Source organism: Streptosporangium sp. NPDC051023 (assembly GCF_040689595.1).
GTDB lineage: Bacteria > Actinomycetota > Actinomycetes > Streptosporangiales > Streptosporangiaceae > Streptosporangium.
Genome location: NZ_JBFBCE010000002.1, coordinates 111,849 through 226,810, shown reverse-complemented (window position 1 = coordinate 226,810; position 114,962 = coordinate 111,849). Strand labels below are relative to the sequence as shown.

The window sequence follows — 114,962 nt, the reverse complement described above, 5'->3', positions numbered from 1 at the left end:
CCTGCGTTTCTGGACCGCGGGCGCAACACAACCGCAAATCACGGGCCCGGAATCGAATCACGATGCCGGGCCGTTTCTGCACGTGAGGGGACTCAGGCGACCCCCTGGTGTGCGTACTGGAGTCCCGGTAGCAATCGCGGAAAATCCAACAGATATGAGTCTGACCTGCATGGGTAGAGATTGACCCGCCATCCCGGGATCATGTTTCCCGAGGAGTCTCCGCAGGTCAGCGGTGGCATCGCTGGATTCGCGGCCAGCGCTACCGGGATCCCGGCCTGGTCGGGCCTGCGGCTACGGCCAGTGCGGCCGCCACGTCCCCTGCACCGGCTCCGGCCGTCCCCGCGAGTACTGCACTCTATGCATAGACCAGTGCGCTCATAGCCAATGACGCGTTACTGCAAAACGTGGATGAATTGCCCCAGACACTCGGCGCACCAGACGAGGAAAAGCGCGGGTTGCAGAATTTCCTCCTTGCAATTCTCCTCGCTGGCAAGAAAAGGGGATCTTCATGTTTCGGCTCACTCACAAGATCGGAATCGTCTTGTCCACAGCGGCGCTGGTGACCAGCATCACCGCCGTTCAGGCAAGCGCGGGCACCGCGGCAATTTACTCTTTGATTAACGTGCACAGCAACCTGTGCCTCGACGGCAGCATCTCCCAAGGGGTGCGCCTCAACACCTGCAACTACGACAGCACCTACCAGCAGTGGTCCTTCGACGCGTACGACGAGGGCTATCAAATCAAGAACGTGCACAGCAACCTGTGCCTCGACGGCAGCATCTCCCAGGGGGTGCGCCTCAACACCTGCAACAGCGGCAGCCCCTACCAGCAGTGGGGCGAGATTGAGGTGGGCAATCTCGGCCGATACACGTACACGAACGCGCACAGCCTGCGGTGCCTTGACGGCAGCATCTCCCAAGGGGTGCGCCTCAACACCTGCAACTACGGCACCTACCAGCAGTGGTACTAGGTTGACGGATCGTCGTCCACCCAGCTGAGATCCCTTACAGTCTTGATCTCAACTGGACCAGAGCGAAAAAGCCAAACAGGGACAGTCGTTCCCTAACTCTGCCGGGTGATCCGCCAGAGCACATACAGGGCACTCAGACATCCCGCGTGAGGCCGTCGGGTGATCGTCCGTTCAGGGCGCGCTCGACGGCCTTTCGCATGCGCTCCGCCTTGAGGATCTCGTTGGCGCGGCGCAGCTCGCGGACCTCACGCTCCAGTTCGGCGATCCGCGATGGCGGTGCATGCAGGCGTGCAGGCCCGTACGACCGAAAACCGCTTGCCTCGCGTGGTGGGCTCAGGGAACGTGGTGTCCATGACGCTCTGACGGACAGCCCCCCGCTACTCCGAGATGCCACGGCGCCGACGCGCCTCGCAATGCTGTCAACCCATAACCCCTTTGAGGGAAGAGAGCTTTTTGTCTCAGCAACACTCCCGGCAGGAGTCCCCGCTGCCGTCCACCCCGGCCATGGGGCCGGCCACCGTCACCGTGTTCGCCTCCCCCACAAGCTGGATCGAGTCCGATGCCCTCGCGCAGTGCCAGCAGGTGGCCGCCCTCGACGGCATGATGCACGTCGCCGCCATGCCGGACCTGCACCCTGGCAAGGGCGCCCCGATCGGCGCCGCCATGGCGTCGACCGTGCTGTACCCGTTCCTGGTGGGCTCCGACATCGGTTGCGGCATCGCCGTGTTCCCCATGAAGCTCAAGCGCGCCGTACCCGAGAAGCTCGCCGCCCGCTTCCCCGACCTCGATCGCGCGCTGGATCCCGAGCAAGATGCCGACGACCCGGCCTGGGCCGTTGTGAAGGGCGATATCCCCGCCGGTCATGTCGAGAGCCTCGGGACGGTCGGCCGGGGCAATCATTTCGTCGAGCTGGCGCGGATCGGGACCGTCTTCGAGCCGGGCCACGCGAGCCGTCTCGGACTCGCCGAGGGCGACCTGGTTCTCATCGTCCACAGCGGTTCCCGGGGGCTGGGCGAACGGATCCTGCGGGCGCATACCGCGGTCCACGGCGCGGGCCCCGCCCCTGATCCCGGCGCCTACCTGGCGATGCATGACGACGCCGTACGCTGGGGATCGCTCAACCGGCGGTTGATGGCCGCCCGGGTCGCCCATGCCCTGGGGGCCGAGCCCGCCGAGCCGCTCGTCGACCAGTGCCACAACCTGGTCGAGGTTCGCGACGGGGTCTACCTGCACCGCAAGGGGGCGGCGCCGGGGGACGGCCGCGATGTGCTCATTGCCGGTACGCGAGGCACCCCCTCCTACCTCGTGGCCGCCCACGCCGGGCCGGACGCCAACCATTCCGTCGCGCACGGCGCGGGCCGCAAGATGTCGCGTGCGGACGCCCTGCGCCGGGGCCGGGCCAAGCACACGGTCGAGGAGCTGCGCCGCACACCGGTGGGGTCGCTGGTGGTGTGCGGAGATCGCCAGCTGCTCTTCGAGGAGGTGCCGACGGCCTACAAGCGCATCGAGCAGGTGATCGCCGACCTCGTCGACCATGACCTGGCCACGCCCGTGGCCACCACGGTCCCTCTGGTCACCTACAAGACACCCGATCTCGGATCCGCATCCCAGCGGGACCAGCGCCGCAAGCGAGGCCGGCAGTGAGCGTTCACCTGCTCCTGTCGGCCGGGCGTGGCCCGCAGGAGTGCGCCTGGGCGCTGGCCCGGCTGCTGCGCCGCCTGGAAGCCGACGCCACCCGGCAGAACCTGGAAACCCATCGGGCCCAGACCATTCCCGGTGACCGGCCCGATACCTACCGATCGGTCCTGATCCAGATATCGGGAGCCGGTGCCGAGGCGTTCGCCGCCTCGTGGACTGGAACCCTGTGCTGGCAGGCCCCCAGCCCATACCGGGCCGGCACAGGCCGGAAGAACTGGTACGTCATCGCCCAACCGTGCCAGGTCGACACCCCGCGCACGACGTTCGAGGAAGCGGACGTCGACATCGTCGCCTGCCGCACCGGCGGCCCCGGCGGTCAACATCGAAACAAGGCCAGCACGGCGGTGCGGGCGACTCACCGGCCCTCGGGGATCGTTGTCGTGGTCGACACCGAGCGGCAGTTCAGCCTCAACCGCCGCATCGCCATGCGGCTGCTGCGACAGCGCATCGAGGACGGCGACGAGACGGCAGGACGCGCCGTCACCACCGCCCGCTGGCGTGTCCACGATGAGCTCGTGCGCGGCAACCCCACCCGCATCGAACGCCCGGAAACGCCGAAGCAGGACCTGGCTTCACAGGAGCAGGCGCGCCGACGACCATGACAGTCCACCCGACCATGCCCTACCGCGGAAGGAGAATCGCACCCGACAGCATGAGAATCGCCAGGGCAAAAGCATGCGCTCCTCCCCCGGCGATGTGAGGTGCGTGCGGGTCCACGGCGTGAGGCCGGGGCTCGGTCGTCGCCGACGTGCTCGGGCCGCCCCCGGACCGGCTCCGGCCGGGCTCCCGGGCCACGAGTCCGTGCAGGTGGGCCGGGTCGTGGCCGACGGCGAGGTCCTCTGCACGCTGACGCGTGATCCGCAATGCCACGAAAGGCGCGTTGTTCCGGCTTCGGGGTGATCACTAGCGTCTCAGGCGTGGTTACACGACGACGATTCCTCGGCACTGTCGGGGCGAGCGCCCTCATTGTCGGCTTCGACCCCACGGCCCGGGCCTGGGCGACCAGCGCCGGCTCCCGGAGCGTCCAGCGGATTCCTCACCTGGACGGCGTCCTGCTCACCGATCTTCCCACCCGCCAGGCCGACGGCCGCGACCTCGGCAGGATCGTGCAGCACCTGCCCCGCGCGGTACTGCGGCCCGGCTCCGTCCGCGACATCCAGAAGATGATCACCTTCTGTCGCGAGCACCGGATCCCGGTCGCCACCCGTGGACAGGGGCACTCGACCCACGGGCAGGGACTCACCGACGGCCTCATCATCGAGAACCGGTCGCTGTCCACCATCCACTCGATCGGCACCGACTCCATCACCGTCGGTTCCGGTGCGCTGTGGCGGGAGGCGGCCCACGCGGCCGCTCCCCGCGGGCTCACGCCCCCGCTGTTCACCACGTACGTCGGGCTGTCGGTCGGCGGCACGCTCTCGGTCGGCGGTGTTCCCGCCCAGAACGAGTTCGGCGTGCAGATCGACCACGTCCGCGAGCTGGAGGTCGTGACCGGCGACGGGCGTCTGCACCGGTGCTCGATGGACCGGGAGCGCGACCTGTTCGAGGTGATGCTCGGCGGTCTCGGCCAGTGCGGTGTGATCACTCGCGCCACGATCGACCTGTTGCCCGCCCGTGCGCTCGCCCGCAACTACATGATCCGGTACCCGATCACCGAAACCGCGAAGGTCTGGACCGACCTGCACATCCTGCTGGAGCGCAAGGAGTTCGACGGCGTCTACATCCTGATGTCCGTGCCGGACGGCAAGAACGTCACCTACCAGCTCAACGCCGTCGTCTTCCACAACGCCGACAGGACGCCCGACGACCAGCGCCTGCTGCGCGGGCTGAGCGCGCCCGTCTCCTCTGCGGAGATCGAGAACTCCACCTACCTGGAGTGGGTGAAGAGGTACGACCCGGTCATCGACGCCTGGCAGCGGCAGTGCGCCTGGGACGACCTGATCAAGCCCTGGTTCGACGTGATGCTCCCCGGTGAGTCGGCCCAGGAGTACGTCGCCGAGGTCATGCCGACGCTCACGGCCCGCGACTACGGACCGCCCACCGGCATCGGCTTCCTCTTCCCGCAGCGGCGCTCGAAGCTGACCCGGCCCTTCTTCCGTGTCCCGCCGGGGAACAGTGAGTGGGTCTATCTGTTCGACATCCTCACGTCCTCCCCTGCCCCCGGGCCCGACCCGGCCTTCGCCGCCGAAATGCTCGAGCGCAACCGCCGCCTGTACGACAAGGCCAAGGCGCTCGGCGGCACCCGCTACCCCATCGGCTCCCTGGACTTCACCAGGGCCGACTGGCGGGCGCAGTACGGCGAGCTGTGGCCGGACCTGCTGCGCCGCAAGGCGAAGTACGACCCCGACCGCATCCTGACCCCGGGGCCGGGGATCTTCGGCTGACCGCCACCCGGCCCGGCCGTGTCCCGATTCCCTGTGGCTTCAAAGACGTCTCCGGGCCGATCCGGGCCCGGAGACGCGACGGGGCGATCGGGGCTCCGTATGAGAGGCGGTGCTCAGGCTGTGCGGGTGGTTCTGCCGCCGGAGACGGCGGGGACCGGAGTCAGCGGGAACAGCCGCTGGTCCCGGCCGCCCGCCAGCAGCATCCAGAAGGCGTGCGCGGCGGACACCAGCGTGATGTGGTGGTGCCATCCGCGAAACGACCTTCCCTCGAAGTCGCGGAGCCCGAGACGGTGGGTCACCCTGGCGCGGTCCCAGGAAACCTGTTCGGCCGTGTGCGCGATGCGCAGCAGTGCCGGAGGTGGCAGCTTGGTGATGTTGGACAGCCACACCGCGACCGAACGCTGCTCCGGCCCCGTGCAGGCACCGAGCAAGGTGAGGTTGGGGAGATCGTCCTGGGCCGTCGCCGACCGGAACGGGGTGTGCACCCGGGCGGCCACCACCACACCGGAACGCGACGGCGTGGCGGTGCCGGCCAGGGGACCGCGGGACTCCACGATCCGGCTCACGTCGCGGAGCGCGTCGACCAGCTGGCCTGCTTCGATACGGCGGCCCATGCCCATCGGGATCCTCGGATCAGAAGGACTGACCGGGATCGAGTCATGGACCCGGAACACAAAAGGGATGCCCCTGCTGGACAACTCGAAGATCAGCCTGCCGACGTCCAGCTCCCTGGCGTCCATCACGACCGGCCGCGGTCTCATCTCCCACGCCTTGACGATGGTGCTCACCACCTCCGCGGCGCACTCCTCGACGGTGAGACTCACCTCGTCGTCCGGGATGCCGGCCCGCTGCCTGCGCCCCGGGTCGTCGGTCCAGCTCTCCGAGAGGATGAGCCGCCAGTCGATCGGGAAGGCTGCCTGCTCGGAGGCCAGCCACACACCGAGCACCTGCTGGCAGTTGGCCAGCCGGCCGAGCTTCTTGACGAATCGGCGCTCGACACCGACGGAGTGCTCCCCGGACTTGGGGATCACCAGCGGCTCGACGACGAACGCGATCGGATGGATGGCCTGCTCCAGATAGCCGGCCAGGGCACGCCGTACGGAGATCCAACCCCACGGCGACTGACTGATGAACTGCTGCAGGCTCTGCTCGACCGCTGACTCGCTCTCCAAGGACGCAATCCCCCGCATCGTCTTGCGTCCCTCGATCGAAAGCAGCCCCCGGATGTACAACCGTGCCCATCGGCGCTGGTCACGCCGCTTCATCGAAGAGAACACGATCCCACAGAACCGGGCGAAGAATTCCGACGCGCCGTTCTCCTGTTCGGAGGTTAACGAGCTGACACTCACGGGCGACCCCCTCAGCTTGCGCCCTGTGCCTAGAGAACTCATGGGAAGGCACCGTTAGGGGGTGCCAAGAAAAACCATACCGCCCATGCGGTTTTTTTGCCTTAGGGAGCGGCGACTTTGTCAGAAAGCCGGGGCTGGAGCCAGACGGTGGTCAGCGGCGGCAGGACGATGGACGTGCTCGCCGCGCAGTGCTGCCAGGGGGTGGCCGTCGCCTCGACCCCGCCGGGATTGCCCGCCCCACTCCCCCCGTACGGCGAGGCGTCCGTGTTGAGGACCTCGATCCACCTGCCGGGCAGGGGAAGGCCGATCCTGAAGTCCTCCCGGACCACGGGGGAGAAGCTGCACACGCACGCCATCGGCGTGCCCTCCGCGTCGTAGCGCACGAAGGCCAGGACGTTCTCGTCGGCCGCGTCCGAGACGATCCACCGGAACCCCTCGGGAGAGGAGTCCAGCCGCCACAGGGCGGGAGAACGCAGATAGGCCGCGTTGAGGTCGCGGACCAGGCTGCGGACCCCCTCGTCGACGGCGTCCCAGCGCAGCCCCCGGGCGCGGCACCACTCCTCCTCCTGCCCGAACTCCTGCCCCATGAACAGCAATTGCTTGCCCGGGTGGGCCCACATGAAGCCGAGGAATCCGCGGAGACCGGCCCGCTGCCGGCACCGGTCGCCCGGCAGCTTGGGGGCCAGGGGCCCGGTCTCATGGGAGATCGGCAGGATGTAGCGCTCCGAGTAGGCGTAGACCATGGAAAAGGTGATCTCCGCGTGGTGGTACCTCCGGTGGGCGAGGTCTCTCGACAGGTAGCTGAGGCAGTCCTCGGTCCAGCCGGTGTTCCACTGGAAGTCGAAGCCGGGCCCGCCCGAGTCCGTGGACGATGTCATCCCACCTCCCACGCTCCATCCCTCCGCGACCGTAACCACGCCGGGGCTCAGTTCGTGGAGGAGGGAGTTGACCTCGCGAAAGAAGGGCACGACGGCGTCGGTGTCGCGAAAGCGCGGGTCGCCGTCCGTCCGCAGGCCGTCCACGTGGAACTCCGAGCACCAGTAAAGGGCGTTGGCCAGCAGGAAGTTACGCACCCCCGGGCTGCGGTGGTCGAACGGAAGCGACTCCTTCGCCTCCCCGGAGCCGTCTGCGGGGGTGTCTGCGGGGGTGTCGCTCTCGCACAGGGAGATCTCGTCGGCCTCGTACAGGGGCGTCCCGTCGAAGTGGCCTAGCGCCCCGTCGTCCGCCGCGAAGCACAGCGGCGTCCAGTCGAGGATGACGCCAACCCCCGCCTGGTGCAGCCTGTCCACCAGGTACCGGAAGTCGTCGGGGTCACCGTACCTGGCGGTGGGCGCGTACAGGGCGGTGGAGAGGCGCTCGTTCGAGCTGTGCTCCGCGACGGGCATGAGTCCCACGTGGGTGAAGCCGAGGCCCGCGACGTAGCCGGGCAGCACCTCGGCGAGCTCGCGGTAGGTCAGCCCGGGACGCCAGGAGCCGAGGTGGACCTCGTAGACGCTCATCGGCTCCTCGTGGGCCACCGCCTTGGCCCGGCACGCCAGCCACCGGGCGTCGTGCCAGCGGTAGCCGGAGGTGAACACGACCGACGCGGCGTCCGGGACGAACTCCGACGCCGTGGCCAGCGGGTCGCCCTTGCGCCTCCAGCGGTCGTCGGCCCCGAGGATCTCGTACTTGTAGCGGCAGCCGTCGCCGACCCCGGGGACGAACAGCTCCCAGACCCCTGAGGAGCCCGCCGGGTTCATGTGGTGGGCCAGGCCGTGCCAGCCGTTGAAGTCGCCGACGACCCGGATGTCACGGGCACTCGGGGCCCACACCGCGAAGGTCGTTCCCGCGACCGTGGTGTGGGCCCCGAGCACCTGCCAGAGCCGCTCGTGCCGGCCTTCGCGGATGCGCCACAGATCGAACTCGCCCAGTGTCCAGGGAAGGACACACGGATTGCCGGAAAGTGAATCGTCGCACCTGAGAATGGAACTCACGGTCTCGTCTCTCCCGCGTGCAGGCCGTAGGAGTAGTTAAGCGTTCACCGTTCGCTACGGTACCCCCGAACGCGAGTTACCGACATTCATCCGTGACGACTCTGTCAAGTTGACTGTCATGTCACCTGGTACGAGCATCGGAGCACGTCATCAAGGGTGACAAGGCTCACTCCCCGGCGGATGCGCGCTTCGCTCCACACGTCGAGCCGTGGGAAGACGCTCACCCCGTGCAGTTGGACCCCCTCGTGCACCCTCACCTCGTCCCCCAGCGCGCAGAACCCCTCCAGGGTCACCGACGGCCTGAGCTCGACCGCCGTCCCCAGCACACTGTCGGAGAGGCGGGCGTGCGGGCCGATGATGCTGTGCTCGCCGCACGCCACCCCGTCGAGATGGCATCCACGCGCGATGTCCACCCCGTCGGCGATGTCCGAGTGGGCCAGCACCACCCCCGGCCCGATCTCCACGTCCCTTCCGATGCGGACGTCCGGGCCGATCCGCACCGTGCCGTCCCGGATCTTCTCGGCGAGCGAGCGGCCGGAGACCTCGTCCTTGAGACGCAGGCTGCTCTCGTGGATGCGCACACCGCGCCCGTGGGTCGTGGCGGGCCGTATCCACTCGCTGAGCAGCGGATAGCGGTCGTGGAGCACCTCCCGCATGGTGTGCAGGTAGTCCTCGGGGCTGCCGAGGTCGCCGAACCTGCCGATGGGGTGTGACGCGACACGCGCTCCGGTGGCGATCAGGTAGGGCAGGAGGTCCCCGCCCCAGTCGAGCCTGCGTCCCGGCGCCGTCAGCTCGGGGCGGCGGGTGGCTGCCCAGAGACGGTGACAGTCGATGAGATACATGCCGGCGTTGGTCTCCAGGGCGCCTCCGCCCGCCAGGAGCTCCGCCGTCTCCAGGCCCGGCTTCTCGACGAACCGGGTGACGACGCCCTCCTGCCCGCTGAGCAGCACGCCGTACTTGCCCGCGACCTCCGCCGGTGAGCGGAGCACGGTCGCGACGGTGACCGCGGCGTCGGAGGCCCGGTGCCGTTCGACCATCTCGGCGAGGTCGAAGTCGAAGACGGAGTCGGTGGGGAAGACGAGCGCGAGCCCGTCCAGTCCCCAGTAGTCCACACAGCGCAGCGTCGCCTCCCCCGAGCCCGCGTTGGTGGTGTCGAACCGGGTCCTCGAATAGGAGACCGAGACGCCGAGATGGTCGCCGTCGCCGAGGATGGCCTTGGTCTGGCAGCGGTTCTCGCTGCCGTTGGCGGCCACGTAGAACTTCGTGACGCCCTGGGCCCGCAGGAGTTCCACGCCCCACTCGACGAGACTGCGTCCCGCCAGCCGTATGGCGGCCTTGCTCCGCAGGTAGTCGGGGCTGGCGAGGGTCAGCGGGCGCGCCCGCATCCCCTTGCCGCCGACCAGCGCGATCCCCCGTACCTCGTCCTTGGCCGTTGTCATATCCCTTCCCCCAGCACAACAGAGTTGATCTCTTGGTAGCCGGCGAGCAGCGCCTGCCACGGGCGCCCCGTGACGAAGACGTGCCCGTCGGCGAGGTCGGCCATCTCCGGCACGTACGGCAGGACCGCGGTGACCGGTGACCCGTAGGCCTTCTCGACCTGCGACACGAGGTCGGCGGCCGCCGCCCCCTCCGGGACCATGTTCACCACCAGGGCCCGCTGCGCGCAGCCGAGCCGGTTGGCCAGCGCGACGCTCTCCGCCGCGCCCGCCAGGTCGAGCCGATGGGCCCTGGTGACGATGACCAGTGCGTCGGAGCCCGCGACCGCCATGACGGTCTCGGTGTTGACGCCGGTGTGCGTGTCCAGCAGCAGCACGTCCGGGGAGAACGAGCCGACGAGGCGGGTGACGCCCTCGTTCAGCAGCCCGACGTCGTAGCCGTTCGTCATGATCTCGTTTATCGCGGAGAAGCCCGTCCTGCTCGGGACGACGAACAGGTTCCTGTCCGGGACGAACCTGGCCGCCTCCTCGATCTCGCAGCGGCCCACCAGGTAGTCGGCGAACGTGCCCGTCCCGGGGCCGGCCGTCACCCCGAATATCGTGTCCACGGCCGGTGACTGGATGTCGGTGTCGAGGATGCCCACCCGCAGGCCCCGGGCGGCGAGCAGCAGCGCCATGTTCGCCGCCATGCTGGACTTGCCGGTGCCTCCCCGGTAGGAGTGCATGGTGACGACGCGGGCCATCAGGGACCGGTCCGGTGTACAGCCATCATCGTGATGTCGTCGGACTGCTCCGCCGACCCGACGAATCCCGTCAGCGCGCCGTCGATCCGCTGCAGCAGGTCCGCGCCCGAGCCTGCGCCCCCGCACAGCACGTCCAGCATTCTGTCCTCCCCGAAGAACTCCCGGTCGGGGGCACGGGCCTCCGTGACCCCGTCGGTGTAGATGAACAGCACGTCCCCCGGGTCCAGGTGGGCGTGGCCGAGGGTGAACGTCGAGTCCCGGATGACGCCGACCGCGGGCCCGGTCGGGTCGAGGACCAGCGGATCCCCGCCCTCCCGGCGGACCAGCACGGGCGGGTTGTGCCCTCCGTTGATGTACACGAGGCTGCCGGTGACCGGATCCAGCACCGCGAAGAACATCGTGGCGAAGTAGCCCTGATGGACGTGGTTTCGGGTGAGGTAGTCGTTGGTCGCCTCGACGGCGTTCAGCAGGGTGGCCGCGCCGACCATGGGCACCGCGCGCGAGTCGTGCGCGTCCGGCATGTCGACGATCTTCACGCTCTGGATGCCGCTGTGCTCGGCGGTGTGCCGCAGCAGGCTGCGGATGAGCGCCATGAACAGCGCGGCGCCCACCCCCTTGTCGCAGACGTCGGCCACGACGAGGCCGAGACGGCGGCGGTTGACCAGCTCGAACACGTCGTAGAAGTCACCTGCGACGGTCCTGGCCGGACGGTAGCGGACGTCTATCCCCCACCCTTCCGGCGTCGGCAGCGAGTCCGGCAGGAAGCCGAGTTGAATCTCCCTGCCGATCTCCAGCTCCCGCTCGTAGCGGTGCAGGTCGGCCAAGCTCCCGGCCTCGCGCAGCGCGCGGCTCAGCTCGGCCTGCTCGTGGCAGCTGCCCAGCCGCGTGCGGACGAGCGAGGACAGGAAGGGAGGGATCAGATAGTCCGACCCGTTGAGCACGTGACGTTCGAGGGCGCCGAAATCGTGCTCGGTGTAGGCGAGCACGGTCGGCTGCCGCCCCTCCTCCTCCATCAGCCGGACGACGCCCCTGACGATGTTCGGCGGGACCTCGGCGGAGACCAGCAGCACGTCCGCCGCCGGCGTCCGTCCGGCGCCGAGCACGTCGGCGGGCGTACGGACCCGTACCCGCGCCCCCGCCTCGTCGAGTGACTCCAGCAGCCGCAGCGGCGGCTCCCGGCTGTCATCCAGCATAAGTACGCTGGTCTTTTTCATGGGCTCCATCCCTGAGGATCCGCAGCGTGCTGATGTTGCGTCCCGCGACCCGCCGGTAGTCGAAACCGTCCAGCGCGGTCAGCGCCAGGTAGACCCCCAGACCGCCGATCCGGCGTTGCGCCAGGGGCGTCTCGTGCTCCGGGTACCGGAATCCGGCCCGGGGGTCGAATGGCCGCGCGTCGTCCTCGAACCTGATCCACACGCAGTCGTCGTCCACACCACCTTCGATCACGAACTCGCCCCCGGCCTCTCCATAGCCGTGGAGCACGATGTTGGTCGCCAGCTCGTCGGCCGCCAGCCGCAGCCGGTCCTTGAGCGTGGGGACGAGCCCCGCGCGCTCGGCGAGCGTCAGTACGTAACCCGCCACCTGGTCGAGCGATTCGAGGGACGCGGAGATGCGGGGCACGGCGAGCTCACGACGTGGTGATGTCGAAGCCGTGGTCGAGCCCGGCCATCCGGATGACCTTGAGGACGGGCTCGGTGACGCCGGTGATGGCGATCACGACGTCCTCGGTCACCTTCTGGCGGGCGAACACCAGGGCCCGCAGGCCCGCGCTGGCGATGTAGGTCAGCTTCGCCGCGTCGATCACCAGGCGGCTCGCGCCGGTCGCCACGGCGTCGTCGATGGCGTCGTGGAAGTCGGCCGCCGTCGAGGCGTCGAGCTCGCCCGCCAGGTGGATGGTCGCGGTACCGGAGCCGGTGCTGAGGGTTGCGATGAATGCCACTGTGTCCTCCTAGTCGTGGGAGCCGGTCAGGATCACGACCGAGCGCGGTGCGATGTGGTGGCGCCGGGGATGGGCGAGCACCGGCTCGGTGCCGGGCTCGTAGATGTCGGACGGCGTCGCGGCCCCGGTGTCGGCGAAGATCCGCCAGACACCGCCGGACAGTTCGGGCAGTTCCAGGTCGTGTCCCTCCCAGTGGGAGTTCATGGCCACGTAGACGTGGTCCTTCTCCCCCGCGGCGTTCCGTCCGCAGCGCATCACGGCCAGCAGCCTGCTGCCCGGCGACCAGTCGGGCTCCCAGGGCCGCACCCCGTGCCAGCTCACGTCCGGCAGGCCCACCTCGGAGAAGTCGACGCCGATCGGGTGCCTGGCCTCCCGCAGGATCGGATGGTCGCGCCGGAACCCGATCAGCCGCTGGGTGAACCGCAGCAGCTCGGCGTTGGACTCCACGAGCGTCCAGTCGAACCACGACAGCTCGTTGTCCTGGCAGTAGGTGTTGTTGTTGCCGAGCTGGGTGCGGCCGACCTCGTCGCCGGCGAGCAGCATGGGGACGCCCTGGCTGGTGAGCAGGATCGCCAGCGCGTTCTTCATCTGCCGCATGCGCAGCGCGCCGATCTCCGGGTCGGAGGTCAGCCCCTCGGCCCCGCAGTTCCAGCTGTTGTTGTCGTTGGCGCCGTCGCCGTTGCCCTCGCCGTTGGCCTCGTTGTGCTTGTCGTTGTAGGAGACCAGGTCGTTGAGGGTGAAGCCGTCGTGCGCCGTGACGAAGTTCACCGAGGCGGCGGGGCCGCGCCCGCCGTACAGGTCGGGTGAGCCCGCGATTCTGGCGGCCAGCTCCCCCACGGTTCCCTCGTCGCCCTTGATGAACCTGCGCAGGACGTCGCGGTACTTGCCGTTCCACTCCGACCAACGGCCGTAGTTCGGGAAGTGGCCGACCTGGTAGAGCCCTCCGGCGTCCCAGGCCTCGGCGATGAGCTTGCTGTGCCGCAGGATCGGGTCGTAGGCGAGCTGTTCCAGCAGCGGCGGGTTGGGCAGCGGGCTCCCGTCGGGGCCGCGGTCGAGGATCGCGGCCAGGTCGAAGCGGAACCCGTCGACGTGGTACTCCGCTACCCAGTGGCGCAGGCAGGTGAGCACGAAGTCGCGCACCACGGGGTGGTTGCAGTTGACGGTGTTGCCGGTGCCGCTGAAGTTGTAGTAGTACCCCTCAGGGGTGAGCATGTAGTAGGTGGCGTTGTCCAGGCCCTTGAACGAGATCGTCGGGCCGTACTCGTTGCCCTCCGCGGTGTGGTTGAACACCACGTCGAGCAGCACCTCGATCCCGGCCCGGTGCAGGTCCTTGACCAGCGCCTTGAACTCGTCGGCCTGCATGCCGTAGGGGCCGGTCGCGGCGTAGCCCGCCTTCGGGGCGAAGAAGCCGACGGTGTTGTAGCCCCAGTAGTTGTGCAGCCGCTCACCGGTGTCCGGATTGACCCGCGAGTTGTCGAACTCGTCGAACTCGAAGATCGGCATCAGCTCGACGCAGTTGACCCCCAACTCCCGCAGGTAGGGGATCTTCTCACGCAGCCCGGCGTAGGTCCCCGGGGCCGAGACCCCCGACGAGGGATGGCGGGTGAAGCCGCGCACGTGGGTCTCGTAGATGACGAGCCCCTCGGTGGGGGTGCGCAGCGGCGCGTCCTCCTCCCAGTCGAAGTCACCCGGGGCGATCATCGCCCGGTACTGGTAGGGCCTGGTCCAGTCCGGCATGACCCCCCATGTGTCACGCCCGGACAGCAGCAGCGCGTAGGGGTCGGCGAGGATCGCCCGCGCGTCGAACCGGTATCCCCTCGCCGGGTCGAACGGGCCGTCCGCGCGGAAGCCGTACTCCAGGTTCTCCAGGTCCAGCCCGAAGACGGTCATGGTGAAGACGCTGCCGATCCGGTACTCGGGCGGGAACGGCAGCTCCGTCGCCGGCTCGTCGGCGCCGCGGTCGAACAGCACCAGCGCCATGGAGGTGGCGCCGTCGGAGAAGACCGAGAAGTTGACCCCGCCGGGCACCAGGGTCGCCCCATGAGGGAAGGGGCGGCCCTGGCGGACGCGGTACCCGTCGATCTGCCGCGTCGGGAAGTCGTCGATACGCTCGGCGGTCACGGTCGCACGCGTCCCGTCTCGCTTTCGAGATCGTCGGTGATCTCGAAGAAACCAAGGAACCCGGTGGCCGACATCACGAACTGGACCTCGTTCGACAGGCCGCCGAGGGCGATGCCGGTCCCGGCCTGCTCGGCCCTGCGGTACAGGATCAGCAGCATCCTCAGGCCCGCGCTGGAAATGTACGAGACGCCGGAGAAGTCGATGAGCAGCCTTCCGGCGCCGCCCAGGAGCGACAGCAGCCGCTCCTGCACGCCGGAGGCGGTGGTGCTGGTGATCTCCCCTTCGATCCGCGCCGTGGTGACGCCGCCGGAGGTGTGCGCGGTGACGTTGACGGTCATCGGACGGCCTCCACTCTGACCTTGACCTTCACACGCCCCTGTGCCTCGGGCAGCCGGACGGTAAGCGCGTCGGCGTCGTAGTCGTCGTACGGCTCGCCGTCGATCTCGACCGCGCCGATCCTGACCGAGCCAGCGGGCAGCAGGTCCGGCGCGACGCGCAGGATGCGGTCCGCGAAGCCGTCGGGGTCGGGCTTGAAGTGCAGGTCCATGGCCTTGCCGTTGAGGAGCAGGTTGTTGTAGACCGCCGCGAGGAAGCACAGCTCGGAGGAGTGGTACATGCTCATCGAGTGGCTGCCCTTGAGCCGCTCGGTCCCCAGCAGGTACGGCAGGCCGCTGGCGAGCACGTTGAAGTAGACGGCGCCCTCGTCGTGGTCGAGGAAGAAGGCGTTGTAGAAGGACTCGGCCCCGCGCGCCTCCTGCCTGAAGCGGTCCTGCCCGGTGACGCCGGACAGGATGAGGTAGGCCAGGATCGCCTGCTCCTGCTGCCACCACGCCTTCCGGTCGTGCCAGACGAACCGGAAACGCTCCTCGCCGTCCCGGCGCAGCCGCTCGACCACGTCGTACCAGCCGCCGCGCTGCCGGTCCCCGCCGATCGGCGGCATGATGTCGCCGATGTGCGTGGCGAGCTCGGAGTACTCGGCCTTGGGCTTCAGGGAGTGCATCCGCATGAGGTTCCACGCGATCTTCAGATTGTGCCCGACCACGGCGCGGTTGCGCTGCCAGCCGTGGGTGGTGTCGTGCGACCAGTCCCGGTGGAACCGCTCCTGGACGAACGGGCTGTTCTTGTCGTCGGGGAAGTGCTTGACGATGGTGTCGAAGGTGTACTCGAGGAACGCCGCGTAGCGGGGGTCGCCGGTGGCGAGGTAGAGGTTGATGAGGTAGGCGGGGGCGTGGTCGCCGACCGAGTTCCAGTTCTTCCGCGCGCGGTTCTCGCCGAGCGACTCATGGTCGGGGCTCAGCAGGATCGGGTCGATGTGCGAGAAGTAGCCGCCCTGCTCCTGGTCCAGGAAGAACTTGTCGAACAGCCGCAGCGTCGCGTCCGCGTCGCTCTTGATCCGTGGGTCACCGGTGATCCGGTAGGTCTGCACGGGACCGGCCAGCGCGTAGATCTGCTCGTACATCGGGATGGCGTCGTAGTCGTCGGAGAACTCCGAGGTGAACAGCTTGCGCTGGGTGTCCCCCTCGACCCTCAGACCGTGGTACCAGTAGACGATGCCCTCGTCGGCGTCGACGAAGCGCAGGTTGGCCCGGAGATACTCGGTGCCCCGCTCGGCGACCTCCAGGTAGGAGTCGTCCCCGGTGAGCATGTACGCCGAGGCCATGCCGTACACCAGGCGTGAGATCGTGTCGGTCTCCTGCACGTGGCTGTCGGTCTTCTCGCCGCCCAGCCTGATCATCGTGCGGTACTCGGCGAAGTCGACCGGCCCGTCGCCGAACTGCGCCCTGCGGTAGAAGGTCGCGATCTCCTCCAGCTGGTCGGCCCACCAGCTCGACTCCTCGAAGCGGAAGTCCCCGGGGCGCCGGCCCAGGAAGACGATCCGCTTGGCGTCGAACAGCTGCCCGTCGCCGTGCGGGTAGAAGACCCCGTAGGCGAACAGGAAGCGGCCGGGCACCAGCATGGCGTCGAGCTGGCCTGAGGCGTCGGTGTACGGCTCGCCGAGGTTGCGCAGCAGCTCGGCGCTGGGGTCGCCGTCCACCGAGACGGGGAACTCGCGCCCGTCCGCGGTCACCACCGTGGCGACGGCCGTCTGCCGGTCATAGGCGGTTACCTGTCCGGCGATGGTGTCGGAGAAGGTGAAGTTCATAGGGTTTCGCCCTTCTGTACGAGCAGGTCGACAAGGGTTCTCGCGAACAGGTGACAGTGCTGGCCCGAACGGCCGGTGACGAGGTCGCCGTCGATCACCACGTCCTTGTCGACGTACTCCGCCCCCATGTTCCGCACGTCGCCGACCAGGTTGTTGTGGCAGACGACCTTGCGGCCGCGCACGACGTGCGGGATGGAGGAGGCCAGCCACATTCCGTGGCAGATGATCCCCTTGACGACGCCCGGGCTGTCGAAGGCCCGCAGCAGGAAGTCGGTGGCCGGCGCGAGCCGCTCCACGTCCTCGGTGTAGCGCAGCCGGTCGGAGACCATGCCGGAGGGCACGACGACCACCGAGTAGTCCGCCGGGTCGACGTCCTCCAGGCTGAGCGAGACCGTGAACGGGGCACGGTACTCGTGGCCGGTGAAGGTGATGGACGGCTGCCCCCACAGACGGGTGAGGAAGTCGACCGCGATGCCTTCTTCGGCGAACCTGCGCTGGTAGTAGAAGATCTCTGGTTCGTAGTAGTCGCTCTCCATCAGGATCGCGACGCGTGAGTCGGCCACGGTCACTCCGTCATGAGGTCTATGAGGAAGGGCCGGTCGTCGAGCAGGAGCCGCTCGACGGCCTCCTCGACCTGGCTGTGCTTCTCCACGCGCATCGCGTCGACACCCAGCCCGCGGGCGATGTCGACGAAGCCGAGGTCGAAGCGGGTCAGGTCGAAGGAGCGCGGGTAGGCGTGGTGGGAGATGTCCCGCTCACGCCAGTACTGCTCGATGTTGAGGTCGAGCAGCCGATAGCCGCGGTTGTCGCAGACGACGAACTTCGCGCCGACGCCCTCGCGGGCGGCGGTGGCCAGCGCCTGGATGGTGTACATGCTTCCGCCGTCACCGGTGAAGCCGACGACGGTCTTGCCGGGGTGGGCGAGTTTCATGCCGATCGCGCCGGGGATTCCCACCCCGAGCGACCCCCCGCGGGTCTGGAACCAGTGCCCGGGCAGCCTCGGCGGCAGGTACGCGCCCAGCACGCCCGCCGCGGTCAGGCTCTCGTCGAAGACCATCAGGTCCTCGGGGGCGCGCTCGGCCAGCTGCCTGGCGAAGGCGGCCAGCAGCGAGTCGTCGTCCGGGACGCCACGGGGCCGCTCACTGCTGCGCCGCAGCCGCAGGGCCGCCGCCTCGCGCTCGCTCCTGGTCATCGACGCCTCGAGCTCCGCGCCGAGCGCGGCCAGGGTGGTCTTCGGGTCGGCCACCAGGCCCAGCGTCACCGGATGGTTCTTGGCGATCTCGTAGGCGTTCAGGTCGACGTGGACGATCCGCGCGTCCGGCCCGAACGGGGAGACGAGGTCGGGGAAGACCTCGGGGAACAGGTAGGTCCCGACGACGAGTACGGCGTCCGCCTTCTCCACCACGGCCCGGCTGACCTCGCCGAACATGTGGCCGAGCTGCCCGCGGAACAGGTGGTGGCGCCCGTCGAAGGAGACCTCCGACATCTCCACGCCCCACACGTCCGCGCCGAGCAGTTCCGCGACCCGGGTCAGCTCGGCGTTGGCGCCGGAGGCGGCGACCCCGTCGCCGATCAGCAGCAGCGGCGCCGAGGCGCCCGCGAGCAACGCCGCCGCCGACCTCACCAGCTCGGCGGTCGGCGCCGTCGCGGTGTGCGGCGTCACCGACGGCAGGACCGGCTCGTCGTTGGGCCGGTCGAGCACGTCGAGGGGGAGCGCGACGAAGACCGGGCCGCGCGGTGGCGTCATCGCGATCTTGATGGCGCGCCGGAGCACGCGCAGCACGGAGGACGAGTCGGTCACCCGGGTGGCGTACTTGGTGACCGGGCGGGCCATGGCGACGAGGTCGGCCGCCATCTGGGCGTCCATCGCCTCGTAGCGGACGCCGGACTCGCCGGCGACCACGACCAGCGGCGTGTGACCGCGCATGGCCTGGTACAGCATGCCGATCCCGTTGCCGAGGCCGACTCCGCTGTGCAGCTGGACCAGGCCGGGGCCGCCGGTGGCGCGGGCGTAGCCGTCGGCGATGCCCACCGCCACCGTCTCCTGCAGCGTGAGGACGTAGCGGAAGTCCTCGTACTTCTCCAGTGCGTCGAGGAATCCCTGTTCGACCGTTCCCGGGTTGCCGAACATGTGCGTCATGCCGTCGGCGAGGAACTGCTCGATGATCGCCTCGTTGCCGCGTCTGGCCTCCATCATCGCCTCACCAGCCGAACCGGCGGAGACCGTTTTCGAGCGTCTCGACGATCTTCTGCCCGGTGAGGAAGGAGTCGGGCGTCGAACGGCCGGTGATGAACGGGTAGTCGACGATGACCGAGGTCTCCCTGCCGAAGTTGCCGTGGTAACGGCCCTCGGGTCCGGTGGCGTCACGCAGGATGTACTCCAGCGGGTACGGCGGCGGCCCCATCACGAAGTCCGTGCCGAGGAAACCGGTGCCGTCCTTGTAGTCGTACTCCTTGCAGTGGCCGGTGACGTGCTTGCCCCAGATGATGCTCCTGCGGTCCTCCCAGTCCCGCGCGAACGCCAGGCACGCGACGCCGTAGCACTCCGCGGCGACCGGCTTGCCCGCCTTGAAGAAGGCCAGGATCAGCGCGTGCACGCGCTCGTTGTTGGCCAGGTCGACGATCGGGCCGCTGCCTCCGACGATCAGGATCGTGTCGTAGACCGCGACTGCCTCCGAGAGCTCGTCGAGCTGCCTGTTGTAGGCCTCCAGGGCGCGCAGGTAGTCGTCGTCGCTGACGTACGGGCGCTCCGGTACCCAGGCGGAGATGTCGAGGGGTGCGTCCAGCCGGTCCGACTCGTCGAGCTCGCGGGTCAGCTTCGCCACCTCGGGCGTGGTGACCGAGCGGCCGAGCGGCGGGTCGACGTAGTCGGCGTCCATGCTGGGCGGCAGGGCGTGCGGCCGGCCGCCGGTCGGCGTGGCGAAGATGACCTCGTATCCCCGCTGGTCGAAGTGGGTGAGCGGGCCGAGCAGTTCCTCGCCCCAGTAGCCGTGCTCGGACAGGATCACCAGGATCTTCCTGCTCATCGCTCCTCCTGCGGGCCAATGATCCACTTCTCCCTGGCGGTCAGGGAGAACACGTACGCGGGGTCGGCGACCGCGTCGAGCGCCGGAGCGACCCTCTCGGCGAAGTACGGCGAGGCCAGCGCCTCGCCCGCGGCGGCGACGTCGTCGAACCAGATCTGCTCGACGCTGTCGAAGCTCGCCTCGCCAAAGGTGTAGTAGCCGTCCCTGGTGTGCGCGTGCAGGTGGCGGCGGAGACCGGGCAGCCCGCTGACCACGGGGGCGTACTCCTCCAGCGTCCGCCTGCGGTAGTCGGCGAGCGTGAGTCCCGGCCTGCGCTTGATCAGCGTCGTCACCTTGACCCAGGACGGTTCCGCGACAGCAGGCCGCGTGCCGGGGACGATCTCGTGCGCGTCGGTGTCGATCACGATGGTGGCCCAGAAGGCGGCCCAGTTGGGCTCGTCGAGCCTGGCTCCGTGGAGGAACTCCTCGGTCTGCAGCGAGGCGAGTTGCTCCTCGTCGTTGGCCAGCCAGATCTCCGCGATCCCCTGGTGGGGAAGCGAGGGCCGGCCGCGGTCGCCGGCGAACGGGATACGGGAGTCGATCAGGTAGCGCCTGATCTGCGGGATTTTGGCGGCGAACTTCACCGCGTGCACGTTGACCCAGTAGTCCTGGAACTCCTGGGTGGTCATGCCTGGCTTCGGGGCGGCCAGGATGAACTGGTGGATCACGCGATCTCCTTTTTCGCAGAGGATCTTGCAAAGGAGGATCGCAGCGGAATTCTCCGGCGGTCAACGAACAAGCATTTACTTCTCGACATAGCGCCTTGAATCCGGAATTTAAGTCAAGTCACGTGGAATTATCGAAATATCGGCTTATCCTCAGCTGTTCTCCCGCCTCGGAGCGCCAACTGACAAAGTGCCCGGGGAAAATCCGCCGCCTGTGGCCACGGGGGACGACCGGGCCTACTGTCCACCTCAACGAATGCCTTACCGAAAGGTGGCACATGAAAGGCGATCTGACCGCCGCGGTGCACCGTGGCGCCGTTGAAGAGATCCGCGAGCTGCTGCGAGCCGGCGCCGACCCGAACGAGCGCGACCCCGGGACCGGGCTCAACGTCCTCATGATCGCCGCAGGGCGGGCGGACGCCCCCGCCGTGCGCGCGCTGCTCGACGCGGGAGCCGACGTCTTCACCGCCGACGCCAGGGCCGGGGCGACCGCCCTGCACAAGGCCTGCCAGGGCGGCAGCGCGGAGGTGGTGCGCGACCTGCTCGACGCCGGCGCCTTCGTGGACTCGGTCGCGGCGACGACCGGTCACACCCCCCTCATGGACGCTCTGTGGTTCAAGTGGCCGGACATCGTCGCGGTGCTCCTCGACCGCGGCGCCGGGCTGAACCTGTCCACCCACTACGGCTTCTCGATGAAGGAGCACTTCCAGTACGAGCTCAACGTCAACACCTTCGGCAAGGAACGGCTCATCGAGTCGGACAAGCTCCTGCGGGCCCGGCAGGAGGCCGACGATTCGGCTGCCCGCGAGCACGCCCTCATGAACGCCGTGACCGCGGGCGATGTGGCCGCGGTGCGCGAACTGCTCGCCGCCGGGTTCCCCGTGGACACCCGCTGGCCGGTGGTCAACGGGTTCAACGACGCGCACACCGCCCTGCTCGTGGCTTCCCGGGACGGGCACACCGAGATCGTCCGCGAACTGCTCGCCGCGGGCGCCGACGTCAACGCCGTCGAACCGACGTTCGGCGCCGTCCCGTTGCACAAGGCGGTCTACAACGGGCACGCCGACATCACCCGTGAGCTCGTCGCCCGGCCGGGCATCAACCTCGGTTTCCAGGGCGGCACCAACGGCTACAGCCCGCTCCACGACGCCATCTGGCACGGCTACGCCGAGTGCGCCAGGATCCTGGTCGAGGCGGGGGCACCGCTCGACCTGACGGGCCACGACGGCAAGACCCCCCTCGACCTGGCACAAGAGGTCCTGGGAGCCGACCACGAGGTCACCCTGCTCATCGCGGGAGGCGGCAATGCGGGACACTGAGGCCTTGGTCATCGGCAGCGGATTCGGCGGCGCGATCGCCGCGCTGCGGCTCGGCGAGGCCGGCGTCCAGACGATCGTGCTGGAGCGCGGGCGCCGCTGGCCGGTCACCGAGACGCACGACACCTTCGCCACCTACGACGCCCCCGACGGGCGGGCCGCCTGGCTCAGCCCGGTCACCGTCGCCCCCGCCCAGGACGACGTGCCGATCGACGTGTACACCGGGGTGCTCGAACGTGTCAGGGGCGCCGGCATGGACGTGCTCGCCGGCGCCGGCGTCGGCGGCGGCTCCCTGGTCTACAACACCGTGCTGTACCAGCCGAGACGGGACTTGTTCGCCCGGGTCTTCCCCGCGTGGCTCGACTACGACGAGCTGGACGACCTGTGGTACCCGCAGGTCCGCCGGACCGTCGGGGTCTCCACCATGCCCGCGGACGTGCTCGCCCACGAGCGTTACCGGGGCCAGCGGGTGTTGCTCGAGGAGGCCGCCGCGGCCGGGATGCAGGCGCGTCTGTTCGAGCAGGGGCTCGACTGGGACGTCATCCGCGCCGAGCTCGCCGGGGACGTCCCCGCCTCGCTGATCGCGGGCCAGGTCTGGTACGGCTCCAACAGCGGCGCCAAGCGCAGCCTCGACCGCACCTACCTCCCGCTGGCCGAGGCCACCGGCAAGGTCGAGGTGCTGGCGCTGCACCTGGTCACCGGCGTGCGGGAGGACGGCGACGGCTACGTGGTCTCCGTCGACGAGCTCGACGACAACGGCCGCGTGCTCGCCCGCCAGGAGATCCGTACCCGGCACCTCTTCCTCGCCGCGGGCTCGGTCGCGACCACCCGGCTCCTCGTCCGGGCCAGGGAGACCGGCGCGCTGCCCAAGCTGGCCGACTCGGTGGGCACGCGCTGGGGCGCGAACGGCGACCTGGTGATCATCAGGAGCGGCCTGCCTCCGACGGGCCCGGGTGAGGGCGGCCCGGCGGGCGCCGTACTCGAGGACCTCGACAATCCGGTGGCGCCCGTCGCCCTGGCCTGCATGCCCATCCCCCAGGCGAAGATGCCTGAGGGGTTCATGGGCCTCATCGGCATGGGCCTGGGCCCGGCCAAGGGCTTCTTCACCTACGACGAGCGCACCGACTCGGTGAACCTGACCTGGCCCGCCGACGACCCCGACGTCACGGTCATCGCCGACGGTGCGCGAGCGGCGCTGCGGCGGCTCGGCACCGGGGCGATCGAGGCCGTCGACGCGAGCCTCACCGGCCACCCCTGCGGCGGCGTCCCCCTGGGCATCGCGACGGACAGGTACGGCCGGGTGAACGGCTGTCCGGGGCTCTACGTCGTCGACGGGGCCCTCATCCCGGGGGGCGGTGCCGCGTGTACCAACCCCGCGCTGACCATCGGCGCGCTCGCCGAGCGAGCGCTCGCCGCCATCGTCCCCGACATCGTGGAGGGATAGACACCGATGAGTTCCTCGAGGCACGCAGCACTCGTGACCGGCGGTTCGAGCGGAATAGGCCTGGCGTCCGCCGGTGCGCTGGTATCACGCGGGTTCGCGGTGACGATACTCGGCAGGAACGAGGCCAGGCTCCGTAACGCCGCCGACCGGCTCGGCGCGGAGGCCGCGCGCCACGGCACGCAGGCGGCGGTGCACGCCGTCGCGACCGACATCGCCGATCCGGCGGCCGCGCACGCCGCGGTCGCCGCGCACGCCGAGCGATGGGGACGGCTGGACGTGCTGGTCAACAGCGCGGGCGTGCTGGCGGCAGGCCCACTCGACTCCTACGACGCGGCCACCGTGGCCGGGGTGCTGGACGTCGACCTGCGCGCCACGATCCTGTTCTGCCAGGCCGCGCTGCCCTACCTGCGCAAGGCCGCGCGCGACGGGCGGCCCCTCATCGCCAACATCGCCTCGATCTCCGGCAAGCGCGCCGACGCCGGCTTCTCCCTGTACTGCGCGGCCAAGTTCGGCGTGGTCGGCTTCACCGCCGCCATCCAGCAGGAGCTTGCGGCCGACGGGGTGTCCGCCTGCGCGATCTGCCCGAAGCTGGTGGACACGCCGATGGCCGACTGGGCGCGCTCCTGGGCTCCCAGGTCGTCGATGCTCCGCCCGGAGGACGTCGCGGCGGCGGTGCTCCGGCTGGTCGACCTGCCCGCTGGACGGGTGCCCGCCGAACTCGTACTGTCCTGATCGCCACCGAATTCGTACCGTCCCGGCCCGTACTGCCCTGGGAGGCCCGTGAGCACCAGCCGCTCCCCCGCCCTGCGTCACCTGGCTGGCTCCACCGAGGCGACGCACCCCTCGTGGCTGGAGCTCTTCTTCGACCTGGTCTTCGTCGTCGCCGTCTCCGAGCTGGCGCGCCTGCTCCACGAGGACCTGACCCTCCACGGGCTCCTGGTGTTCTGCGCGCTGTTCGTCCCGGTGTGGTGGATGTGGATGAGCTTCGCCTACTACGCCGACCTGTTCGAGACCGACGCGACGCACTTCCGGATCGCCCTGCTGGCGGGCATGTTCGGGTCGCTGGTGCTCGCGGGCACGATCGGCGTCGCCATCGCCCCCGTCGAGGCCGGCCACGACGGGGCGCACGGCTTCGCGCTGGCCAACGCCGTGCTCCAGGCCATCCTGGCCGGGCTGTACGGCTACGCGCGCCGGGCCACGTCCGCGGGCCCGGCGCGGCCTCCCTCAGGGGACGCCCCGGCGAGCGCGGCGCAGAACACCGCGCTCCGCAGGTTGTGCGGGGTCTACGTGTCGGGGTTCGGCGGCGGCGGAGCCCTCTGGCTGGCCTCGACGGCCGTCCCCGCGCCCTGGCACCTGGCGCTGTGGGCGCTGGCGCTGCTGGTGGAGATCGCCACACCCTTCGTGGCCTACCTGTCGGTCGACTCCCCGCCCGCGCACGCCTCCCACCTGCCGGAACGGCTCGGCCTCTTCACCCTGATCGTGCTCGGCGAGACGGTGATCGCCGTCGCCTGGGGTGCCAGGGGTACGACCTGGACCGCCGCGACGCTTCCGGTGGCGTTCCTCTCCTTCGTGATCGTCGCGTGCCTGTGGTGGGTCTACTTCGAGCACGTCGACCATCGCGTGATCATCAACGCGCTCACCAGCGGACGGTCGTCCCTGGTGCGGGGCTTCGCCTACGGGTACGGCCACCTGCTCATCTTCGCCGGGCTCGCGGCCACCGCGGTCGGCTCAGAGGTCCTCATCGAGCACGCCGACGCCGGACACATCCCGGCGGCCGCGGGCCTCGCGCTGACCGGCGGGGTGGCCGTCTTCCTGCTCGCGACGACCGCGGCGCACCTGGTGATCCGGCGCCCCCTGCGCAGGGGCCTCGTCGTGGCCCGCGTCGTGACGGCGGTGAGCGTGCTGCTGCTCGGTCTCCTGTCGCCCGCCCTGTCCCCGCCCGTGGGGATCGCCGTCCTCGCGGGCCTGCTGGCCCTGCTCACCTGGGCGGAGGTCAGGAACCGGCCACAACTGGACGATCCGGACCGGGTGTAGCCGCGGCGTCCCCGGCCGTCGTCTCCGGGGCTCCCGTGGTCGCCACGGGTGCCCCGGGCAGCCTCACCTGGAAGCGGGTGTCGCCCGGCCGCGAGCAGACCGTGATGGACCCACGGTGCAACTTGGTGACGATCCGGTGGGACAGGTGCAGGCCGAGCCCGGTGCCCGAGCCGATGTCCTTGGTGGTGAAGAACGGCTCGAACACCCTCGGGAGCACCTCGGGGTCGATTCCCGGACCGGTGTCGGCGACCTCAACCAGGACGCAGCCGCCCTCGCCGCGCACGCTGACCCGCAGATCCCCGCTCCCGCCCATCGCCCCGGCGGCGTTGTCGATCAGGTTGGTCCACACCTGGTTGAGCTCGGTCGGATGGCCCGGCACGCGCGGCAGCGGCTGGGCGTAGTCGCGGACGATCGTGACGCCCGCCAGCTTCGGCCGCAGCATCGCCAGCGTCGACTCCAGGCCCTCACGCACGTCGACGTCGGTCTCCGGGGCCCGGTCCAGGTTGGTGTACTCCTTGGTGTTCCTGACGATCGCGGAGATCCGGGTGCCCGCGTCCCGTACGTCCACGACGCACGAGCGGACCCGGAAGCTCTCCGACAGGTAGCTCAACGCGATGGGGAGGCGGTCGGCCCGCAACGGCCGCGCCAGGTCCTCCAGCCACTCCACGTCCAGGCCGCGTTCGGCCAGCAGCGCGGCCAGGGGCGCCCCGTCGGCGAGCCCGTGATCCTCCAGCCAGTCCTGGAGTTCCTCCTCCAGCAGGCTCACCTGTAGCGCGTCGCCAGGTCCCGAACCGCGCGGGTGGGCGAGCCAGTCCCGCCGGGCGGCCTGTACGGCCTCGCGCTCCGCCTCCTGCGCCGTCTCGCCCCAGGTCTCGGCCGCCGCCTCCAGCCCGGCAACGGCGGCGTCGAGCTCGCCGATCGCCCGGGTCACGGCGGAGACGGGGTTGTTCAGCTCGTGGGCGATGCCGGCCGCCAGGGTGCCCAGCGAGGCCAGCGTCGAGCGTCTCCCCCCGCTCACGATCATGTCCTGGGCGCGGAGCGCCAGGACGGGGACGACCAGTTCAGAAACCTGCGGGACGCGTACCAGCATCTGCAGGAAGACGTCCCTGTCGTAGAGGGCGACACGGCTGTCGCCGACCGAGGCGGCCGTGGCCAGGTAGGCGTCGCCGGCCAGCACGCACAGCTCTCCGGTGAACGTGTGCGCGAGCGAGGCACGGGTCTCCGCGTCCGGCCTGGTCGAGTGCCGGGCGAGCACCTCGTCCCGGTCGTCGACCTCCTTGGAGATGAGCAACTCGCCGTCGAGCAGGACCACGAAGAAGCGCGCGGGCGCTCCCTCGGAGAAGAGCACCTCACCGTCGATCAGCTCGCGGGGGCGCCCCGCCTCCGCGAGCCAGCTGTACTGCTCCCCGGTCAGTCCGCCGAAGAGCGGATGCGCCCGGAGTTCCTCTTCGAGCAGGCGGTTCGCGCCCATGGGTCGGCTCCTCTCACCTCAGGTGGAACGGAGCGTCGCATCGGCCGATCCCGCGGTCAAAGCATCCGGTCGCACTTTGTCGGGTGCGGGGGGCGTCCGGGACCCGCGCACGGCGGATTCGCCGAACTAAATCAGGTTCCCGACCGCGGATCGGAGCCCGTACCTACGATGAGGGTCCCAACATGAGCAGGCCTTGGTTTCGGAGACCGTCATGGTCTGGTCCCCGTAGGTGAACGAGGAGGTCACGCACACGTGAGCGAAGGAATCGGCAAACCGGTGATCCTCGCGGTCGACGACGATCCCCAGGTGCTCAGGGCCGTCCGGCGCGACCTGCGCAGCACCTATTCCGGGAGCTACCGGATCCTGGGTGCCTCCTCCGGCAAGGAGGGGCTGGAGATCCTCGACGCGCTGGACGAACGCGGCGAGGATCCCGCGCTGTTCCTCGTCGACCAGCGGATGCCGGAGATGGCCGGCGTCGAGTTCCTGCTGGAGGCCGGGGCGCGCTTCCCGGACGCCAGGCGAGTGCTCCTCACCGGGTACGCGGACACCGACGCCGCGATCACCGCGATCAACCGGGTCAGGCTCCACCACTACCTGATGAAGCCCTGGGACCCACCGCAGGAACGCCTCTTCCCCGTGCTCGACGACCTGCTGTCCGACTGGACGGCCTCCCATCGGCCCGCCTACCAGGGCATCAAGGTCATCGGCATACCGGTCTCCCCAGCCACCCACGCCGTCAGGGACTTCCTGACGCGCAACGAGCAGCCGTTCCGGTTCCTGGACGTCGATCTCGACTCGGAGGCCCAGCGGCTCGCCGAGGGACGGCGGGACGCCCTGCCCCTGGTGCTGTTCGCCGAGGGCGACCACCTGGCCGCGCCGACCAGCGTCCAGCTCGTCGAGCGGCTCGGGCTGCCGACGTCCGCGACGCGCCCGCACTACGAGTCCGTCATCATCGGGGCGGGCCCCGCCGGGCTGGCTGCGGGCGTCTACTCGGCCTCCGAGGGGCTTTCGACCCTGATGGTCGACTCGGACGTGCCGGGCGGACAGGCGGGCACCTCCAGCCTGATCGAGAACTACCTGGGGTTCCCCACCGGGCTCGCCGGCAGCGACCTGGCCCGCAGGGCGGTCTCGCAGGTCCGTAGGTTCGGGGCCGAGCTGCTGTATCCGGTCGAGGTCACCGGTCTGCGCAGGGCGGATCCTGCGCGTGTCATCACACTGGCCGACGGCACCGAGATCAGCGCAGAGGTGGTGCTGCTGTCCATGGGAGTGTCCTACAACCGGCTGGACGTCCCCGGCGCCGACCGCTTCGCGGGCGCGGGCCTGTACTACGGCGCCGCCATGACCGAGAGCCAGGCATGCGCCTCGCAGCACGTCCACGTCATCGGGGGCGCCAACTCGGCCGGGCAGGCGGCGCTGCACTTCGCCAAGTACGCGCACAAGGTCACCATGCTGATCAGGTCGGACTCCCTTGAGGCGGGAATGTCCCAGTACCTCGTGGACGAGATCCGCAGGACCCCCGCCATCGAGGTGCGGCTGCGGACGCGGGTGGTCGAGTTCTCCGGGCAGGAGCGCCTTGAGCGCATCACGCTCGCCGACGCGGCCACCGGTGAGACGGCCGAGGAGCCGGCCGCCTTCGTCTTCACCTTCATCGGCGCCCGGCCCCGCACCGGGTGGCTCGACGGCGTGGTGGCGCGCGACGAGCACGGCTTCGTGCTGACCGGCTCCGACGTGCCCGCTGAGGCCTGGAGCCTGGAGCGCGAGCCGTACCTTCTGGAGACCAGCGTGCCGGGCGTCTTCGCGGCCGGCGATGTCCGCTCCCGCTCGGTCAAGCGGGTCGCGTCCGGGGTCGGCGAGGGCGCGATGGCCGTGGCCCTCATACACCGTTATCGCAGCGGAACTTAAAGCCCGAGAAAGAACACATAAAACAGTCCAACCCCCAATAATTCACACAACTTAACCGAGATGCATATTGCCAGACCAAAGGCGATGTGGTGACAATATATACATGTCGGGAATTCTATCGGGAAAGGTGGCCCTTATTACCGGGGCCAGCAGCGGAATCGGCGCCGCGGCGGCACGGGTATTCGCCCGTGAAGGCGCGGCGGTCGTTCTCACCGCACGGCGGGAACGGGAATTGAGCGACCTGGTCGACGAATTACGGGGAAAGGGTTTCGAGGCTGCCTATTCGGTGGCCGACGTGACCCGCCCCGAGGAGGTCGACCGGGCCGTCTCCACGGCCGTCAGGACGTTCGGGCGGCTCGACGTCGGGTTCAACAACGCGGGACTCGCCGCCGAGCGCTCCCCCATGCACCTGATCGACGACACGGTGTTCGACGCGATCGTCGACGTCAACCTGCGCGGGGTCTGGTACTGCATGCGCAGCCAGATATGCCAGATGCTGACCACCGGCGGCGGCTCGATCGTGAACACCAGCAGCGTCGGCGGACTGGTCGCCACCCCGGTTGCCTCACCGTACGTGATCTCCAAGCACGCGGTCGTCGGGATCACGAGGGCCACCGCGGCCGAGTACGCCAAGCACCACATCCGGGTCAACGCGATCGCACCCGGGACCACCAGGTCGGAGATGCTGGAGGCGTGGTTCGCCCTGCGCCCTGGAATGGAGGAGACACTGCACGCGATGACCCCACAGGGCAGGACCGCCGAACCGGAGGAGGTCGCCGAGGCAGCCGCCTGGCTGGCCAGCGACCGAGCCTCCTTCGTAACCGGCGTGACCCTGCCCGTGGACGGCGGTTACACCCTGGTGTAGCCATCCTCGACGGAGCCTTTTGGAACGTTCTCGGACCTCGCTGAGGCTCCCTCGGGACCGGCGGAGGTCCCGGCGGGATCGAACCGGGAGGTCCGGTCGTCCGGCACCATCCCGGGCAGCAGCAGGCTCCAGAAGTCGGTGAGCCTCTGGCGCAGGTCACGCCTGCCCGTCGTCGCCTGCGACACGATCTGAGCACCCGTGAAGGCCGCGACCACGGTCCCGGCCACCGCGTCGACGTCGATCTCGGGGCGCAGGTCACCCTCCCGCTGGGCTCTCACCAGCAACTCCCTCGCGCCGCCCTGCCACAGCACGTGGGTGGTGAAGTTGTCCTTGGAGAAGGTGCCGTACTCGATCGCCAACCGCACGCTCGCCCTGGTGATGACATTGTTCTGCAACTCGGCGGCGAACCCGTGGCTGGCGTCGATGAGGGCCTGGAGAGGAGTCGTCTCACCGGAGACCAGTGAGGCCAGTAGCGTCTCGTCGGCTCCGAGGATCGCTCTGGCCAGCTCCTCCTTCGAGGAGAAATGGAAGTAGAGCGCCCCTTTCGTCACCCCACAACGCTCGAGGATCACCGCCATCGTCGTGGCTGCGTAGCCGTACTCCTCGAACACCTCGGCCGCGCCTTCAAGGATCCGCTGCCTGGTCACTCGCGCGCGTTCCTGTTTCACCATTACGGAAGCAGTTCCTCCTAAAAAAATACCGCTCGGTCGGTATTCTACGCCCTCATTCCCCTGAAACGCAGGAGCTCTAGGGAGGTAGTACCCCATGGCTGCACACGACTTAATCGACATATCGGTCGACCCCGCGCTTTTCGAGCAGACGGTCTCCCGGCGGCTGGTGCACCGCACGGCGGTCTCCGAGGTGATGATCACCGGTTGGCGCTCCATCGACGACAAGACGTCCGTCCTGGCAGCGCAGTGGCCACGCGGGCACAGCTTCTACCGGCCGGTCGGGGGGTGTTGCGACCCGCTGCTGGCTGCGGAGACCATCCGCCAGGCCGGGCTCGTGGTGAGCCACGCCGAGCTGGACTGCCCGATGGACCGCTGCTTCCTCATGTGGGACCTCTCCTACGAGGTGGATCCCGGCGACCTGGTCGTCGGCACCGCCCCGACCAACCTGGTGCTCCGCTTCACCCGCAGCCAGGTGCGCCACCGGGGCAGGAACCTGGCCGGTCTGCGCGGGCACGTGGACTTCTACCGGGACGGACGCCTGGTCGGCATGGGAGAGGGAAGCTTCGACTGTGTCTCCCAGGCGGCCCACGACCGGCTGCGCGCCTCGGTCCTCAACGGGCGCCCGGCGGAAACTCCCCCGCTCCCCGACCCGATCGCCCCGTGGCTGGCCGGCCGCGACCTGTCGCGCGACGTCGTGCTCGCACCGACCGGCATCGACCACACCTGGCTGCTGCGAGTGGATCCCGCGCATCCGGTGCTCTTCGACCACAGCCTCGACCACGTCCCCGGCATGGCGCTCATGGAGGCCATGCGGCAGGCGGCCCTCGCTGTCACTCATCCGCTGCCCCTGATCCCCGTGAAGATGGACGCCACCTTCACCCGCTACGTGGAACTGTGGGGCGACTGTCTGGTCCGCGCCCACACCGAGGAGGCGCCACCCGGCGGAGAGGTGGCGATCCGGGTCTCCATCGAGCAGTTCGGCTCGGTCGCCGCCGCAGGCCTGGTCTTCGCCGGCCCGCCCACCGGGACGTGACCCGGCCGACCCGCGGCGGCGGCCGTCATGACGTACGGCCCGCCGCCCCGGCGATATCTTGGGCGCAAACGTCCGGGAGCGGGGTGGGTGGATGCCGGGGATCGCGTGGATCGGAGAAGCCGATCGGAGGACTCGCCCGCACCGGATACCGGCCGTCACGGCCGTGCTCGCGGGCACCCTCCTGGTCACCGGCGGCTCGGTGCCGATCCTGCCTGCCCTCCTGAACCGGGTGACCACCATCGCCTACGCGATCGAGGCCGGAGAGAGCAGGCCCGGCTGGCGGGGCGGGGAGATCCCCTACTCGTGGGGCGGCGGCCACGACGACGTCCCGGGCCCCTCCTTCGGCACCTGCGCAGGCTACCGGGGCGCGATCACGCCGTGCCCCGCGACCGCGACCCGAGGGCTCGACTGCTCCGGGCTCACCAGATGGGTCTACCGGCTCGCCTACGGCAGGGACGTGCTCGGCCCCGGCAACACCGACGACCACCTCCGGCGCCTGAGGAGGATTCCCGCCGCCGTGGCGCGCCCCGGTGACCTGGTTTTCTACGGCAGGCTCGGCAGGCACGCGAAGACCCACCACGTGGGCATCTACATCGGCGGCGAAAAGATGATCAACGCGTTGCGGACCGGCACCGAGGTCCGGATCGACCCGCTTTCCGCCATCGGGGACTTCGCCGGATACTTCCGCTACTCGTAGGACCCTGTTCGCAGGGCGGGAGCCGGCTCAGAGTTCGAGCAGGGCCGGGGCCAGCTCGCGCCACTGCCGGGCGGGCAGGCCCCCTTCCGGTGACAGGACCTGGACGCAGACGTGGTCCGCGCCCGCGTCGAGATGCTCGCGCACCCGCTTGGCGATGCCCCCGGCGTCCCCCCACGCGACCAGGGCCTCGACCAGCCGGTCGCTGCCGCCCTCGATCAGGTCGTCGTCGCCGAAGCCGAGCTCGTCGAGCTCCGCCGCCGCCTCTCGCACCTTGGCCACAGGCTGGCCGTCGAAGGCGAAGGTCCACACTCCCACACGCCCGAGATTCACGCTCATGGATGAAAGCTCCCCGCAGAATCAACCGGAGGATGTCTCCGGATCGCTTCCAGAATACGGAGGCTTCCTCCGCTTGACAATGGGCCACCAGACGGCGAAGCCGTGCGGGCGGGGACCCGGAACAGCCGGCGCGGACGCCGGTGAGCCCGCGCAGGATGCCCGAGCCGCGCGGGCGAGGTCAGGAACGGCTGGTGCGGATGCCGGTGAGCCTGCGCAGGATGTCCCACCAGAAGGAGGCACCGAACAGCAGGGCGAACACGGTGACCAGGTAGCCGGGCCAGTGGCCGATCGTGATCAGGCGATTCCACCAGGTGGTGGCGTTGAAGGTGAAGGACGGGCTGCCGGCGTCGTCGGCGGGGATCGTCACGCTCATCATGGCGTGGTCGAAGATCTTGACCAGTGCCGGGGAGCTGAAGACCTCGGTGACGCAGGAGTACGGCTCGACGGAGCCCGCGACGGCGCACTTGTCCTTCAGGGAGTCCTTCAGCTCGGCCGTGCCGTCCCCGCCACCGCCCGCGATGGCCGCGACCGCGGCCCGGTAGGCGTTGTCCCGCAGCAGGGTCTTGCCGTACTCGAGCGAGTCCATGCTGAACAGCAGGGTCAGCGTCAGGGCCAGCGCGAAGACCACCCACTTGACGTAGCGGCGGTAGAGCTTGGACAGGCGCTGCATCTCCCCGTCGAACCAGTCCTCGACACCCTTGCGGAACTTGCCCATGTCCCGCTGGGCGCCCTCCCACACACCCCGCAGGTGCCCCGCGAGCGGACTGTGGATGGCCTCAAGCTTGGCGATCAGTCCCTCGACGCCGTCCTCCTCCGCGGCGACCAGCTCCAGCAGCGCCGAGGAGAACCGCTCCGGCGGGATGTCGGCGATGCTGGTCCTGGTGCCCTTGGGGTGGTCGATCTCTTGGAGGCGCTCGTAGAGACGCTTGGTCATGTCGACCGGGGGCGCGGAGGCCTTCGCCGCGAGCACCGCACCGGGATCGACCGGCATCGGCTCGACCACCGGCGGCGCGGGGTCGGGGTCGTGCCGGGGACGTGGGTCGTGCCTGGAGAAGGGAAGCTTGGCGAAGACGTCAATGATCTTCGACGGGATCCAGGACACGCCCTTCCTCGGGCCGCCGTCCAGAGTGTCGCGAAGGTAGGCCCACAGGAACTTGCTGCGGATGCCGAGCAGCCTGACGATGGCCTCGTTGAGGCCGCTCACCAGGAGCGACAGCAGCAGGAAGGCCAGCACCAGGCCGATGGCCAGATCAATGTAAACCGATAGCAAAGTAGATCACCCGCACCGTTGATACACGCCGGTCCCAGGAAGCGCAACGCCATCGCACGAAATGGGTCCCGCTCGTGTGGAAGTCCGTCCTCGGGGAGAGCGCTGCGTGCCGCCCCGACCAGTCCTCCCTCATGCCGCCCGAATCACCGCACCGCCAGGGGCGCCATACCTCCCCGGCCACCGTAACGGTTCAGTCGCCGTAGAAGACGCGTTCCATGACCAGGCGGGCCCGGCGGGTAACCCGGCGGTAGTCGTCGACGAAGCTCCCGCTGGCGTCGGGCGGGTAACCGAGGGTGCGGGAGATGAGCCCGCGTTCTCGGACGTCAACCGGAATGGAGTCGGCGGCGCGGCCCCTGACCAGCATGATGGCGTCGCGGACGCGTGAGGCGAACCGCCATGCCCCGGCGAGCGCGGCCTCGTCGGCCTCGGAGAGCAGGTTCTCGGCGACCGCCCCGCGCAGGGCCTCCAGGGTGCGGGTGGTCCGCAGCGACGGCAGTGGCCCCGCGTGACGGAGCTGGAGGAGCTGGGCCACCCACTCGACGTCGGAGAGGCCTCCCCTGCCGAGCTTGGTGTGCAGGGTCGGGTCGGCGCCCCGCGGCAGCCGCTCGGCCTCCATCCTGGCCTTCAGCTTGCGGATCTGCAGCACGGCCGCGTCGGGGATGCCGTCGGCCGGGTAGCGCAGCGGGTCGGCCAGAGCGAGAAACTCGGCGCCGAGCGAGGCGTCCCCCGCGGCGAGCCGGGCGCGCAGCAGTGCCTGGGACTCCCACGGCGACGCCCAGCGCTCGTAGTAGGCGGCGTAGGAGGCCAGTGTGCGGACGAGCGGGCCCTGGCGGCCCTCGGGACGCAGGTCGGGGTCGATGAGCAGGGGCGGGTCGGGGGCGGGCAGCGCCAGCAGACGGCGCAGCTCGTTGGCCACCGCGAAGGCCACGTCCGTCGCGTCCCTCTCCGCGACGCCCGCGAGGGGCGAGTGCACGAACATCACGTCGGCGTCGCTGCCGTAGGAGCACTCGAGGCCGCCGAGGCGGCCCATCGCGATCACCGTGAACCTGGTGCCGAGCGGGGCGCGCCGCTCCATCTCGACCTTGCCGATCGCGGCGTCGAGCGCGGCCTGGATGGTCACGTCGTTGAGCGCGGACAGCGCCTGGCCGACCCGTTCGACGTCGATGTGCCCCGAGAGGTCGGCGGCGGCCGTACGGACCAGTTCCCTGCGCCGCAGCCCGCGTGCCGCGGCCACCGCGCTCTCCGCCTCACCCGGGTAGCGACCGACGGTGGCCCGTGCCTCCGCCAGCAACGCCTCGGCGGGCCTGGGATCCAGCTCGGCGTCCGCGCCGAGCATCGCGACCGCCTCCGGGGCGTGCAGCAGCAGGCCCGTCACATAACGGCTGGTCCCCAGCAGCCGGGCCAGGCGCGAGGCGACCGCGGTCTCGTCGCGCAGCAGCCGCAGGTACCACGGGGTCGCGCCGAGCTTGTCCGAGACCTGCCGGAAGCCAAGCAAACCCGCATCGGGGTCGGGGGCGTCGGCGAACCAGCCGAGCATGACCGGGAGCAAGGTCCGCTGGATCGCGGCGCGGCGGGAGACTCCGCTGGTCAGGGCACTGATGTGGCGCAGGGCTCCGGCCGGGTCGCCGTAGCCGAGCGCCTCGAGACGGGCCTGCGCGGCGGCGGTCGAGAGCCGGGCCTCCGACTCGGGCAGCCGCGCGACGGCCTGCAGCAGCGGCCGGTAGAACAACTTCTCGTGCAGGCGCCTGGCCTCCATCGCGTGGCGCCTCCAGCGGGTGGTGAACTCCCCCACCGGGTCGCTGGTCATGCCCAGACCGCGGCCGAGGCGCCGCAGATCGGCCTCGCTCTCGGGCACCACGTGCGTACGGCGGAGCCGGTAGAGCTGGATCAGGTGCTCGATCCGGCGCAGGAAGGTGTAGGCCTCCGCGAGCGCCTTGGCGTCGTCCCTGCCCACGTAGCCGCCCCTGGACAGGGCGGCGAGCGCGGGGAGCGTGGCGCGGCGGCGCAGTAGCGGGTCGAGGCGGCCGTGGACGAGCTGCAGCAGTTGCACGGCGAACTCGATGTCGCGCAGCCCGCCTGGCCCCAGCTTGAGCTGGCGGTCCGCCTCGCCCCCGCGCACGTGGGCCTCGACCCTGCGGCGCATCGCCTGCACGTCCTCGACGAACCTGTCCCGGGTCGCGGCCTGCCAGACCATCTCGTTCGCCGCGGAGACATACTGCTCGCCGAGCTCGAGGTCTCCGGCGACGGGGCGGGCCTTCAGCAGGGCTTGGAACTCCCACGTCTTGGCCCAGCGGCGGTAGTAGGCCTGGTGGCTGGCGAGGGTGCGGACCAACGGCCCCGACCTGCCCTCAGGGCGCAGTGCGGCGTCGACCTCCCACAACGACCCCTCGGGGGTGCTGGCCGAGCAGACGCGCATCATGCTCTTGGCCAGGCGGGTGGCCAGTTGGACGGCCTCGGTCTCCTCCGCGCCCTCCCGTGGCTCCGCCACGAAGACGACGTCGACGTCGCTGATGTAGTTGAGCTCACGCGCGCCGCACTTGCCCATGCCGATGACGGCGAGCCGTACCGAGCCGGGGTCGGCGTGCTCGGTCCTGGCGACGGCGAGCGCCGCCTCGAGCGCGGCTCCCGCCAGGTCGGACAGCTCTGCGGTGACCTCGGCCAGCGAGACCTCGCCGAGGACGTCGCGGGCGGCCAGGTGGAGCAGGCGGCCCCGGTAGGCGACCCGCAGCGCGGCCAGGGTCGCGGTGCCGACGCCCGACGCCCTCGGCTCGGGGTCCTCGGGCTCCGCGCCGACCGCGCGCAGCAACTCGGCACGAAGCTCGTGGTCGGCGGGCCGCCGCAGGGACCGCGTGCCGCTCAGGAGGCGCCAGTGCTCGGGGTGCCTGACCACGTGCTCGCCAAGGGCGGCGCTGACCCCGAAGACGCCGAGCAGCCTGGCCCGCAGGACGGGGTCGGAGCCGAGCGCCCCGAGGATCTTTTCGTCCTGCTCGGCCAGCCGGTTGAGCGAGGTGAGCGCCAGATCCGGATCCGCCGTCGCCACCAGGGAGTCGAGCAGGCCGGGATCGTTGGCCGCCTCGGGGCCCAGCTCCTCGAGCAGCCGCCCCGCCCTGGCCCCGTCCGCGAACCCGAGCCTGGCCAGCCGCCCCGCGGTCGTCTGTATCCGGGGCACGGCGTCCACCGTCCCTCCCTCGTCTCCGGTCCAAGCATGGGTGGCCTTCCCCGATCCCCACCCGGCCACCCCTGCCCGGAGCCGGGTTCTGCCCGGGGTTGCGGCACGGACGCCGGCGGGGGTCCGTACGCCGTCGGCGGGTCCCTGTGCGTCTCCGCCCGGTCAGCCGGACCTGACGACGGCGGCAAAGCGCTCGGCGAGCGTCCGCCAGGCGGCGATCAGGCCTTCCTCCGCCTCCTTCGCCCTCGCGTTGAGCTCCTCGACCGAGTAGCCGAGGCCGGTCAGGTGGTCGGCGGACTGAGCCGTCCAGTCGGTGAAGATCTCAACGGTGGCCTCGGGGTGGAACTGCACCCCCCACGCCCGCTCTCCCAGGCGGTAAGCCTGGTTGGGGTAGGGGTCGCCGGTGGCGAGCGGCACCGCGCCCTCGGGAAGCCTGGTCATCGCGTCACCGTGGTACTGCACCGCGGGAACCGGGCCGAGACCGGACAACAGCCGGTCGTCGGCTGCCGCGGGGAGCGGGACGACCTCGGTGATGCCGACCTCAAGGCCGTGCTCGCCGCGTTCGACGGCGCCGCCGAAGGCGAGCGTCATCAGCTGGGCGCCCAGGCAGACGCCCAGGGTCGGCACCCCGCCCTCGACCGTGCTCCGGATCAGGGCGCGGGTCGCGGGCAGCCAGGGGTACTGCTCGTCCTCCCACGCCGCCGCCGAGCCGCCGAGCACGATCAGGCCGTCCGCCGCCCGGTCGGGCACCGGCTCTCCTCGATGGGGCCGGACGACCTCGCAGTCGACGCCGCTCTCCGCCAGCCACCCGGCGAAGAATCCAAGACCTGCCCCGGCTTCGTTCTCGACGACGGTAATTCTCATGCGGTAATTATCGGCGAAAGCCATGCAAGACCCCATACCGGTCCTTGGTGGACCCGTCGGACGCCCAGCCGTACGGGGTGGTTCGGCGGATCACCGGAACGCGCGGGCTCGTCCCGTGCGCGTCGTCGCCGCCGCAGGCTCCTCGCGGATCACCGGGGGCTGTCACAGGCGGGCAGCCCCCGGTCCGCGAGACTCAGGCGGGAGCGATCCAAACGGCCTTGGCCGCGGCGACCAGGGTGCCGTCCACCTCGTAGACGGCGCTCTCGCCGAAGAGCTTGCGGCCCTCGCGCCCCGTGGCGCGGGCGACGACCGAGTAGGTGCCGCCGGGGTAGACCCGCCGGTTGACCTGGGCGGTGAGCCTGCCGAGCAGGGCGAACTCACCGGGCGTGAAGTGGGCCCAGCCGGTGGCGCAGTCGAGGGCGGCCCAGATGATCGCGTCGGGGACGACGCCGTCCTCGTCGGTGACGGTCATCGGCACCCGCCAGCCGGCAGCGACCAGATCGGTGCCGGGCACCGGACCGGGGAAGATCCGCAGGCCGTCACCCGGGGTGCGCAGGCCGCAGGTGAAGCAGCCGGGGAAGGCGTGGCCGGTGAGCCCGGCGAAGCCGCCCTCGGCGCGGGCCGCCTCATTGAAGGGGACGAACGCGGGGGCGGTGAGCTGCTCGGCGACCGGGATGGCCTCGACGAGCAGGGTGTCACCGTGGGTGAGGGTGGCACTGTTGGCCAGGTGACGCAGGGAAAGCTCGGTCTCCAGCGGCGTGGGCGCGTGTAGCGTGACCTCGACGGCCGAGTCGTGCCGGGCGCCGTGTGACGCCTCGGAGACCGTGCCCGCGATCCATCCGCCGTTCGCGGAGCCCTCGGGCCCTCGGAAACGCGCCGGAACCGTCACCACGGTCTGCAGCTCGGCAGCCGTCGTCATGCGGCACCTCCTGTCGCCTTTTATGGCGATTCATCCTCGAAAATCACTCTAAACGGACCGACCGATTTTACCGGAGTCGTTGCGCAGACAGCGAACCAGGTGGCGATGATCCGCGAACCAACGGCACCTTGCCACATGTTGTCCGGCATGGAACCGCAGGGGGCGCGCCCGTCTCTCGAGCCCCCAGCGACGACCTCCCGGTCCTCGCCCCGCCGGGACTCGCCACGGCCGGCGGCCCGCGTCCGAGAACCAGCCGAAAACAGGCACGCCGGTGACGGCCCGGATGACGACGATCACACGGTACGGGCGCCAGAGGCGCCTACGCCGTTGAACCCTACCGCGCCGCCGGAGCACGCGCGCAGGGCGCGGAGACGCCCTCCCCGCACCCTGGGGCCCCTAGAGAACCGGGAGATACCGGCCGAGCTCGAACTCGGTGACCTGGCGACGGTACTCGCGCCACTCGGTGCGCTTGTTGCGCAGGAAGTAGTCGAAGACGTGCTCGCCGAGGGTCTCCGCCACCAGCTCACTGCGCTCCATCACGGCGATGGCCTCGTCGAGTGACTGCGGCAGCGGCTGGATGCCCAGGGCGCGGCGCTCGGCCGAGGTCAGGGCCCAGACGTCGTCTTCGGCCCCAGGGGGCATCTCGTAGCCCTGCTCGATGCCCCTCAGGCCCGCTGCGAGGATCACCGCGAAGGCGAGGTAGGGGTTGCAGGCCGAGTCGAGCGAGCGGAACTCGATGCGGGTCGAGCCGCTCTTGTGGGGCTTGTACATCGGCACCCTGACGAGGGCCGAGCGGTTGTTGTGGCCCCAGGAGATGTAGCTCGGAGCCTCGCCGCCCGCCCCGGCGATCGCCTCCGCGCCGCCCCACAGCCGCTTGTAGGAGTTGACCCACTGGTTGCAGACCGCGGTGATCTCTGCGGCATGCGCCAGCAGGCCACCGATGAAGGACCTGCCGACCTTGGAGAGCTGGTAGTCGGCTCCCGGCTCGTAGAAGGCGTTGCGATCCCCCTCGAACAGCGACATGTGGGTGTGCATGCCGGAGCCGGGGTACTCGGTGAACGGCTTGGGCATGAAACTCGCCCAGATGCCCTGCTCGAGCGCGACCTCCTTCATGACCAGGCGGAAGGTCATGATGTTGTCGGCGGTGGTGAGCGCGTCCGCGTAACGCAGGTCGATCTCCTGCTGGCCCGGGCCGCCCTCGTGGTGGCTGTACTCGACCGAGATGCCCATCGACTCCAGCATCATGATCGCGTTACGCCGGAAGTCGTGCCCAGAGCTGTGCGGGGTGTGGTCGAAGTAACCGCCGTCGTCGATCGGCTCGGGGCGCCTGCCCTGCTCCGGCCGGTTCTTCAGCAGGAAGAACTCGACCTCGGGATGGGTGTAGAAGCTGAACCCCATGTCGGAGGCCTTGGCCAGGGTGCGCCTGAGCACCCAGCGCGGATCGGCGTGCGAGGGCGAGCCGTCCGGCATGAGGATGTCGCAGAACATCCTGGCCGCGCCCGGCGTCTCGCTGCGCCAGGGAAGGATCTGGAACGTCGAGGGATCGGGCTTGGCGAGCATGTCCGACTCGTAGACGCGGGCGAAGCCCTCGATCGCCGAGCCGTCGAAGCCAATGCCCTCGGCGAAGGCCCCCTCAAGCTCAGCAGGGGCGATGGCCACCGACTTCAGGAACCCGAGCACGTCGGTGAACCACAGCCGGATGAACCGGATGTCGCGCTCCTCGAGGGTACGGAGAACGAACTCCTGCTGGCGGTCCAAAAACCTCTCCTCACACTGCCGACGCCGACGTGGTGCGACACGTCTGGCCTCCTACCAGTCTGCCCGTTCCGTGTTTCGCGCACGTTACGGGGCAGGACGGCGCGACGCGGCGTCGAACCCGTCGTGTCTCCACCGACAGATTCCATCATTCCCAGAACCGTCCCCGGAACATCCCCTGGCCGGTCCGAAAGCGGATGGAACCGTTTCGAGACCGGGGCGCCCGGCCCAGGACCGGGTGCGGGCACCGGGCGACCGGCGGCGACCGCATGACGGGGGCCGTGGGCGGAGGCCGTATGACAGGAGCGTGCGGCGGGACCGTGACGCAACCATGACGGAACCGCGCGCAGACCCTCGGCCCGTGGACGGGACACGCCCGGCGGGAGCGGTGCTGGCACCTGGCCTGACCAGGCGAAACAATGCGGGCCACCGGCCCGTGAGCGCCGATCCGCCGCGGCCGGCGGTGACTCACGGCGGTCCGCGCCCATTCGGGGCGATCCAGGGCGGCCCACGGTGGTCGCGGTACGGCGAAGCGGGAAACCCCCATCGGCCGTGACCGGGCTCCCCGGCCGGAGCACGAGCCCGCGCCCGGCCCGGGACCCATCGCGGTCCTTCGCGACCGGACCTTGGAAAACTACGTTCTTCGGGGGAAGACGACGATGCGCACCCAACTCCACGGACCGCCGGGCGGGACCTCGCCGGGGATCCCGCTCGGCGAACGGCTCGCGGCGATGTCGGTGCCGTGCCCCATGCATCCGTCGGTGCACCGGATCGAGGCCGCGGTCATCGACTGGGCACGCAGGACCGGCCTGGACGCCGATCCCGCGGCGGGGGTGCACCTGCTGGCGGGGCGGGCCTTCGCCCGGCACGACACCGGCACGGCGACGCTGTTCGCGTGCTGGCTGACATGGCTGTCACGACTGCGCCGCGAGCCTTCCGCGTTCGCGGGGGTGCTGGCGGTCGCCGGGGGCGGCGAGCCGGGGCCGGCACCGGTCGAACGGGCCTTCGCGGACCTGTGGCGGGCCTGCGCGCCCGGCATGAGCGACAAGTGGCGCGAGCGGTTCAGGGCCGGGCTCGCCGCCCAGCGCGCGGCGCTGCTCGGCGCGGGCGCGTCCTCCGTCTCCGTCGAGGACTATCCGGCGCGGGGCAGGGCCGGGTTCGGGCGGTACCTGTTCGACCTGGTCGAGCCGTGCGCCGGGGTCGAGGTGCCCGCCTCGGTTCAGGAGAGCCCCCGGTGGCGGTCGGTGGTCGAGGCCAGCGGCGACGTGGTGACCTGGTGCGACGACCTGGCGACAGGGGGCGGCTACGTGGCGGCCGCCTCGGCCTTCCTGCACCGCGAGACCGTCCCCGGGACCACCACCGCTCCCAGGACCGCCCCCCGGACCGCCACCGGGGTGACCGGCGAGACGGCCCCGGTGGCGGGAGCGGTCCCGGGGACGGCCGTCGAGTGGGTCGTCGACCGCGTGGTCGACCGGATGGAGGAGCTATGGACGGCCGCCCGCACCCTCCCCACGCTCGTCGAACGGTGCAATCTCGGCCTCGCCGCCTCCCGCGAGGTGATCCAGGTGGCCTGCGCCTTCTTGACGATTCCCAGGGCTTACCTGGAGGGACTTCTGGAATCCCCTCGCTATCGTCACCTAGAGTGACCGCCTGAGTTCTTCGGGTAACATGGAGGTACAAGATGAGCACAGAGCTTCTCAAGCGCAAGTTGGATCATGCCTTCGAGCATCTGGACGCGAACGGCAACGGGAGGGTCGAGCGCGAGGACCTGCTCGGCCTGGGCGCCCTGATCATGGTCGGCTTCGGCGAGTCGCCGACCTCGGCCGCGGGCAGCAAGCTCGTCCACGGCTTCGAGTCGATCTGGCGGGCCCTGTCCGCCGATCTCGGCGGCGACGGCGAGGGCGCGATCTCACCGGAGGAGTTCCGGACCGGTATGTCCTCGGTCCTGTCCGAGGACGAGCGGTTCGACACGGTGTTCAGGCCGGCCGCAGAGGCGGTCGCGGAGCTGTGCGACACCGACGGCGACGGGCTCGTCGAACCGGCCGAGTTCCGGCTCCTGCTGAGCGCGTTCGGCACACCGCACGACGACGTGGACACCGCCTTCGACCGGCTGGACCGCGACCGCGACCGAGGCGTCTCCGTCAGCGAGCTGGTCGAAGCGACCAGGGCGTACTACACGAGCGCCGATCCGGGCTCGACCGGCGACCGGCTGCGCGGTTCGCTGTAGTGCCCGTCATCGACACAACAACCAGGACGACCGGCGAGGCGGAGACCCGGCTGTCGCGGGAGCGGACTCCCTCGGTGGCCGCGGCCCTGCTGCTGCCCCTCGTCGACCGGATCCCGGTCATGGCCGCGCCGTGCCGTATGCACGCCTCGATCGACCGGATCACGGTCTCGCTCGCCGAGTGGACCCGCGAGGTCGGGCTGGAGACGCCCGCGCCCGCGCGCTTCGACCGGATGGCGGGCCGGGCCTTCGCCGGGTTCGGCACGGACTCGACCCTTCTGTTCGCGAAATGGCTGACCTGGCTGTTCCACTTCGACGACGAGTGGGACGAGAAGCCCGCGGGACGCGCGGCCGGGATCGTGGAGGCCGCCTTCGCCCGCCTCGCGCGGCACACCGCCGAGACGGCCGTTCCCTGCGGCGGCGCCGTTCAGGAGACGCAGGACGCCAGAGCGGGCGGCCGGACGGGAGCGGGAACGGCTCGCACCGCCACGGTCAGGCCGAAGCCTCCGGCATCGGTCCAGGCAAGGGGGTCCTCGCCGCTGCAGGCGAGGAACCGGCCGCTGCAGCCGAAGGGACTCCCGGGGCTCCAGGCGAGAGCCGCCGCGCCAAGACCCGAGGGCGTGCTCCCGGTCGAGGTGGCCTTCCGTGACCTGTGGGGGGTGACCGCCCCGCGGATGAGCCCTCGCTGGCGGGAACGCTTCACCCGCGGGCTCGCCGCCCAGGGGGTGGCCTGCCGTACCGAGGCGGAGAACCGGTGCGCGGGACGGGTGCCCTCGGTCGCCGAGTATCCCGCGCTGCGGCGGGGAACGGCGGGCCCCTACCTGTTCGACCTGGTCGAGCCATGCCTCGGGGTCGAGGTCCCGGCCGAGCTGCGCGAGAGCCCCGCCTGGCGGACGCTGGTCGACGCCTGCAACGACGTCACCGCGTGGTGCAACGACGTCGCGTCCCACCACAAGGAGCGCGCGAACGGCGACGTGCACAACTACGTGACGGTCGCCGCCCACGCGTTCGGCCTGTCCGACACCGAGGCCGTGGGGTGGGTGAACGACCGGATCGCCGAGCGTGCCGAGGACCTGCGCGCGGCGGCGAGACGGATGCCGGGGCTGTTCGACGAGTTCGGGCTCTCGCCCGTCCAGGCCAGGAACGCCAGCAAGGTGGCGTGCGCGTTCCTCGCTGCGCCCAGAGCCCAGCTGGAATGGCTCCTGGAGTCCAGCAGATACGACTTGACATCCTCCGCCTGCCTGAAGGCAGGGGATTCCAACAGCACCTACCCCGCAAGGGGGAAGACGTGTTGAGGTTCACGGTTCGCGGGCTCACCCAACGGCGGGCCTCCCCGTGCGGACACGGCATGCCCTGCCGCGTGTCGAACGTTGCGCGCCGCGTTCACGTCCGCGTTGGCGGCGTATCCGCAGGACCGGCACCGGAAGGCGGCTTGGCTCTCGCGCGCCTCCCGGTCCACGATCCCGCACGCCGAGCACCGCTGACTCGTGTACGCAGGGTTGATCCTCACCACCCGGCCCGGAGCCTTGTGCTCCAGCCGCTCAACCAGCCGCCCCCACCCGTTGGCGAGAATGCCGCGATTCAGCCTGGCTTTCTGCCGCACGTTGCGGCCAGGCACTTCGGGGGTGCCTTTCGCGGACCGCGTCATGGCGCGGATCTTCAGGTCTTCAACCGCGATCACGTCGAACCGGCGAGCCAGGCCGGTGGATGTCTTCTCCACCCAGTCCTTGCGCCGGTCGCTCTCGCGGGCCTTCAGTCTCGCGATCGCGGCCTTGACCTTGCCCCGGCGGTTGGAGCCTCGTTCGGCGCGGGCGAGGTTGCGCTGCAACCGCACCAGCCGCTTCGCCTCGGCCTCACGCAGGCCGGGAGCGCGCAGCAGTTCACCGGTGGACAGGGCCGCCGACACCGCGACGCCGCAGTCCACGCCGACGACCTCGCCCGTGCCGGGTGCAGGCACGGGTACGGGGATCGCGGCGAACGCGACATGCCAGCGCCCTGCCCGATCCCGGGTGATGCGGTAGGACTTCGCCCCGTCCGGGATCGGGCGGGACCGGCGGAACCGCACCCAGCCCACCTTCGGCACCCTCACCTCGCCCACGTGGCGCGACAGGCGTCGCACGTCGCCGGGCTTGACCGCGACAATCCGGAACCCTTCGCCTCGCCCGCGTTTGCGCCACGTCGGACGGCGGTGGGTCTTGGCGAAGAAGTTCGCCATGGCCTGCGCGAAGTCCTTGAGCGCCTGCTGCTGCACGACGATCGACCCGGCGCGCAGCCACTCGGACTCCGCCCTGGCCTCGGTGAGCTGGCGGCACTGCTCAGCGAACCCGGGTGCGCTCTTGCGACCCGGTTTCCAATGCGCGTGCTGCTCGACGGCGAGGTTCCACACGAACCTCGCATGCCCGCAATACTCGGCCAGCGCCGCCGCCTGGGCAGAGGTCGGGGAGAGCCGGTAACGGGACACACCGATCAACCTACCGAGCCGCACCGACAAAACCAGCAGGCCACAGCGCCCGCCCGATCCGCGCTTCCTCCCCGCCCCGAAGGACGGGGCATCCGCGCTGGAGGTGTCTGGTGACGTAGCCCCGCCTCCGCCCGCGTGCCACACGGCCTCCGTCAGGACGAGCAGGCCAGGGAGTCGCCGGTCGGGGTGCGGCGGTAGACGACCTCGCGGCCGAGACGGCGGCGGGTCACCAGCCCCCCGTCGGCCAAGACCTTCAGGTGCTGGCTGACCGCGCCGGGGGTGAGGGCCATCCGCCGGGCGAGGGCCGAGGTGGTCGCGGGGTCGGCCAGGGCGATCAGGATCTGCGCCCTGGTCCGGCCGATCAGAGCGGCCAGCGCTCCCGGAGCGGGCGGCGGTCCCGAGGTCCACAGCGTGCCCGCGCCCGTCACCGGATAGATGAGCATCGGCCGGTACGGCACGACCATCACGGTCACGTCCGGCCAGGAGAAGGAGGTCGGCACGAGGACCAGGCCGTCGCCGCCGAGGGGCGCCGAGTGGCTCCAGCGCCTGGCGACGACGAGCCGGTCACCGAGCCAGCGCACGTTCGGGTGCAGGTCGGCGAACAGCTCGCGGGCCCCGCCCGCGGCGAGCTGCCGGGAGCGCCGCAGCACGTCCGCCTCCAGCAGGCCGTAGACCCGGGGCCAGAACTCGGCGAAGGCCGTCTCCCAGTAGCGCTCAAGGGCTTCGGCGAACCGCGCGACGCCCGCCTCCGGGTCGGCCAGGAAACGCTCGACGGCGCGCGGGTCTGTCCCGGAGACGCGGGCGGCCTCCCTGGCCGCGCGTTCCAGGGGCGTGCGCCGTACCCGGTCGAGCTCGGCGGCGAAGTCGGGCATCGGCGTCTGGGGCGTCGGCGTCGCGAAGTCGACGATGTAGCCGTGCAGCGGGACGAGCGCGAACAGCTCGGACAGGTCGATCCCGGCCAGGCGGGGCCGTACGGCGCGCAGCCACGGCAGGTGGAAGGAGTGCCTGGCCGGGTCGCGGAGCACGCTCAGGCTCGCGACCAGCTCCCAGATCGGCGAGAACGCGAACCGGATCCTGGCCACGTCGTCCGGAGCGAAGATCCACTCAATGCGGCCCGAGCTTTTAGGCACGACTAAAAGACTGGGTGATAACTGAGGAGATGTCCAACTCTGGGGACATGACGAGCACCACCCTTGACTCCCCCGGTTTCCTGCGATCGAAGATAGGCGGCCTGCCCAGGGCGTTCTGGGCGTTATGGACGGGGACGCTGGTCAACCGGGTGGGCATGATGGTGCAGCCCTTCATCGGCGTTTTCCTGACCCAGGAGCGCGGCATGTCGTACACCGCCGCGGGGACGGTGATGGCGGTCTTCGGTGTCGGCTCACTGCTGTCGCAGATCCTCGCCGGTTGGCTGGCCGACCGGTTCGGCAGGCGGATCACCCTGGTCGGCGGCATGGTCTCGACCGCCGTCACCATGGTCGCGCTGGGGTACGGGACCTCGCTGCCCGCCATCGTCGTCACCATGTTCGTGCTGGGCGTCGCCGTCGACGTCTACCGCCCCGCCGCGGCGGCCCTGGTCGCGGACCTGGTCCCGCCCGCGAACCGGCCGCGCGCCTACGGCCTGATCTTCTGGGCGATGAACCTCGGCTTCGCGGTGGCGATGGTCGCGGGCGGCTGGCTCGCGAGGGCCGGGTACGGCTGGATGTTCGCGATCAACGCCGCCGCCGCGCTGGCGTTCGGCCTGCTGGTGTGGCGGGCGGTGCCGGAGACGCTCCCGGGGCGGGAAAGGGGGACGGCGGCCGGGGGGTCGCCCGCACGAGACGGAGAAGCGGTGCCGGGACGCGCGCCCGTGCGGCGCGGCGGTTTCGCCGTCGTGCTCGGGGACCGGCTGATGGTCGCCTTCTGCCTGGTCACCCTGCTGTCCACGCTGACCTACCTGCAGGCGTTCACCACCCTGCCGCTGGCCATGACCGCCGACGGTTTCTCCACGACCGACTACGGCATGGTCGCCGCGGTCAACGGCGTCCTGATCGTGCTGTTGCAGCCGCTGACCGGCGACTGGCTCGGCAGGCGGGACCACAGCGCCGTGCTCGCCACCGGCATGGCGGTCATCGGCGCCGGTTTCGCGCTGACGGGCCTCGTCTCCGACCTGGCGGACTACACCGCGACCGTGGTCCTCTGGACGCTCGGCGAGATCGTCACCGCGGGCGTCACGGGCGCCATCGTGGCCGCGCTCGCCCCGCCCCGCCTGCGCGGACGTTACTCGGGCCTGTACGGCTTCGCCTGGTCGGGCGGGGCCTTGCTCGCCCCGCTGCTCGGCACCCGGCTGCTCGAGACGAGCCCCGGGGTGCTCTGGCCGGTCGTCGGGGCGGTCGACCTGGTGGCCGCCGCGGGCGTGCTCGCCCTCGGGCCCGCGCTGCGGCGCCGTACGGCACCGGCACCGGACGCGGACCCGAGGGCCGCCGACGCCGGAGAGGCCATGGTTAACACCTGATGAACGTTCACCTTTGAGCGCTCGTTGATTCGTTTGCGGTTCGCGCCGGTTAAGGTCCCTTCAAGTGCGAAATGGAAGGGCCGGGGCGATGCGCGGGCTGGGCCGGGTTTTCCTGACGGTGACGCCTGTGCGGGCGCGAATCGCGGCGGTGCTGATCGCCGCGGTCTCTGTCGCCATGGAGTGCATCAACATCTGGGTCACGGCGCAGCTGCCGCAACCCTCGTACACGCCGCTGCCGTTCGCGCCGGAGGACGTGGCGGGCAGCGCGTTCCCGATCTTCGGGGCGCTGCTGGTGTTCCAGCGGCCCCGGCTGGTCATCGGCTGGCTGTTGTGCCTGGGCGGCCTGTGCTCGGCGCTGAACAGCCTGTCGGTGAACGTCGCTCTGCTGGACCTGCGCGACTCGCGGTTCGCGCTGCCCGAGCAGATCTGGACGGTCGTCGGCGTGAGCTGGAAACTCACGCTCCTACAGCTCGGCGTGCTGCTGCCGCTGCTGTACCCGGACGGGCGCCTGCTGTCGGCCCGCTGGCGCTCACTGATCTGGTTCACCGTCGCCGTGCTGACGGTCGACGTGCTCCGCGCCGAGTTCCTGCCCATGCAGATGCCCTACCGGTTCTCGTTCGGCTGGCGCGCCCAGCTCCTGCTGGAACAGCTCGGCAACGTGGCGATGGTCCTGGCCTTCGTCTCGCTGGCCGTACGGTTCCGGCGGGCGAGCCCGGAGGAGCGCAGGCAGATCCTGTGGCCGCTGCTGGCGATAGCCGCCGTCATCGTTCCCTGGGTGGTCGGCGACCCGGTGTGGTGGCTGGCCTCGTTCACCATCCTGCTCATCCCCGCCGCGATCACCTTCTCCGTGCTGCGCCACCGCCTCTACGGCATCGACACACTGATCACCCGGACGCTGGTCGGCGCGGGCCTGGTCGGTGTGATCGGCGGCGTCTACGTGGCGGCGGGCGCGGCCTCCAGCCTGTTCCTCTCCGGCGTCGACCGGCTCGGCGGCCTGGTCGCCGCGCTCTGCGCGGGGGCGTTCTTCCATCCGCTGCGCCGGATGCTCCAGCGTGGCGCGGACAACCTGCTGTACGGCAGCAAGGGCGACCCGGTCGCGCTGGCGGAGGGGCTGCGGCGGCGACTGCAGCGCACCGACCCCGCCGGTGGCCTGGTCGCCACGCTCGAGGTGCTCCGCGAGGGCCTGTCGGTGACCGGGGTCGCCGTGCGTTTCCTGGACGGCGGCCCCGACGAGGTGACCGTGGGCGAGCTGCGTGAGGTGGTCCGCGACGTCAGGCTGGTCTGGCACGGCGGGCCCGTCGGCAACCTCCTCATCGGCCCGCCCGGGATCAGGCGGCTGCCCGCGGCGCACAACGGGCGGGTCATCGCCGCGCTCACGCCGTACGTGGCGGACGCCGCCCACGCGGTCAGGCTGGTCGGCGCGCTGCGGCGGTCCCGTGAGCGGATCGTCGCCACCCGCGAGGAGGAGCGCCGCCGCCTGCGCCGGGACCTGCACGACGGGCTCGGCCAGTCGCTCAGCGGGATGGCCATGTCCATCAACATGGCCAGGCACTCGCTGCGCGCCTCCCCGGAGACCGCGGAACGCATGCTCAGCGACCTGCGCTCCGGCATGGACGCGGTGACCAGCGACATCAGGCACCTGGTCTACGGCCTGCGCCCGCCCGCCCTGGACGACCTCGGGCTCGCCGGGGCCATAGGGGAGATGGCGGGTCCCGGCGTCGAGGTCGAGGTGAACGGCGAGCTGGCCGGGCTGCCCGCCGCCGCGGAGGTCGCCGCGTACCGGATCGTCCAGGAGGCGCTCACCAACGTCCGCAAGCACGCCGGGGCCGAGGTGGTGCGGGTCCGCCTCGAACGGGTCGTGGTGGACCGGACCGGGCACGAGCACCTGAACGTCAGGGTGAGCGACGACGGCGCGGGCCTGTCGGCCAACAGACGCTCGGGGGTCGGGCTCTCCTCGATGCGGGAGCGGGCCGCCGAACTCGGCGGAACCTGCGTGATCACTTCGCCGCCCGAGGGCGGGACGGTGGTCGAAGCCGTGCTCCCGTTGAACTTGAATGTAGAGACCTGACCACCGATGATTTCTTACAGCACGCGAACGATGGTGGGTATTGCCGTATGACGTTAGGCCAGCTAGCTCTACGCTTACCCCTGCAATGCTGACATTTCGTGCTCTCGGACCGTTCCAGGCGCGCCACGACGACGCGGTGCTCGACCTCGGCGGTCAACGCCAGATGGCCGTACTGGCCCGCCTCCTCGTCGCGGGCGGTCGCGCCGTTCCCGTAAGCGTGCTCATCGACGAGCTCTGGCCGGGCGAGCCCCCGGCCCAGGCCCTGTCCACCATCCAGGGATACGTGTCGCGGCTGCGGCGCGCCCTGGAGCCGGACCGCGCCCCGAGGGAGGAGGCGGAGGTGCTTGTCTCTGCCCCGCCGGGATACGCCCTGCGCGCCGAAACCCGGCAGGTCGACGCCTGGAGGTTCGAGAGCGCCGTCAAGACGGAGGGCGACCCCTCGACGGTGTGGGAGAGCCTCGGGCAGGCCCTCGCGCTGTGGCGGGGCCCCGCGCTGGCCGAGTTCTCCGACCTGCCGTGGGCGGTGACCGAGGCGGGGCGCCTTGAGGAGCTGCGGCTGATCGCGGTCGAGCGTCACTCGAACGCGGGACTCGCGCTCGGGCAGTCCGGCGCGCTGGTCGCCGACCTGGAGGCGCACGTCTCGGCGCATCCGCTGCGGGAGGAGGCCTGGCGGCTGCTGGCACTGGCGCTCTACCGCAGCGGCAGGCAGGGCGACGCGCTGGGAGCGCTCCGACGGGCCAGGATGATGCTCCGTGAGGAGCTCGGCCTCGACCTCGGCGCCACCCTGCAGCGCCTGGAGTCGGACATGCTCTCGCACGCCGCCCACCTGGACCCGCCCAGGGAGACGCCGCCCCCTCGGGAGGCCGTCTCCGTGCGGGCGGCGGAACCCGCCGGGCTGCGCGTCGTGGTGGTCGACGATCAGGCGCTGGTCCGCACGGGCCTGCGCGTCGTGCTCGACAGCGAGCCCGGCTTCCACCTGGTCGGCGAGGCGGAGGACGGCGAGCAGGCGATCGCGGTCGTCCGCGACACCTCCCCCGACCTGGTGCTGATGGACATCCAGATGCCCCGCCTGGACGGGCTGACCGCCGCACGGCGGATCCTGTCCGACGAGGCTCCCCCGAAGGTCATCATGATGACCACGTTCGGCACGGACGACAACCTCTACGCGGCGCTGCGGGCCGGGGTGAGCGGTTTCGTGCTCAAGACCTCCGCGCCGGAGCAGCTCATCACCGCGATGCGTGCCGCGCAGGCCGGTGACGCACTGATCGACCCCGCGGTCACGACCCGTCTGATCGCGGCCTTCGCCGGACGGGCCAACCCCTCGGCTCCCCCCGGCCTCGCCGGTCTCGGAGACACCGAGCTCGACCTGATGAAACTGATCGCCAGGGGGCTCACCAACCGGCAGATCTCGGCGACCCTGTCGGTCTCAGAGCGGTCGGTCGCACAGTCGGTGACCAAGCTCCTGGACCACCTCGGGCTGTTCGACCGGGCCCAGCTCGTCGTCGCGGCGTACGAGTCGGGACTGGTCAACCCGGGTGACGTGGGCAGGTAACGATGTCCAGGCGGGCACGGCCCGGTAAGGGCACGGGCGCCCCCGGCCCAGACGGGGACACCCCGGGACCGGGCACAGGCGGCTCCGGACCGGCCGAGGTCTCTCCCCGGCCGGGCGAGGGCGCCTCAGGATCGGGCGAGGACGCCTCCTGGCCGGAAGGGGACGCCGAGGCCGGGCCGGGCGGGGGCGTCAGACCGGGCGGGAACATGGACGTGTTGATCCCGCCCCGCCCGGCCCCGACCATCGTGCGCGACCTGCTGGCCTCCCCGTTGCGCCTGACGGTCATCGCGCTGTCGTTCGTCGCGTTCGGGCTGACGGTGGCCGGAATCCTGATCGACGAGAGCCTCCCGCCCGAGTGGGCCCCCGGACCGCGGTTCGCCCCCGACCACTCCGTCGGGCTCGCCTTCACCCTGGTGGGAGCGTTCCTGCTGGCCCACAGGACGCGCCCGGCCACGGCCTGGCTGATGTGCTTCGGCGGCATGGGCGGTGCGATCAACGTCTTCTGCTCCGCCATGATGGCCCGCTCGGGCGCCGACGGCGCACTGGTCGTCGCGGGGTACTACCGCCCCGTCGCCGGAATCGGCTGGGTCGTCGGCGGCATGCTGCTGGCCACCCTGCTGCCGCTCTACTCCCCCGACGGACGGCTGCCCTCGAAGCACTGGCGCCCGGTGGTGATCGCGGCGTACGTGCTGATAGCGGTGGAGATGGTCCGCACGATCGTGCGCCCCACGCCGACCCCGCAGAACTACCCGCTGCCCCGGGTCATCCCCAACCCGCTGGCGATCGAGGCGCTCGCCCCGTACAACGCGCCACTGCAGCAGGCGATCGTGTCGATGACGATGGTCTTCGCCATCCTGTCCATGCTGTCGCTGGCACTGCGCCTGCGCAGGGCCGACCCGATGACACGGCGCCAGATCGCCTGGCCGCTGACCGCGTTCGCGATCTACATCGCCTGCATGCTCGCCGGAGAGGAGTGGGTGTTCGCGGCCACCGTCTCGACCGGCCTGATCCCGGTCGCCATCGCCTTCTCCGTGCTGCGCTACCGCCTGTACGGCATCGACACCGTGATCAGCCGCGCCTTCGTGGCCGCCGGGCTGATCGTCGCGGTCAGCGTGGTCTACTTCGGGGCGGGCGCGATCGCCGGGTTCGCCCTGTCCGGCTACGACCGGGTCGGCGGCCTGGCCGCGGCGCTCTTCGCCGGGGTGTTCTTCCATCCGCTCCGGCACATGCTGAGGCGCTGGGTCGACCGCCTCATGTACGGCACGCACGGTGACCCGGCGGCCCTGGCGACCCGGCTGAGCAGGGAGGTCGGCCAGGCCGAGCCCGCGAACGCCCTCGCCGCCGTCGCCTCCGCGGTCAGGGACGGCCTGAGCGTCACCGGCGTCGCGGTCGAGGTACGGGACTCCGGCGCGAGGCGGGTCGAGATCGGCCTGCTCGGCCCGGCCCCCCGGGTGGTGCCGTTGATCTGGCACGGCGAGCAGGTCGGGCGGCTGTTCCTCGGCGCCCCCGGTCCCCGCAGGTTCGCCGCCGCCCACAACGACCGCCTGATCGCCGTGGTCACGCCGTACGTTGCGGACGTGGTGCACGCGGTGATGATGACCGCCGACCTGCAGCGTTCCCGGGAGCGCATCCTCACCGCCCGTGAGGAGGAGCGCCGCCGCCTGCGCCGGGACCTGCACGACGGGCTCGGCCACGCGCTGACCGACATGGCGATGTCGATCAACATGGCCAGGATCAGCCTGCGCACCGCCCCCGCCTCGGCCGACCGGCTCCTGGCCGACCTGCGCAGCGGTATGGACGCGGTCGGCCAGGAGATCAGGGAGCTGGTCTACGGCCTGCGCCCGCCGACCCTGGACGAGCTCGGCCTGGCCGGGGCCGTACGGGCGCTGGCCGTCGAGGGCGAGCCCGAGGTCGCCGTGGAGACCGAGGGCGACCTGTCCGATCTGCCGGCCGCCGCAGAGGTCGCCGCCTACCGGATCGCGCAGGAGGGGCTCACCAACATCCGCAAGCACGCGGGCGCCCGCTCCGCGGTGGTCTCGCTGCGCCGCGGCGACTCGCTGGTCGTGCGTGTCCAGGACGACGGGCACGGACTGCCCGCGGGGCCGCGCTCCGGCATCGGCCTGATCTCGATGCGCGAGCGCGCCGCCGAGCTGGGCGGGACATGTGTGATCGGCTCCGCGCCCGGCGGCGGTACGGTCGTCGAGGCCATCCTGCCGATTTCCGCCGCCTGAGTGTGAACCTTCCGCCCCTTCCAGGGCTCTAACTATGCGTCGCTGAACTTATCTGAGGAGCTCGTCGTGAAGCACCTGGCCTTGGCCGTCGGCACCGCGCTCGCCGTGTCCACCGCCGCCCTCGCCTCCCCCGCCCTGGCCTCCTCGCGGGCCGCGACCACTCCGGGCGCCGTCTTCTTCGGGTACAAGAGCGGAGGAGTCGAGGTGGTCACCCAGCAGGGCGGCCTGAGCAGGCTGAGCGTCGGCGGCGGGACCTTCGTCGGGCAGTTCTCCGCCGCACCCGACGGCACGAAGGTCGCCTGGGTCGACAGCCAGAGCCGCCTGCACGTCAAGAGCGCGAGCGGGGACAAGGTGATCGCCAAGAACGCCGCGTACGGCGGGCCCTGCCTGACCCCCGCCTGGAGCGCGGACGGCAGGCGGGTCGCCTACGTGGTGAAGGGCACGGCCACCGCCGCGACCGTCGCCCTGGTCGGGTCCGCAGGCGGAACCCCGGTCACCGCGGGCAAGACCGTCGGCGTCTGTCACCTGGCCTGGTCGGCCGACGGCAGGTCACTCGCCGGGTACGCCGGGGACACCAAGGGCGTCTACCTCCTGAACACCGCCTCGCACGTCTCAACGAAGGTCCCCGGAATCAAGCTCGCCAACCACGTGGACGGCCTGTCCCCCAACGGCGACCGGGTCGTGGTGAACGCGCTCGGCCCGAACGCCGAGGGCGGCGACGGCTCCTGGCCGACGGCGTACACCCCGTCGCTCTACAACACCAAGACCGGCAAGAAGATCACCATCCCGGTCAGGGGAACGCTGATCGGCGCCCGCTTCCTGACCGACGGCACCCTCGTGGTCCGGGTCAAGGGCAAGAGCTTCAACACGTGGGTCGTCCTCGACCCCGACACCTACAAGGTGAGCCAGCGGGTGTCCGAGATCGGGCAGGCCAAAAACCTCGGCCTGCTCAACGTGTTCGGCTGAGCGCGGCCAGGCAAGGACGACGTCCCGGGCGTGCGGGGATCCGGGCCCGGCGGCGGCGGTTCGGGGAGCGGAAATAAGGTAGGGCACGTGGCTCAACTGCGCATCGCCCTGGCCCAGACCAATCCCGCTGTCGGCGATCTGGCGGCCAACGCCGACAGGCTCGTCGAGTGGACCCGGCGCGCCACCGACCGTGGCGCGCACCTGGTGGTCTTCACCGAGATGTTCCTGACCGGATACCCGGTCGAGGACCTGGTGCTGCGGACCTCGTTCGTCGAGGCGTCGATCGCCGCCATCGAGGCCCTCGCCGTACGGCTGGCCGACGAGGGACTTGGCGGGACGCCGGTGGTCGTCGGCTACGTCGACCGGGCGAACCTCGCGCCACGCGTCGGCCAGCCGAAGGGCGCACCGCTGGACGCGGCGGCCCTGCTCCACCGGGGCCGGGTGGTCCTCAGGACCGCCAAACACCACCTGCCCAACTACGGCGTGTTCGACGAATACCGCTACTTCGTGCGCGGCGACCGGCTGCCGATCTTCCGGCTCCGCGGGGTCGACGTGGCGATCGCCGTCTGTGAGGACCTGTGGCAGGAGGGCGGCCCGGTCAGCGTGGTCGCCGAGGCGGGTGCCGGGCTGCTGGTGGTGCCGAACGCCTCGCCGTACGAGCGGGAGAAGGATGACGTACGGCTCGCACTCGTCTCACGGCGGGCCAGGGAGGCGGGCTGCGCCCTCGCCTACGCCAACCAGGTCGGCGGCCAGGACGAGTTGGTCTTCGACGGCGACTCGCTGATCGTCTCCGCCTCCGGCCAGTTGGTCGCGCGGGCCGCGCAGTTCGCCGAGGAACTCCTGATCACGGATCTGGAACTGCCGGAGGCCCGGTTCGGCGGCCTCGGGACCTTCGAGGTCGAGGCCGGAGACGGGACGGTGATCACGGTAGAGCGGGAGGAGCTTTCGGCCTTCCCCGTCGAACCGTACTCCCCCGAGCCTCCCTCGATCGCCGCGCACCTTGAGGACACCGCCGAGGTCTACTCGGCACTGGTTCTCGCGGTCCGCGACTACGTGCGCAAGAACGGCTTCCAGTCGGTCATCCTGGGACTTTCCGGCGGGATCGACTCGGCGCTGACCGCGACGATCGCCTCGGACGCGATCGGCCCCGAGCGGGTGCACGCGGCGCTGATGCCCTCCCGCTACTCCTCAGAGCACTCCTTGAGCGACGCCAGGGAACTGGTCGACCGGCAGGGAATCAACGCCCGGGTCGTCCCGATCTCCGGCATCGTCGACGGCTTCGAGAAGGAGATCGAGCTGACCGGGCTGGCCGCGGAGAACCTCCAGGCCCGCGTACGCGGCATGATCCTGATGGGCCTGTCCAACCAGCACGGCCACCTGGTCCTCACGACCGGCAACAAGAGCGAGCTGGCGGTCGGCTACTCCACCCTCTACGGCGACTCCGCCGGAGGCTTCGCCCCCATCAAGGACGTGCTCAAAACCCTGGTCTGGGAACTGTCCCGCTGGCGCAACGCCCAGGCGGGCAGGTCCGGCGAGTTCCTGTACGGCTTCGCGAGACCGCCGATCCCGGAGAACTCCATCGAGAAGGAGCCGAGCGCGGAGCTGCGTCCCGACCAGCGCGACACCGACTCCCTGCCGGAGTACAACGTGCTCGACCGCCTCCTGGACGACTACGTGGAAAAGGACATGGGCTCCACCGAACTGATCGCCGCGGGCCACGACCCGGCCCTGGTCGCCCGGATCATCCGCCTGGTCGACCTCGCCGAGTACAAGCGCCGCCAGTATCCCCCAGGCCCCAAGATCACCCCCAAGAACTTCGGCCGCGACCGCCGCCTCCCCATCACCAACCGCTGGCGCGAGACGACACCCTGAGCTTCCCCGCCGGGGTTCGAATATCAGGCCTCCGCCCGGTGATTGATCAGTAGAGTCGACAGGGTGCGTCATGCCGTGGGATGTGCCCTGTTGATACTGCTGCTGGCAACCGCCTGCACCACCGGCGGCCCAACCCTTGACGAGGCGTCCGAAGTCCTTGCCAAGGACACCGAGGCGCTCAAAAACTTCCCTCTGCGGGACATGAAACTCGTCGAGGAAAATCAGCGTGGCACGGGTGATGGCCCCACGTGCCCCGAGGGAACCCGGCGACAGACTCACAACATCATCGAGAGTTTTCCGGCGGGAGGACAGACCACCCCCGCCGCGTGGATCGGGGCTGTCAAACCATCGATTCATCACACGCTCATAAGCCTGGGATATGAGAAGAACAGTGGTGCAAGCCAGGAAAGCCCGGACCGGGTGATCCTGGTTCTCGGCAAGAAGAATCCCGGGATCACCTTCACCATCCTTTTGCAGACATCCCAGCCGAACATACAGGTCACGGGAAAGACCGAATGTCTCGCAGAAGAATGATGATCAGAAGGGCTTCCCCGCTTCCCCAGCCTGCGACCGAAGCCGTCGAGCGGCGTTTCTGAGGTTCTGTGCCGCCTGTCTGCACTGCTCGGCGAGCCGGTTCGTCTCGATACGCCGCCGCTCAGCATCCTGGTCGAAACGCTGGGCCGCAAGACCCGTCCAGACGGAGCCCCCGCCCGCGAATCCCGTTTTGACGCGACCGAGGAGCGTCGCGAGGTTCTCCGCGTATCCCTCAAACCTGGAGGCGAGAAGCTCCTTCTCCTCGGCCTGGCGTAGCAGGTCTCCGCCGTTCATGTCATTAACCGTTTCTCTTCTTCAGGGCGTCGAGAATCACCGGCAGAAGAAACCCACCGAACGTCGTCTTTAAGTAGGCGATGTCGGAGTCGCCCAAAGGTGCGTGGCCATGCTGCGCCCATGAGGCCTCGAACATCTCCATCTGCCTGTCGAGGAGCGACCTCGCAAGCTCAGAGGCCTCCTCAGGGGGCGCTCCATCCCATATCGCCTCGATCTGATCCTTCAACGCGTTCTTCCCCATGAGGTCCATGGTCTTCCCCACAGCCGCCGCCACCGTTTCGGACGTTTCCAGAACGGTTTCCTCAAGAAACTTGGCCGTTCCCACGCCTACCAGAACGTCGAGCGGAAATGTGAAGAGCTCATTGAGGAACTTTCGCTGTTCCTCTGCGTCGAGGTCGGCCTCGCTCAGCCCCCCGATCAGCAGGGAAGCCATACCGGCAGCGCTTCCCGCCTTGTCGAGGAACACGGCTCGCTGCCTCTCCCGCTCGCCCTCGCTTACGGAACTGCCGAAAGGATGTTCCTTGCCAAGGTCGACGCCTTTTACGAAGACTTCGTACTCCTTTCTCAGAACTGGAAGCGCTGCGGGGTCCCGGAGCAACCCTCCGAAAAAGCTTACGACCTCGTCGGTTTCCAGCCTTCCCCACCCTGCTGTCGACGTGTAGCTCAGAAACTCTTTCTTCTTGCTCCAGATGGCCGCGAGTTCGGGAAAGTACTGGGAGACATGCCGGGCGAGGACCTGCCCGATCAGTGACGGCACAGGGGTGGTCACCCACCTCCCTGCCGGCGTTCGGCCAACTTGCTTGCTGGGGTACGGCTTGAACTCGCGCTTGTCCGGCTCAGAAAGCAGGGAAGGCCATGACGACTTGTCACTGAAGACCTTGATGACGTTGATCCAGGCGTTTCGGCGATGAGCGGCGTCTCCCACCCCCGACGCCAAGGCCTTGTCCAACGCTGTGGCCAGCAGCTCTTTGAACGCCGGACGCCCCTCGTCTCCGACGACCTCGGAACGCAGCAGCAGTGCCGCGTTGTCGCCGGCGGCGAGTAGCTCCTGGGTGGCTTCCCCGTCCTGGCTCAACGCCTTGACCAGCCAGTAGGTGTTCCAGTCCTCTTCGTCATCCCGATGTCGGGCGTACTGGGCCAGTTTCGTCCCGGCCTGCACCAGGAAGCCATGCGACTGGCGAGCCAAACCGAGGAGTGCCGCCATGCCACCTATGGACAGTTCGCCCAGCACGTGCTTCCTGAGCCCGGCAGGGAGGGTACCCGCCGCATCCGCGGAGGCGAACGCCCCGACCAGCGGCCCCAGATCCTTTCGTGCCTTTTCCATGCCAGCCGGATCGTAGCCGTACCGGTCGCTCCCCTCGTGCTTGCCGACGGCGGTGAGGATCGCACCGAAGGTGGTGGTTCCCAGTGAGGACAGCATCGCTGTGGAGTAGGCGGGGTCGGTGGTCTTGTCCTGGCCGTCTCGCAGTGTGGCCTGCGCCCTCTCCCAGGCGGCGACGCCGGGATCCGCTTCGTAGTCCTGCCAGGCTGCCCGGATGCGCGCTCCCGCGAGCGTGCCGGCCAACTGCGCGGATGACGCGTCGCGAAAAGCGAACCGGGCCGTCTTCACCCCGCCCGCGGGCACAGCCGCCCCCTCGACGCGCTCGATGACCTGCGTTCGCCAGGTCAGGTCCCGCTGCACCTCCTCCAGGAACCTGCCGACCCGGTCGAGCACCTCCGCTCCGGGCCCCGAAGGCCAGTCCGGGCCCGCTTCGGCTATGGAGGCGGCCAAGAAGGGGCGCAGCGTCCGGACACGCTGTACGGCGTCCCCCATGGAGCCGATGAGACGCCGGGCACCGGCCGGATCAATGCCAACGAACTCTGTCATTTCGCCCGACCCTCTCGGGATGAGATATCAGCGTGGCAGAGCTTTCACAGCCTATCAATATTCTTCACAACCGAAGCTGTTAAAAGAAAGAGGTGGCAGCCGCAACCCGAATATGCCTTGGGTGGAATCACCCACCGGGGGACGCATGTTTTTCCGCCGCATCTTCGGGATGCGCTTCCCATTACGGCCACACGCCATTACTTTGCGTAGTGATTCCATTACCGATCCTCCGGCCGCCCGACCGAGCGGGTCCGGCCCAGGACAGGAGTTCGTGATGCCTCCCTCACGCAAGCCAGAAGGCGACCCCAGCCCGCTCACCTTCTTCGCCACCGAGCTTCGCCGCAGACGCGAGCAGTTCGGGTGGTCGCAGGGTCAGCTCGGCCGCCAGATCACCTACTCGATCGGCCTGATCAGCATGGTCGAGACGGCGCAGCGCACGCCGTCGCTCGACTTCGTCGAGCGGTGCGACCAGGCGCTCAAGGCCGAGGGCGCGCTCAGCCGGATCTGGCCGCTGCTGGCCTACAGTGTCTTCCCGCCGCGCTTTCGCCCGTGGGTCGACGTCGAGCGGAACGCGGAGACCCTGCGAAGCTGGCATCCGCTGCTGGTCCCCGGCCTCCTGCAGACTTCCGGCTACGCCCGCGCGGTTCTGGAAGCTGACCCCGGAGTAACCGACGAGCGTGTCGAGGAGTTGCTCACCGCCCGCCTGGAGCGGCAGAAGCTACTGACAGGCGAGACCCTGCTCTGGAGCGTGATCGACGAGGGGGTCCTGCACCGCGACGTCGGCGCCCCCGGCGTCATGCGCGAGCAGCTCGCCGCCCTGCTGGCCACCTCAGAACGGCGACAGGTCTCGGTGCAGGTCGTCCCGGCGAGGGCGGGCGTGGTCACGGGCATGGAAGGAGCATTCGTCATTGCGGGCGTCGAGGGCAGCCTGGATAGTGTGTTCGTGGAGTCCGCCACCGTAGGGCACGTCACGGACGATCCCCGTGACGTGGCGATGATCTGCAAGCGATACGAAGCGATCCGCTCGGCGGCCCTGCCCGCGCGGGCCAGTGCCGACCTCATAGCGAAGGTGATGACGCAATGGCAGCAGACCTGACCGGCGTGACCTGGCGCAAGTCCTCCCTGAGCGGCTCCAGCGGCGGCGAGTGCGTCGAGGTGGCCCTCCTGGACGCCCCGGGCAACGGGCAGGGTTTCGGTCCGCTGCACGCGGTCCGCGACTCGAAGAACCCCGGCGGCCCGAAGCTCTTCTTCACCGGCTCCGAGTGGGGCGCCTTCATCCGCGGCGTCAAGCTCGGCGAGTTCGACAGCTGATTCCCCAGGTCACGGCCATCGGGAAACCTTGAAGCATCCTCACCCGCCCGTGCAAGACCTCCTCGGGGTGGGTATCACCGCAGGGAGGCGCACCGGTGGCCGGGGAGGGGGCTGAACTGCCGGCCGGCGGTGATGCGACAGGCGATGAGCCGACCACGTCACCCTCCACGCGGTCATTCGGGCGTGGCGCGGCATGGTGCCACCCGTACGGCACCCGCCGCCGGCCGCAGCCCGCCGAAATCCAGGAAAGAGGGGGGAAATCAGATGAAGGCAGCGGTAGGCGACAAGCTTGTCGTCGAAGGCACTCGGCACGGCGAGACCCGGCGGATCGGCGTGATCGTGGAGTTGGTCCATGAGGACGGCTCCCCGCCCTACACGGTGCACTGGGAGCATGACGAGCACGAGACCATGGTGTTTCCTGGCCCGGACGCGCACGTGATCGCCGGAAACCAGAGGGAGACCCCGCTCACCACCTCGTGACCTTCAAGAGCGGGCGGTCCGCCGCCGTCCCTGCAGCGGGACGGCGGCGGACGTGCGAGAGAGCCCCGGCGAGACGACGGCGGGCATACGGGAAAGCTCCTCCAGGGCGGCCTGGACTACGAGAACGCTCCACTGGAACGGCCACGGCACGCGGGAAAGCTCCAACGGGACAGCCGCGAGCACGCGGGAAGGCCGCTCCCCGCTCGCCTCTTCCCGTCTCTTCCCATCAACCCGATCGACCCTTTCCGTCGATCTCCCGCCGAAGGTCGGTTCCTTCACCGGCGAGCCCTCTCACCCCTCGGATCGGATGCCCCGGACTTCCCCCTTCGGCGGCGACATCGTCTGACGGCATGCCCCAACCTGGCACGACACCGAACGGACCACCTCCTGTCACACACCCGGCGGAGACATCCGGGATGCAACTCTTTACGGGATAAGCTATTCTCCTCACAGTTAACTCTTTACGGCATACAGAGTTAGCCACCGCCCGATGATCGAAGCTGGAGATGATTTCAATGACCAAGGCGACCCTGCACGACGGAAGCGCCATCGAGCTGGAGGTCCACGGCGAGGGCCCCGTCCTGCTGCTCCCCGTCAACCCACGGCCGATCGAAGGACCGCAGGCCGACTCGATGCGCCAGTGGGGCGCGGACCCGGCGCTCGGCCGCTCCCTCATCGAAGGCCTTCGCGACGCCTTCCAGGTGGTCGCGTTCGACTACGAGGGCCATGTCCTGGCCTCGCCCAAGCCGGAGACCCTCACCCCCGACAACATCGCCCGCGACCTGCTCGCCGTTGCCGACAGCGTGGGAGCCGACCGGTTCGCCTACTACGGGTACTCCTGGCTCGCGCTGAGCGGGCTTCAGCTGGCGATCAGGACCGACCGCCTCTCCGCGCTCGTCATGGGCGGCTTCCCTCCGCTCGGCGGGCCGTACGCGGCGATGCTGCGCGTGACCATGGCGACCTACGAGATGTCCGTCTCCCCGCAAGAGCCCGCCAAGGAGCCCGCCAAGGAATCTGCCGAGGAATCTGCCGAGAAGTCCCAGGCGTCCGCGCAGAGCGACGCCGAGACCTCCTGGACCTCGGACGAAATCGACTGGTCGTCGGTCGAGATGAAGATGACGGAGCCCCAGACCAAGCAGTTCGTCACGCTGTACGAGGCGTTGCGGGAGTTCGACGACCAGGCCGTCCAGGCGCGGATCGACTGCCCCCGCCTCTGCTTCGCCGGTTCGGCGGACGACATCGAGTACGGCGAGCGCTGGGGCGACGTGCGCGTGAACATCGCGAGCACGATCATCAGCCGGCGGGCGGAGATCGAGGCCTTCGGGTGGGACGTGAAGGTCCTGGACGGCCTCGACCACATGAGCGCCATGCAGGCGGCCAACGTCCTGCCGACGATGCGTCCGTGGCTCCTCTCGAAGGTGGGTGCCCAGCTCTCGGAGTGAACATCCACCTCGCGGGACACATCACCTCACAGATGAGGTGATGTGTCCCGGACACCGTCCCATCCCACTGTGGACGCCACCTCACCCCTGAGACCGTCCCACCTTGAACACCGCCTCACCGTAGACGCCGCCTCACCGAGAAGATCTCTCGAAAGAGGCCGTACAACGGACGACCGGCCCGTCGGGGCTGGGCCGGTCGGGGTGTCAGTGGGACACCGGGGGCGGTGAGGGGCCGGGGTCAGCGGGGGGTCAGGCCGCCGAGGAGGTGGTCGACGACCTGCTCCACGACCCCTTCCTGGATCACCTGGTGGTCGGGGTCGAGACCCCGCACGTACCAGACCACGGTGCCGATCAGCGCGGCGAGCGCGACGGGGACGTCGAGATCGGCCCTGAGCTCGCCGGTCGCGATGCCGCGCTGGAGCAGCGCGGTCAGCGCTGCCCTGCGCGGCTCGATCGCCGCCTGGCGGATCCGCTTCACCAGGCGCGGGTGCCGCTCGAACTCGTTCATCGCGATGTTCATCACGCACCGCGACCGCGCGTCGCACGCCTCGTGCAGGAAGACCTCGACGCAGGCGATCAGGTCCTCGCGGAGCGATCTGCCCGCCAGCCGGGGCAGCGGCGCCTTGAGGGTGGCGAGCGCGTCGACGACCAGGTCCTCCTTGTTCGACCATCGGCGGTAGATGGTCGTCTTGCCGACCCCTGCGCGGGCTGCGATCGCCTCGATCGACAACTCACCGAGGCTGGTGCTCTCACCGATCAGGTCGAGAGTGGCATCGATGATCGCCTTCTCTGCTCTGGCGCTGCGGGGGCGGCCCGCCGGGCGGGCCGTCTGCGTCTCATCCGTGGTGGTCATCGTGTCTCTACACTATCTACACAGCCGCCGTTTCCTTGTCGGGATTGTGCTGTTCCACGACGGGGGCGGGGCTGTTTTTTCCCGGCAGCCACTTGAGCACCACCAGGGCTCCGAGGAGCGCGAACGCCGCCGAGACCAGCGACGTGACGTGCATGCCGTCGAGGAAGGCGTGCTTGGCGGGTTCGATCAGCGCGGCACCGCGCTCACCGAGGGCCTTGGCCACGCCGAGTGTGCCGGTCAGGGACTCGCCCGCGAGGTGCTGAAGCTGCTCGGGCAGGCCGGTCAGGCTGGGGGCGATCTCGTCGCGGTAGGTCGCCGACAGCAGCGAGCCGAGCAGGGCGACGCCGAGCGCTCCGGCGACCTGGCGGACGGTGTTGCTCATGGCCGAGCCGACGCCCGCCTTCTCCCTGGGCAGCGACTCCATGATCGTGGTGGTCGCGGGCGGCATGATGTTGGCCATCGCCGCTCCCTGGACGAAGAAGACGATCTCGATCACCAGGATGGGGGTGTTCTGGTCCATCAGCGCGTACGAGGCCAGGGCCGCGGCCACGACGACCATGCTCACGGTGGCGCTCACCTTGCTGCCGAACCGCCTGACCGTCTGCTGGCTGAGCGGAGCGAAGATGATCTGGGCGGCGGCGAACGGGATCATCAGCGCGCCCGATTCCATCGGGGTGAAGCCGAGCACGATCTGCAGGTAGAAGATCAGGAAGAACATCGCGCCCATCATCGCGAAGAACACGATGCCGATCATGCCGACCGCGGTGGAGAAGCGGGCGTTGGAGAAGTAGCGGACGTCGAAGGCCGGGTGGTCGATGCGGCGCTCGTACCAGATGAAGGCCGCCAGCACGACCAGGCCCAGGATCGACGGGACCAGCACCTCCGCGCTGGCGACCGTGGCCAGCTCGCCGCCCCTGATGATGCCGTAGGTGATCGCGACGAGGCCGACGATGGACAGGAGCACACCGACCGGGTCGAGCTTGGACGGCCTTGGGTCACGTGACTCGGGCACGATGAACGCGATGAGCACCATGCTGACCAGCACGATCGGCAGGTTGATCAGGAAGACCGAGCCCCACCAGAAGTGCTCGATGAGCAGGCCGCCGGTGATCGGGCCGATCGCCACGGCGATGCCGACGCCACCGGCCCAGATGCCGATCGCCTTGCCGCGCTCCTCCGGAGGGAAGACGTTCGAGATGATCGCGAGGGTGGCGGGCATGATCGCGGCGCCGCCGACGCCCATGAACGCCCTGGCGACGATCAGCTGCGTCGGGTCCTGGGCGTAGGCGCTGGCCAGCGAGGCCAGGCCGAAGAGCGCCATTCCGATGAACAGCATGCGCTTGCGCCCAGTACGGTCACCGATCACTCCGAAGGTGAACAACAGACCCGCGAAGACGAGGGTGTAGGAGTTGATCGCCCACTCGAGCTGGCTCTGCGTGGCCCCCAGGCCCTCCTGCGGATCGGCGATCGTCTTCAGCGCCACGTTGAGGATGGTGTTGTCGAGCACGACCGCCAGGAGGCTGAAGACCAGCACTCCCAGGATCTGCCACCGTTTAGGGTGACCGGTCTGTTGTTCCATGGAGGCCCCGTTTCGATACGTAAAAGTTTCGAAACAGTACCGTATCGGTTTATCTTACGATACGCAACCGTTGCGTTTCGTATTTGCCGGATATTTCCGGATCCTTCACATGGAAACCGGCACAGAGACGTCGACTGACGTGCTGGTTCGCCGCCAGAAGGGCAGGGCGAGCAGCACCATCACCACCCCCACCAGGCCCGCGACGGCGAAGGACCAGCCGGGACCGTAGGAGTCGATGAGCACTCCCGCTATCGGCGCCGAGGAGGCGCCGCCGATCAGCAACGCCGTGCCGTGCAGGCCCATCGCCTCGCCGCGCGCCCCCGCGGGAACCCAGCGGCTCAAGGTATCAACCGTGGCCGACAATCCCGGGGCGCACAGCACCCCCGCGGGAATGAGGGCCAGCATCAGCCACCGCCAGTCGCCGCCGACCAGCCCGACCGGGATGGTGAGCACGCCCATCGCGCCGATCAGCACCAGCGGCGAGAAGCCTCGCGGCAGCGCGCCGTACACGAAGCCGCCGATCAGCGAGTAGGCGCACCAGATGCCGATCGCCACGCCCGTCCACTCGGTGTCGCCCGCCTGCTTCATGCTCGCGACCAGCGACAGCTCGGTCGTGGTGAGCACGAACGTCGCGGCGCACACGGTGCCGAGCAGGCCGACGAGCGCGGGGGTCAGCCACTGGCGCCTGGGCACCCGCTCCTGCGGCTGCTCGAGCTCCTCGGCCGAGCGGATGGGCGGGTTCAGCACGAACAGCGCCGCCCCCGCGCCGACGAGACCGACTCCGACCACGCCCATCGTCCACGCGCTGCCGAGCACGGTGACTCCGACGACGCCGAGGGCCGGGCCGACCATGTAGGACAGCTCGACGAGCATCGAGTCGAGGGAGAAGCCCAGCCTGCGCTGCTCGATCGGGACCATCGCCGTGATGCACTGCTTGGTCACGCTGAACAGCGGCAGGCTGAACAGCCCGGCCAGCGCCGTGGCGGCGAGCAGCGCGGGGAACGGCAGCGCCCAGGCCGTCGCCCAGAACGCGAGCTGCGCGAGGGAGGTCACCAGGACCACGGGCCGCAGACCGTGCCTGTCGACCAGCCGTCCCGCCAGCGGCGATCCGACGGCCATCCCCACCGCGCTCGCCATTCCGGCCAGGCCCGCCTGGGCGAAACCGAGCCCGAGCCCGTCGACAACGTGCAGTGTCAGCGTGATCCCGGTCGCGGTCGCCGGTATCCGGGCGACCATCGCCACCAGCAACAACGCCCGTACACCGGGGATGGACAGCAGACGACGGTAAGGCTCTATTGCCATTTGATTACTTACCTCCGCATGCATTGTGTCGTACGGCTCCGACATGCTCGCCACCGGATTACGGTCGGGATCGGGGGTGTTTAACGAGGCGTACGCGTGCAATCATCGGAACAGTCCGGGGACGTCACAGGGACGCCTCGAGACTTCTGCTGGAGGCTTTCCATGACCTCTTCCGTGACCACTTCCGTCACCAGCCCGCCGACCGCGCTCTACGGCGGCCAGGCCGGACGACGGATCACCGTCCGCGACATCGCCGCAGCCAAGGAGCGGGGCGAGAGGTGGCCGATGGTCACCGCGTACGACGCGATGACCGCGCGGGTCTTCGACGAGGCCGGCATCCCCGTGCTACTCGTCGGCGACTCGGCCGCCATGGTCGTCTACGGCCACGACTCGACGCTGCCGGTCTCCGTCGACGACCTGATGCCGCTGACCGCGGCCGTTGTGCGCGGTTCCGCACGCGCGATGGTGGTCGCCGACCTGCCGTTCGGCTCCTACCAGTCCTCGCCCCAGCAGGCGCTGGAGACGGCGGCCCGCTTCCTGAAGGAGGCCGGAGCCCACGCGGTCAAGCTGGAGGGCGGCCGCCGGGTCCTCCCCCAGGTCGAGGCGCTGGTCTCGGCGGGCATCCCGGTGATGGCTCACCTGGGCCTGACCCCGCAGTCGGTCAACGCCTTCGGCGGCTACCGGGTGCAGGGGCGCGGCCAGTCGGGCGACGAGCTGATGGCCGACGCCAAGGACCTGGAGTACGCCGGGGCCTTCTCCGTGGTCCTGGAGTGCGTCCCCGCCGACCTCGCCGAGCGGGTCACCGCCTCACTGTCCATCCCCACCATCGGCATCGGCGCGGGCCCCGCGACCGACGCCCAGGTCCTCGTCTGGCAGGACCTGATGGGCCTGACTCCCCGCCCGGCCAAGTTCGTCAAGAAGTACTTCGACCTGGCGGGAGAGATGGACCGGGCGGTGCGCGCCTTCGCCGACGACGTGACCAGCGGCGCCTTCCCCACCGCCGAGCACAGCTACCACTGACCTCTGACGGCGGCTCCCCTGACGGGAGATCGCCCGCCTTCACCGGACCCGGCGCCGTTCGCCATGCCGGTGCCGTCCGGGAGAATCCCGAGCGGCACCGGTACGGCACAGCCCCCTGAGAAGCTCGAGGGTCAGAAGGTGACCGTCCAGCCCTCCTTCGCCGCCTGCCCAGCGGTGTAGGACACTCCGTGGACCTTGAGCCCGGCGGCGTCGAGCAGCGTGATCACACCGCCGCCGTTGCCGAGGGCGAACGGGGCTCCCACCGCGAGCTGGAGGACCGCGCCGGGGGCCAGGGGACCCGCGGGCAGCGGGAAGACGTTCTTGGCCCGGTCGGCGAGCCGCCATCCGGTGAGGTCGACCGGGGCGGAGGAGGCGTTGAGCAGGGTGACGACCTCGCGTTCCGGCGCGGGCCCGACGGGGTTGACGAGCGCGGCGACCACGCGCACCGGCTCCTCCCCGGTGCCCGGCCGCGTGGGGGCGCCCTCGATGGTGTGCCCGGTGATGTCATCGGTGTGCCAGGCCTGGGACTGGAAGGCCAGGAAGATCGCGATCCAGCGCTGCTCCGTGGGGAAGTGCAGGAGCAGGCCGCCGTCCTGCCACACGCCGTCGTCGCCCCGGAAGCGGCCGGAGTTGCCCTGGTTCATGTGGATGTCATGGACACCGTTGCCGGGCCGGAACCCGAAGATCTTGTCGGGGACACCGGACTCCGGCCCCCAGCGCTCGCCGAAGGCGTAGACGATCGCGGTGGGATCGGCGATCGCCCGCTGAACGTAGTGATCGAGCCTGTCGGCCAGGTCGTTGTCGACTCCCGGCAGGTCGGGCGGAAGCGGGCGCACGGCCGCCGGGTCGAACAGGTTGCCCCGGATGTAGTCGAGGGCCGCGCCGCCGGGGCTGGAGGAAAGGGCCGTCCAGCCGACGGCCGTCTGCGGCAGGGCCTGGGTGAGGGGGTGTCTGAAGTTCTCATCCGCGAGCTGGAGCAGGTCGGAGGGGGCCTGCTGGGATTTGACGTTGACCGCGATCCGGTACGAGGTGCCCGCCGTGTCCACCAGATGGATCTGGTAGTGCGGGCTGTCCGTACCCCCCTCGCGCCGCCGGTCGACGGCTCTTCCCGCGAGGACCCCGTAGCTTTTCAGTGGCATCGATCCACCTTCCGAAAGACCAACTTTTCGGATCACAGCTTTCCGACTACACACTGGCATCCAGCGAAAAGTCATGAAAGCGCTTGGGAAAAATCAGCCCAAAGATCCTCTATGTGCTCGATGCCCACCGCGACCCGGACCGTGCCCTCGCTGATCCCGTGCCGGGCGAGTTCCTCGGCCGTCAGCGAGCGGTGAGAGGTGGTCGCCGGGTGCAGGATGAGCGTCTCGACACCGCCGAGCGACGGGGCCAGCAACGCGAGCCGTACCGAGCTCATGAACTTCTCGCCCGCCGCGCGGCCGCCGACGAGGTCGAAGGAGAAGACCCCGCCGAAGTCGGGCAGCAGCCTCCTGGCCAGCAGGTGCGAGCGGTGCGAGGGCAGGCCGGGCCAGTGCACGGCCGAGACCGCGGGGTGGTTGTCCAGGCGCAGGGCGAGCTCGCGGGTGTTGAAGCAGTGGCGCTCCATGCGCAGCGGCAGGGTCTGAATGCCGCGCAGAGTGAGCCAGGCGGCGAACGGGTCGGCGGTCGCGCCCAGTTCGACCGCGAAGTGCCACACCTTGCGGTAGAGCTCGTCCGAGGCGAAGACCGCGACGCCGCCGAGCACGTCGGTGTGTCCGCTCAGGTACTTGGTCGTCGAGTGGACCACGATGTCGGCGCCGTGCTCGATCGGGCGGCACAGCATCGGCGAGGCGAAGGTGTTGTCGACCACGGAGACCAGGCCCGCCTCACGGGCGACAGCGCACATCCCCGGCAGGTCCGCGACCTGGGTCACCGGGTTGGCGATGGTCTCCAGGTAGACCATCCTGCTCTCCTCGCGTACGGCCGCGCGCAACGCCGCCGGATCGTCCTGCGGCACGTAGGAGACCTCGATGCGGAACCGCCCGGCCAGGTCGTTGATCATCGCCGCGGTGCCGCCGTAGAGGGGCTTCTGCGCGATCAGGTGGTCCCCCGGCTTGAGCAGGCCGAGCAGCACCGAGTTGATCGCCCCCATGCCCGAGGCGGTCGCAACCGCGCCGACGCCGCCCTCGAGCCCGGCGACCGCCTCCTCCAGGGATCGGACGGTTGGGTTCGACAGCCTGCCGTACACGAAGGGACCGTCGGGGCGGCCCATCCCCTCGGCGAAGACGGCCGGGTCGTCGAAGACGAAGCCCGAGGTCTGGTAGATCGGCACGGCGATGGGGTGGCTGCCGTTCAGCTCCGGCTGGGGAAGGTGGACGGTACGGGTCTCCGGACGAAGTTCGCTCATGCGTCAAGGATGTCCCGCTCGCCGGATGTCTGTCAGACCGGGTCGTGCAAATTCAGCCCATCGCGGGGAACGCCGAGCGGAAAGCCGGACACCGGCCCCGACACGTTGACGAGCCCGCTCTGCGCGGTGCCGGGCCTCCCTACCGAGGAGATCGCCCCCCGCCCACACCTGACAGTGCTGAACACGGCTTGGGCGCACCACCGGCGGGACTGTTTTTGGCTTGGGCGCGCCGGTGTCTGGACTGAGGAGCGGATGAGCGACGAGGGAAGGCACCGGCACTGGGGCGCCCAAACCCGCGACGCCGCCAGGCGTCGCAAACAAGCACAGCCCGCGACGCCGAAGGCGGTGCAAATAAGCACAACTCAGATGTCGGTGACGCGGAACCCGGCGTGGGCCTTGTAGCGGCGGTTGACGGAGATGAGGTTGGCGGTCAGCGCCTCGACCTGGTGGGCGTTGCGCAGGCGGCCGCCGTACACCCCGCGGACGCCCGCGATCCGGCCGGCCAGCGCCTGCACGGTGTCGGTCGCCTCACGATCGTCTCCGAGGACGAGCACGTCCAGGTCGACCTCCGCCACCTCGGGGTCCAGCAGCAGGACGGCGGAGACGTGGTGGAAGGCGGCGACGACCCGGCTGTCCGGGAGGACCGCGGCGGCCTGCTGGGCGGCGCTGCCCTCCTCGACGGGCAGCGCGTACGCGCCCTGCTTGTCGAAGCCCAGCGGGTTGACGCAGTCGATGACGATCTTCCCGGCCAGTTCGGCCCGCAGGGACTCCAGTGTGGACTTGTGGCCGTCCCACGGGATCGCCACGATCACCACGTCGGCCTCGGCCGCCACGGTCGCGTTGTCCGCGCCGCGAACCGACTCGCCGATGCTCGCCGCGGCCTCCCGGGCGCGCTCCGCACTGCGCGACCCGATCAGCACCGGGTTTCCCGCGAGGGCGAACCGCCTGGCCAGTCCCTTGCCCTGGTCGCCGGTGCCGCCCAGGATCCCGATCGAGATTCCGCTCACATCTGGAATGTCAGTGCTCACTGATCGCTCCCCGTCATTGTCTGCCGTTCGTGGCCGGACCCGATCGGCCCTGTTATCTGTCCAGATCATGCCAGGGCCGTGTTCCGCGAGTCATCCCGGGGGGACTGAGGCACCATGGTGGGCATGGACGCTCGGTCGGTGGCAATCCTGCGCGAGATCCTGGCCTCGACCGGCTGGATCGAGCGCACCCGCGAGCTGGGGCTCGCGCTACGGGCGACGCGGTCGCCGGGAGGCCTGCTGGTGGTCGGCACCCCCAGCGAGGAGCCCTGGCATCTGACCGCGCACCTGAGTGACGAGGCCAGGCTCGCCGGGCTGCCCCAGCTCGCCCCGACGCTGGTCCGCTGGGCGCCCGCCCCGGACGCGCCCGCGCACCTGCGTGTCGGGCTTGAGCGGATCGAGCAGGCGAGGCGGGGCGAGACGTTGTTCGTCGTGACCGAGGACCGGGCCCCTGATCCCCTGCTGGAGCGGGTCAGCGACGCCCGGCGCGTCGGGGCGACCATCCTGGCGCTGGACGGCGGCGACCCGGAGCTTGAGGGGTTGGCCCATGACGCGCTGGTGATCTCCGAGCAGGGGCCGCTCTCCTTCGACGGCGCCCAGCATCTGATCAGCCTGGCCGCGGGCGAGGGCGAGCAGCGTCCCGGCCTGCGCGACCGGCTGGCCCGGCTTCTCGACCGGGTCAGTGGCCCCCGGGTCCCCGACTGAGGCCGTCCTCCTGGGTCCCGGATGACTGGCCTGGCCACCCCCGCGGCGTTTCGCAGCGCTCCCCGAGGCGGGACACGAGACCGTCCGCCGCCTCCCTGAGCGCGGCGATGACCACCGCCTGCACCGGGCCGGGCTCCCCTGAGCGGGCACGGCTGACGCGGGTCACGACACTGAGGCTGCGGGCGCCCACATTGGAGATGCCGGTCACCACCACCTCACCCGCGGGAACCTCGAGCAGGGCCAGCGAGGGGACGATCGCCACCCCGTGCCCCGCCGCGACCATGGCCAGGACGGGCGGGAACTCCTCGATGACGTGCACCTTGCGCGGAGTGAACCCGTGCAGGGCGGCCAGCCGTTCCAGCGCGTGCCCGCACGCCTGGTCCGGCGGTCCCGCGACCCACGGCACGCCGCCCAGGTCCGCGACGTCACGCGGGATGTCCGCCCAGCCGGGAGGCGCCACGATGCGGTACTCGTCCACGTGGAGAGGCTGGGAGACGATCGAGGGCTGCGCGGGGACGGGCTCGTCCGCGTCCTGCTCGGTGATGGCCAGGTCGATCCCGCCGAGCCTGACCTCCTGCAGCGCGGGCGCCCCGTACAGCTCGTGGACGCGCGGGGTGATCTGGGGGTGGCGCTCGGCCAGCGTCGCCAGAGCGGGTAGCAGCAGGTGCCGGATGGCCGTGGGGAACGCGGCGATCGAGACGGGACCCGCCAGCCGCTCGGTGAACTGGGTCAGCTCCCGCCTGGCCTCGCTGAGCTCCTCCTCGACCCGCTCCGCGTATCCCGCGAGGACCCGGCCCACGGGGGTGAGCGCGACCCTGCGCTGTGACCGGTCGATGAGCGCGAGCCCGACCTCCCGCTCAAGCTGGGCGAGCTGCTGGGAGACCGCGGAGGCGGTCAGGTGGAGCGCCTCGGCCGCACGCATGACGCCCCCGCGGCGCGCGACCTCATGGAGCACCAGCAACCTCCTCGGGTCGATTTCCATACAGCTCAGCTTACGCGCTTCTTAAGAAGACTTTATTTGCCCTTCATTGGTGCATGTCGGGATCATAGGGACATGAGCCCCTCCTCCACCAGGGCGTGATCCGGTGTCCCTGTTCGTCGACCTCCTCGGCTGGGCCGGCGCCGGGGCCATGCTGTACGGCTACGCCATGGTGTCCTCGTCCCGCATGGCCGGGGACGGCATGCCGTACCAGACCATCAACCTTGTCGGGGCGATCGCCCTGATGGTGAACACGGCCTGCCACTCCGCCTGGCCCTCAGCGATCCTCAACGTCGTCTGGGGCGCGATCGGCCTCACGGCCGTCACCAGGATGATCATGACAAGAAACAAGAAGAAGACGGTGAGCGTCCCATGAACAGGCTGATCGAGCTGAGCCACCGCATCGTCGAGGGCATGCGCACCTACCCGGGCGTTCCCGGGCCCCGGCTCGGCGTGCACCTGAGCCGGGAGGCCTCACGCGAGGTCTACGCCCCCGGCACCGAGTTCCACATCGGCAGCATCGAGCTGGTCGCCAACACCGGCACCTACCTCGACACCCCGTACCACCGCTACCCGGAGGGCCCCGACCTGTCCGGGGTGCCGCTGGAGGCGATCGCAGACCTGCCGGGCCTGGTGGTGCGGGCCGAGGGCCTGCGCTCGGTGGGGCCGGACCGGTTCACCGGCCTGGACGTGCGGGGCAGGGCCGTCCTCGTCCAGACCGGCTGGGACCGGCTTTTCGGCACGGACGCCTACTTCAACGGCCACCCCTACCTCGAACCCGCGGCGGCGGAGTGGCTCGTGGAGCAGGGGGCGGCCCTCGTCGGGATCGACACGCTGAACATCGACGACACCCCGCCGCACGGCGAACGCCCCGCGCACACGCTGCTGCTCGGCGCGGGAATCCCGATCGTGGAGCACATGACCGGCCTGGCCGCGCTCCCCGACAGCGGGTTCCGCTTCCACGCAGCCCCTCCGATGATCACAGGCATGGGCACCTTCCCGGTCCGCGCCTACGCGGTCGTTGAAGGCCGGTAGCACTCCGCCCAGGTCAGCCCCGCCGCGGGCGCGGCCGTCACGTCCACGGGACGACGTCCCGCGCGCGCCCGCCGTCCGCGCCGCACTTCCGACCAACCGCAAATGATTACGCGCCACCAAAACCCGAAAAAACGGATATATGGCGATTTCTAATAACCATCACCAGAAATCAGCCAGGCAAGGTCAACATTGTCGGCGACTCGCCGCACACGGTCATGTCACCGGCCGGTAAGGGCCGCGCGGGACGGGGTTCCCCGCGCACGACGGGGCGGACGTCGGCCCCCGCGGCCGGAGCGTCCGAAACAGCCAGCCCCCCGCGGCCGGAGCGTCCGGAACAGCCGGCCCCGGCCGCCCAGGACCGGCCTCGACGATCAGGGCGGCCTCGATCGGCCCGCCTGGCGAACGGCGGTGCTAGTCGCCGTCCCAGGCCTTGTCCTCCTCCTGCCATGCCTGGTTGCGTTCGGCCGCGGTCTTCAGCGCGTTGGCCGCAGCCTCGCGGGTCTCGTAGGGACCCAGCCGGTCCTTGTTGGGACAGCCCTCGTCGGGCTCGACCGCCATGTGCGTCAAACAGAACCACCATCGATCACTCATGCGAGCAATCCTGCCCAGTGAGAAGCACAACTAGACTGGGTGACCATGACGACACTGCTCCAGCCCGGGCGGATCTCGCCCATTCGCAAGGTCCCCGCCCACATCGAGCGGCCGGAGTATGTCGGGAAGAAATCTCCGAAGGTCGGAGAGCCCGACGTGAAGACCCCCGAGATCATCGAGCGGATGCGGATCGCGGGCAAGCTGGCCGCCCAGGCGCTCGAGGAGGTCGGCAGGCACGTCGCGCCCGGTGTCACCACCGACGAGCTCGACCGGATCGGCCACGAGTTCCTCTGCGACCACGGGGCCTACCCCAGCACGCTGGGCTACCGGGGCTACCCCAAGTCGCTGTGCACCTCGATCAACGAGGTGATCTGCCACGGCATCCCCGACGACACCCTGCTGCGTGACGGCGACATCGTCAACGTCGACATCACCGCGTTCATCGGCGGTGTGCACGGCGACACCGACGCCACCTTCCTCGTCGGCGACGTGGACGAGGAGTCCCGGCTGCTGGTCGAGCGCACCCGCGAGGCGACCAGCAGGGCCATCAAGGCCGTCGCCCCCGGCCGCCAGCTCAACGTGGCGGGCCGTGTCATCGAGGCCTACGCCAAGCGGTTCGGCTACGGCGTCGTCCGCGACTTCACCGGCCATGGCATCGGCACCACGTTCCACTCTGGGCTGATCGTCCCGCACTACGACGACCCGTCGCTGGCGGTCACGCTGGAGCCCGGCATGACGTTCACCATCGAACCCATGCTGACGCTCGGCACGATCGACTACGAGATCTGGCCTGACGGCTGGACCGCGGTGACCAAGGACCGCAAGCGGACCGCCCAGTTCGAGCACACCATCCTGGTCACCGAGACCGGCCACGAGATCCTGACGCTTCCCTAAATCCCGGCAGCCGGGAGTTCACCGGTCACGCAACGGCACGGGGCCCGGCCCGTCTTCGCCGCGCCGCCACCTCGGACGCGGCGGAGGCGTCCGGCAGGAGATCACCGGCGTGCACCGGGGCCGTGCCGCCGCTCGCCGTACCGGTGCCGGGAAAAAGCCCAGAGCGCGTCACCAGGCGGCTGGCTGGATACGGCTAGCCGCTACGGGGGACGACTCCGGTGATGGTGGTTCCCTCTCCCGGGACGCCGTTGACGCCGAGCGTGCCGCCGACCTCGGCGAAGTGGGTGCGCATGACGGTGATGCCCCGGCCTGCGGCTTGGCCGGAGAAACCCGCGCCGTCGTCGCTCACCGTCATGCGGAGACCGGCGGGTCCCAAGGTCACCGCGATGGAGACGACACCGGCCCGGCTGTGCCGCTCGATGTTGGAAAGCGCCTCGCCCAGGACGGCCAGTACGGCCTCGGCGATCCTGATGGGCACCTCACGGCCTGGCAACGCCCAGATCTCGACGGCGATCCCGGTGCTCTCCGCCCACTCGGCCAGGTGCTCCTCGAGAGCCTGGGCAAGACTCAGGCCCGCACGCATGCCCAGTTCTTTGGCCACTGCTCACCCCTCCTGCCGCACATGGCAGCCACCGGTCCCCCGACCGAAAAGGTGACCTGTACGTGACTGGGCGCGCGACGACCGGGCGCCGCGCCCGTTGCGGTGATGCCAGACCCCCCTGTCTTACAGGTTACCGGGAGGTGGCGGTGACGGGGCTGGAAGATAGGGGCACATGGCGGTTGCGCCACTGGGCTCCCACCGTCCAGGAGGGGGGAGCGAGTGCCAGGAGGGTGATAGGAGCGCCGAGTATCGGAAGGATCCACGGCGCCCGCGAGGGCGGGCTAGACCGCCGCCCGTGCCCGCCTGTTCATGGCTGCTTCTTGCCGCGCAGGCTGAAGAACATGCCGATGCCGATGCCGGCCAGGCCGCCGCCGATCAGCCACACCCAGCCGGGGATGCCGCTTGAGGATCCGGAGCCGGACACCTCGGCCGCCGGGCTGGGCGAGAGGGCGTCCGCCGCGGTCTCTGTGACCGCTGAGGGCGACGCCGACCCGGGCCCGGACTCCGAGGAGGACGGGGATGCCGCGGCGGTCTCCGACGGTGTGGGCTTGCCGGGGCCGGTCAGCGTGAAGGGGATCTCTCCCTCGATCGGGTGACCGTCCGAGGAGACCACCCGGTAGGCGATGACGTATCCGCCGGGCGGAAGATCTCCCTTGAGCCTCTGGGTGACGACCGAGCCGTCGACGGCCGGTTTGCCGTCCTGGTAGGCGGTGTTGTCCGAGGTGTGCACGACGACGCTCGGGAAGCCGACCTTGGAGCTGAAGGTCAGCTTCACCTGGTCGAGGCTCTCGACCTTGGCCCCCTTCGCGGGGTTGCTGCTCTTGAGCGAGTCGTGAGCCAGGGCGGGCGCGGCGAAGGCCGTACCGAGGACGAGAGCGGCGAGAAGCGCGAGAGCTGCCGCGACAGGGGAAGTCTTCATGGCACCATCAAGGCTACCGACGCCCTCACGCGGTCCTTACCTCCCCGGACCGATCACGCCTCGGATCCGGGCAGAAGACCCGTCCGGCATCCGTCTCCGGTCGTGCCCGGCACCGTTGGGGCGCCGCCTCTTTCGATGCCACCTTTCCCCGCGAGCCGCTCGCCCGGCTCGCGGGACACACGGTCCTACAGTCCCACGCAGGCCAGAGCCTTCTTGTAGGCGTCCACGCTCCGGTCGGGCTCGTCGATACGTTCCAAAACCTGGGCGGTCGTCAGCCACACGTGGGCGGTGTAGCGGGTTCCCGTCAGCTGGTCGAGCGCCTCGGCCACCGTGTCCAGCTCGCGCAGGGCCTGCTGCCGGTCGTGCTGCTCCGCGGAGGTCTGGCCGTGCAGCAGGTGCGCCTCCATCTGCAGAAGCTTGGGCATCCCGTCGAGCATGTCGCAGACGGACCTGATGTGCTCCCCCGCCTGCTGGGGGTTGGCGAGCAGCAGTTCGGCGCGGGCGAGGTTCATCACGCAGCGCAGCTTGGCCATGGGGTTGGCGGAGCTCTCCGACAGCTCCTTCTCCGCCTTCACCAGCTGGTCCCGCCACGTGGCCGCCTGCATGGGCCGGACGGCCAGCATCACCTCGAGGTAGTCGCTGCGGAGCCTGGCCAGCCTGCGGGGGTCGCCGTGCTCGGACTGGATGGCCAGGGCCCGCTCGACGTGGGTAACCCCCTCGTCACCGCGGCCGCTCTCGACCGCGACGATGGCCGCGCCCCAGTGCGCCAGCGTGAGCGCCTGCGGGGTGCCGAGGACCTCGGCCGCGGCGAGCACCTCGGCGGAGAACTGGCGGGCCCTGAGCAGGTCGCCACGCTCGAAGTAGGCCGCGACCAGCTGGCTGGCCAGCCTGATCAGGCCGTCGGTCCAGGCGGGCCGTACGGCTCCGCCGAGGATCTGCTCGACGACGTTGACCGCCTGAACCAGGTCGCCCTGCTCCCGGTAGCAGCGCGAGAGCGCGACGACCACGGCGATGTGGCGCTCCGGGGACATCGTGACGGGGTCGTTCTGGCGCAGGCCGTTCAGCAGGGTGATCGCATCGTCCAGGTCACCGCAGGCCTCAGCCGCCAGGGCAAGGCCGTACTCGGCGTCCTGCCTGTGCTGGGGCAGGCCCGCCAGGCCGCTGTCGGCGAGCAACTCGGCGTAGCGCGTGCGCGCCTCGCTGACCTCGCCGTTCTCCATGGCCAGCCGGGCGTAGCCGAGGCCGAGCTCGATCTCCTGCATCTGCTCGGCGGTCACGCCGTTGATCAGGTAGGTGAGGGAGCAGTCGAGCTTCTCCGCCAGTAGCTCAAGGACCGCGGGCGTGGGAGTACGCTTGCCACTCTCGATCAGAGATACATAACTGTCGGATAGTTCCGGATGGGCGAGTTGCGCCTGGGAAAGACCACGTTGACGTCGGACGGTCTTGATGCGTTGCCCCACCAAGTCTTGACCAGCCACGTTACCCCTTGAAAGATATCGTTCGAGCAGCAGAACCCACGACAGGAGCCTCCCCCGTGCGCCGACGCCTCGCTTTGTCTGCCCTCGCCGTCCTATTTACGGCCACATTTGCAGCCACGAGCAATGCTACGACCGCCAGTGCCGATTCGTCTGCCCCCTCACAGAGCACCAGTCAGTATTCTTTGCAGCAGAACTCGCAGAACAGGACGAGCTGGAACCACCCCGACTAGGATCGGGTCAGCTCGCCTGTAAAGCCAAGAACAGGTCGACACGGTCCGCCATCGTGGAGAGATCCCGTCCGGTCAGCTCTTCGACGCGGCGGATACGATAGCGGACCGTGTTGACGTGCACGTGCAGACGCTCGGCACAGGCATTCCACGAACCGACACAGTCGAGGAACATGCCGAGGGTCAGCACCAGCTCGGACTGGTGCCGCCGGTCGTAGTCGACCAGCGGGTCCAGCAGCCGCGCGGCGAACGACCGCCGCACGTCCCCGGGGACCGTCGCCAGCAGCAGTGCGTGCGTGTAGATCTCATCGCTGGTCGCCACTCCCCCGCCCCGCGCCTGCGCCAGCCGCCGGGCGTGACGGGCCTCCTCGACGCCACCTCTGATCGCCGCGGAACCGGCCAGCACGGCGCTCACCCCGATCGAGACCCGGGTTCCCCTGAGTCCCGCCGCCAGCGCGCGTTCCCCCGCCCTCAGCGTCTCCGCCAGCTCCTTCGCCGTTCCCACAAGCGGCACCAGCGCCACGGCCTCCTCGGCGCTCTCCCGCGACCGTGCGCCGGCCCGCGTGCCCACGCCCCCGTCGGCCCGCTCCGTGCCCGCAGCCGCGGCGGGATCCACGACCGTACCGGGTTCCGTGCCCGTCCAGGCTCCGGCGACCGCGGCGGCGACCCGCAAGGGGCGCAGCAGCTCCTCCAGGACCCGCCCGCCGAGCGCCGCCGGATCGTCTCTCACGGTCTCGCCCGCCGGCGAGACGGTCACGCTCACCACCGAGTACGGCTCCGCCTGGCCGATCCCGCAGGCCCGCAGCCCGGCGTTGAGCTCTGCCTGGCCGCTCCCCACTGAGACGGCCAGCTCGACCAGCTGCCCCACGAGGCGGCGCTCGACCTCCCTCACCCCCTCGGCCCTGGTTCGCTCGAGCGCGACGCAGGCCGCGAGCTCGAATCCCAGGTCGGCCTCGCCGAGCAGGTCCCCGCCGCAGACCAGCGCCCAGCCCGCGGCGCGGTGCTCGCGGCCGACCCCGAAGATCGTGAAGGCCCCCGAGGAGGTGCGGGTCAGGTGCGGCAGCCGGGAGGCGGTCAGGTACTCATGCGCGAGCCGTACGGCGTCCGCCTCCCGCAGGGTGCCCGCGACCAGGCCGCCGGTCGCGGAGACCACCGCGCCCGTCATCCCCAGCTCGGTGTCCATCAGCGCGAACAGCTCCGGAAGACCCGCGCCCTCCGCGACCGCGGCGACGATCCGTCGGTGACGGCCGAGGGCGTCACGCAGCTCCGCGTTCCTCGGGACGACCATCTCGGCGACGCTCCTGAAGGAGACCTCGACAGGCACCCGGAGCAGCGGCAGGCCATGGGCCGCGCAGGCCTCGACGAGGTCGTCGGGAACCATGCCGAGCCAGGCGCTGCCCGCGCCGAGCGCGGCCACCCCGGCTTCCGCGAGACGGGCGACGAACCGTGCGGAGTCGGCGGGCTGGTTGCGCCACATGAGGCCGGACAGCACCAGCTCCCCGCCAGAGAGGTAGCGCCGCGGGTCGGGCAGGTCCGTGATCTGTACGCCGGTGAAGGGGCGGTCCAGATGCTCCTCACCGACGAGCAGGGTGAGCCCGAGCTCCGTTATCCCGACCAGGTCACGTATCCGCATGGTTGGATAAAACTACAAGAGCCGCCGCCGGCCTTCTCCCGCCTTTGTCCGCGTCCGCCATTTCCCGTCCTGACCTGGGCTGATGTACTGCTGTGGTGAGCCGAATCGAGACCAGGCCCGGACAGCGGGAGCGGGGCGTCGGCGCGAGCGCGCCGCGTCCCGACGGGACGCTGAAGGTGACGGGCGAGTTCGCCTACTCCTCCGACCTGTACCTCGCGGACATGGTCTGGGGGGTGACGCTGCGCAGCCCGCACCCTTCGGCGTGGATCCGCTCCATCGACATCGGCCCCGCGCTGGCCATGCCGGGCGTGCTGGCGGTGCTCACCCACGAGGACGTGCCGGGCGAGAAGTTCTACGGCCTCGAACGCAGACACCAGCCGGTGCTGGCCGTCGACCAGGTCCGCTACCAGGGGGAGCCGGTCGCACTGGTCGCCGCCGACCACCCGGAGCTGGCCAGGCGGGCCGCCGCGGCGATCGTGGTGAACTACGAGGTCCGCGAGGCGGTCGTCGACCCGCGCAGGGCGGCCTTCGACCCCTCGTGTCCCGCGGTCCACGACGGCGGCAACGTGCTGCGCCACCAGCCGATCCGGGTCGGCTCCGACTTCGAGGCCCCCGTTGTCGTCACCGGGGAATACGAGGTCGGCATGCAGGACCAGGCCTTCCTCGGCCCCGAGTCGGGGCTGGCCGTACCGGCCGAGGACGGCGGGGTCGACCTGTTCGTCGCCACCCAGTGGCTGCACGTCGACCGCGACCAGATCGCGCCGTGCCTGGGTCTTGCGCCCGAGCGGGTACGGCTGACGCTGTCCGGGGTCGGCGGCGCCTTCGGGGCGAGAGAGGACCTGTCCATGCAGGTGCACGCCTGCATGCTCGCGCTGCGCACAGGCCGCCCGGTGAAGATCGTCTACAACCGCGAGGAGTCGTTCTTCGGCCACGTGCACCGGCATCCGGCCAGGATGCGCTACGAGCATGGCGCGACCGGCGACGGCAGGCTGCTCTACGTCAGAGCGGAGATCCTGCTCGACGGCGGCGCCTACTGCTCCACCTCCCCCGCCGTAGTCGGCAACGCCGCCTCGCTCGGGATCGGCCCCTACGAGGTGCCGAACATCCACCTCGACGCCTACGGCGTCTACACCAACAACCCGCCGTGCGGCGCCATGCGGGGCTTCGGCGCGGTGCAGGCCTGCTACGCCTACGAGTCGCAGATGGACAGGCTCGCCGAGGCGTGCGGCATCTCCCCGGTCGAGGTCCGTGTCCGCAACGCGGTCTCCCAGGGCTCGAGGCTGGCCACCGGGCAGGTCATCGACTCCCCCGCGCCGCTGGCCGACATGCTCCGCCTGCTCGCCGCCCAGCCGCTGCCCCCGGCCTCCCGCGGCGGACCGCTCGACATGCCGGGCGGCGTCGCGCAGACCACCAGGGGCGAGGGCGTACGGCGAGGCGTCGGGTACGGCGTCGGCATCAAGAACATCTGCTTCTCCGAGGGCTTCGACGACTACTCGACCGCCAGGGTGCGGGTCGAGCTGCTCGGCGGCGAGCCGCACGTCCTGGTGCACACGGCGGCGGCCGAGGTCGGCCAGGGACTGGTGACGATCCAGGAGCAGATCGCCAGGGCCGAGCTTGGCGTCGACAGGGTCACGGTCGCGCAGGCGGACACGGCGGTCGGCTCGGCGGGGTCCTCCTCGGCCTCCCGGCAGTCCTACGTCACCGGCGGCGCGGTCAAGGCGGCCTGCGAGGCCGTGCGGGAGCGGCTCGCGGAGCTACGGGCGGACGGGCTCTCCCTGGCCGAGGCGCTGGAGTTGGCGGGCGCGGTCGAGGAGACCAGGCGTTACCGCCACCGCCCGACCTTCCCGATGGACCCGGTCACCGGGCAGGGCGCCTCGCACACGCAGCTCGCGCTGTGCGTGCATCGCGCGGTGGTCGACGTGGACGTGGAGTTGGGCCTCGTCAAGGTCGTCGAGCTGGCGGCCGTACAGGACGTGGGGAAGGCGCTCAACCCGGTCGCCCTCGAGGGGCAGATCCACGGCGGCTCGGCGCAGGGGCTCGGGCTGGCGCTGATGGAGGAGATCCAGGTCTCCGGAGGGCGGGTGCTGAACCCGTCCTTCACCGACTACCTGATCCCCACGATCCTCGACATGCCGCCCATGCGGGTCACGATTCTGGAGAATCCCGACCCGAACGCCCCCTACGGCCTGCGCGGCGCGGGCGAGCCCCCCACCCTGTCGTCGACCCCGGCGATCGCGGCCGCCGTACGGGCCGCCACCGGCCTGCCGCTACCCCGCGTGCCCATCCGTCCCCACGACATCGCGTTGACCCCGGTGACATCACGCCGAACCTCATGACATCGCGCCGAAGGGGTAGGAACCGATCATCCCCGTAGGCGATGGGAGGGTCATGGACCGGTTCTTCGAGCTGTCGGCGCGTGGTTCGACGGTCGGCCGTGAGGTCAGGGGCGGGATCACCACCTTCATGGCCATGGCCTACATCATCCTGCTCAACCCGATCATCCTGGGCGGGGCCACGGACGTCACGGGGGCGAAGCTGTCGATCCCGCAGCTGACCACCTCGACCATCCTCGCCGCCGCCGTGAGCACGCTGCTGATGGGAGTGGTCGGCAACGCGCCGTTCGGCCTCGCGGCCGGGCTGGGGCTCAACGCGGTGGTCGCCTACCAGGCCGCACCGCACATGACCTGGGCCCAGGCGATGGGGCTCGTCGTGCTGGAGGGCCTGGTGATCGTGGTTCTGGCGGTCTCCGGGCTGCGCAGGCTCATCATGAACTCCATCCCGCTCGCGCTGAAGCACGCGATCAGCGTGGGCATCGGGATGTTCATCGCGCTGATCGGACTGGTCGACGCCGGGTTCGTCGCCAAGGGGACGGGGACGCCCGTGCAGCTCGGCGCGACCGGGCACCTGACCGGCTGGCCGGTCGTGGTGTTCTGCTTCGGCCTGCTGCTGGTGATCGTGCTCTACGTGCGCAGGACCAGGGGTGCCATCCTGATCGGCATCGCGATCACCGCTGTCCTGGCGATCCTGGTCAACTCGCTCACCACGATCGCCCCGGCGAGCTGGGGCGTGGTGGTGCCCCGGGTGCCCGAAGGGGTGATCGCCGCGCCCGACTTCGGGCTGGTCGGCCAGGTGGACCTGTTCGGCGGGTTCTCCCGTGCCGGGGTGGTGACCGCGACGGTCGTGCTGTTCACGCTGGTGCTGTCCGGGTTCTTCGACGCGATGGGCACGATCATCGGGGTGAGCGACGAGGCAGGCCTGGTCGACGCGGAGGGTCGTGTGCCTCGCCTCGGGGCGATCCTGACCGTCGACGGCGTGGCCGGAGCGGTCGGCGGACTCTCCAGCGCCTCGGCCAACACGGTGTTCGTCGAGTCGGCGGCCGGGGTCGGCGAGGGCGCGAGAACCGGCCTGGCTGCCCTGGTGACCGGCGGCCTGTTCGTACTGACCCTGTTCTTCACCCCGATCGCCTCCGTCGTGCCCGCCGCCGCGGCGGCCCCCGCACTGGTGCTGGTCGGCGCGCTGATGATGACCCAGGCCAGGAACATCCCCTGGGAGGACCTGACGCTGGCCATCCCCGCCTTCCTAACGATCGCCCTGATGCCCTTCACCTACAGCATCACCAACGGCGTCGGCGCAGGCGTGATCTCCTACACGGTCGTCCAGACGGCGGTCGGCCGGGTCAGGCAGATCCCGTGGCTGCTGTGGGTGGTCACCGCGATCTTCACGGCCTACTTCGCGATCGAGGCCATCCAAGCCCTCTTCGCCTGACCCTCCGGAGGTCCCCCGACGCCCCCGCCCCCTCCGGTCGTCCCGCTAGAGGTCGTCGGGGTCGCAGGCCACGCCGTCCTTGTCTCTGTCGATGTACCACCGATACTCCGCGTGGGTCTCCTTGAAGTAGGGCCCGTAGCCCGCCTTGGCCGCGGCCTTGCAGTCCGGATAGCGGGGGTCGGTTCCGCGCCCGCCGGTGGAAGAGGTCGGGGTTGTGGAGGGGCGAGCCGAGGCGTGGCCGGTCGCGGTCTTCGCCGGAGTCGTCGCGGTGGGCACGGGAGACGAGGTGGTCGCGGCGGGGACGCCGGTCGCGGCCGCAGTCGCGGCGGGGCCGGTCGCGGGGTTCGCGACGGGGGTGACGGCCAGGTTGGTTGCGGGCGTCACGGCGGACGGGGTCTGCTGGCCCGTTGACGAGGTCCCGGTGCCTCCAGGAGTCCCGTTGGTTCCAGGGGTTCCGTTGGTGCCGGGAGTTCCGGTGGTGCCGGGAGTTTCGGCGCTCCCCGGGGTCCCCACGGGTCCCGGCGTGCCAGTGCTTCCCGGCGTGCCGGTGACGCCCGGGTCCGGCGTGCCGGTGACGCCCGGGTCCGGCGTGCCGGTGACGCCCGGGTCCGGCGTGCTCCCCGCGCCGAGCAGCCGGGCGACCATGGCGTCCGCCTGCTCCTTGGTGAAGGAGCCCGCGATGCTCAGGCTGTCCTCGGTGATCACCTGGGCGACCCGCGGAGCCGCGACCACCCTCTCCCCGACGACGATCGCGATCTGCTGGGTGACCGCCTCCTTGGTCAGGTCGTTGATCTGGTCACGGAACGCGGGCGCGAACGCGATCCTGACCGAGTAGGCACCGCTCTGCTCCCGGATCGCCTCGATCTTCCGTACGGCGTTCACGCTGACCCCGGCGGCGAGCGTGTAACAGACCTGCCCCAGGTCGTCGGGCCTGGCGTCGGGATCGGTGCACTGCGCCGCCGACTGCGTGCCCGTCACCGGCGCGAAGTGGATGGGGATCGTCAGGCGCCGCGGAGGCGTCGCGCCGAGTGGCATGTCGGGGTTGCGGGTCATCAGCACCGCGAGGGTGCCGAGCACGCCCGCGACCAGCACCACGACGACCAGCGCGACGATCAGGACGATCGTGGTGCCCCTGCTCGCCCGGGGAGCCGCCGGCACGTGCCCCGCGCCGCCCTGCCCCGCCCGGCCGGGCCCCTGGGGGGCTCGGGGGGCTCGGGGGGCTCGGGGGTCATGAGAACCTCGGGGGCTCGCGGTGCCGGGATACCCATGGGCACCGGGGGGAACGGGCCCCGCGTGCCCTGAGGGCCCGTTCCTGGGCCCGAAGCCGTCAGGGGGGCCCGCCGGGTCCGGCGGTTCAGGACGGTGGCCGTGACGGCCTGGCTGAGATCCCTGCGGCACCGGTGGGTCGCCCGTACCACCGGAACCCGCGCGCATCCCCATCGTTGTGTCCCCGTATCCTCGCGTCGCCCTCGCGGTGAGCCTACCGATCGCTCAAAGGCCCGGGTAATCGGACGGCCAAGTCAGCTCTCTGAAAGATGAGAACTACTGCCAATTGACAGCCTGTTATCAACAATGAGCGATTCATTGCACCTTGCGCGTAGTACCCCCTTTCCAGGGAACGCAGAGTGAAGATGACATAGGTGCACAAATCTGGAGGAGCCGTGAAGATCGCAGTTCCCCGCGAGGTCAAGAACCACGAGTACCGCGTAGCCCTCACCCCCGCTGGAGCCCTGGAGCTGATCCGGCATGGTCATCAGGTGTTCATCGAGAAAGACGCGGGAACCGGGTCCTCGATCCCCGATTCCGATTTCCTGGGCGTGGGCGCGACCATCCTCGACTCGGCCGACGAGGTGTGGGCCGAGGGCGATCTGGTACTGAAGGTCAAGGAACCGGTCGCCGAGGAGTACCACCGGATGCGCAAGGGACAGGTGCTCTTCACCTACCTGCACCTGGCCGCGTCGGAAGCCTGCACCCGGGCCATGCTCGAATCCGGCATCACCGGTATCGCCTACGAGACCGTACAGAACGCGAACGGTTCCCTGCCGTTGCTGGCCCCGATGTCCGAGGTCGCTGGACGGCTCGCCCCGCAGGTCGGGGCCTACCATCTGATGCGGCCCGAGGGTGGGCGTGGCGTGCTCATGGGCGGCGTCTCCGGCGTGCACGCGGCCAACGTGGTCGTGATCGGCGCCGGGGTCTCCGGCATGAACGCCGCGGTGATCGCGCTCGGCATGCAGGCCGAGGTGATCCTGCTGGACAAGAACATCGACAGGCTGCGCCAGGCCGATGTGATCTACCAGGGCCACTGCCAGACCGTCGCGTCGAACAGCTTCGAGGTCGAGCGCGCGGTCCTGAACGCCGATCTGGTCATCGGCGCGGTCCTGGTCCCGGGCGCGAAGGCGCCCACGCTGGTCAGCAACGAGCTGGTCTCGCGGATGAGGCCGGGCTCGGTCCTGGTGGACATCTCCATCGACCAGGGCGGCTGCTTCGAGGACTCCCGGCCGACCACCCACGCGGACCCGACCTACCGAGTGCACAATTCAATCTTCTACTGCGTGGCCAACATGCCGGGCGCGGTCCCGCACACCTCGACCTACGCGCTGACCAACGTGACCGTGCCCTACGCCCTGGCGATCGCCGACCTGGGCTGGCGCGCGGCGCTGCGCAACGATCCCGTGCTCGCCCCGGGCCTGAACACCCACGAGGGACACCTGACCAACCAGCCTGTGGCCGAGGCTCACGGCCTGGAGTCGGTGCCCCTGGGGCAGGTACTGGCCTGACACGACCGGCGGCCCGGCGCCACAGCCCGGCCGCCACAGCCTGACTGTCTGTCACGGTCAGGCCGGTGTACGGCTCCCGCCCGCGCGGGGCCGTACACGTCCGCGTCGGATCAGGAACTCGGCGTGGCGCTCGGCGCCGGGGTCATCTCGGGCGCCTTCGACGAGCCGGGACTCGGGGCGGCCGTCGGGGTGGTCGTCGGGATCGGCGCCTCTGCGGTGGTCGTGCTGACACCTCCGCTGCAGGACGCGCCGAACTCCGGCGTCTCGGTGCTGTTGTTCCTGTACTTAGCGACGTACTTGGGCAGGCGCGGATCGTCCACGCTGTCCAGCTTGAGCTGCTTGTTCCAAGAACTGGCGATGACCTTGGCGGGCAGCCCCGGGTAGGGGCTCAGGAGCATGTACTCCTTGGAGGCCAGCTCCTTGAGCTTGGCCACCTGCTCCTTGGGCAGATCCGGCTGGTAGGTGATCCACACGGCGCCGTGCTCCATCGAGTGGACGGCGTTCTCGCTGTTGATCGGCTGGTCGTAGATACCGCAGTTCTGCCAGGCCGGGTTGTGCTCCCCGCCCATGGGCGGGTTCTCCTTGTAGCTCACCTTGGTCTGGACGTGCACGCTGCCCGGGTACTTGGTGCTCGCGACACCGTCCAGCGAGGTGGCCGCCCGCTCGTTGAACAGGTAGGAGCCGACCAGTCCGACGAGCAGAACGACGACGGTGCCGCCGATACCCCACATCAGGAGCGCGGCCCTGCGCTCCTGTCGCTTCTGCTCCGCACGCATCCGGGCGAGATTGTCCCGCCTCGCCTGCGCCTTTTCCTTCGTCATGGACCCTCCAGCCGGCAACCAACTCCGGGTCAGACTATGCCCTAACGCCGTGTGTGGAGAATAAAGGAATCACAATGCGTGATAGAGCGACGATTCGCCACAGTGGGTACTCTGGGCAGGCGATGGAAACCCCTGCTGGAAACACTCCGAAGCCCGGGCGCCGCACGGCGCTCGTCGTACTGCTCACCTGCCTGGCAGTCGCGGCCACCCTGCTGCTGGTCACCGGTAGAACATCGGCACCGGCCGACGCCTCGGCTGAGGCGGGGTTCGCCCGCGACATGTCGGTCCACCACGCCCAGGCCGTGGAGATGTCCTTTGTCATCAGGGACGGCAGCAAGGACGAGGCGCTCAGGCGGCTCGCCTACGACATCATCGTCACCCAGACCGCACAGCGCGGGATGTTCAGCGGCTGGCTCCAGCAATGGGGACTTGAGCAGTCGAGCGAGCGTCCTCAGATGGCGTGGATGGCCGGTCACGGCCACGGCGTAACGGCGGTGGCCTCCGGCACGATGCCCGGTATGGCCAGCGAGGAAGAGCTCAAGAGGCTCAGCGAGGCCACGGGCAAGGACCAGGAGATCCTCTTCCTGCAGCTCATGATCCGCCACCACGAGGGCGGCGTCCAGATGAGCGAAGGGCTGCTGAAACTGTCGGACCGCGACGAGGTGGCCACCACGGCGAGGCACATCGTCGAGGGCCAGACAGGAGAGATCAAGCTGATGACCGACATGCTGGCCCAGCGCGGCGCCAAGCCGTTGCCCTCCATCCTTTGACGCCCCACCCCTGACGACCCCCCAGCACGGCGTCCGCCTCGATGAGGTCGGCGCGTCCCTGCGCCGCCGGTCCCCCGGCCAGGGCAGCATGGAGCCAACCTGGCCGGAGGAGATAGAACAGAATGGTGAACGACGAACCGGAGAACCGCCTGGAGGTGAGCATCTCCGCCGAGGTCGAGGCCGGGCAGTACGCCAACTTCGCGTCGGTGTGGCACACCCAGGATGGTTTCGTCCTGGACTTCGCAGTGATCACCAGACCGCCTCAGCTCGCCAACGACCCCTCGTCCGGCCAGCACTTCGTCAGCGTGCCGACCAGGATCGTCAGCCGGATCCGCATCCCCCCGAGCCAGGTGTTCGAGCTGATGAAGGCCCTCGAACAGCAGCTCACCGCCTACGAGAACGAGACGGGCCAGAAATCCTGACCCTCTCGTTCCCGGGAACGGCGCTTGCGCTCTTCAAAGCAGGCCGATGGCCCCGCGCGCCAAGGCCATCAGGTCCGCGGTGCGCTGGACGGCCAGGGCGGCCCCGGCGGCCAGGATCCGTGACAGCTCCGCCGGATCGGCCGACAACTCGGCGTAGCGCTCCTGGACCGGCCGCAGCGTCTCGACCACGGCCTCGGCGGTCTCGCGTTTGAGCGCGCCGTACGACTGGAAGGCGAGCGACTCGACCTGCTGTCCCGAGCAGACCGCGAGCAGGGTGAGCAGGTTGGAGACGCCGGGTTTCTCCTGGAGGTCGTAGCGGACCTCGGTCTCCGAGTCGGTCACCGCACGCATGATCTTGCGACGGATGTCAGCGGGCTCGTCGAGGAGGTAGATCGTTCCGGCTGCCGACCCGTCGGACTTGCCCATCTTGGAGTCGGGTGTGGTCAGGTCCATGACCCGGGCGGCGAGTTGCGGGTGGACGGCCTCGGGAACGGTGAAGATCTCGCCGTAGAGGCGGTTGAACCGCAGGGCCAGGTCCCTGGTCAGCTCGACATGCTGGCGCTGGTCCTCCCCGACGGGAACGATGTCCGCCCGGTGCAGCAGGATGTCGGCGGCCATCAGGGCGGGGTAGGTGAGCAGTGAGAGACGCACCTCCTCCTGGTTCGCCGACTTCTCCTTGAACTGGATCATCCGCCGCATCTCCCCGAAGTAGGCGGTGCTCTCCAGCAGGTAGGCCAGCTCGGTGTGCGCGGGCACCCGGGACTGGATGTAGACCAGCGACCGGTCAAGGCCACAGGCGAGCAGCAGGGTCGCCGCCTCCAGCGTGCGGGCGCGCAACCGTTCCGGGTCGTGCTTGATGGTCAGGGCGTGCAGGTCCGCGACGGCGTAGACGCAGTTCGCCTCGTCCTGGAGACGTACGGCCGGCATGATCGCGCCGAGCAGGTTTCCGAGTGTGAGATGGCCCGTCGGCTTGAACGCCGAGAAGACACGCTTGGTCATGGTCGCTCCTCGCTGGAAGAAGGGACCGCCGCGCACCGGGGGCGTACACAACGAGAAACGGCCGCCGGTTCGGGCGGCCGTCTGGTTGCGCAGTCAGCGCTGGCTAGCGGGTCCGCCGATGGGCGGCCCGCCACAGACCCTGACTGCGCGTGTTCACGCCTAAGAGCGTATCTCCTCCGCCACAGCCGCGGCAAAGGCATCCACGTCCGCCTCCGTCGTGTCGAAGGCGGTCATCCAGCGGACCTCTCCGGTCGCCTCGTTCCAGGTGTAGAAGCGAAACCGCTTCTGCAGGCGCTCCGTCACCTCTCCCGGCATGATCGCGAAGACCGCGTTGGCCTGCACGGGACGCGGCACCTCGACCCCGGGGATCCTTCGCACGGCCTCGGCCAGCCTGCGGGCCATGGCGTTGGCGTTGCGCGCGTTACGCAGCCACAGGTCGCCCGCGAGCAACGCCTCGAACTGCACCGAGACGAACCTCATCTTGGAGGCGAGCTGCATCGCGCTCTTGCGCAGGTAGCGCAGGCCACGCACCGCGCCGGGGTTGAGGACGACGACGGCCTCGCCGAACATCAGCCCGGCCTTGGTGCCGCCGAAGGACAGCACGTCGACCCCCGCGTCCGTGGTGAACGCGCGCAGCGGCACGTCCAGCGCGGCGGCGGCGTTGGTCGCGCGGGCCCCGTCGAGGTGGACGAACATGCCGAGCTCGTGGGCGTGCTCGCAGATCGCCCTGATCTCCTCCGGGGTGTAGAGCGTGCCCAGCTCGGTGGTCTGCGTGATCGAGACGACCTTGGGCTGGGCTCGGTGCTCGTCGCCGAAGCCCCACGCCTGAGTGTCGATCAGGTCCGGGGTGAGCTTGCCGTCCGGGGTCGCGACGGTGAGCAGCTTGAGCCCGGCGGACCGCTCGGGGGCCCCGCCCTCGTCGGTGTGGATGTGTGCCGACTCCGCGCAGACGACCGCCTCCCAGGGCGCGGTCATCGCGCGCAGCGCGACCACGTTGGCCCCGGTGCCATTGAACATCGGCCAGGCCTCGGCGGTCGGGCCGAAGTGCCTCTTGAAGACCTCCTGCAGCGCCCGGGTGTAGGCGTCGTCGCCGTAGGCGGGCTGGTGCCCCTCGTTGGCGAGGACGATGGCCTGGAGGACCTCAGGGTGCACCCCGGCGTAGTTGTCGCTGGCGAATCCCTTGACCAGTGGATCGTGCCTGCGGATCGCGTCCGTCACATTTTCCCCTCAGCGAGGCGGCCGGTGCTCGGCACACGGCCGCCCTCGTCGTACTCGTTCATCTCAATCGCGGGTGAGATCGATCCTGGTGCCGTTGGCCTCGGTGTCCCAGAGGGCGTCAATCGCCTCGGCCAGGTCGTCGACGTCGGTGAACCCCGGGAAGCCCCGCTCCGGGTTCGCCTCCCGCATGGCCTGGTTCACCAGGGCCTTGACGACCAGGATGTTGGCCGTCGCGTTCGTTCCCTCGAGCGCGTCGGCGAAGGCCAGGGTCCAAGCCTCCGAGGCGGCCTTGGCGGTGCCGTAGGCCGCGTTGCCCTGGGTGGGCCGCTCAGCCGCTTTGGCGGAGACGATGGCGAACCGGCCGCGCTCACTGGCCTTGAGCAGCGGCTCGAAGGCGAGCGTGACGTGCTGCAGGGTGCGGATCAGCAGGTCGTGCAGCAGGTTCCAGTCCTCGAGCCTGGTCTCTGCGAAGGTCTTCGACCCGCGCCAGCCGCCGACCAGGTGCACGATGCCGTCCACCCTGCCGTGCTCGGCCTCGACGTCGGCCGCGAGTTGCTTGACGGCGTCGAAGTCGAGGAGGTCGACCTGGAGCGTTCCGTCCGCGCCCGACTTGTCGACGCCTATGACGGTGTGACCTTTGTCGGCGAAACGGCGTACGACGGCCTGGCCTGCGGGACCGGCCGCGCCGGCAACAAGGATGATCATGCTCGGATCCCCTTCGTGGACTCGACGACATCGCCGAGCTTACGGCGCAGGGCCTCGTAGAACATGCTCAGGGGGAACTCGTCGGGCAGCACCGCGTCGACCACGGCCTTGGGGAACCCCTCGACCGGCAGCGCGCCGACGCCCCGGTGCCAGGCGGAGGCCGGATGCGGCTCGACGTAGGCGGCGACGAGCTGGTGGGCGGCCAGCCAGTGGGCGAGTTTCGAGCGGTCGATCCCGTCGCGGTAGAGCTTCTCCACCTCGCCGCGCAGGTCGGCGACGCCGTCGGCGAGCCGGTCCCAGTCGACGCTCAGCCGGTTGTCCGTCCATCGGACGATGTCGTTGCGGTGCAGGTAGGCGAACAAGAGCTGCCCGCCGAGCCCGTCGTAGTTGCGGACCCGGTCACCGGTGATCGGGAAGCGGAACAGCCGGTCGAACAGGATCGCGAGCTGGACGTAGCGGGCATGCGGGATGCCCTCCTGCTCCAGCTTCACGGCCTCGCCGAACGCGGTCAGGTCGCAGCGGAGCTCCTCCAGGGAGTACAGCCAGTACGGCATGCGCTGCTTGATCATGAACGGGTCGAACGGCAGGTCGCCGTGGCTGTGGGTGCGGTCGTGGATCAGGTCCCAGAGCACGAAGGTGTCCTGGGCCAGTTCCTGCGACTCGATCAGCCTCGCCGCGTCCGGCGGCAGCGCCAGCTTGAGCGTGGCCGCGGCTGCCTTGCTGACCGCGCGGAAGCGCGCGGCCTCCCGGTCGCAGAAGATGCCGCCCCAGGTGAAGCGGGCCGGGGTCTGGCGCACCGCGACGGTCTCCGGGAAGAGCACCGCGGAGTTGGTGTCGTAGCCGGAGGTGAAGTCCTCAAAGGCGATCGGCACGAAGAGCGGGTTGTCGTAGCGCTCCCGCTCCAGCTTCGCCAGCCACTCGGGCCAGACCGTGCGGATCCACACGGCCTCGAGGTAGCGGAAGGTGGTGCCGTTCTGGGTGTACATCGGGAAGACGACCAGGTGCTCGAGGCCGTCGACCCGCTGGGTGTCGGGGTGGAAGGCGTTGAGCGAGTCCAGGAAGTCGGGCACGCCCAGGCCCTGCTCGACCCACTTGCCGAGGTCGGCGACCACCGCGGCGAGGTAGGCCTCGTCGTGGGGGAAGCGCGGGGCGAGCCGTGCCACGTGGCCGACGATCTCGCTGATCAGCTCAACCGCCCGGTCGCGGTCGCCCTCGATGGAGCCGTCCTTGGCCTGCAGCGGCTTGAGCGCCTCGACGGCGTCCTTGAGACCGAGGAAGATCTCACGGGCGACCGTGCCCCCCGTGTCCCCCGTGCCCACCGTGCCCGCCGAGGGGACGGGGACGCGCGCGGCCCAGGTGACGAGGTTGCCCCAGAGCGTGGCGTGGTCGTAGTCGCCGATCGAGTCGTCGCCGAACAGGTCGGAGTCCGCGAGGACCACGACCCTGCCCTCGCCGTGCCGTACGGCCAACGCCAGCGGCGCGCCCGCGGGGTCGGCGGAAGGGGAGGTCCGAAACAGCACCGTCGCGTGCTCGGGCCCGGACAGGACGCCCGCCCGGTAGAAACACGCCCTGCGGGCCCCGGCCAGCGGGTCCTCCTGCGAGGTCTCACCGGGGACGCCCAGGACCCAGGAGGCCACGCCGTTGTGGGCGTTCCCGGGATCCTGCACGGTGGTGTGTTCGACGGTGACGCCGAAACGGTCGAGCAGTTCGGCCAGGTTGCTGCCGTACTTCTCCTGCTCACACTCGGCGAGCACGACCAGCCCGCCTCCGGCCGCGACGTAGTCCTCGATCGCGTCGAGCTCCTCGACGGGCAGGACAGGGCTGCCCAGGCCCGTGGTGCGCTCCCAGCGGTCGGCGGAGGGGTGCGCGACCACGAAGACGTCCTGCGCGGCGAGGAGTGCCGGGGTGACCGGCCCCTCGGTGTGCGCGGCGACGGTGTGGCCCAGGCGGCGCAGCAGATCCGCGGCGCGGGCGTAGCTGTTGTCGTCGGGATGGCCCGGATTCATCGTCTCGGCCACGTCCCTGCGGATGGTCCATGACTCGTTGTGCGCCTCGTCGAAGAGTACCCGCGGGAACGCTCTCACGATAAATCCTCCCTCAAACACGACCTAACGACGGAAAATATACACAGTCTGCCCGAATATTGACACATCCCTTACGCCGGGACCGCAAGGGGCAGCGCGGTCCCGGGCACGGGTCGGCAGGGTCATCTCCGGGCGAAGTGCTCCGCCACGATCCTGGTGTGCAGCGGGAAGGCCAGCTCCCGAGGACCGTCGATCGTCAGCCACTCCATCGTCTCGTCGGTTGGCACGACCGGCGGCAGGGCGCCCGAGGCGGTCTCCGGCCCCCGGGCGAAGATCAGCACGGTGCCGTCGGGGGCGCTGAGCACGTCGAGAAGCCGCACGTCGTCTGGATCGACGACGACACCGGTCTCCTCGCGAAGCTCCCTGACGGCCGCCTGCTGCCAGGACTCGCCCACGTCGATGAAACCGCCGGGCAGGGCGAGCCCGCCGCGATGCGGCTCGATGCCACGGCGGATCACCAGCACGCCGTCGTCCACCGGAAGCACCATCACGGCGACCGGCAGCGGATTGAGGTAGGCGGTGTTGCCGCAACCGGAGCAGGTACGCGGCCAGGCCTGGTCGGGGGTGTACGCGCTGCCGCAGAAGGAGCAGTGCGAGTTCCTGATCGTCACGACCGTGAGACTAGAGCAGGCCGGGGCGCCGTTTCCGGAGATCCTGAGCGTACCGGGATCCTTCGGGCAGGCGTGGCCCACCCGGGCACCGCAGCCTCTTCAACGGGCTCCCGCCGCCTCTGGTTAATCACTGGCCGATCCGGGGGAAGCCGGAGATCATGGTGCGATGAGCTGGATCGCGCCGGAGATCACACGCGTCCACCCGCAGTTCGCCGAACTGGTCGGCGACGAGCGCTCGCTCGCGGACGCCTGGCTCGACTTCCATCGGCAGACACTGCTGTGGAAATGCGGCGGGCTGACCGCCGAGCAGCTCAAGCTTCGCCAGGTGGCACCGTCGAACCTGTCGTTGCTCGGCCTCGTCCGTCACATGGCCGAGGTGGAACGGGACTGGTTCCGCACCAGGTTCGCCGGAGAGCGGGTCGGTTATCTGTACTGCACCGACGACGACCTGACCGCCGAGTTCGACGTGGAAACCGCCGACGCGGAGTCGGACCTCGCCACCTATGCCCGCGAGATCGAGCTCGTCCGGCGGACGACGGCGGGGCGCTCACTGGACGAGACGTTCACCGATCCCCGGCGCGAGGTCGAGATGAGCCTCCGCTGGGTCTACTCGGTCATGATCCAGGAGTACGCCCGCCACAACGGCCACGCCGATCTTCTCCGTGAGCGCGTCGACGGCGCCGTCGGGCACTGAGCCGGGCCCCGCCGACGACAGGACGCGGTCACCTCACAGTTGCTTCAGCGGCCCGTGTCTCTCCAGCCAGTCGCGATAGGCGGGGGCGCGCTGCGACTCCGTCCAGTAGGTGGTGGTGAGCGCGCGGACCAGGTCGTCGGCGTGGGCGGTGATCGGGCCGGGAGCGGTCCATCCGATGAGGTGGCGGAAGCGCAGCGGGGAGTCGGCCAGCGGGCGGATCGCGATGCCCTCACGGGCCGGGGCCGTGGCCTGGAACAGGCTGACGCAGCGGCCCTCCGCGACCAGGTCGACCCCAACCTCGAGGTTGACCCCGTAGGCGACGCGCGGGGTGAAGCCGTGCTCGGCGCAGGTGCTCCAGAAGTACTCGCGCGGGCCCGACTCGAGCGGGGCGGGCAACGCCCAGTCCTCCTCGGCGAGGTCGCGCAGCTCGATCTCGTCCTGCTTGGCCAGCGGGTGGTTCGAGGGAAGCCCGACGAAGAGCGGCTCGACCGCGATGGCGGTGTACACCGCTCCTGGCGGCGGAGAGAGCCGATGGTCCGGGTAGTCGTCGAGGGTCGCCAGCTCGATCCGCTCCGACTCCAGCATGCCGGGCAGCGTGTCGATCGTCTGCTCGGTGAGCAGCCTGATCTCCGCGCCGGGAAGGAGCTGGCGGAGAGTCCTGGCCAGGTAGATCCGCAGCCGGGTCGGGGCGCAGCCGACGCGGATCGGCGCCATCTCCCCCTGTGGAGGCGCGTAGCGCTTCGCGGTCCGCTCCAGCTCGTCGACGGCGGAGACCAGGGACCGCGAACGGACCAACAGCCACTCGCCCAGCCGGGTCGGGCGCGCGCCCTCGGGTCCCCGGTCGAACAGAGGATCGCCGAACATCTGCTCGATACGGCGCAGCTGAGCGGTGAGCGCGGGCTGGGACATCTTCAGGGTCGCGGCCGCCCTGGAGATGCTCCCGCTGTCCGCGATCGCGCACAGCACCCTCAGATGACGAACCTGGAGATCCACGCATCCGAGAGTAAAAGCAAAGAAGCTTTCCAGTAAGGCCTAATCGGTGAAGAACCCAGGACACGCTTTGGAAACGCAGTATTTTTGTCGGGTATCAACCATTAGATCCCCACCCAGATCATGCCCCGCCTCCGCCACTCCCCCGGCGCGCGGACTTCCCCCGGCACCGGTACGGCGAAGGCCGGACCGGACCGGCTCACCCCTGGCGCACGAAACGCATCCGTTCCCGCGTTTTCGGCCCACCCCCTTCAAAAAACACGTCATTCCAAAAAGAACACCGCCCCCATTCCGCCCGCATCGCCTCCACCGTCACAGCCGCCTCCACCGTCACACGGAGTTCTCCGGCGACACCGGTACGGCGAGCGCCGACGGGGACCGGACCGGCACCGTGAACGGCGCGCCGGGAGTGCTGGAACAGGAACAACGCCAGCAGCGCGGACACCTCGCCCTGATCGGGCATGAGCTCTTGGAGGAGGCGGGCCAGGCTGATCGCCTCTGCGGCGAAGGCGGGCTCGCCGTCGGCGTTGTAGCCGTGGGTGAACAGCAGGTACAGCACCGCCAGAACACCGGGGGCCTCTCGGTGAGCGCCGGACCCGTCGGTACCCGGTACGTGCCCGCATCCGCGATCTTCGTCTTGGCCCGGGTCAGACGCCGGGTCATGGTCGGCTCGCTGACCAGAAAGGCCCGCGCGATGTCGGCGGTGGGCACCCCGCAGATCGTTCGCAGCGTCAGCGCCACACGTGCCTCAAGGGCGAGCGCGGGGTGGCAGCAGGTGAAGACGAGCCGCAGCCGGTCGTCCACGACCTCCTCCGCCGGGGCGGGGCCGGGATCGGCGACCGCGAGCGCCGTCAGCTCGGCCAGCTTGCGGCGCTCGACCCACGCGCGGCGCAACACGTCGATCGCGCGGTTGCGGGCCACCGTCATCAGCCAGCCGCCCGGGTTGCCCGGCACGCCCTCCTGAGGCCACCGCTGCAGGGCGAGCGTCAGCGCCTCCTGGACGCAGTCCTCGGCCAGCGTCCAGTCACCGGTGACACGGATCAGCGCGGCGACGATCCGCGCGTACGCGTCCACGCTCGCGGCCGCGACGACGTCTGCCGTCGCGGCCACGGGCGAACCGGTCACGCCGTCAGCCGTCCAGGTCGGCCAGCGGGCGCAGTTCCAGCCGTCCGTTCCTGGCCATCGGGTGGGTGCGGGCCACCTCGATCGCCTCGTCAAGGTCGGCGCACTCCAACAGGTCGTAGCCCACGATCACCTCCTTGCTCTCTGTGAACGGGCCATCCGAGACCAGCAGCCGGCCGTCGCGGACCCGGACCGTCGTGGCCGCGGACGTCGGCGCCAGCGCGCTGCCCTGCAGGCGGCGGCCCCGCGCGTCGTTCTCCGAGACCCACACCTCGATGTCGGGCTCGGGAGTCGTGTCGGTGTCGGGTTCGGTGTCGCTGCACACGAACATCATGTACTTCATCTTCGCTCCTCCGTGTCGCGGACTCATCAGGATGACGAACCGGCACCTCGGTTCCGGACAGCGGACGCACCGAAAATGTTCCTGCACTTCAACCAGCCCCACACAGCCGCTTCCCCGGCCGACGGAGCTTGGCGCCGGGCACGCCCGAGGATCTGCCGTGCGGAAAACTTAGGCCTTGACGGGTGAGTGCGGCCGGTTACGTTTCCCCCGTTCCCGGTGGGGCGACGATTGGAAGGCCGAGGGGATGCCCGCGCCCCCGCTCAAGCGGGCACCCCCGGCCTGTCAGGCCGGCCCGGCCATGGCCGGGCACTGGCCATCGGATGGCGACGAATCTCCTCGTCCGGCGAGGTGACAGGGCGCCTGGCTCACCCTGCGACGCGCTGTTCGGCGGTGCCTGCTTTCGAGAAGACGAGCCGGTCGGGCTGGCAGGTCGTGGTGGCCGGGGCCGTCAGGTCGCGGCGCCCTGGGGAGCCCGGCCTGGCCGGGCGGGAGGGGGCGGTGAGGTGCGGCATCAGGGGACTCCCCGCTTGATGACGTTGTTGTGATGTCATCGAGCATGCCTGTCAGAACGGGCCGCGATCGATCCCGCCCACTGGAGAGGTGAGGTACAGCCAGCACTACCACCGTCCCGGAACCGGTTCCGCCGCCCGCGGATCCGCCGGGAGACCCGCGACGACATCCACGAAGCCGTGATCACCTGGATTTACGCGTCAGCTGCGCCAGTAGCGTCAGGACCGCGAATGCCAGGATGACGACCAATCCCGGATAGAGCATGGCCAGCTGCGTACCAGGCATGATCGCCGCGGTGACGACCGCGAGGCCGCAGGCCCCGCCAACCTGCAACGAGCTGTTGAGCAAACCGGCGGCGAGTCCTTGCTCGTGGTCGGCCACCCCGCTGGTGCCGGCGACCATCAGCGTCGCGATGCTGAGCGCGAAGCCCACACCCCACAGCAATGAGGCGGGCAACAACACCGTCCACAGGTCCGGCTCAGGGCCGATGCGCAGCATCAGCAGGTAGCACGGAAGAAATGCTACGAGCCCGACCATCAGCACCCTGTTCACGCCGAACCTGTCCATCAGGGCCCCGAGTTTGGGCCCGACGACGACCACCATGAGTCCCGCGGGCAGCAGCACCAACGCCATCTGCCACGGTCGCCAACCTTGCAGGTCCTGCAAGTACAAGGCGAGCAGGAACTGAAAGCCCATGGCGCCGCCGTACAGCAGGGCGATGCTGATGTTGGCGGCCACCAGGCTCCGGTTGCGGAACACGCCCAGCCGGATCAGCGGTTTCTTCACGGTGCGCTCGATCGCCAGGAAACCAGCGAGCAACAGCCCGGATCCGGCGAATCCGGCCAGCGTCCGCAGCGATGTCCAGCCGGATTCCGCCGCGTTGACCACTGTGAAGACAAGCAGCAGCATCCCGGCGAGCAGGGTCACGGCACCGCCGATGTCGAGCCTCGGCCGCTCGGTGCGCGGCGGATCCGGCGGCAGAAAGCGCAGTGCGCCCAACAGCAGCAGCACGGAGAGCGGGATCGGCAGGATGAAGATAGATCGCCAGTTCAGCCCTGCGAGCAAGCCGCCCACCAGCAGCCCGGAGGAGTATCCCGACGCTTCGAAGACGTTGAAGATCCCGAACGCCTTGTTCCGTTGCGGGCCTTCGGGAAAGGTCGTGGTCAGCAGCGACATGGCCGCCGGGGCGGCGAAACCCGCCGCCATGCCCTTGACGAAGCGCGAGACGATCAGCAGGGCCGCGTCGGCGGCGAGTGTGCCGAACAGCGACACTATCGCGAACGCGGCCATTGCGATCACCAACACCCGCCGACGGCCGAACAAGTCGGCGACTCGTCCACCCAGCAGTAGGAAACTGCCGAACGCCAGAATGTAGGCGCCCACCAACCACTGCGCGACAGCCGCACTCATCCCGAGCTCATGCTGGATTTCCGGTATCGCCACGACGATCATCGAGATGTCAAGCCCATCGAGCAGGATCACCCCGCTGAAGATGAACAGCGAGAACCACAGCCGCGCCGGCCAGCGCAGGGGATCCTTCCGGATCTCGGGTGCCACCGATGCGTCGTCTCCCGGTCGCCCATGGCTCGAGGACAGGTTGGCTGACATTTATTACCGCCCTTCGGTGATTCAGGCAGGGATGTGATGGTTTCCGCATTCCGACACAATTGCTGAATCGGAAAAAATAAAACCTTCCATAAGCGGGGAGTGCATTTCGCGCCGCGGTTCGCGGGCATGAGGGATGGCGACCGCCCACCGTGCGAGCGGCGGCCTGGCACCGCGGACGACGAGGGCGAAATGTTTGCCCACGGCGCGACGTTAGGGCTTCACATCAGTTGGAAGGTCAACCTCAGACAGGGCGGGCACATGCTGATCGGGGAGTTGTCCCGGCGTACCGGGGTCAGCCCGCGGTTGCTGCGGTACTACGGGGCGCAGGGACTGCTTGACGCCAGGCGTGATTCGAATGGTTACCGCAGCTACGACGAGGACTCTGTGGTCATCGTGCGGCAGGTGCGCGCCTTGCTGAACGCGGGCCTGTCCACCGAGGTGATCCGTGTGGTGCTGCCCTGTACCCGGGGCGAAGAGCCGGAATTCGACTGGTGCGCGGACCTGCGGGCCATCATGGACCGGGAGCTGGCGGTCATGGACGAGCGTATCGACGGCCTCCAACGGAGCCGCGGCACCCTCGCCGGCTACCTGGCGGATCCTGAGCCGTGACACGGGCGAACGCACCGGCCTGACCTGTCGCGGCTCCAGCGGGGCTGGAGCCGCGAAGAGCGACGGAACAGATCGCCTGATCTCCGCCGACGAGATCCGCCGCCCGCTCGCGTCCTCGGTCCGACCGGCCGTCGGCGAGCGGCGCATCCGGCACCGACCGGCATGGCGGTTACGCCACCGGGCACGCGCTCGACGATCCCCCTACCGGTGGCAGCGCATCAGAGATCACCGAGTGCGGCTGGAGTGTCAGACCATGTCGTCCGTACGGACCCAGCGGGTGAACGCCGCCCACTCCCCCGGCGTGAACACCAACGCCGGACCGGACCGATCCTTACTGTCCCGGACACCAACCCGACCACCCGAGAGGTGAGCGATCTCCACACACTCACCGCCGTTGGCTCCAGAAAATGGCGACTTCACCCAGATAGCCTCGCTTAGTTCCCGGTCCACTGCTCCCTCATCTCTTCGATTAGTTCACGTGACACGCTCTGAGGGAGAGCCTCAGCCCTAATCGCCTCGTAGTCGGTCACAATGCCGGCCACATCGCCGGGGCGGTCGGACACCTGTCCCTGACCGGCCGACTCCATATAGACCGTGTTGGTCAACCCCTTGGTCTGCGCGACGAAAAACCCTCCCAGAAGGCCTGTCGTACTCGCTGCCTTGAAAGGAAGGACTTGGATGGTGACGCAGGGGCGCTGAGCCATTCCCAGAAGATGGTCGAGCTGCGCCGCCATGATCGGCCGACTGCCGACAAGGCGCCCCAAAACGCCCTCATCCAGGATCGCCCACAACATAGGAGGATCATCTCTCTCCAGAATCCGCTGGCGATCTAGCCTCATGGCCACGTTTTTCTCAATCCACTCCGTCGAAGCCCGGGGGGCGCCTCTGAGGATCGAGCGAGCGTAGTCCTCTGTCTGGAGCAGGCCTGGTACGACGAGTGGCTGCCAAGTACGAAGAGTGTCGGCCTCTTGCTCGATCTCCACCCACGGCCGGAACCACGCGGGGAGTTGTGCCGCGACGTTGTCCATCATCTCCTTGATCCGGAATTGGTGACGAACGCGGTTCTGCATTCTTTTCGAAGAGGGCCGGACGACCTCGTACGGCTCACGCTCATCCGGCGGGCGGGCCTTTTCCACGTGGAGGCCCTGGACCCCGGCGGCGGTTTCTGGGACCCGCACACCCTCAAGGCCGTGCCCGACGACGAGGAGGGCGGGCGCGGCCTGGCCATCGTGGGAGAGATCTCCGGTGGACGCTGGGGAGTCAGCGACCACGGCAGGCTGGGCCGTACGGTGTGGTGCGCCGTCGGCGGCGGACCGGATCCGGCGGAACGGTCATGAGGGTGATCGTGAGCATCACCCGCGAGGGGGTCACGGTCAGCGCCCCGGATCAGGAGGGTGTGCTGTTCGGATTCGACGCCTGGGAGGCGTTTCTCCGCCGGGCCAAGAAGGGCTGGTTCGACCTGGCGCCTCCGGCGAGGACGCCGGAACGAAAGCACCTCACGCGGTGACCGGAAACGCCCGCCGACCGCGCACCGCTCATCGGCGCCGATCAGGCCGTCGCCGCCGCTCGCCGTACCGGCGCCGTGAAAACCTCGAACATGACGAGAGCGATCATGGTGACGGCGAGAACGAGCACGGCGGAAGCGAGAGCGAACACGGTGACGGCCACAGCAAACACGGGGACGGCAAGAGCGAAAACGGCGAAGGCAGGCGGCCACCGCAGAAGCTCATAAAAATGCCATGAGCAATATGGCCGACAGCGCGCTTGAACGGCACGGGCGGCAATAGAGTGTGGCTCCGTTCGGGGGCCCTCATCTCATTGGCGTCACACCGCGTCGTCGACATACGTCACACCGTCGGGGCTCGGCATGCGCACACAGCCCGAAGGGGTGGATGTGTTCCCTCGTATCCGCGTGCATCTCCTCACGGCACTGTTCGTAGGACTGCCCGAGATCGGCCTGGGGCTGACGGTGAACGTCGTCAGCAACCGGCTCCCCGGCTGGGTGCAGAACAACTCACCGATCTTTCTCGTGGTCGTCTTCGTGCTGGCGCAGGTGGGGGCCGCCTGGGTCGCGGGGCCGGGCCGGAAAAGGCGGCGGCACCGGCTGCGGACGGAGGCGGTCCGCATCGTCAGAGCGGACACGGCGCGGATCCTCGACAGTGCCCTGGGAGACATCCCTCGCATACCACTGCACCTCGTCGAGCGGCCGGAGGCGGTCCCCGCCTCCCCCTCGGTGACCGGAATCGACGACGGGGTCGGGCCGGGCACCGTACAGCGGGACGACGGGCTGCTCACGGCGTTCGAAAGGTCCGGATCCGCGCTGCTGGTCCTCGGCGCGGGAGGCTCGGGCAAGACGGTGCTGCTCGTGGAGCTGTGCCAGGACCTCGCCGACCGGGCGCTGAAGGACAGGACCGAGCGTGTCCCCGTCCTGGTCGGCCTCGCCGGTTGGAGCAGGAAGCAGGGGCCGCTGGAGCGATGGCTGCGCAACGCCGTCACGGCCAGGTACGGGCTGCCGCGTGCCTTCGTGGACGAACTGGTCGACGACGATGGGCTCACGCTCCTCCTCGACGGTCTCGACGAGGTACCCAAGCTGGACCGCAAGGAGTGCCTGGCGCAGCTGAACAAGCTGATCGCCGATCGGGCCCCGCTGCCGGTCGTGGTGAGCTGCCGCACCGAGACGTACGCCCCGATCGGGAGCAAGGTCAGGGTACGGCGGGCGGTCGAGATCCAGAACCTGGACAACGACGTGGCGGCCTCCTATCTCGCCGCCCTGCGAAGCCCGACGGCCGACGCCGTCGCGGCCGTGCCGAGGCACGACACCGACTGGTGGAGGCTGGTCACCTCCCCACTGATCCTGGGGATGATCGCCAGAATCGTCGCGCGCGATCCGGCGGCCACGCTCGTCAGCGGCGGATCGCTCGCGCGGCGGCGCGGCCAGGTCATCGACAGGTACATCGACGTGATGCTCAGCCGCAGGGGGAAACGCGGTGAGGCCGGGCCGCTCGACTCCCGCAGGTGGCTGGCCTGGCTGGCCCACTCGATGAGGGAGGCGCGGCTGTCGAACCTGCCGATCGACCGGCCACCGGTCGGCTGGCTCAGGACGTTCTGTGATCCCCTGCCGATCAAGCATCAGGTGATCAAGATCTACGTGGTGGGCGCGGTCCTGTCCGTCTTCGCGGGGGTGGTGCTGGGTGTGATCCCCGGGTTCGCGATCTCCCCGACCGCCTTCATGATGCTCGTACCTGCCCTCCTCATCCGATACGACCTGACGAAACACCACACGGACGCCGACGGCTCCGTGCATCTCATCGCCCGCATCGGGGCTCCGCCCTTCGACCTTCTCCCCAGGGCCCTGGCCAGCGTGCTCGGGACACTTGTCCTGGCGGCACTCCTGCCCCTCGTCCTGCACACCCCCCTGGCATGGTCCCTGGCCCTCGTTCCCGCGGCGCTCGCCAGCGAGGCGCTCACGCTGACGGCGAACTCGGAGCCACGAGGGCTGCCCGACAAGGAGGCCGTCGTTCCCGGCTTCAGGATCCGCCTGTCCACCAGGAACGCGGTCCGCGGGGTCGTGTTCCTCGGCGCGCCCGCCGCGGCGATCATCGCCGGAGCGTCCTGGGTCACTCAGGGCCCGCAGTACGTTCTCCCGACGTTCGTGGGCGAGATCGGCCCTCTCTGCCTCGGGGCGTGGTTCATCTCGGGCGGTACCCCCGTGGCGCAGCTCCGCCTGATGCTGAGAGAGATCCACCGCCGGGGCCTCGGGCCGCGAAGGTACGTCGACTTCCTCGACTCGGCCGCCGACCGTCTCATCCTCAGGCGGGCGGGGGCGGGCTACGCCTTCGTCCATCATCACGTGCAGAAACACCTCGCCCTTGAGTGGCAGAAAGCCCAGGCCTCACCCTCGGTGGCGCGGACCACGCGCAAAAACCGGCCCGCGGCCCTGAAAGGCTGAAGCGCGTTTTCCCAGATCAGACGGTGATCGTCGATCGGTCCCGCAGCCCAATCCCCACCGGTCAGCGGCGCAGGGTGAGGCGGAACACGCAGCCGTCGCCGCCCGGCCCCGGGGATCTCACCGTGAGGTCGCCGCCGTGGGCCAGCGCGATCTGACGGGCGATCGGCAGGCCGAGACCGGTGCCGGGTATGTCACGCCGACCGCGCCAGAAGCGTTGGAAGACGTGATCCCGCTCGTCGGCCGGAATTCCGGCGCCGTGGTCGGTCACGACCACTCCGGCCTCGGATTCCGTGACCTCGACGTCGATCTCCACCGTCGAGCCCGCCGGGGCGTACCTGATCGCGTTGTCGACGAGGTTCGAGATCGCACGGCTCACGGTGGGCTCGTCGACGGAGCACACGGCGGCCGGCGGCCCGGTGACCACCAGGCCGATCCCCTTCTTCGCCGCCAGCACCCCGGCGTTCTCGGCGACGCCGCCCACGACGGCCACCAGGTCGACCGGCCGCCGGTCGATGCCGCGGGCCCGCCCGCGAGCGTCGACCAGCAGTTCGTCGATCGTCGCCCGGAGGCGTACGGCCGCCGCGCCCGACCGTTCCAGTCCCCGCCGGTAGACCTCCATGGTGGGTGCGGGATGGGCGAGCAGGACCTCGGCGTTGGTCACCAGCACCGACAGCGGTATGCGGAGTTCGTGACTTGTCTCCTCGATCAGCCGCCGCTGCGTCGCGGCGGCCTGCTCCAGCCGGTCGAGCATCGCGTCGAAACTGGCCGCCAGCGCCATCACCTCGACCGGCCCGTGATCGAGCCCGATGCGCCGGCTCAGGTCGGTCCCGCCGATGTCCTCGGCCACCGCGCGTACCCGGTCTATCGGGCGGACCGCCCGGCCGGCCAGCCACCAGGCCAGGGCGGCGGCGGCCGGGGCGAACGCGAGGACGCTCCACATGAGCCACGGAGACCGGTGAACGGACACGCTCCGGATGCTTTCGACCCCGTTGACCACCTGCGAGGTCGTCTCGGTGTCGGTCACGAGGATCACGCCGAACAGCAGGAGGGGCGGGACGTAGATCGCGAGGAATCCGAGCACGGCGAGCCGAGCCCGCAGCGATCGCCAGGGACGGGTCATGGCTGAGGCACCTTGAGCTGGTAGCCGACGTTGGTGATCGTGATGATCAGCGCCGGATCTCCGAGCTTCTTCCGCAACCGGCTGAGGATCACCCGTACCGACGACGTGAACGGGTTGGCGTGGGCGTCCCACACGTGTTCCAGCAGGTCCTCCGCCGAAAGCACCTCACCGGGATGATGCATGAAATAGCGCAGCAGGGAGAACTCCCGTGCGGTGAGATCGAGCTCGGCGCCCGACCGCCACGCCCGGTGCGCGGCGAGGTCGAGCGTCAGCTCACCCACCCGCAGGGTCGATCCGTGATCGTCGCCGCGGCGGCCCAACGCCCGCAGGCGGGCGACGAGCTCGGCGAAGTGGAACGGCTTGACGAGGTAGTCGTCGGCACCGGCGTCGAGTCCGGCGACCCGGTCGGCGACGGCGTCGCGGGCGGTCAGCACGAGCGTGCGCCGGGGCCGGCGAAGGTCCGGGTCCCACGCGAGCCTGCGCACGAGGTCGAGCCCGTCGCCGTCGGGCAGGCCCAGGTCGAAGCAGGCGACGTCGTAGGCCGTCGTCCGGAGCGACTCCTCGGCGTCGGAATACGTCGTGACCAGGTCCACGGCGTACGACTCGTTACGCAGACCGAGGGCGACGACCTCCGCGAGATCGGGATCGTCCTCGATGAGCAGGATGCGCATGGGAGGTTCCGCGAACGTGCGCCGGTCAGCCGGCCGACCGCGCGACCGACGTCTCGCCCGCTCCGGCCGCCCGGGAGATGACCATGCGGCCATCCTCGAACGCGACGGTCACCTCGGGACCGGTGCGAGCCGGGTCGTCGGGACGGTAACGACCGTCCCCGAACGAGACGAACACCAGATTCGGAGGCTTCGTCGGAGTCTCGGCCGCCTTGATGCCCCCTTGCTCGTTGACCGCGTACCACCCGACGATCGACCGTCTCCCCGCGGTGATGGTGACGTAGGTGCGCAACTCGCCGTCGCTGACCACGGTGCCCGCGAGAGCGACACCGGAGAACGGCCCGAAGGCGGCCTCAAGGGATCCGCGCTCCTTACGGCCCTCCTGCGTCTGCCCGGCGAGCAGCGCCAGCACGCGCTTCTCGTGCCTGCGGAGATCGTCGTCCGTGACGTCATCGCGGGGCGGGAACAGTGCCGCGACAGCGTCCGCGCCCCTGGCGGAGATCACCGGCTTTCCGTCGGCGGTGGCCACGTCGAACGAACCTCCCGTGTCCAGCTTGTATGAGCCGACGATAGCGGCCGGATCGTCACCGCCGGCCGAAGCGTCGGGGACGGCCGAGGCGTCAGGGCCGGGCAACGGGTCACCGGCGAGCAGCGACGGCCCCACCGCGCCGAGCAACTCCTCCGCGGTCACCCGCGCTCTGTTGGACATGATCGCGACCGCCCTTTCCTGTTCGGGGATCCACGCGACAACGGCGTTGTGGCCGACATCGCCACCACCGCCCGCGGTCGAGAGGAACGGCGTGCCGTAGACCGATCCGCCGAACGCCACCCACCCCGGCGTCTCGGATCTACCGCCGCCCAGGTCGTGCCCCGGGCTGCCGATGACCTCGGCCGACTTCCGGGAGACCAACTGCCCGGTGAACAGCGCGTGCGTCCAGGCGGCCAGGTCGCGGGCGGTCATGGCGAGTCCGCCGTTGCCGTCCAGCGCCCAGTACGGCCCCCGGAAGTCACCCGACCTGCCGGCCCGCCCGTCGTCGAGATAGCCGACGGCCCTCGGCCCGGCCGCGGCGGGCTCGCCGCTCCAGAATCCTCCCGCGACGTGTCCGCCGGGCAGCCAGAGGATCTTCGACGCCGTGTAGTCCCGATAGCTCTCGCCCGAGACCTTCTCGACGATGAGTGCCAGCAGCGTGTATCCGGCGTTGGAGTACACGTACCCGGTGCCCGGCTTGAAAGCCGGCTTCAACCTGCCGATCGCCGCCAGGGCCGCGTCACGTCCAAGTGGCTCGTAGTCGCCGCCGTGCGATCCGTTGAGCCCGCTGGTGTGCAGCAGGAGCTGCCTGATCGTCGCCTTGGCCACGGGGCCGCGCAGCTCCGTAAGGAGCTTCCCGGCCCGGTCGTCGAGCGACAGCCTCCCGTCGTCGACGAGACGGAACACGGCGGCGGCGGTGAACGCCTTGGTGACCGACCCGATGCTGAAGACGGTGTCGGCCGTGTTCGGCGCACCCGTGACGTCGTCCGCCACCCCGTAGGCGGCAAGACACTCGAACCTGCCGCCTTTCGAGATCGCGATCGACCCGCTGAACCCGGCCCTGGCCCACGCGCCGAACGCCTCGTCAAGCCCGTGATCACACCGCGCCGCACCAGCGGCAGCGGTGGCACCGGTGGCACCGGCCCGTTCCGGCCGCGGACTGCCGGGACCGGCGGTGCACGCCCCCAGGGCCACCACCAGGACGGCCGTGATCCCCGCAAGAGATTTCTGCATGGGCCGAACGTACGGATCACGGTGCGAACCTGATGTGAACGACCGCGCCGCGGCGGGCCGTACAAGGCGTGACGTCTCCGAGCGAACGATCACCGGCCGCCTTCCGCTGCTTCCCCTCCTGTTGACACCTCCCCTACCGCGACATCATGATGAACAGACGTTCATGAACGCATGTTCATAACGAGTACGTCGCGACCGCACGGGACACGGGGAACGACGAGGTCACCCCACCGCCCGAGGGCCATTCACAGGAGGAACCCGATGAGCTCCATCGTCAACATCCATCAGTCAGAGGCGTGGAACGGCTACGAGGGCAACCACTGGGCCGATCACCAGGACCGCTACGACGCCGTGAACAGCGCGTTCAACGACCGCCTGCTCGCGGCGGCGGCCATCGGGGAACGGGACCGGGTGCTGGACGTGGGCTGCGGCAACGGGCAGCTGACCCGGCTGGCCGCCCGGCGGGCACCTCTTGGTCACGCCGTCGGGATCGACCTGTCCACACCCATGCTCCGGCGGGCCCATGCCAGCGCGGCCATCGAGGGCGTCATCAACGTGACCTTCGAGCGGGGCGACGCCCAGATCCATCCCCTCTCCTTCCCCGGCGTCTCCCCTGTCGGCTTCGACGTGGCCGTAAGCCGGTTCGGGATCATGTTCTTCGCCGATCCGATCGCCGCGTTCGCCAACATCGGCCGTGCGCTGCGCCCCGGAGGACGCCTGGCCATGCTGTCGCTGCGGAACATGGCCGAGCAGGACCTGGGCCCGGTCTTCGCCGCGATGGCACGGCATCTCCCCGCACGTCCCGCCTCGACCGAGCCGGGACACCCCGGGCCCGAGTCGCTGGCCGACCCCGCCCGCATCCACGAGGTGCTCACCGGCGCGGGCTTCGAGGAAGTGGCCGCGACGCCCCTCGACGCCCCTCAGCTGTGGGGCAGGGACACCGAGGACGCGGCGGCCTTCCTGGGCGCGTGGGGACCCGTCCGTTTCATGCTCGACCAGGTCGACGAGGCCGCCGCCGCCCGTACCCTCGACGCGCTCACCGAGGCGCTGCGCCCCTTCGAGGAGGGCGACGCCGTACGGCTGCGCGGCGCCGCCTGGCTCATCACCGCGACCCGCCCCTGACCACGCAACCGTCGACGACCACGCAAGCTCGAAACGGGAACCCGGACCGGGACGGTCGTCAATAGGATGCGACGTGATGTCACCGAGAAAAGCAGCCGCGTTGCGTGACGGGGCCGACGGCCTGAGCCTGCGCGAGCACCTGATCGCCACCGCCGAGCGCCTCATCGCCCAGCGCGGCACCGCCGGGCTCACCGTCCGCGACATCGCTCGTGAGGCGCGGGTCGCGGACGGCGTGCTGTACAACCACTTCGAGGGCAAGGAGGAGCTTCTCGCGCTCGCCCTGCACGCCCACGTCCAGAGCGTCGAGCGCGAGCTGGGCGAACTGCCCGCCAGGCCGGGTGAGGGCACCGTCGCCGGCAACCTTCGCGCCTGCGTCGACTACGGCCTGGCCCTGCACGCGGCGTTCCTGCCCGCCTTCGCGGGCCTGCTCTCCCAGCCCGAGGTCCTCGCCCGCTTCGATGCCCTGCCCAACCCTCTCGGTGACGGCCGGGGACTACGCCTGCTTCTCGCCGACTACCTGCGCGCCGAGCAGGACCTCGGCCGCCTGAACCCCGCCGCCATCCCCGAGGCCGCCGCCATCATGATCGTCGGCACCTGCCACGAGCTGGTCCTCCCCCGTCTGCTCCAGGGCACCCGCCCGATCCAGGCCGAAACACCCCCCGGCTTCCTCGACGACCTGGTCACCACCCTGATGAACGGCCTCGCCCCGCCCCGGGCCTCCTGAGGGAAATCGAGGGTGGACTCGCAGGTGCACGACGGAGGCGGCGACCAGGGGCCCTGCGGCCCTGTGGGAGACGACTACATGGTCTGCTCCTGAAGGGATGACCCCTCTCCCCCTCGGGCGGCGTTCGCGCGGCCGATCCGGATCAACGGAAGATCGCCACGGGCTGGATGTCCAGGCTGAGGGTTTCGGGGTTCCAGCCGTCGACCTTGCCCAGGCAGCGCGCGTGGAACGGCCGGTCGAAGCTGGCCTTTCCACGCAGTTCGTCGGTGGCACAGGTGATCCGGACGTGCGGCCCCTTCTCGCCCTGCTCGGCCGCTCTGTAGGAAGCCAGGAAGACGGTGCCCTCCTGCGTCTCGTCGATCTTCTGGAACCGGCCCTTCACCCAGAGGAAGTCGTCGAGATCGCTCAGGCGGACGGCACAGGAGGCCGCTCCGTCTTCCACGCGGGCCAGCGCTTTGGCCGCGGCGGCGTTCGGAGTGATGTGGCCGCTTCGAAGGTCGGCGTAGACGACCCTGCCGTGTTTCTCCAGAACGTCCATGATGCCGCTGATCACGGTGATCGGCGAGGCCTCCTCGATGTAGGAACGGTAGGACTCGTCGCTGACGCCCCGGCCACCGCCCGCCTTCGAGCCGCCGAACATGGCGGTGAGACTCCAGTTCCCGGTGCTCGTGATCTTCCTCTCCACGTCCTGCCTGAGCGCCGCGCCGAAGCTGCTGATCTGGTAAAGGTCCATCACGGACTGTTCGTGCAGGTAGATGCAGACGCCGACGACGCCGTTGCCGCCGAAGGAGTGCCGACGGCGCTCACGCCGGTAGGCGGCGACCAGGTACCAGGCCGAGGCGCAGAATCCGACGAAAGTTGTTGTCCAGACGAGCATCCAGGGCCACCAGACGCTCCACCAGAAGCTGTCAACGACACCCACGGATCTCCTTGAACGCGCCGAGAAGGGACAACCGGGAAGTGGCGTCGACCGCGTGCCCGCCGGTGGCCGCCGTGACACGACCCAGTTCGGAGAGGTCGGCGTCGCCGAAGCGGACGGCGTAGGTGTGGACGGAGGAGGAGCGCCTTCGCCTGAGGAACTCCTCGGCGCTGATGCCCGCGTTGTTGCGCCCGTCGGTCATGAGCACGATGGAGACCCGCCTGCGGGGGTCGTCCGCGATCAGTTCTCCCGCCTTCCGGTAGGCGTGGTCGAGCGCGGACCAGATCGCGGTGCTGTTGTCGAAGCCACCGTCCGCGACGAAGTCACGCAGGTCGTTCATGCTCCCGTCCTGGCCGACGGTGAAGCTTCTCTCGCCGAGGACGCGGCCACCGAAGCGGATGACGGTGGCCACCTCCCCCCGGTGGAAGCGGACGAACTTACCCGTCGGCGAGTCGTCGGCGCCGCCGAGCCCGGCGAAGGCCGCCCGCAGGGCGGCTATCCGGGCCCCTTTCATCGAGGCGGAGAAGTCGAGGACGAACAACACCTGGTCCGACGTCCCAGTTCCCGGGGACTCGTAGTTCGCCAGAAGCTTGTCGATGACCTTCTTCTGGTCCGGAAAGTAGAGCGCGTTGCCCACCGGGGTGCGCAGCCGCGGATCACGAGAGACCTCGGGGTCGAGGGGACGGCGCAGGGTCCGCTCCATGAGCTCCTTCTGGACCGGCGCGCTCTTCAGCCAGTTCACGACCTTGTCGTAGGCAGCGCGTTTCTCCGGGTTGAGCAGCAGTATCGGGTAGTCCGACATCACGATGCCGTCCTGGGGATAGATGATTTCCAGCGGTTCCCGCAACCGCCCGCTCGCGTTGAGGGACAGCAGCGCGGATTCGTGGTCGATCAGCCCGTCGGCGTCGTCCTGGGCCGCGACGAACTTCTCGACCAGGGCGCCGGAGGTCTCGGCGGTCAGTGTCTCGCCGGAGAAGAAACCCCGGAGCCGGTCACACGAGACGTCTTCCGGACGCAGGACACTGCCCGTTCCGGCGGCGGCGGTCGCCACTCCGACCAGGGCGGCGAGCCCGTTGCTGTCGGTCCTGGGGTCGGCCATGCCGAAACGCAGCAGCCCTCGTGCCGCGCCGTCGGCGATGTCCGCCCACGAGAGCCGGCTGTTGCCGGTGACACGGCGCAGGCGTTCGGCCGTTCCCCGTCTCAGGCCGATGACCACCGGCGAGAACATGGTCTCGACGCTGAGCGGCTGCACGCCCTCGTAGCCTGACCCCTTCAGCTTCACCTGGAAGTAGCGGTCGGAGGACAGCCAGGCCACGTCGTGCCGGTAGTGGCCCGGCTCCAGCGCCTCGTTGGCCTGTACGGTGCCGCGGTAGTCCATCTCCAGCTCGACGCCCGTCTTCTGGCGCAGTTCCTCCAGCATGGGCCGTATGTCGACAAGATCGGAGCTCGCCAGCACGCTTATCCTCGTCGGAGCCGGCTCACCAACGCTGCACGCGGCGAACAACAGTCCGCAGACGACGAGAGCTACCGCCGGTGAGACCCGTCGGCCCATCACTTCCGGCACCCGGCAATGATTTTGATCATTTTTTCCAGGTCGTCCACTCTCGGCATGAGGGATCTGGTGTTGTCACCTTCGGTGACCGGAACAGGAAAGTGCCGCTCGGTGAGCACTCGCGCCAGGTCCTGGCTGGGGGGCACGCCCGGGCCGTCCAGGAGGCGGTAGCCCAGCTCCGCCGTCCGCCGCCGCAGCTCGGGGTCCTTCATGAGCAGTTCGCCGAGCCGGTCGGCTCTGCTCTTGAGCGCGATCAGCTCCGGCTGGGTCACGAAGTGGGGCGACGGATAGAGCAGGACCCGTTGCGAGTCCGCCCTGCCCCACTGGGCCTGGAAGCTGAGCTGGTAGGCGAGGTACTGGTGCTCGTACACGACGACGAGGAGCGTTATCCCTGCCCCCTCGGGCGCGATGTAAGGAGTGAAGATCCCCTTGGGAGCCGTCTGCCCCAACTCCGTCAGCAGAGGCTTGATCCGCTTCGCCAGCGCCTCCGCCTCCGCACCGTTCGCCACCACCTTGCCCTGGTTCTCGACGAAGGCGGCCAGCCCCAGGTAGGTCCCGGCCGAGTTGGTCTCGCACATGTCCGAGGTGTGCGCGAGGATGTTGTTCCCATTCGGGGCGCCGTGTCGTGTGATGCCGATGTCGTTCCAGCTCTTCCTCTCCCGGACCAGGGCGAAGAATTTCTTCATGTCGATGTCGTAGTAGAGCGGGTCGCCGCCGGAGCTCGCCTGGGGGGTGGCGACGCCGTTGTCGAGCAGAGTCTGGGCGTACTGGCGAAAGGTCGCGATGACGATCGGACTGACGAACGGAAGGTATTCCGCGGCGTGGAGGTTGCCCGACCGCCGTTCCGCCATGATCAGCTCTGCCGCGGGCTGCCCGGAGGGGAAGACGAAGTCGTACTGGCTGATTTCGTGCACGGCTATCTCGCGGGACGACGAGACGGTGCTGTGCACCCGGAGGTTGTGCCGCATGAGAATCCTCTTGACCTCCTCGTCGTCGAAGAGCTCGGCTTTCGACGCCATGCTCCCCTCAAGGGTGACGACGGGACGCAACGGCAACAGAAGATAATCTTCATGGACCAGTGCGCCCAGGCCAAGCACAGGGAACACCATCAGGGGCACAAAGATCCGAAGGAAGCGCTTCCTGAGGAAGAGTTTCACAGGACTGGACAGAACAGTCATTTTCGGCTCTTCGGAAACCGCACTCTCAAGTGTCAAAAATCCTCCCACCTGGAAATTCCGCAACCCGAGTGAGGGTCGCCCGGGTTAGCAGCCTGATGGGCTGACGAATAGTGACTTATCACTACTTCGAAAAGAATAGGGATGGAACTATGTTCACAGTCACGATGAAGATGCGGCGGAAAGCGCTCACCCTCTCGATGGGGGAACCGGACATCCCGAAAGCCGACAGACCTCGCATTGGTGAGATCCCGCCCAGCCGGAACGACCGGACGAGATCTTCCCTTCTTTCTCCGGCCCCTTCGGGAAGGAATACCGTGGCTCAGCTCAGCACGTGTCCGCACCGTCGAACGTGCGGGGGCCACGCGGGATCTTGTTCGAGAGCGTGTAGCCCGCTCTCACGGTCCGGCAGGGGCCGTCCGAGCCGTGCGCCCACACGATCTTGAGGTTGAGGCTGCTACCACAGTCGTTTCTGGCGTAACCGGTCTTGGTGATGACGCCCACGTTTTCCCAGACGGTGACACAGCTCGGCGCGTTACCCCGAGCCTTCGCGGTCGCCCCGGCGAGCTGGGCGGGAGAGGCCTGCGCCGCCGGGGCGGACGCCAGGGCCAGTCCGGCCGCGGCGAACAGCACCAGCGCGGATGTCCTCATTCTGCTCATGAACCCTCCTCGGGAGATGTGCCGGCCCTGACGGCCGTCGACGAAGACGAGCGTCGTTTCCGCTTTTTTCTCGCACGGAAACCCGGAAATCTCCGCGATCGCCTTCCCTGGTCTTATAGACGCCCGGCACTCCCTGAAGGTTCAAGACTTTCATGGAAATATTTTCAGCCCCACAAAGCCTTATAGAGCCACAGAAAAACGACATTTACCACACACTTCCCACCGCACGGGAGACCCCCTTGAAGCCATGAAAACAGATAGTCGATGACGAAATAAGGAAATATCAGGATTATTAGGCGTCAAGTAGTCGCCTCGGCCTGTTGCCGCCGGACCCTCGCCTCGACGGCCGGAACACCGCCGAATCGGGGTGTCGGGCGGGCATCGGCCGCAGATGCCGTTCCCAGGCGAAGCGGGGTGCACAGCCCAGGCAGAGCGGGGCGGGGCGCCAAGGGAGTTACCACGGCGCGAGTTCTTTCCGGTCCGCCACCGGTTAGCCGTTGAGAGGGCCGATCGAGATGAAGCTGCCCGCCATCAAGGCCATGACCGCCAGGAAGACGCCGCCCCGAAAACTGCGGCGGTCAGTCGTTTGCTGTCCGGCCACACGACGAAGCCGGTCGCGACGGCCGCCAGAATGCCGATGAGGACTGCGATGACAAGTACGGTCGTGATGATGCCACCCTCCCCCATTGACCCGAACCCTTAATCATGATATTTCGATTTTTATCTACCTCGACAGGACTGCCGCCCACAATGATCGACATCACGTCAATTCTTACCGAGACACGGGAAAGCACAGTACCGCATGGAAGAAAATCAAAAGTAGCCGAAAAAGGAAATTTACCCTCGAAGACACAGGTGGATCCACGTTGATAAATATTGACAAAAATGAGCCCATAATAGGTCGCCTCTATGTACGGGAGCCCATCACAGGATCACTCGGCATGACCAACAATCCAGTCTCCGCGTTGGCGACTCTGCATCCGATCAACGATGAAAAGTACTCGCACCAGGGAACCGCTGAATGCGAACGATGCGGATCAACGGTTGTCATCCGATGTCCGCGAGCCACCGACGTGCGATCACGTCTGGCCAGAGCGAAGCTCGGAGTGACGATTACGACACTGATTCCACTCGCGTTCATCACGTGTGAACTTTATATTTTACTCGGCTCAACGTTCACCGATGACAGCGACAGGGTCAGCCTTGCCTTCGTGGTCCTGATGATCGGAATGCTCCCCATGACAGTATGCATTAATTATTTGAGATTAAGGATCACCGAATCACCACTGGTCTACGAAAATCAACCCGGTAAATCTCTTCCTTGTGGTCATTACGCTTGGTAAGTCCCGCTCAGCAGCCGCATTGTCTTGTCGATACGGCCGTGCTCGGCGATGACGGGCCGCCTTACCTCGCTGGGGGGACGGCGAGTCCGTCCCGGGGCGGACGACCGGGCGGTGTGCGGCGGCCTACCGTCCTTGCGACAGTTCCGCACAGCAAGGCACAGCTAGGAATCACCATGTTCAAGGACTCAGCCGACTTCAGGCGCGTGGCCTCCGGCACGCTGCTGATCGTCGCCCCCCTCCTCCAGGCCGTCGCCGTCGTCCTCGACCCGGGCACCTGGGGCGACGACCGCGAGGCCGTCAGCTACGGCGACAACCCCGCCCTCGCCCAGGTCCAGTCGGCCATGTACCACTGGGCCTACCTGCTCATGGCCCTCGCGGCCATCGGGCTGCTGCACGTGATGCGCCGCAGGGCCGTGGTCTTCGGCCACATCGTGGGCCCGCTGACCGTGCTCGGCTACATCAACCTGTCGAGCCTGCTCATGATCGACCCGGTGGAGTGGTGGCTGGGGCAGCACAACAGCCCCGAGCAGGCCGCCAAGACCCTCGAAGAGATACTGGGCCTGCCCGGCGTCATCTTCGGCTTCCAGATGCCCTGGATCTTCTTCGCCATCCTGGGCCTGCCGATCCTGCTGATCGGCGTCTGGCGGTCCGGTTTCGCGCACTGGTGG

Annotated in this window: 103 protein-coding genes and 1 pseudogene (1 of these 104 only partly in view); 44 read left to right on the top strand and 60 right to left on the bottom strand. The window is 69.5% G+C overall.

Annotated elements, in window-relative coordinates; all coding sequences use genetic code 11:
• Positions 1 to 508 precede the first annotated feature (508 nt).
• The 4 genes from AB0395_RS02505 (at position 509) to AB0395_RS02490 (ending at position 5,052) form a co-directional block, all read left to right on the top strand.
• Positions 509 to 970 (top strand): RICIN domain-containing protein, encoded by a 462-nt coding sequence (locus tag AB0395_RS02505; RefSeq protein WP_366276206.1) that lies wholly within the window; start codon positions 509 to 511, stop codon positions 968 to 970.
• Positions 971 to 1,423: 453 nt separating this feature from the next.
• Entirely contained in the window at positions 1,424 to 2,614 is a 1,191-nt protein-coding gene (locus AB0395_RS02500; RefSeq protein WP_366276205.1) for an RNA ligase RtcB family protein, read from the top strand.
• Positions 2,611 to 3,270, top strand: a complete 660-nt coding sequence (gene prfH / locus AB0395_RS02495) for a peptide chain release factor H (protein ID WP_366276204.1) — start codon at positions 2,611 to 2,613, stop codon at positions 3,268 to 3,270. The genes AB0395_RS02500 and prfH overlap by 4 nt, the downstream gene beginning before the upstream one ends.
• Before the next feature lie 315 nt (positions 3,271 to 3,585).
• Complete coding sequence (locus AB0395_RS02490; protein WP_366276202.1) at positions 3,586 to 5,052, top strand: FAD-binding protein; 1,467 nt, start codon at positions 3,586 to 3,588, stop codon at positions 5,050 to 5,052.
• Between the two features lie 113 nt (positions 5,053 to 5,165).
• Here the strand turns inward: AB0395_RS02490 and AB0395_RS02485 are convergent, their stop codons facing one another.
• The 14 genes from AB0395_RS02485 to AB0395_RS02420 form a co-directional block, all read right to left on the bottom strand.
• On the bottom strand, positions 5,166 to 6,317 hold the full coding sequence (locus tag AB0395_RS02485; protein ID WP_366276225.1) for a transposase: 1,152 nt from the start codon (positions 6,315 to 6,317) through the stop codon (positions 5,166 to 5,168).
• Between the two features lie 185 nt (positions 6,318 to 6,502).
• Positions 6,503 to 8,374, bottom strand: a complete 1,872-nt coding sequence (glgB, locus tag AB0395_RS02480) for a 1,4-alpha-glucan branching enzyme (RefSeq protein ID WP_366276201.1) — start codon at positions 8,372 to 8,374, stop codon at positions 6,503 to 6,505.
• A gap of 116 nt (positions 8,375 to 8,490) precedes the next feature.
• Positions 8,491 to 9,813 (bottom strand): NDP-sugar synthase, encoded by a 1,323-nt coding sequence (locus tag AB0395_RS02475; protein WP_366276199.1) that lies wholly within the window; start codon positions 9,811 to 9,813, stop codon positions 8,491 to 8,493.
• Positions 9,810 to 10,553, bottom strand: a complete 744-nt coding sequence (locus AB0395_RS02470; RefSeq protein ID WP_366276197.1) for a MinD/ParA family protein — start codon at positions 10,551 to 10,553, stop codon at positions 9,810 to 9,812. Before AB0395_RS02470 ends, AB0395_RS02475 begins: the two co-directional genes overlap by 4 nt.
• Positions 10,553 to 11,746, bottom strand: a complete 1,194-nt coding sequence (locus AB0395_RS02465; protein WP_366276195.1) for a PP2C family protein-serine/threonine phosphatase — start codon at positions 11,744 to 11,746, stop codon at positions 10,553 to 10,555. The genes AB0395_RS02470 and AB0395_RS02465 overlap by 1 nt, the downstream gene beginning before the upstream one ends.
• Positions 11,736 to 12,173: an ATP-binding protein gene (locus AB0395_RS02460; protein WP_366276194.1), complete on the bottom strand. Its 438-nt coding sequence runs from the start codon at positions 12,171 to 12,173 to the stop codon at positions 11,736 to 11,738. The genes AB0395_RS02465 and AB0395_RS02460 overlap by 11 nt, the downstream gene beginning before the upstream one ends.
• A gap of 7 nt (positions 12,174 to 12,180) precedes the next feature.
• Positions 12,181 to 12,492, bottom strand: coding sequence for an STAS domain-containing protein (locus AB0395_RS02455; protein WP_366276193.1), 312 nt, complete (start codon positions 12,490 to 12,492; stop codon positions 12,181 to 12,183).
• A gap of 9 nt (positions 12,493 to 12,501) precedes the next feature.
• Positions 12,502 to 14,613: a glycogen debranching protein GlgX gene (glgX, locus tag AB0395_RS02450; RefSeq protein WP_366276191.1), complete on the bottom strand. Its 2,112-nt coding sequence runs from the start codon at positions 14,611 to 14,613 to the stop codon at positions 12,502 to 12,504.
• Complete coding sequence (locus tag AB0395_RS02445; RefSeq protein WP_366276189.1) at positions 14,610 to 14,951, bottom strand: STAS domain-containing protein; 342 nt, start codon at positions 14,949 to 14,951, stop codon at positions 14,610 to 14,612. The genes glgX and AB0395_RS02445 overlap by 4 nt, the downstream gene beginning before the upstream one ends.
• Positions 14,948 to 16,756 (bottom strand): AGE family epimerase/isomerase, encoded by a 1,809-nt coding sequence (locus tag AB0395_RS02440; protein ID WP_366276188.1) that lies wholly within the window; start codon positions 16,754 to 16,756, stop codon positions 14,948 to 14,950. The genes AB0395_RS02445 and AB0395_RS02440 overlap by 4 nt, the downstream gene beginning before the upstream one ends.
• Positions 16,753 to 17,319, bottom strand: a complete 567-nt coding sequence (locus tag AB0395_RS02435) for a DJ-1/PfpI family protein (RefSeq protein WP_366276187.1) — start codon at positions 17,317 to 17,319, stop codon at positions 16,753 to 16,755. Before AB0395_RS02435 ends, AB0395_RS02440 begins: the two co-directional genes overlap by 4 nt.
• Before the next feature lie 2 nt (positions 17,320 to 17,321).
• Positions 17,322 to 18,953, bottom strand: coding sequence for a thiamine pyrophosphate-binding protein (locus AB0395_RS02430; protein ID WP_366276186.1), 1,632 nt, complete (start codon positions 18,951 to 18,953; stop codon positions 17,322 to 17,324).
• A gap of 4 nt (positions 18,954 to 18,957) precedes the next feature.
• The gene (locus AB0395_RS02425) at positions 18,958 to 19,782 is read right to left on the bottom strand and encodes a type 1 glutamine amidotransferase domain-containing protein (protein ID WP_366276185.1); all 825 of its coding nucleotides are present in this window, start codon (positions 19,780 to 19,782) and stop codon (positions 18,958 to 18,960) included.
• On the bottom strand, positions 19,779 to 20,489 hold the full coding sequence (locus tag AB0395_RS02420; RefSeq protein WP_366276184.1) for an EthD domain-containing protein: 711 nt from the start codon (positions 20,487 to 20,489) through the stop codon (positions 19,779 to 19,781). The genes AB0395_RS02425 and AB0395_RS02420 overlap by 4 nt, the downstream gene beginning before the upstream one ends.
• Before the next feature lie 275 nt (positions 20,490 to 20,764).
• Between AB0395_RS02420 and AB0395_RS02415 the strand changes: the two genes are divergently transcribed.
• Genes AB0395_RS02415 through AB0395_RS02400 form a run of 4 tightly spaced genes read left to right on the top strand, consistent with a single transcriptional unit; the run spans position 20,765 to position 25,280 of the window.
• Complete coding sequence (locus tag AB0395_RS02415) at positions 20,765 to 21,805, top strand: ankyrin repeat domain-containing protein (protein WP_366276182.1); 1,041 nt, start codon at positions 20,765 to 20,767, stop codon at positions 21,803 to 21,805.
• Complete coding sequence (locus AB0395_RS02410; protein ID WP_366276181.1) at positions 21,792 to 23,246, top strand: GMC oxidoreductase; 1,455 nt, start codon at positions 21,792 to 21,794, stop codon at positions 23,244 to 23,246. Before AB0395_RS02415 ends, AB0395_RS02410 begins: the two co-directional genes overlap by 14 nt.
• A 6-nt stretch (positions 23,247 to 23,252) precedes the next feature.
• Entirely contained in the window at positions 23,253 to 23,978 is a 726-nt protein-coding gene (locus AB0395_RS02405; RefSeq protein WP_366276180.1) for an SDR family oxidoreductase, read from the top strand.
• Between the two features lie 48 nt (positions 23,979 to 24,026).
• Complete coding sequence (locus AB0395_RS02400; protein WP_366276179.1) at positions 24,027 to 25,280, top strand: low temperature requirement protein A; 1,254 nt, start codon at positions 24,027 to 24,029, stop codon at positions 25,278 to 25,280.
• On the opposite strand, the gene AB0395_RS02395 is transcribed toward AB0395_RS02400, so the two are convergent.
• Complete coding sequence (locus AB0395_RS02395) at positions 25,240 to 26,751, bottom strand: ATP-binding protein (protein WP_366276177.1); 1,512 nt, start codon at positions 26,749 to 26,751, stop codon at positions 25,240 to 25,242. The two genes, AB0395_RS02400 and AB0395_RS02395, sit on opposite strands and share 41 nt — an antisense overlap.
• Before the next feature lie 252 nt (positions 26,752 to 27,003).
• Here AB0395_RS02395 and AB0395_RS02390 point away from each other — a divergent pair, with 252 nt between their 5' ends.
• Positions 27,004 to 28,653 carry an FAD-dependent oxidoreductase gene (locus AB0395_RS02390; RefSeq protein WP_366276175.1) on the top strand — a complete coding sequence of 550 codons (1,650 nt, stop codon included), beginning with the start codon at positions 27,004 to 27,006 and terminating at the stop codon, positions 28,651 to 28,653.
• A gap of 103 nt (positions 28,654 to 28,756) precedes the next feature.
• On the top strand, positions 28,757 to 29,518 hold the full coding sequence (locus tag AB0395_RS02385; protein WP_366276173.1) for a glucose 1-dehydrogenase: 762 nt from the start codon (positions 28,757 to 28,759) through the stop codon (positions 29,516 to 29,518).
• On the opposite strand, the gene AB0395_RS02380 is transcribed toward AB0395_RS02385, so the two are convergent.
• The gene (locus tag AB0395_RS02380) at positions 29,503 to 30,189 is read right to left on the bottom strand and encodes a ScbR family autoregulator-binding transcription factor (protein WP_366276172.1); all 687 of its coding nucleotides are present in this window, start codon (positions 30,187 to 30,189) and stop codon (positions 29,503 to 29,505) included. The genes AB0395_RS02385 and AB0395_RS02380 overlap by 16 nt on opposite strands.
• Positions 30,190 to 30,283: 94 nt before the next feature.
• Here AB0395_RS02380 and AB0395_RS02375 point away from each other — a divergent pair, with 94 nt between their 5' ends.
• Positions 30,284 to 31,222: a ScbA/BarX family gamma-butyrolactone biosynthesis protein gene (locus tag AB0395_RS02375; protein WP_366276171.1), complete on the top strand. Its 939-nt coding sequence runs from the start codon at positions 30,284 to 30,286 to the stop codon at positions 31,220 to 31,222.
• A 91-nt stretch (positions 31,223 to 31,313) separates the two neighbouring features.
• Positions 31,314 to 31,919 carry an NlpC/P60 family protein gene (locus AB0395_RS02370; RefSeq protein WP_366276170.1) on the top strand — a complete coding sequence of 202 codons (606 nt, stop codon included), beginning with the start codon at positions 31,314 to 31,316 and terminating at the stop codon, positions 31,917 to 31,919.
• A 27-nt stretch (positions 31,920 to 31,946) separates the two neighbouring features.
• On the opposite strand, the gene AB0395_RS02365 is transcribed toward AB0395_RS02370, so the two are convergent.
• The 6 genes from AB0395_RS02365 to AB0395_RS02340 form a co-directional block, all read right to left on the bottom strand.
• The gene (locus AB0395_RS02365; protein ID WP_366276169.1) at positions 31,947 to 32,255 is read right to left on the bottom strand and encodes a hypothetical protein; all 309 of its coding nucleotides are present in this window, start codon (positions 32,253 to 32,255) and stop codon (positions 31,947 to 31,949) included.
• A gap of 178 nt (positions 32,256 to 32,433) precedes the next feature.
• Positions 32,434 to 33,525 (bottom strand): hypothetical protein, encoded by a 1,092-nt coding sequence (locus AB0395_RS02360; RefSeq protein WP_366276167.1) that lies wholly within the window; start codon positions 33,523 to 33,525, stop codon positions 32,434 to 32,436.
• Positions 33,526 to 33,715: 190 nt separating this feature from the next.
• A complete protein-coding gene (locus AB0395_RS02355) occupies positions 33,716 to 36,703 on the bottom strand; it encodes a bifunctional [glutamine synthetase] adenylyltransferase/[glutamine synthetase]-adenylyl-L-tyrosine phosphorylase (protein WP_366276166.1) in 2,988 nt (995 codons plus the stop codon).
• Positions 36,704 to 36,856: 153 nt separating this feature from the next.
• The gene (locus AB0395_RS02350) at positions 36,857 to 37,558 is read right to left on the bottom strand and encodes a type 1 glutamine amidotransferase (RefSeq protein ID WP_366276164.1); all 702 of its coding nucleotides are present in this window, start codon (positions 37,556 to 37,558) and stop codon (positions 36,857 to 36,859) included.
• 193 nt (positions 37,559 to 37,751) lie between these two features.
• Positions 37,752 to 38,477, bottom strand: a complete 726-nt coding sequence (locus AB0395_RS02345) for a hotdog fold domain-containing protein (RefSeq protein ID WP_366276163.1) — start codon at positions 38,475 to 38,477, stop codon at positions 37,752 to 37,754.
• Positions 38,478 to 38,873: 396 nt separating this feature from the next.
• The gene (locus tag AB0395_RS02340) at positions 38,874 to 40,235 is read right to left on the bottom strand and encodes a glutamine synthetase family protein (protein ID WP_366276161.1); all 1,362 of its coding nucleotides are present in this window, start codon (positions 40,233 to 40,235) and stop codon (positions 38,874 to 38,876) included.
• Between the two features lie 656 nt (positions 40,236 to 40,891).
• Here AB0395_RS02340 and AB0395_RS02335 point away from each other — a divergent pair.
• From AB0395_RS02335 to AB0395_RS02325, 3 genes are read left to right on the top strand one after another with little or no spacing between them, the layout of a single operon-like run.
• Positions 40,892 to 41,878, top strand: coding sequence for a terpene synthase family protein (locus tag AB0395_RS02335; protein ID WP_366276159.1), 987 nt, complete (start codon positions 40,892 to 40,894; stop codon positions 41,876 to 41,878).
• 35 nt (positions 41,879 to 41,913) lie between these two features.
• Positions 41,914 to 42,459, top strand: coding sequence for a hypothetical protein (locus tag AB0395_RS02330; protein ID WP_366276158.1), 546 nt, complete (start codon positions 41,914 to 41,916; stop codon positions 42,457 to 42,459).
• Positions 42,459 to 43,751 carry a terpene synthase family protein gene (locus AB0395_RS02325; protein ID WP_366276156.1) on the top strand — a complete coding sequence of 431 codons (1,293 nt, stop codon included), beginning with the start codon at positions 42,459 to 42,461 and terminating at the stop codon, positions 43,749 to 43,751. The genes AB0395_RS02330 and AB0395_RS02325 overlap by 1 nt, the downstream gene beginning before the upstream one ends.
• On the opposite strand, the gene AB0395_RS02320 is transcribed toward AB0395_RS02325, so the two are convergent.
• Both AB0395_RS02320 and AB0395_RS02315 read right to left on the bottom strand, forming a co-directional pair.
• Entirely contained in the window at positions 43,724 to 44,917 is a 1,194-nt protein-coding gene (locus AB0395_RS02320; protein WP_366276155.1) for a transposase, read from the bottom strand. The genes AB0395_RS02325 and AB0395_RS02320 overlap by 28 nt on opposite strands.
• 152 nt (positions 44,918 to 45,069) lie before the next feature.
• A complete protein-coding gene (locus tag AB0395_RS02315) occupies positions 45,070 to 46,047 on the bottom strand; it encodes a DUF5937 family protein (protein ID WP_366276154.1) in 978 nt (325 codons plus the stop codon).
• A 47-nt stretch (positions 46,048 to 46,094) separates the two neighbouring features.
• Here AB0395_RS02315 and AB0395_RS02310 point away from each other — a divergent pair, with 47 nt between their 5' ends.
• The 7 genes from AB0395_RS02310 (at position 46,095) to AB0395_RS02280 (ending at position 56,634) form a co-directional block, all read left to right on the top strand.
• Positions 46,095 to 47,411 (top strand): MFS transporter, encoded by a 1,317-nt coding sequence (locus tag AB0395_RS02310; RefSeq protein WP_366276153.1) that lies wholly within the window; start codon positions 46,095 to 46,097, stop codon positions 47,409 to 47,411.
• A gap of 64 nt (positions 47,412 to 47,475) precedes the next feature.
• Positions 47,476 to 49,479: a histidine kinase gene (locus AB0395_RS02305; protein ID WP_366276151.1), complete on the top strand. Its 2,004-nt coding sequence runs from the start codon at positions 47,476 to 47,478 to the stop codon at positions 49,477 to 49,479.
• 85 nt (positions 49,480 to 49,564) lie between these two features.
• Positions 49,565 to 51,031 (top strand): BTAD domain-containing putative transcriptional regulator, encoded by a 1,467-nt coding sequence (locus AB0395_RS02300; protein WP_366276150.1) that lies wholly within the window; start codon positions 49,565 to 49,567, stop codon positions 51,029 to 51,031.
• A gap of 2 nt (positions 51,032 to 51,033) precedes the next feature.
• On the top strand, positions 51,034 to 53,262 hold the full coding sequence (locus AB0395_RS02295; protein ID WP_366276149.1) for a sensor histidine kinase: 2,229 nt from the start codon (positions 51,034 to 51,036) through the stop codon (positions 53,260 to 53,262).
• 66 nt (positions 53,263 to 53,328) lie between these two features.
• A complete protein-coding gene (locus AB0395_RS02290; protein ID WP_366276148.1) occupies positions 53,329 to 54,228 on the top strand; it encodes a hypothetical protein in 900 nt (299 codons plus the stop codon).
• 87 nt (positions 54,229 to 54,315) lie between these two features.
• Positions 54,316 to 56,100, top strand: a complete 1,785-nt coding sequence (locus AB0395_RS02285; RefSeq protein WP_366276146.1) for an NAD+ synthase — start codon at positions 54,316 to 54,318, stop codon at positions 56,098 to 56,100.
• A gap of 63 nt (positions 56,101 to 56,163) precedes the next feature.
• Positions 56,164 to 56,634 (top strand): hypothetical protein, encoded by a 471-nt coding sequence (locus AB0395_RS02280; RefSeq protein ID WP_366276145.1) that lies wholly within the window; start codon positions 56,164 to 56,166, stop codon positions 56,632 to 56,634.
• Between the two features lie 3 nt (positions 56,635 to 56,637).
• Here the strand turns inward: AB0395_RS02280 and AB0395_RS02275 are convergent, their stop codons facing one another.
• Together AB0395_RS02275 and AB0395_RS02270 are read right to left on the bottom strand one after the other, a co-directional pair.
• Entirely contained in the window at positions 56,638 to 56,928 is a 291-nt protein-coding gene (locus tag AB0395_RS02275) for a WXG100 family type VII secretion target (protein WP_366276143.1), read from the bottom strand.
• A 4-nt stretch (positions 56,929 to 56,932) separates the two neighbouring features.
• Positions 56,933 to 58,795: a hypothetical protein gene (locus AB0395_RS02270; RefSeq protein ID WP_366276141.1), complete on the bottom strand. Its 1,863-nt coding sequence runs from the start codon at positions 58,793 to 58,795 to the stop codon at positions 56,933 to 56,935.
• 274 nt (positions 58,796 to 59,069) lie between these two features.
• On the opposite strand from AB0395_RS02270, the gene AB0395_RS02265 reads away from it, so the two are divergent.
• The 4 genes from AB0395_RS02265 (at position 59,070) to AB0395_RS02250 (ending at position 62,028) form a co-directional block, all read left to right on the top strand.
• On the top strand, positions 59,070 to 59,891 hold the full coding sequence (locus AB0395_RS02265; RefSeq protein WP_366276139.1) for a helix-turn-helix transcriptional regulator: 822 nt from the start codon (positions 59,070 to 59,072) through the stop codon (positions 59,889 to 59,891).
• Positions 59,876 to 60,106 carry a DUF397 domain-containing protein gene (locus AB0395_RS02260; RefSeq protein ID WP_366276138.1) on the top strand — a complete coding sequence of 77 codons (231 nt, stop codon included), beginning with the start codon at positions 59,876 to 59,878 and terminating at the stop codon, positions 60,104 to 60,106. Before AB0395_RS02265 ends, AB0395_RS02260 begins: the two co-directional genes overlap by 16 nt.
• 264 nt (positions 60,107 to 60,370) lie before the next feature.
• Positions 60,371 to 60,586: a DUF1918 domain-containing protein gene (locus tag AB0395_RS02255; protein ID WP_366276136.1), complete on the top strand. Its 216-nt coding sequence runs from the start codon at positions 60,371 to 60,373 to the stop codon at positions 60,584 to 60,586.
• Between the two features lie 515 nt (positions 60,587 to 61,101).
• Entirely contained in the window at positions 61,102 to 62,028 is a 927-nt protein-coding gene (locus AB0395_RS02250; RefSeq protein ID WP_366276135.1) for an alpha/beta hydrolase, read from the top strand.
• Positions 62,029 to 62,266: 238 nt separating this feature from the next.
• Here the strand turns inward: AB0395_RS02250 and AB0395_RS02245 are convergent, their stop codons facing one another.
• The 3 genes from AB0395_RS02245 to AB0395_RS02235 all read right to left on the bottom strand — a co-directional run bounded on the left by AB0395_RS02245 (position 62,267) and on the right by AB0395_RS02235 (position 65,762).
• A complete protein-coding gene (locus tag AB0395_RS02245; protein WP_366276134.1) occupies positions 62,267 to 62,881 on the bottom strand; it encodes a TetR/AcrR family transcriptional regulator in 615 nt (204 codons plus the stop codon).
• 16 nt (positions 62,882 to 62,897) lie between these two features.
• A complete protein-coding gene (locus tag AB0395_RS02240; RefSeq protein ID WP_366276133.1) occupies positions 62,898 to 64,460 on the bottom strand; it encodes an MFS transporter in 1,563 nt (520 codons plus the stop codon).
• A 105-nt stretch (positions 64,461 to 64,565) separates the two neighbouring features.
• Positions 64,566 to 65,762 (bottom strand): MFS transporter, encoded by a 1,197-nt coding sequence (locus AB0395_RS02235; protein WP_366276131.1) that lies wholly within the window; start codon positions 65,760 to 65,762, stop codon positions 64,566 to 64,568.
• A gap of 162 nt (positions 65,763 to 65,924) precedes the next feature.
• On the opposite strand from AB0395_RS02235, the gene panB reads away from it, so the two are divergent.
• The gene (panB, locus tag AB0395_RS02230) at positions 65,925 to 66,782 is read left to right on the top strand and encodes a 3-methyl-2-oxobutanoate hydroxymethyltransferase (RefSeq protein WP_366276129.1); all 858 of its coding nucleotides are present in this window, start codon (positions 65,925 to 65,927) and stop codon (positions 66,780 to 66,782) included.
• Between the two features lie 131 nt (positions 66,783 to 66,913).
• Here panB and AB0395_RS02225 read toward each other — a convergent pair whose 3' ends face one another.
• From AB0395_RS02225 to npdG, 3 genes are all read right to left on the bottom strand, one after another.
• Positions 66,914 to 67,921 carry a DUF2278 family protein gene (locus AB0395_RS02225; RefSeq protein WP_366276127.1) on the bottom strand — a complete coding sequence of 336 codons (1,008 nt, stop codon included), beginning with the start codon at positions 67,919 to 67,921 and terminating at the stop codon, positions 66,914 to 66,916.
• Positions 67,922 to 67,992: 71 nt separating this feature from the next.
• Positions 67,993 to 69,165 carry an aminotransferase class I/II-fold pyridoxal phosphate-dependent enzyme gene (locus AB0395_RS02220; protein WP_366276125.1) on the bottom strand — a complete coding sequence of 391 codons (1,173 nt, stop codon included), beginning with the start codon at positions 69,163 to 69,165 and terminating at the stop codon, positions 67,993 to 67,995.
• Between the two features lie 362 nt (positions 69,166 to 69,527).
• A complete protein-coding gene (npdG, locus tag AB0395_RS02215; protein WP_366276123.1) occupies positions 69,528 to 70,193 on the bottom strand; it encodes an NADPH-dependent F420 reductase in 666 nt (221 codons plus the stop codon).
• Between the two features lie 123 nt (positions 70,194 to 70,316).
• Here npdG and AB0395_RS02210 point away from each other — a divergent pair, with 123 nt between their 5' ends.
• On the top strand, positions 70,317 to 70,895 hold the full coding sequence (locus tag AB0395_RS02210; RefSeq protein ID WP_366276121.1) for a hypothetical protein: 579 nt from the start codon (positions 70,317 to 70,319) through the stop codon (positions 70,893 to 70,895).
• Here the strand turns inward: AB0395_RS02210 and AB0395_RS02205 are convergent.
• Positions 70,870 to 71,877 carry a LysR family transcriptional regulator gene (locus tag AB0395_RS02205; RefSeq protein WP_366276120.1) on the bottom strand — a complete coding sequence of 336 codons (1,008 nt, stop codon included), beginning with the start codon at positions 71,875 to 71,877 and terminating at the stop codon, positions 70,870 to 70,872. The two genes, AB0395_RS02210 and AB0395_RS02205, sit on opposite strands and share 26 nt — an antisense overlap.
• Before the next feature lie 103 nt (positions 71,878 to 71,980).
• Between AB0395_RS02205 and AB0395_RS02200 the strand changes: the two genes are divergently transcribed.
• Entirely contained in the window at positions 71,981 to 72,250 is a 270-nt protein-coding gene (locus AB0395_RS02200) for a hypothetical protein (RefSeq protein ID WP_366276118.1), read from the top strand.
• Positions 72,247 to 72,909: a cyclase family protein gene (locus AB0395_RS02195; protein ID WP_366276117.1), complete on the top strand. Its 663-nt coding sequence runs from the start codon at positions 72,247 to 72,249 to the stop codon at positions 72,907 to 72,909. The genes AB0395_RS02200 and AB0395_RS02195 overlap by 4 nt, the downstream gene beginning before the upstream one ends.
• A gap of 411 nt (positions 72,910 to 73,320) precedes the next feature.
• On the opposite strand, the gene AB0395_RS02190 is transcribed toward AB0395_RS02195, so the two are convergent.
• The gene (locus tag AB0395_RS02190) at positions 73,321 to 73,500 is read right to left on the bottom strand and encodes a hypothetical protein (RefSeq protein ID WP_366276115.1); all 180 of its coding nucleotides are present in this window, start codon (positions 73,498 to 73,500) and stop codon (positions 73,321 to 73,323) included.
• Positions 73,501 to 73,545: 45 nt separating this feature from the next.
• Between AB0395_RS02190 and map the strand changes: the two genes are divergently transcribed.
• Positions 73,546 to 74,394, top strand: a complete 849-nt coding sequence (gene map / locus AB0395_RS02185) for a type I methionyl aminopeptidase (RefSeq protein WP_366276113.1) — start codon at positions 73,546 to 73,548, stop codon at positions 74,392 to 74,394.
• 193 nt (positions 74,395 to 74,587) lie between these two features.
• Here map and AB0395_RS02180 read toward each other — a convergent pair whose 3' ends face one another.
• The 4 genes from AB0395_RS02180 to AB0395_RS02165 all read right to left on the bottom strand — a co-directional run bounded on the left by AB0395_RS02180 (position 74,588) and on the right by AB0395_RS02165 (position 79,252).
• Positions 74,588 to 74,995 (bottom strand): ATP-binding protein, encoded by a 408-nt coding sequence (locus AB0395_RS02180; RefSeq protein ID WP_366276112.1) that lies wholly within the window; start codon positions 74,993 to 74,995, stop codon positions 74,588 to 74,590.
• A gap of 307 nt (positions 74,996 to 75,302) precedes the next feature.
• Positions 75,303 to 75,914, bottom strand: a complete 612-nt coding sequence (locus AB0395_RS02175; protein ID WP_366276110.1) for a copper resistance CopC family protein — start codon at positions 75,912 to 75,914, stop codon at positions 75,303 to 75,305.
• A gap of 185 nt (positions 75,915 to 76,099) precedes the next feature.
• Entirely contained in the window at positions 76,100 to 77,392 is a 1,293-nt protein-coding gene (locus AB0395_RS02170; RefSeq protein ID WP_366276109.1) for a helix-turn-helix transcriptional regulator, read from the bottom strand.
• Between the two features lie 237 nt (positions 77,393 to 77,629).
• Positions 77,630 to 79,252, bottom strand: a complete 1,623-nt coding sequence (locus tag AB0395_RS02165) for a PucR family transcriptional regulator ligand-binding domain-containing protein (protein WP_366276108.1) — start codon at positions 79,250 to 79,252, stop codon at positions 77,630 to 77,632.
• 92 nt (positions 79,253 to 79,344) lie between these two features.
• Here AB0395_RS02165 and AB0395_RS02160 point away from each other — a divergent pair, with 92 nt between their 5' ends.
• Both AB0395_RS02160 and AB0395_RS02155 read left to right on the top strand, forming a co-directional pair.
• The gene (locus tag AB0395_RS02160) at positions 79,345 to 81,588 is read left to right on the top strand and encodes a molybdopterin cofactor-binding domain-containing protein (RefSeq protein WP_366276107.1); all 2,244 of its coding nucleotides are present in this window, start codon (positions 79,345 to 79,347) and stop codon (positions 81,586 to 81,588) included.
• A 52-nt stretch (positions 81,589 to 81,640) separates the two neighbouring features.
• Entirely contained in the window at positions 81,641 to 83,017 is a 1,377-nt protein-coding gene (locus AB0395_RS02155) for an NCS2 family permease (RefSeq protein ID WP_366276105.1), read from the top strand.
• Between the two features lie 45 nt (positions 83,018 to 83,062).
• Here the strand turns inward: AB0395_RS02155 and AB0395_RS02150 are convergent, their stop codons facing one another.
• Positions 83,063 to 84,175, bottom strand: coding sequence for an excalibur calcium-binding domain-containing protein (locus AB0395_RS02150; RefSeq protein WP_366276104.1), 1,113 nt, complete (start codon positions 84,173 to 84,175; stop codon positions 83,063 to 83,065).
• A 503-nt stretch (positions 84,176 to 84,678) separates the two neighbouring features.
• Between AB0395_RS02150 and ald the strand changes: the two genes are divergently transcribed.
• Complete coding sequence (gene ald / locus AB0395_RS02145; RefSeq protein ID WP_366276102.1) at positions 84,679 to 85,794, top strand: alanine dehydrogenase; 1,116 nt, start codon at positions 84,679 to 84,681, stop codon at positions 85,792 to 85,794.
• Positions 85,795 to 85,904: 110 nt separating this feature from the next.
• Here the strand turns inward: ald and AB0395_RS02140 are convergent, their stop codons facing one another.
• Positions 85,905 to 86,615 (bottom strand): DUF3105 domain-containing protein, encoded by a 711-nt coding sequence (locus tag AB0395_RS02140; protein ID WP_366276101.1) that lies wholly within the window; start codon positions 86,613 to 86,615, stop codon positions 85,905 to 85,907.
• A 122-nt stretch (positions 86,616 to 86,737) separates the two neighbouring features.
• Here AB0395_RS02140 and AB0395_RS02135 point away from each other — a divergent pair, with 122 nt between their 5' ends.
• Both AB0395_RS02135 and AB0395_RS02130 read left to right on the top strand, forming a co-directional pair.
• Positions 86,738 to 87,385, top strand: a complete 648-nt coding sequence (locus AB0395_RS02135) for a DUF305 domain-containing protein (RefSeq protein ID WP_366276099.1) — start codon at positions 86,738 to 86,740, stop codon at positions 87,383 to 87,385.
• 122 nt (positions 87,386 to 87,507) lie between these two features.
• The gene (locus AB0395_RS02130) at positions 87,508 to 87,807 is read left to right on the top strand and encodes a DUF3467 domain-containing protein (protein ID WP_363949894.1); all 300 of its coding nucleotides are present in this window, start codon (positions 87,508 to 87,510) and stop codon (positions 87,805 to 87,807) included.
• 33 nt (positions 87,808 to 87,840) lie between these two features.
• Here AB0395_RS02130 and trpS read toward each other — a convergent pair whose 3' ends face one another.
• From trpS to AB0395_RS02105, 5 genes are all read right to left on the bottom strand, one after another.
• Entirely contained in the window at positions 87,841 to 88,806 is a 966-nt protein-coding gene (gene trpS, locus AB0395_RS02125) for a tryptophan--tRNA ligase (RefSeq protein ID WP_366276097.1), read from the bottom strand.
• 159 nt (positions 88,807 to 88,965) lie between these two features.
• Entirely contained in the window at positions 88,966 to 90,024 is a 1,059-nt protein-coding gene (locus tag AB0395_RS02120; RefSeq protein WP_366276095.1) for a low specificity L-threonine aldolase, read from the bottom strand.
• Between the two features lie 63 nt (positions 90,025 to 90,087).
• Positions 90,088 to 90,729, bottom strand: a complete 642-nt coding sequence (locus AB0395_RS02115) for an SDR family oxidoreductase (protein WP_366276094.1) — start codon at positions 90,727 to 90,729, stop codon at positions 90,088 to 90,090.
• On the bottom strand, positions 90,726 to 92,813 hold the full coding sequence (locus AB0395_RS02110; protein ID WP_366276092.1) for a DUF6421 family protein: 2,088 nt from the start codon (positions 92,811 to 92,813) through the stop codon (positions 90,726 to 90,728). Before AB0395_RS02110 ends, AB0395_RS02115 begins: the two co-directional genes overlap by 4 nt.
• 122 nt (positions 92,814 to 92,935) lie before the next feature.
• Positions 92,936 to 93,424 (bottom strand): NUDIX domain-containing protein, encoded by a 489-nt coding sequence (locus AB0395_RS02105; RefSeq protein WP_366276090.1) that lies wholly within the window; start codon positions 93,422 to 93,424, stop codon positions 92,936 to 92,938.
• A gap of 166 nt (positions 93,425 to 93,590) precedes the next feature.
• Between AB0395_RS02105 and AB0395_RS02100 the strand changes: the two genes are divergently transcribed.
• Positions 93,591 to 94,118, top strand: coding sequence for a DinB family protein (locus tag AB0395_RS02100; RefSeq protein ID WP_366276089.1), 528 nt, complete (start codon positions 93,591 to 93,593; stop codon positions 94,116 to 94,118).
• 33 nt (positions 94,119 to 94,151) lie between these two features.
• Here AB0395_RS02100 and AB0395_RS02095 read toward each other — a convergent pair whose 3' ends face one another.
• The 6 genes and pseudogenes from AB0395_RS02095 to AB0395_RS02070 form a co-directional block, all read right to left on the bottom strand.
• Positions 94,152 to 95,111, bottom strand: a complete 960-nt coding sequence (locus AB0395_RS02095; protein ID WP_366276087.1) for a LysR family transcriptional regulator — start codon at positions 95,109 to 95,111, stop codon at positions 94,152 to 94,154.
• Positions 95,112 to 95,307: 196 nt separating this feature from the next.
• Entirely contained in the window at positions 95,308 to 95,667 is a 360-nt protein-coding gene (locus tag AB0395_RS02090; protein WP_366276086.1) for a DUF6596 domain-containing protein, read from the bottom strand.
• Positions 95,668 to 95,789: 122 nt separating this feature from the next.
• Positions 95,790 to 96,182, bottom strand: a pseudogene (locus AB0395_RS02085) (sigma factor); the annotation flags it as partial.
• A gap of 55 nt (positions 96,183 to 96,237) precedes the next feature.
• A complete protein-coding gene (locus AB0395_RS02080; protein WP_366276085.1) occupies positions 96,238 to 96,573 on the bottom strand; it encodes a YciI family protein in 336 nt (111 codons plus the stop codon).
• Positions 96,574 to 96,938: 365 nt separating this feature from the next.
• Complete coding sequence (locus AB0395_RS02075) at positions 96,939 to 97,085, bottom strand: hypothetical protein (protein WP_366276083.1); 147 nt, start codon at positions 97,083 to 97,085, stop codon at positions 96,939 to 96,941.
• A 181-nt stretch (positions 97,086 to 97,266) separates the two neighbouring features.
• Positions 97,267 to 98,640, bottom strand: a complete 1,374-nt coding sequence (locus AB0395_RS02070) for an MFS transporter (RefSeq protein ID WP_366276082.1) — start codon at positions 98,638 to 98,640, stop codon at positions 97,267 to 97,269.
• 309 nt (positions 98,641 to 98,949) lie between these two features.
• Here AB0395_RS02070 and AB0395_RS02065 point away from each other — a divergent pair, with 309 nt between their 5' ends.
• On the top strand, positions 98,950 to 99,300 hold the full coding sequence (locus AB0395_RS02065) for a MerR family transcriptional regulator (RefSeq protein ID WP_366276080.1): 351 nt from the start codon (positions 98,950 to 98,952) through the stop codon (positions 99,298 to 99,300).
• Between the two features lie 246 nt (positions 99,301 to 99,546).
• Here the strand turns inward: AB0395_RS02065 and AB0395_RS02060 are convergent, their stop codons facing one another.
• The gene (locus AB0395_RS02060) at positions 99,547 to 99,720 is read right to left on the bottom strand and encodes a DUF397 domain-containing protein (protein WP_366276079.1); all 174 of its coding nucleotides are present in this window, start codon (positions 99,718 to 99,720) and stop codon (positions 99,547 to 99,549) included.
• A 14-nt stretch (positions 99,721 to 99,734) separates the two neighbouring features.
• The gene (locus tag AB0395_RS02055) at positions 99,735 to 100,331 is read right to left on the bottom strand and encodes a DUF5753 domain-containing protein (RefSeq protein ID WP_366276078.1); all 597 of its coding nucleotides are present in this window, start codon (positions 100,329 to 100,331) and stop codon (positions 99,735 to 99,737) included.
• An 18-nt stretch (positions 100,332 to 100,349) separates the two neighbouring features.
• Between AB0395_RS02055 and AB0395_RS02050 the strand changes: the two genes are divergently transcribed.
• From AB0395_RS02050 to AB0395_RS02040, 3 genes are all read left to right on the top strand, one after another.
• Positions 100,350 to 100,637 carry an ATP-binding protein gene (locus tag AB0395_RS02050; RefSeq protein ID WP_366276076.1) on the top strand — a complete coding sequence of 96 codons (288 nt, stop codon included), beginning with the start codon at positions 100,350 to 100,352 and terminating at the stop codon, positions 100,635 to 100,637.
• A complete protein-coding gene (locus AB0395_RS02045) occupies positions 100,634 to 100,807 on the top strand; it encodes a hypothetical protein (RefSeq protein ID WP_366276075.1) in 174 nt (57 codons plus the stop codon). Before AB0395_RS02050 ends, AB0395_RS02045 begins: the two co-directional genes overlap by 4 nt.
• 387 nt (positions 100,808 to 101,194) lie before the next feature.
• Complete coding sequence (locus tag AB0395_RS02040) at positions 101,195 to 103,249, top strand: NACHT domain-containing protein (RefSeq protein WP_366276074.1); 2,055 nt, start codon at positions 101,195 to 101,197, stop codon at positions 103,247 to 103,249.
• A gap of 61 nt (positions 103,250 to 103,310) precedes the next feature.
• On the opposite strand, the gene AB0395_RS02035 is transcribed toward AB0395_RS02040, so the two are convergent.
• Genes AB0395_RS02035 through AB0395_RS02025 form a run of 3 tightly spaced genes read right to left on the bottom strand, consistent with a single transcriptional unit; the run spans position 103,311 to position 106,799 of the window.
• Positions 103,311 to 104,369, bottom strand: coding sequence for a HAMP domain-containing sensor histidine kinase (locus AB0395_RS02035; RefSeq protein WP_366276072.1), 1,059 nt, complete (start codon positions 104,367 to 104,369; stop codon positions 103,311 to 103,313).
• Positions 104,366 to 105,040, bottom strand: coding sequence for a response regulator transcription factor (locus AB0395_RS02030; protein ID WP_366276070.1), 675 nt, complete (start codon positions 105,038 to 105,040; stop codon positions 104,366 to 104,368). The genes AB0395_RS02035 and AB0395_RS02030 overlap by 4 nt, the downstream gene beginning before the upstream one ends.
• A gap of 25 nt (positions 105,041 to 105,065) precedes the next feature.
• Positions 105,066 to 106,799 (bottom strand): serine hydrolase domain-containing protein, encoded by a 1,734-nt coding sequence (locus AB0395_RS02025; protein ID WP_366276069.1) that lies wholly within the window; start codon positions 106,797 to 106,799, stop codon positions 105,066 to 105,068.
• Between the two features lie 261 nt (positions 106,800 to 107,060).
• Here AB0395_RS02025 and AB0395_RS02020 point away from each other — a divergent pair, with 261 nt between their 5' ends.
• Together AB0395_RS02020 and AB0395_RS02015 are read left to right on the top strand one after the other, a co-directional pair.
• Positions 107,061 to 107,921, top strand: coding sequence for a methyltransferase domain-containing protein (locus AB0395_RS02020; protein WP_366276068.1), 861 nt, complete (start codon positions 107,061 to 107,063; stop codon positions 107,919 to 107,921).
• A 76-nt stretch (positions 107,922 to 107,997) separates the two neighbouring features.
• Complete coding sequence (locus AB0395_RS02015) at positions 107,998 to 108,645, top strand: helix-turn-helix domain-containing protein (RefSeq protein WP_366276067.1); 648 nt, start codon at positions 107,998 to 108,000, stop codon at positions 108,643 to 108,645.
• 142 nt (positions 108,646 to 108,787) lie between these two features.
• Here the strand turns inward: AB0395_RS02015 and AB0395_RS02010 are convergent, their stop codons facing one another.
• From AB0395_RS02010 to AB0395_RS01995, 4 genes are all read right to left on the bottom strand, one after another.
• A complete protein-coding gene (locus AB0395_RS02010; protein WP_366276066.1) occupies positions 108,788 to 109,567 on the bottom strand; it encodes a hypothetical protein in 780 nt (259 codons plus the stop codon).
• Positions 109,554 to 111,020: a VWA domain-containing protein gene (locus tag AB0395_RS02005; protein ID WP_366276065.1), complete on the bottom strand. Its 1,467-nt coding sequence runs from the start codon at positions 111,018 to 111,020 to the stop codon at positions 109,554 to 109,556. The genes AB0395_RS02010 and AB0395_RS02005 overlap by 14 nt, the downstream gene beginning before the upstream one ends.
• Positions 111,021 to 111,115: 95 nt before the next feature.
• Positions 111,116 to 112,171, bottom strand: a complete 1,056-nt coding sequence (locus tag AB0395_RS02000; RefSeq protein ID WP_366276064.1) for a hypothetical protein — start codon at positions 112,169 to 112,171, stop codon at positions 111,116 to 111,118.
• Positions 112,172 to 112,618: 447 nt separating this feature from the next.
• Entirely contained in the window at positions 112,619 to 112,951 is a 333-nt protein-coding gene (locus tag AB0395_RS01995) for a hypothetical protein (protein ID WP_366276062.1), read from the bottom strand.
• 1,516 nt (positions 112,952 to 114,467) lie between these two features.
• On the opposite strand from AB0395_RS01995, the gene AB0395_RS01990 reads away from it, so the two are divergent.
• Positions 114,468 to 114,962: the 5' portion of a hypothetical protein gene (locus AB0395_RS01990; protein WP_366276061.1), read on the top strand. Its footprint extends 210 nt past the window's final position; 495 of the gene's 705 nt are visible here — the first part of the coding sequence; it begins with the start codon at positions 114,468 to 114,470; its stop codon lies beyond the right edge, outside the window.

Bases quoted from the DNA above. Each gene is read 5' to 3' on its own strand.
- AB0395_RS02365 (WP_366276169.1), bottom strand. From the start codon at position 32,255: ATGAGCGTGAATCTCGGGCGTGTGGGAGTGTGGACCTTCGCCTTCGAC.
- AB0395_RS02485 (WP_366276225.1), bottom strand. From the start codon at position 6,317: ATGAAGCGGCGTGACCAGCGCCGATGGGCACGGTTGTACATCCGGGGG.
- AB0395_RS02175 (WP_366276110.1), bottom strand. From the start codon at position 75,914: ATGAAGACTTCCCCTGTCGCGGCAGCTCTCGCGCTTCTCGCCGCTCTC.
- AB0395_RS02135 (WP_366276099.1), top strand. From the start codon at position 86,738: ATGGAAACCCCTGCTGGAAACACTCCGAAGCCCGGGCGCCGCACGGCG.
- AB0395_RS02165 (WP_366276108.1), bottom strand. From the start codon at position 79,252: ATGCGGATACGTGACCTGGTCGGGATAACGGAGCTCGGGCTCACCCTG.
- AB0395_RS02380 (WP_366276172.1), bottom strand. From the start codon at position 30,189: ATGGTGAAACAGGAACGCGCGCGAGTGACCAGGCAGCGGATCCTTGAA.
- AB0395_RS02310 (WP_366276153.1), top strand. From the start codon at position 46,095: ATGACGAGCACCACCCTTGACTCCCCCGGTTTCCTGCGATCGAAGATA.
- AB0395_RS02375 (WP_366276171.1), top strand. From the start codon at position 30,284: ATGGCTGCACACGACTTAATCGACATATCGGTCGACCCCGCGCTTTTC.
- AB0395_RS02470 (WP_366276197.1), bottom strand. From the start codon at position 10,553: ATGGCCCGCGTCGTCACCATGCACTCCTACCGGGGAGGCACCGGCAAG.
- AB0395_RS02260 (WP_366276138.1), top strand. From the start codon at position 59,876: ATGGCAGCAGACCTGACCGGCGTGACCTGGCGCAAGTCCTCCCTGAGC.
- AB0395_RS02465 (WP_366276195.1), bottom strand. From the start codon at position 11,746: ATGCTGGATGACAGCCGGGAGCCGCCGCTGCGGCTGCTGGAGTCACTC.
- AB0395_RS02015 (WP_366276067.1), top strand. From the start codon at position 107,998: ATGTCACCGAGAAAAGCAGCCGCGTTGCGTGACGGGGCCGACGGCCTG.
- AB0395_RS02265 (WP_366276139.1), top strand. From the start codon at position 59,070: ATGCCTCCCTCACGCAAGCCAGAAGGCGACCCCAGCCCGCTCACCTTC.
- AB0395_RS02210 (WP_366276121.1), top strand. From the start codon at position 70,317: ATGGACGCTCGGTCGGTGGCAATCCTGCGCGAGATCCTGGCCTCGACC.
- AB0395_RS02475 (WP_366276199.1), bottom strand. From the start codon at position 9,813: ATGACAACGGCCAAGGACGAGGTACGGGGGATCGCGCTGGTCGGCGGC.
- AB0395_RS02275 (WP_366276143.1), bottom strand. From the start codon at position 56,928: ATGAACGGCGGAGACCTGCTACGCCAGGCCGAGGAGAAGGAGCTTCTC.
- AB0395_RS02075 (WP_366276083.1), bottom strand. From the start codon at position 97,085: ATGCCGCACCTCACCGCCCCCTCCCGCCCGGCCAGGCCGGGCTCCCCA.
- AB0395_RS02130 (WP_363949894.1), top strand. From the start codon at position 87,508: ATGGTGAACGACGAACCGGAGAACCGCCTGGAGGTGAGCATCTCCGCC.
- AB0395_RS02270 (WP_366276141.1), bottom strand. From the start codon at position 58,795: ATGACAGAGTTCGTTGGCATTGATCCGGCCGGTGCCCGGCGTCTCATC.
- AB0395_RS02345 (WP_366276163.1), bottom strand. From the start codon at position 38,477: ATGACGACGGCTGCCGAGCTGCAGACCGTGGTGACGGTTCCGGCGCGT.
- AB0395_RS02440 (WP_366276188.1), bottom strand. From the start codon at position 16,756: ATGAACTTCACCTTCTCCGACACCATCGCCGGACAGGTAACCGCCTAT.
- AB0395_RS02155 (WP_366276105.1), top strand. From the start codon at position 81,641: ATGGACCGGTTCTTCGAGCTGTCGGCGCGTGGTTCGACGGTCGGCCGT.
- AB0395_RS02140 (WP_366276101.1), bottom strand. From the start codon at position 86,615: ATGACGAAGGAAAAGGCGCAGGCGAGGCGGGACAATCTCGCCCGGATG.
- AB0395_RS02055 (WP_366276078.1), bottom strand. From the start codon at position 100,331: ATGATGGACAACGTCGCGGCACAACTCCCCGCGTGGTTCCGGCCGTGG.
- AB0395_RS02240 (WP_366276133.1), bottom strand. From the start codon at position 64,460: ATGGAACAACAGACCGGTCACCCTAAACGGTGGCAGATCCTGGGAGTG.
- AB0395_RS02430 (WP_366276186.1), bottom strand. From the start codon at position 18,953: ATGATGGAGGCCAGACGCGGCAACGAGGCGATCATCGAGCAGTTCCTC.
- AB0395_RS02255 (WP_366276136.1), top strand. From the start codon at position 60,371: ATGAAGGCAGCGGTAGGCGACAAGCTTGTCGTCGAAGGCACTCGGCAC.
- AB0395_RS02045 (WP_366276075.1), top strand. From the start codon at position 100,634: ATGAGGGTGATCGTGAGCATCACCCGCGAGGGGGTCACGGTCAGCGCC.
- AB0395_RS02225 (WP_366276127.1), bottom strand. From the start codon at position 67,921: ATGCCACTGAAAAGCTACGGGGTCCTCGCGGGAAGAGCCGTCGACCGG.
- AB0395_RS02115 (WP_366276094.1), bottom strand. From the start codon at position 90,729: ATGATCATCCTTGTTGCCGGCGCGGCCGGTCCCGCAGGCCAGGCCGTC.
- AB0395_RS02405 (WP_366276180.1), top strand. From the start codon at position 23,253: ATGAGTTCCTCGAGGCACGCAGCACTCGTGACCGGCGGTTCGAGCGGA.
- AB0395_RS02235 (WP_366276131.1), bottom strand. From the start codon at position 65,762: ATGGCAATAGAGCCTTACCGTCGTCTGCTGTCCATCCCCGGTGTACGG.
- AB0395_RS02425 (WP_366276185.1), bottom strand. From the start codon at position 19,782: ATGAGCAGGAAGATCCTGGTGATCCTGTCCGAGCACGGCTACTGGGGC.
- trpS (WP_366276097.1), bottom strand. From the start codon at position 88,806: ATGACCAAGCGTGTCTTCTCGGCGTTCAAGCCGACGGGCCATCTCACA.
- AB0395_RS02385 (WP_366276173.1), top strand. From the start codon at position 28,757: ATGTCGGGAATTCTATCGGGAAAGGTGGCCCTTATTACCGGGGCCAGC.
- map (WP_366276113.1), top strand. From the start codon at position 73,546: ATGACGACACTGCTCCAGCCCGGGCGGATCTCGCCCATTCGCAAGGTC.
- AB0395_RS02395 (WP_366276177.1), bottom strand. From the start codon at position 26,751: ATGGGCGCGAACCGCCTGCTCGAAGAGGAACTCCGGGCGCATCCGCTC.
- AB0395_RS02080 (WP_366276085.1), bottom strand. From the start codon at position 96,573: ATGAAGTACATGATGTTCGTGTGCAGCGACACCGAACCCGACACCGAC.
- AB0395_RS02410 (WP_366276181.1), top strand. From the start codon at position 21,792: ATGCGGGACACTGAGGCCTTGGTCATCGGCAGCGGATTCGGCGGCGCG.
- AB0395_RS02190 (WP_366276115.1), bottom strand. From the start codon at position 73,500: ATGAGTGATCGATGGTGGTTCTGTTTGACGCACATGGCGGTCGAGCCC.
- AB0395_RS02100 (WP_366276089.1), top strand. From the start codon at position 93,591: ATGAGCTGGATCGCGCCGGAGATCACACGCGTCCACCCGCAGTTCGCC.
- AB0395_RS02020 (WP_366276068.1), top strand. From the start codon at position 107,061: ATGAGCTCCATCGTCAACATCCATCAGTCAGAGGCGTGGAACGGCTAC.
- AB0395_RS02065 (WP_366276080.1), top strand. From the start codon at position 98,950: ATGCTGATCGGGGAGTTGTCCCGGCGTACCGGGGTCAGCCCGCGGTTG.
- AB0395_RS02415 (WP_366276182.1), top strand. From the start codon at position 20,765: ATGAAAGGCGATCTGACCGCCGCGGTGCACCGTGGCGCCGTTGAAGAG.
- AB0395_RS02330 (WP_366276158.1), top strand. From the start codon at position 41,914: ATGAGCACAGAGCTTCTCAAGCGCAAGTTGGATCATGCCTTCGAGCAT.
- AB0395_RS02350 (WP_366276164.1), bottom strand. From the start codon at position 37,558: ATGAGAATTACCGTCGTCGAGAACGAAGCCGGGGCAGGTCTTGGATTC.
- panB (WP_366276129.1), top strand. From the start codon at position 65,925: ATGACCTCTTCCGTGACCACTTCCGTCACCAGCCCGCCGACCGCGCTC.
- AB0395_RS02250 (WP_366276135.1), top strand. From the start codon at position 61,102: ATGACCAAGGCGACCCTGCACGACGGAAGCGCCATCGAGCTGGAGGTC.
- AB0395_RS02025 (WP_366276069.1), bottom strand. From the start codon at position 106,799: ATGCAGAAATCTCTTGCGGGGATCACGGCCGTCCTGGTGGTGGCCCTG.
- AB0395_RS01995 (WP_366276062.1), bottom strand. From the start codon at position 112,951: ATGAGCAGAATGAGGACATCCGCGCTGGTGCTGTTCGCCGCGGCCGGA.
- AB0395_RS02295 (WP_366276149.1), top strand. From the start codon at position 51,034: ATGTCCAGGCGGGCACGGCCCGGTAAGGGCACGGGCGCCCCCGGCCCA.
- AB0395_RS02245 (WP_366276134.1), bottom strand. From the start codon at position 62,881: ATGACCACCACGGATGAGACGCAGACGGCCCGCCCGGCGGGCCGCCCC.
- AB0395_RS02505 (WP_366276206.1), top strand. From the start codon at position 509: ATGTTTCGGCTCACTCACAAGATCGGAATCGTCTTGTCCACAGCGGCG.
- AB0395_RS02205 (WP_366276120.1), bottom strand. From the start codon at position 71,877: ATGGAAATCGACCCGAGGAGGTTGCTGGTGCTCCATGAGGTCGCGCGC.
- AB0395_RS02370 (WP_366276170.1), top strand. From the start codon at position 31,314: ATGCCGGGGATCGCGTGGATCGGAGAAGCCGATCGGAGGACTCGCCCG.
- AB0395_RS02300 (WP_366276150.1), top strand. From the start codon at position 49,565: ATGCTGACATTTCGTGCTCTCGGACCGTTCCAGGCGCGCCACGACGAC.
- AB0395_RS02195 (WP_366276117.1), top strand. From the start codon at position 72,247: ATGAACAGGCTGATCGAGCTGAGCCACCGCATCGTCGAGGGCATGCGC.
- AB0395_RS02220 (WP_366276125.1), bottom strand. From the start codon at position 69,165: ATGAGCGAACTTCGTCCGGAGACCCGTACCGTCCACCTTCCCCAGCCG.
- AB0395_RS02335 (WP_366276159.1), top strand. From the start codon at position 40,892: ATGCGCACCCAACTCCACGGACCGCCGGGCGGGACCTCGCCGGGGATC.
- AB0395_RS02030 (WP_366276070.1), bottom strand. From the start codon at position 105,040: ATGCGCATCCTGCTCATCGAGGACGATCCCGATCTCGCGGAGGTCGTC.
- AB0395_RS02445 (WP_366276189.1), bottom strand. From the start codon at position 14,951: ATGACCGTCAACGTCACCGCGCACACCTCCGGCGGCGTCACCACGGCG.
- AB0395_RS02035 (WP_366276072.1), bottom strand. From the start codon at position 104,369: ATGACCCGTCCCTGGCGATCGCTGCGGGCTCGGCTCGCCGTGCTCGGA.